The 84121-nt window shown below is 73.3% G+C and carries 73 protein-coding genes, 2 tRNA genes, 1 pseudogene and 1 riboswitch; of the genes and pseudogenes, 48 read left to right on the top strand and 28 right to left on the bottom strand.

What is annotated here, in order from left to right; genetic code table 11:
- On the bottom strand, positions 1-1518 hold a 1518-nt coding region (locus ACIPXB_RS29790; RefSeq protein WP_401454818.1), incomplete at its 3' end, for a DEAD/DEAH box helicase.
- Between the two features lie 461 nt (positions 1519-1979).
- On the opposite strand from ACIPXB_RS29790, the gene ACIPXB_RS29785 reads away from it, so the two are divergent.
- Complete coding sequence (locus ACIPXB_RS29785; protein ID WP_401454745.1) at positions 1980-2726, top strand: ferritin-like fold-containing protein; 747 nt, start codon at positions 1980-1982, stop codon at positions 2724-2726.
- A 168-nt stretch (positions 2727-2894) separates the two neighbouring features.
- On the opposite strand, the gene ACIPXB_RS29780 is transcribed toward ACIPXB_RS29785, so the two are convergent.
- The 4 genes from ACIPXB_RS29780 to ACIPXB_RS29765 form a co-directional block, all read right to left on the bottom strand.
- The gene (locus tag ACIPXB_RS29780) at positions 2895-3188 is read right to left on the bottom strand and encodes a hypothetical protein (RefSeq protein ID WP_401454816.1); all 294 of its coding nucleotides are present in this window, start codon (positions 3186-3188) and stop codon (positions 2895-2897) included.
- A gap of 123 nt (positions 3189-3311) precedes the next feature.
- Positions 3312-3539 (bottom strand): DUF3107 domain-containing protein, encoded by a 228-nt coding sequence (locus tag ACIPXB_RS29775; protein ID WP_401454743.1) that lies wholly within the window; start codon positions 3537-3539, stop codon positions 3312-3314.
- Between the two features lie 115 nt (positions 3540-3654).
- Positions 3655-4296, bottom strand: a complete 642-nt coding sequence (locus ACIPXB_RS29770) for a TetR/AcrR family transcriptional regulator (RefSeq protein ID WP_401454740.1) — start codon at positions 4294-4296, stop codon at positions 3655-3657.
- Between the two features lie 158 nt (positions 4297-4454).
- Positions 4455-4670 (bottom strand): hypothetical protein, encoded by a 216-nt coding sequence (locus tag ACIPXB_RS29765; RefSeq protein WP_401454737.1) that lies wholly within the window; start codon positions 4668-4670, stop codon positions 4455-4457.
- Positions 4671-4790: 120 nt separating this feature from the next.
- Here ACIPXB_RS29765 and ACIPXB_RS29760 point away from each other — a divergent pair, with 120 nt between their 5' ends.
- From ACIPXB_RS29760 to moeZ, 7 genes are all read left to right on the top strand, one after another.
- Positions 4791-5771: an alpha/beta fold hydrolase gene (locus ACIPXB_RS29760; RefSeq protein WP_401454734.1), complete on the top strand. Its 981-nt coding sequence runs from the start codon at positions 4791-4793 to the stop codon at positions 5769-5771.
- A 5-nt stretch (positions 5772-5776) separates the two neighbouring features.
- Positions 5777-7276: a DUF3152 domain-containing protein gene (locus ACIPXB_RS29755; RefSeq protein ID WP_401454731.1), complete on the top strand. Its 1500-nt coding sequence runs from the start codon at positions 5777-5779 to the stop codon at positions 7274-7276.
- Positions 7277-7448: 172 nt separating this feature from the next.
- Positions 7449-9077 carry a glycosyltransferase gene (locus tag ACIPXB_RS29750; RefSeq protein WP_401454814.1) on the top strand — a complete coding sequence of 543 codons (1629 nt, stop codon included), beginning with the start codon at positions 7449-7451 and terminating at the stop codon, positions 9075-9077.
- 335 nt (positions 9078-9412) lie between these two features.
- Positions 9413-10279 carry a hypothetical protein gene (locus ACIPXB_RS29745; RefSeq protein WP_401454730.1) on the top strand — a complete coding sequence of 289 codons (867 nt, stop codon included), beginning with the start codon at positions 9413-9415 and terminating at the stop codon, positions 10277-10279.
- A gap of 49 nt (positions 10280-10328) precedes the next feature.
- The gene (locus ACIPXB_RS29740) at positions 10329-11327 is read left to right on the top strand and encodes an NAD-dependent epimerase/dehydratase (RefSeq protein WP_401454728.1); all 999 of its coding nucleotides are present in this window, start codon (positions 10329-10331) and stop codon (positions 11325-11327) included.
- The gene (locus tag ACIPXB_RS29735; RefSeq protein ID WP_401454726.1) at positions 11315-12061 is read left to right on the top strand and encodes a spherulation-specific family 4 protein; all 747 of its coding nucleotides are present in this window, start codon (positions 11315-11317) and stop codon (positions 12059-12061) included. The genes ACIPXB_RS29740 and ACIPXB_RS29735 overlap by 13 nt, the downstream gene beginning before the upstream one ends.
- A gap of 63 nt (positions 12062-12124) precedes the next feature.
- Positions 12125-13303 carry an adenylyltransferase/sulfurtransferase MoeZ gene (moeZ, locus tag ACIPXB_RS29730; RefSeq protein WP_401454723.1) on the top strand — a complete coding sequence of 393 codons (1179 nt, stop codon included), beginning with the start codon at positions 12125-12127 and terminating at the stop codon, positions 13301-13303.
- An 85-nt stretch (positions 13304-13388) separates the two neighbouring features.
- Here moeZ and ACIPXB_RS29725 read toward each other — a convergent pair whose 3' ends face one another.
- Positions 13389-14918: an alpha/beta hydrolase gene (locus tag ACIPXB_RS29725; RefSeq protein ID WP_401454721.1), complete on the bottom strand. Its 1530-nt coding sequence runs from the start codon at positions 14916-14918 to the stop codon at positions 13389-13391.
- A gap of 116 nt (positions 14919-15034) precedes the next feature.
- Here ACIPXB_RS29725 and ACIPXB_RS29720 point away from each other — a divergent pair, with 116 nt between their 5' ends.
- On the top strand, positions 15035-15868 hold the full coding sequence (locus tag ACIPXB_RS29720; RefSeq protein ID WP_401454718.1) for a MerR family transcriptional regulator: 834 nt from the start codon (positions 15035-15037) through the stop codon (positions 15866-15868).
- Between the two features lie 63 nt (positions 15869-15931).
- On the opposite strand, the gene ACIPXB_RS29715 is transcribed toward ACIPXB_RS29720, so the two are convergent.
- Together ACIPXB_RS29715 and ACIPXB_RS29710 are read right to left on the bottom strand one after the other, a co-directional pair.
- Entirely contained in the window at positions 15932-16684 is a 753-nt protein-coding gene (locus ACIPXB_RS29715) for a class I SAM-dependent methyltransferase (RefSeq protein ID WP_401454716.1), read from the bottom strand.
- A 224-nt stretch (positions 16685-16908) separates the two neighbouring features.
- Positions 16909-19701: a YbhN family protein gene (locus ACIPXB_RS29710; protein WP_401454813.1), complete on the bottom strand. Its 2793-nt coding sequence runs from the start codon at positions 19699-19701 to the stop codon at positions 16909-16911.
- Between the two features lie 125 nt (positions 19702-19826).
- Here ACIPXB_RS29710 and ACIPXB_RS29705 point away from each other — a divergent pair, with 125 nt between their 5' ends.
- From ACIPXB_RS29705 to nudC, 5 genes are all read left to right on the top strand, one after another.
- A complete protein-coding gene (locus tag ACIPXB_RS29705) occupies positions 19827-20372 on the top strand; it encodes an MGMT family protein (protein ID WP_401454714.1) in 546 nt (181 codons plus the stop codon).
- A gap of 279 nt (positions 20373-20651) precedes the next feature.
- Positions 20652-24290 (top strand): UvrD-helicase domain-containing protein, encoded by a 3639-nt coding sequence (locus tag ACIPXB_RS29700; RefSeq protein ID WP_401454811.1) that lies wholly within the window; start codon positions 20652-20654, stop codon positions 24288-24290.
- 400 nt (positions 24291-24690) lie between these two features.
- The gene (locus ACIPXB_RS29695) at positions 24691-28692 is read left to right on the top strand and encodes a UvrD-helicase domain-containing protein (protein ID WP_401454711.1); all 4002 of its coding nucleotides are present in this window, start codon (positions 24691-24693) and stop codon (positions 28690-28692) included.
- A gap of 10 nt (positions 28693-28702) precedes the next feature.
- Complete coding sequence (locus tag ACIPXB_RS29690; RefSeq protein ID WP_401454709.1) at positions 28703-30190, top strand: dipeptidase; 1488 nt, start codon at positions 28703-28705, stop codon at positions 30188-30190.
- A gap of 42 nt (positions 30191-30232) precedes the next feature.
- Positions 30233-31171 carry an NAD(+) diphosphatase gene (gene nudC, locus ACIPXB_RS29685; protein WP_401454707.1) on the top strand — a complete coding sequence of 313 codons (939 nt, stop codon included), beginning with the start codon at positions 30233-30235 and terminating at the stop codon, positions 31169-31171.
- An 81-nt stretch (positions 31172-31252) separates the two neighbouring features.
- On the opposite strand, the gene ACIPXB_RS29680 is transcribed toward nudC, so the two are convergent.
- Entirely contained in the window at positions 31253-31513 is a 261-nt protein-coding gene (locus tag ACIPXB_RS29680; protein ID WP_401454706.1) for a mycoredoxin, read from the bottom strand.
- 183 nt (positions 31514-31696) lie between these two features.
- Between ACIPXB_RS29680 and ACIPXB_RS29675 the strand changes: the two genes are divergently transcribed.
- From ACIPXB_RS29675 to ACIPXB_RS29655, 5 genes are all read left to right on the top strand, one after another.
- Positions 31697-33928 carry an ATP-dependent DNA helicase UvrD2 gene (locus ACIPXB_RS29675; protein ID WP_401454704.1) on the top strand — a complete coding sequence of 744 codons (2232 nt, stop codon included), beginning with the start codon at positions 31697-31699 and terminating at the stop codon, positions 33926-33928.
- Positions 33929-34092: 164 nt separating this feature from the next.
- Positions 34093-34428, top strand: a complete 336-nt coding sequence (locus ACIPXB_RS29670) for a hypothetical protein (protein ID WP_401454702.1) — start codon at positions 34093-34095, stop codon at positions 34426-34428.
- Positions 34429-34601: 173 nt separating this feature from the next.
- Complete coding sequence (locus tag ACIPXB_RS29665; protein WP_401454701.1) at positions 34602-34970, top strand: WhiB family transcriptional regulator; 369 nt, start codon at positions 34602-34604, stop codon at positions 34968-34970.
- On the top strand, positions 34967-35302 hold the full coding sequence (locus tag ACIPXB_RS29660) for a hypothetical protein (protein ID WP_401454700.1): 336 nt from the start codon (positions 34967-34969) through the stop codon (positions 35300-35302). Before ACIPXB_RS29665 ends, ACIPXB_RS29660 begins: the two co-directional genes overlap by 4 nt.
- A gap of 107 nt (positions 35303-35409) precedes the next feature.
- The gene (locus ACIPXB_RS29655) at positions 35410-35616 is read left to right on the top strand and encodes a hypothetical protein (RefSeq protein WP_401454697.1); all 207 of its coding nucleotides are present in this window, start codon (positions 35410-35412) and stop codon (positions 35614-35616) included.
- A gap of 6 nt (positions 35617-35622) precedes the next feature.
- On the opposite strand, the gene ACIPXB_RS29650 is transcribed toward ACIPXB_RS29655, so the two are convergent.
- Positions 35623-36951 carry an ABC1 kinase family protein gene (locus tag ACIPXB_RS29650; protein ID WP_401454696.1) on the bottom strand — a complete coding sequence of 443 codons (1329 nt, stop codon included), beginning with the start codon at positions 36949-36951 and terminating at the stop codon, positions 35623-35625.
- A 40-nt stretch (positions 36952-36991) separates the two neighbouring features.
- Positions 36992-38125, bottom strand: a complete 1134-nt coding sequence (locus tag ACIPXB_RS29645; RefSeq protein ID WP_401454695.1) for a ThiF family adenylyltransferase — start codon at positions 38123-38125, stop codon at positions 36992-36994.
- Positions 38126-38287: 162 nt separating this feature from the next.
- Between ACIPXB_RS29645 and ACIPXB_RS29640 the strand changes: the two genes are divergently transcribed.
- The 4 genes from ACIPXB_RS29640 to ACIPXB_RS29625 all read left to right on the top strand — a co-directional run bounded on the left by ACIPXB_RS29640 (position 38288) and on the right by ACIPXB_RS29625 (position 42119).
- Complete coding sequence (locus ACIPXB_RS29640) at positions 38288-38827, top strand: M48 family metallopeptidase (protein WP_401454693.1); 540 nt, start codon at positions 38288-38290, stop codon at positions 38825-38827.
- Between the two features lie 111 nt (positions 38828-38938).
- Positions 38939-40645: a TerD family protein gene (locus tag ACIPXB_RS29635; RefSeq protein WP_401454692.1), complete on the top strand. Its 1707-nt coding sequence runs from the start codon at positions 38939-38941 to the stop codon at positions 40643-40645.
- Between the two features lie 20 nt (positions 40646-40665).
- On the top strand, positions 40666-41346 hold the full coding sequence (locus ACIPXB_RS29630; RefSeq protein ID WP_401454810.1) for an AIM24 family protein: 681 nt from the start codon (positions 40666-40668) through the stop codon (positions 41344-41346).
- A 17-nt stretch (positions 41347-41363) separates the two neighbouring features.
- Complete coding sequence (locus ACIPXB_RS29625; protein ID WP_401454690.1) at positions 41364-42119, top strand: AIM24 family protein; 756 nt, start codon at positions 41364-41366, stop codon at positions 42117-42119.
- A 122-nt stretch (positions 42120-42241) separates the two neighbouring features.
- Here ACIPXB_RS29625 and ACIPXB_RS29620 read toward each other — a convergent pair whose 3' ends face one another.
- Positions 42242-42766 (bottom strand): NUDIX hydrolase, encoded by a 525-nt coding sequence (locus ACIPXB_RS29620; protein ID WP_401454688.1) that lies wholly within the window; start codon positions 42764-42766, stop codon positions 42242-42244.
- A complete protein-coding gene (locus ACIPXB_RS29615; protein WP_401454686.1) occupies positions 42763-44184 on the bottom strand; it encodes a zinc-dependent metalloprotease in 1422 nt (473 codons plus the stop codon). Before ACIPXB_RS29615 ends, ACIPXB_RS29620 begins: the two co-directional genes overlap by 4 nt.
- A gap of 191 nt (positions 44185-44375) precedes the next feature.
- Here ACIPXB_RS29615 and ACIPXB_RS29610 point away from each other — a divergent pair, with 191 nt between their 5' ends.
- The 4 genes from ACIPXB_RS29610 (at position 44376) to ACIPXB_RS29595 (ending at position 47715) form a co-directional block, all read left to right on the top strand.
- The gene (locus ACIPXB_RS29610) at positions 44376-45530 is read left to right on the top strand and encodes an SDR family oxidoreductase (RefSeq protein WP_401454685.1); all 1155 of its coding nucleotides are present in this window, start codon (positions 44376-44378) and stop codon (positions 45528-45530) included.
- 173 nt (positions 45531-45703) lie between these two features.
- Positions 45704-46165: a molybdenum cofactor biosynthesis protein MoaE gene (locus ACIPXB_RS29605; RefSeq protein WP_401454682.1), complete on the top strand. Its 462-nt coding sequence runs from the start codon at positions 45704-45706 to the stop codon at positions 46163-46165.
- A gap of 116 nt (positions 46166-46281) precedes the next feature.
- Entirely contained in the window at positions 46282-46491 is a 210-nt protein-coding gene (locus tag ACIPXB_RS29600) for a hypothetical protein (RefSeq protein WP_401454680.1), read from the top strand.
- Between the two features lie 135 nt (positions 46492-46626).
- Entirely contained in the window at positions 46627-47715 is a 1089-nt protein-coding gene (locus tag ACIPXB_RS29595; RefSeq protein ID WP_401454678.1) for a PDZ domain-containing protein, read from the top strand.
- A 101-nt stretch (positions 47716-47816) separates the two neighbouring features.
- Here the strand turns inward: ACIPXB_RS29595 and ACIPXB_RS29590 are convergent, their stop codons facing one another.
- Positions 47817-48383, bottom strand: coding sequence for a PPA1309 family protein (locus ACIPXB_RS29590; RefSeq protein ID WP_401454677.1), 567 nt, complete (start codon positions 48381-48383; stop codon positions 47817-47819).
- A 126-nt stretch (positions 48384-48509) separates the two neighbouring features.
- On the opposite strand from ACIPXB_RS29590, the gene ACIPXB_RS29585 reads away from it, so the two are divergent.
- The 3 genes from ACIPXB_RS29585 (at position 48510) to ACIPXB_RS29575 (ending at position 53612) form a co-directional block, all read left to right on the top strand.
- Positions 48510-51410 carry a UPF0182 family protein gene (locus tag ACIPXB_RS29585; RefSeq protein ID WP_401454807.1) on the top strand — a complete coding sequence of 967 codons (2901 nt, stop codon included), beginning with the start codon at positions 48510-48512 and terminating at the stop codon, positions 51408-51410.
- 58 nt (positions 51411-51468) lie between these two features.
- Positions 51469-51542, top strand: a tRNA-Met gene (locus ACIPXB_RS29580).
- Between the two features lie 228 nt (positions 51543-51770).
- Complete coding sequence (locus ACIPXB_RS29575; RefSeq protein WP_401454675.1) at positions 51771-53612, top strand: tetratricopeptide repeat protein; 1842 nt, start codon at positions 51771-51773, stop codon at positions 53610-53612.
- Positions 53613-54012: 400 nt separating this feature from the next.
- Here the strand turns inward: ACIPXB_RS29575 and ACIPXB_RS29570 are convergent, their stop codons facing one another.
- Positions 54013-54432 (bottom strand): FAD-dependent monooxygenase, encoded by a 420-nt coding sequence (locus ACIPXB_RS29570; protein WP_401454674.1) that lies wholly within the window; start codon positions 54430-54432, stop codon positions 54013-54015.
- A 12-nt stretch (positions 54433-54444) separates the two neighbouring features.
- Positions 54445-54579 carry a hypothetical protein gene (locus tag ACIPXB_RS29565; RefSeq protein ID WP_401454673.1) on the bottom strand — a complete coding sequence of 45 codons (135 nt, stop codon included), beginning with the start codon at positions 54577-54579 and terminating at the stop codon, positions 54445-54447.
- On the opposite strand from ACIPXB_RS29565, the gene ACIPXB_RS29560 reads away from it, so the two are divergent.
- The 3 genes and pseudogenes from ACIPXB_RS29560 to ACIPXB_RS29550 all read left to right on the top strand — a co-directional run bounded on the left by ACIPXB_RS29560 (position 54580) and on the right by ACIPXB_RS29550 (position 55317).
- Positions 54580-54723 carry a hypothetical protein gene (locus ACIPXB_RS29560; protein WP_401454823.1) on the top strand — a complete coding sequence of 48 codons (144 nt, stop codon included), beginning with the start codon at positions 54580-54582 and terminating at the stop codon, positions 54721-54723.
- 193 nt (positions 54724-54916) lie between these two features.
- A pseudogene (locus tag ACIPXB_RS29555) lies at positions 54917-54976 on the top strand (hypothetical protein); the annotation flags it as partial.
- 267 nt (positions 54977-55243) lie between these two features.
- Positions 55244-55317 (top strand) — tRNA-Met (locus ACIPXB_RS29550).
- Between the two features lie 125 nt (positions 55318-55442).
- Here the strand turns inward: ACIPXB_RS29550 and ACIPXB_RS29545 are convergent.
- The gene (locus ACIPXB_RS29545) at positions 55443-55862 is read right to left on the bottom strand and encodes a Fur family transcriptional regulator (protein WP_401454671.1); all 420 of its coding nucleotides are present in this window, start codon (positions 55860-55862) and stop codon (positions 55443-55445) included.
- A gap of 131 nt (positions 55863-55993) precedes the next feature.
- Here ACIPXB_RS29545 and ACIPXB_RS29540 point away from each other — a divergent pair, with 131 nt between their 5' ends.
- On the top strand, positions 55994-57445 hold the full coding sequence (locus tag ACIPXB_RS29540) for a catalase (protein WP_401454668.1): 1452 nt from the start codon (positions 55994-55996) through the stop codon (positions 57443-57445).
- A gap of 70 nt (positions 57446-57515) precedes the next feature.
- Here ACIPXB_RS29540 and ACIPXB_RS29535 read toward each other — a convergent pair whose 3' ends face one another.
- Complete coding sequence (locus tag ACIPXB_RS29535; RefSeq protein ID WP_401454666.1) at positions 57516-57908, bottom strand: cyclic nucleotide-binding/CBS domain-containing protein; 393 nt, start codon at positions 57906-57908, stop codon at positions 57516-57518.
- A gap of 126 nt (positions 57909-58034) precedes the next feature.
- On the bottom strand, positions 58035-58838 hold the full coding sequence (hisN, locus tag ACIPXB_RS29530; protein WP_401454663.1) for a histidinol-phosphatase: 804 nt from the start codon (positions 58836-58838) through the stop codon (positions 58035-58037).
- Between the two features lie 100 nt (positions 58839-58938).
- Between hisN and ACIPXB_RS29525 the strand changes: the two genes are divergently transcribed.
- Positions 58939-59520 carry a TetR/AcrR family transcriptional regulator gene (locus ACIPXB_RS29525; RefSeq protein ID WP_401454661.1) on the top strand — a complete coding sequence of 194 codons (582 nt, stop codon included), beginning with the start codon at positions 58939-58941 and terminating at the stop codon, positions 59518-59520.
- A 77-nt stretch (positions 59521-59597) separates the two neighbouring features.
- On the opposite strand, the gene ACIPXB_RS29520 is transcribed toward ACIPXB_RS29525, so the two are convergent.
- From ACIPXB_RS29520 to ACIPXB_RS29505, 4 genes are all read right to left on the bottom strand, one after another.
- Positions 59598-59921 (bottom strand): DMT family transporter, encoded by a 324-nt coding sequence (locus ACIPXB_RS29520; RefSeq protein WP_401454658.1) that lies wholly within the window; start codon positions 59919-59921, stop codon positions 59598-59600.
- 110 nt (positions 59922-60031) lie between these two features.
- Complete coding sequence (gene rsgA, locus ACIPXB_RS29515) at positions 60032-61042, bottom strand: ribosome small subunit-dependent GTPase A (protein WP_401454656.1); 1011 nt, start codon at positions 61040-61042, stop codon at positions 60032-60034.
- A 9-nt stretch (positions 61043-61051) separates the two neighbouring features.
- Positions 61052-62416, bottom strand: a complete 1365-nt coding sequence (gene aroA, locus ACIPXB_RS29510) for a 3-phosphoshikimate 1-carboxyvinyltransferase (RefSeq protein WP_401454653.1) — start codon at positions 62414-62416, stop codon at positions 61052-61054.
- A 42-nt stretch (positions 62417-62458) separates the two neighbouring features.
- Positions 62459-63172 carry a M50 family metallopeptidase gene (locus ACIPXB_RS29505; RefSeq protein ID WP_401454651.1) on the bottom strand — a complete coding sequence of 238 codons (714 nt, stop codon included), beginning with the start codon at positions 63170-63172 and terminating at the stop codon, positions 62459-62461.
- Between the two features lie 53 nt (positions 63173-63225).
- On the opposite strand from ACIPXB_RS29505, the gene ACIPXB_RS29500 reads away from it, so the two are divergent.
- From ACIPXB_RS29500 to def, 8 genes are all read left to right on the top strand, one after another.
- The gene (locus ACIPXB_RS29500; protein WP_401454650.1) at positions 63226-64041 is read left to right on the top strand and encodes an SOS response-associated peptidase; all 816 of its coding nucleotides are present in this window, start codon (positions 63226-63228) and stop codon (positions 64039-64041) included.
- A 19-nt stretch (positions 64042-64060) separates the two neighbouring features.
- Entirely contained in the window at positions 64061-64699 is a 639-nt protein-coding gene (locus ACIPXB_RS29495) for an alpha/beta family hydrolase (protein ID WP_401454647.1), read from the top strand.
- A gap of 268 nt (positions 64700-64967) precedes the next feature.
- Positions 64968-65612 (top strand): sigma-70 family RNA polymerase sigma factor, encoded by a 645-nt coding sequence (locus ACIPXB_RS29490; RefSeq protein WP_401454646.1) that lies wholly within the window; start codon positions 64968-64970, stop codon positions 65610-65612.
- Positions 65609-65911 (top strand): mycothiol system anti-sigma-R factor, encoded by a 303-nt coding sequence (gene rsrA, locus ACIPXB_RS29485; protein WP_401454645.1) that lies wholly within the window; start codon positions 65609-65611, stop codon positions 65909-65911. The genes ACIPXB_RS29490 and rsrA overlap by 4 nt, the downstream gene beginning before the upstream one ends.
- Positions 65912-66127: 216 nt before the next feature.
- Positions 66128-67498 (top strand): HD-GYP domain-containing protein, encoded by a 1371-nt coding sequence (locus ACIPXB_RS29480; protein ID WP_401454644.1) that lies wholly within the window; start codon positions 66128-66130, stop codon positions 67496-67498.
- Positions 67495-68817: an HD-GYP domain-containing protein gene (locus ACIPXB_RS29475; protein ID WP_401454643.1), complete on the top strand. Its 1323-nt coding sequence runs from the start codon at positions 67495-67497 to the stop codon at positions 68815-68817. Before ACIPXB_RS29480 ends, ACIPXB_RS29475 begins: the two co-directional genes overlap by 4 nt.
- A gap of 120 nt (positions 68818-68937) precedes the next feature.
- Complete coding sequence (locus tag ACIPXB_RS29470; RefSeq protein WP_401454642.1) at positions 68938-69933, top strand: tetratricopeptide repeat protein; 996 nt, start codon at positions 68938-68940, stop codon at positions 69931-69933.
- Positions 69934-70040: 107 nt separating this feature from the next.
- Positions 70041-70676 (top strand): peptide deformylase, encoded by a 636-nt coding sequence (def, locus tag ACIPXB_RS29465; RefSeq protein ID WP_401454640.1) that lies wholly within the window; start codon positions 70041-70043, stop codon positions 70674-70676.
- Between the two features lie 70 nt (positions 70677-70746).
- Here the strand turns inward: def and ACIPXB_RS29460 are convergent, their stop codons facing one another.
- Both ACIPXB_RS29460 and ACIPXB_RS29455 read right to left on the bottom strand, forming a co-directional pair.
- Positions 70747-71760 (bottom strand): ribonucleotide-diphosphate reductase subunit beta, encoded by a 1014-nt coding sequence (locus tag ACIPXB_RS29460; RefSeq protein ID WP_401454639.1) that lies wholly within the window; start codon positions 71758-71760, stop codon positions 70747-70749.
- On the bottom strand, positions 71760-74147 hold the full coding sequence (locus ACIPXB_RS29455) for a ribonucleoside-diphosphate reductase subunit alpha (protein WP_401454637.1): 2388 nt from the start codon (positions 74145-74147) through the stop codon (positions 71760-71762). Before ACIPXB_RS29455 ends, ACIPXB_RS29460 begins: the two co-directional genes overlap by 1 nt.
- Before the next feature lie 167 nt (positions 74148-74314).
- Positions 74315-74400: riboswitch (cobalamin riboswitch) on the bottom strand.
- 145 nt (positions 74401-74545) lie between these two features.
- Between ACIPXB_RS29455 and ACIPXB_RS29450 the strand changes: the two genes are divergently transcribed.
- Positions 74546-75130, top strand: coding sequence for a Uma2 family endonuclease (locus tag ACIPXB_RS29450; RefSeq protein WP_401454636.1), 585 nt, complete (start codon positions 74546-74548; stop codon positions 75128-75130).
- A 61-nt stretch (positions 75131-75191) separates the two neighbouring features.
- On the opposite strand, the gene ACIPXB_RS29445 is transcribed toward ACIPXB_RS29450, so the two are convergent.
- The 3 genes from ACIPXB_RS29445 to ACIPXB_RS29435 form a co-directional block, all read right to left on the bottom strand.
- Positions 75192-75386, bottom strand: a complete 195-nt coding sequence (locus tag ACIPXB_RS29445) for a YbdD/YjiX family protein (protein WP_401454635.1) — start codon at positions 75384-75386, stop codon at positions 75192-75194.
- On the bottom strand, positions 75383-77641 hold the full coding sequence (locus ACIPXB_RS29440) for a carbon starvation CstA family protein (protein WP_401454805.1): 2259 nt from the start codon (positions 77639-77641) through the stop codon (positions 75383-75385). Before ACIPXB_RS29440 ends, ACIPXB_RS29445 begins: the two co-directional genes overlap by 4 nt.
- Before the next feature lie 109 nt (positions 77642-77750).
- A complete protein-coding gene (locus tag ACIPXB_RS29435; RefSeq protein ID WP_401454634.1) occupies positions 77751-78515 on the bottom strand; it encodes a GntR family transcriptional regulator in 765 nt (254 codons plus the stop codon).
- A 293-nt stretch (positions 78516-78808) separates the two neighbouring features.
- On the opposite strand from ACIPXB_RS29435, the gene ACIPXB_RS29430 reads away from it, so the two are divergent.
- The 4 genes from ACIPXB_RS29430 to ACIPXB_RS29415 all read left to right on the top strand — a co-directional run bounded on the left by ACIPXB_RS29430 (position 78809) and on the right by ACIPXB_RS29415 (position 83654).
- Complete coding sequence (locus ACIPXB_RS29430; protein WP_401454632.1) at positions 78809-80092, top strand: extracellular solute-binding protein; 1284 nt, start codon at positions 78809-78811, stop codon at positions 80090-80092.
- 138 nt (positions 80093-80230) lie between these two features.
- A complete protein-coding gene (locus ACIPXB_RS29425; RefSeq protein ID WP_401454630.1) occupies positions 80231-81256 on the top strand; it encodes a carbohydrate ABC transporter permease in 1026 nt (341 codons plus the stop codon).
- Between the two features lie 59 nt (positions 81257-81315).
- A complete protein-coding gene (locus ACIPXB_RS29420; RefSeq protein ID WP_401454803.1) occupies positions 81316-82152 on the top strand; it encodes a carbohydrate ABC transporter permease in 837 nt (278 codons plus the stop codon).
- A gap of 8 nt (positions 82153-82160) precedes the next feature.
- On the top strand, positions 82161-83654 hold the full coding sequence (locus tag ACIPXB_RS29415; protein WP_401454629.1) for a glycoside hydrolase family 3 protein: 1494 nt from the start codon (positions 82161-82163) through the stop codon (positions 83652-83654).
- Positions 83655-84121: the final 467 nt, after the last annotated feature.

Below are 84121 nucleotides of genomic sequence, written 5' to 3'. Positions count from 1 at the left end.
CGCGGTCTCCTCCGCCACGGGGGCGGTCTCGACCGGGGTGACCACGGTGGCGGTCGCGGCGGCGGGCGCCGACGACACCGACGACACCGCCGACGCGGACGACGACGAGCGCGTCCGGCGGCGGCGCGGCTTGCGGGGCTCGGTGGCCTCCGCGGCCGGGCCGGCCTGCTCGGCCGCCGGCGCCTCGGCGACCGGGGTCACCGCGCCGGCGTCGGCGAGGTCCGCACCGCCGCGCGTCCGGCGGCGCTGACGCGGGGTCCGGGTGCGCGCGGGGCGCTCCGGGGCGGCCGTCGCGGCCGTCGCGGCGGACCGGCGGCCGCGGCCGCCGGGCTCGCCCAGGTCCTCCAGCTCCTCGGCCGCCAGACCGGCGCGGGTGCGCTCGGCCCGGGGCAGGATGCCCTTGGTGCCCGCCGGGATGTTCAGCAGCTCGTAGAGGTGCGGGGAGGTCGAGTAGGTCTCCTCCGGGTCGTTGAACGGCAGGTCCAGCGCCTTGTTGATCAGCTGCCAGCGCGGGATGTCGTCCCAGTCGACCAGGGTGACGGCGGTGCCCTTGTTGCCCGCGCGGCCGGTACGGCCCACCCGGTGCAGGAAGGTCTTCTCGTCCTCCGGCGACTGGTAGTTGATCACGTGCGTGACGCCCTCGACGTCGATGCCGCGCGCGGCCACGTCGGTGCACACCAGCACGTCGACCTTGCCGTTGCGGAACGCCCGCAGAGCCTGCTCGCGCGCGCCCTGGCCCAGGTCGCCGTGGACCGCGCCGGAGGCGAAGCCGCGCCGCTCCAGCTGCTCGGCGATGTCGGCCGCCGTGCGCTTGGTACGGCAGAAGATCATCGCCAGCCCGCGGCCCTCGGCCTGCAGGATCCGGGAGACCATCTCCGGCTTGTCCATCGAGTGGGCACGGAACACGTGCTGCGTGATGTTCGCGACCGTCGCGCCCTCGTCGTCCGGCGCGGTGGCGCGGATGTGCGTGGGCTGCGACATGTAGCGGCGGGCGAGGCCGATGACGGCGCCCGGCATGGTCGCCGAGAACAGCATCGTCTGGCGCTTCGCCGGAAGCAGGTTGATGATCTTCTCGACGTCGGGCAGGAAGCCCAGGTCGAGCATCTCGTCGGCCTCGTCCAGGACCAGGGCCTTGACGTGCGAGAGGTCGAGCTTCTTCTGGCCCGCCAGGTCCAGCAGGCGGCCGGGGGTGCCGACGATCACGTCGACGCCCTTCTTCAGGGCCTCGACCTGGGGCTCGTACGCGCGGCCGCCGTATATGGCGAGGACGCGGACGTTGCGGACCTTGCCCGCGGTCAGCAGGTCGTTCGTCACCTGCGTGCACAGCTCGCGCGTCGGGACGACGACGAGGGCCTGCGGGGCGTCGGTCAGCTGCTCGGGCGTGGCCCGGCCGGCCTCGACGTCGGCGGGGACGACCACACGCTCCAGCAGGGGGAGGCCGAAGCCCAGCGTCTTGCCGGTGCCGGTCTTGGCCTGGCCGATGACGTCCGTGCCGGAGAGGGCGACGGGAAGGGTCATCTCCTGGATGGGGAAGGGGGACACGATGCCGACGGCCTCGAGGGCTTCGGCGGTCTCGGGAAAGATCCCGAGGTCTCGGAACGTAGTCAGGGTGCTGCCTCTTCTGTGAGACGCGGCGCGAGGCGGCGAGGGGGGTCGTACCGTGCCTGGCTTGCAGTACTACGACGTACGAAGCTGCGCGGGACCACTGCCTTCGCTCAAGCGCGCTCATGCCGCTGAGGGGGCCCCTCGTGGCGGCGGCACGCTTGGACGTGCGCACCACGCTGGAGGGCGGTCGGTTGGAGCCGATCGGGCCACCGACCGGGCATCCTCATTCAGATGGCCCGTCGAGTATTCGGCAGGCGCATTACCACTGTACCCCGGAATCGCGCAGGCGTGTCGGGTGAATTCACCGGGTCGGCCTGGACAGCCCGACTGGCCAGGTGGTTCCGGCCCCCTCCCGGCGGGCTATTGTGCGGTGCATGTCGACCGCAGAAAACGCATCGCCCGCCGACGAGGAACCCACCGGGATCGCCGCCCAGGACTGGGTGCAGGCCTCCGCCTCCCCGCAGTACCGGGCCGCCGTCGTGGACCTGCTCGGCGCGCTCGCCTACGGGGAGCTCGCGGCCTTCGAGCGGCTCGCCGAGGACGCGAAGCTCGCGCCCACCCTCGCCGACAAGGCGGAGCTGGCGAAGATGGCCTCCGCCGAGTTCCACCACTTCGAGCGGCTGCGCGACCGGCTGGCCGCCATCGAGGCCGAGCCGACCGTCGCCATGGAGCCCTTCGCCAAGGGCGTGGACGACTTCCACCGCCAGACCGCGCCCTCGGACTGGCTGGAGGGCCTGGTCAAGGCGTACGTCGGCGACTCGATCGCGAGTGACTTCTACCGCGAGGTGGCCTCCCACCTCGACTCCGACACCCGCGCCCTGGTCCTCGGCGTGCTCGACGACACCGGCCACGGCAACTTCGCCGTGGAGAAGGTGCGCGCCGCGATCGAGGCCGACCCGCGCGTCGGCGGCCGGCTCGCGCTGTGGGCGCGCCGCCTCATGGGCGAGGCGCTCTCGCAGGCCCAGCGCGTGGTCGCCGAGCGCGACGCGCTCTCCACCATGCTGGTCGGCGGCGTCGACGGGATGGCGGCCGGCTTCGACCTCGCGGCCGTGGGCGAGATGTTCACCCGTATCACCAAGGCGCACACCAAGCGGATGGCCGCCCTGGGCCTGGCGGCCTGAGCGGTACGGCCCCCGCCACGGGGCCCGGCACGACGGCCCCGGTGCGCGGCGCGCACCGGGGCCGTCGTCTGCCGTACCGTCAGGGGCGCCGTCGTGTGCCGCGCCGTCAGGGCGCGTGCGGCGGGCAGGCGCTGGGCGGGGCGGCCGCGGCGAGGCGGCCGGCGGCCGCTACGACGGGACTGAAAACGGAGTACGCGCCGACGACCGTCCGGAACGGGCGGCGGGCCGCAGCAGCAGCGACAGCACCACCGCCGAGACGAACACCGCGCCCCCGAGGGTCGCCATCAGCGTGTTGTGCCCGGGCCCCAGCGAGAAGTGCGTCAGGTACGCCCCGAACAGCGCCCCGCCCACCCCGCTGACCAGCACGATCCGGGTCGACGGCAGACGCCCGGCGAGCGTTCTGAGCGCGACCGCGGACAGGGCGAGACCCAGCAGAGCAGAGCCGAGCACTTCGAGCAGCACCATGAGGTCCCTCCCACACATCAGGGCGATCCAGGTCACTGCCGTCCTACCCGAAGCGGAAGAAACGGAAACGGCCCGGTGGAACAACCACCGGGCCGTGTCACGGGCTTCTCGCCAGCCGGCTCAGAGCGCGCCGAACCCGACCTTGCGCACGCTGGGCTCGCCCAGGTCCACGTACGAGATGCGGTCGGCCGGCACCAGCACCTTGCGGCCCTTGACGTCGGTCAGGCTGAGGAGCGGCGTCTTGCCGGACAGCGCGTCGGCGACAACGGCCTCGAGCTCCTCGGCGCTCAGTCCGCTCTCCAGCACGATCTCCCGGGGTGCGTGCTGCACGCCGATCTTGACCTCCACGGCTATGTCCCTCCGACGGTCCGGTTTCGCGCGGTGATCGCGCTGTACGCCGACCACATTAGCCCGGAGAGGGGATCGGCACGGCCCGTGCCGGACACGCTGCGAGCGAACAGTTTCAGTGGGCGTCGGTCCCGTGCAGCGGGAACCCGGCGATACCGCGCCAGGCCAGCGACGTCAGCAGCGCGACCGCCTTGTCCCGCTCCACCGGGCTCTCGCTGGAGAGCCAGTAGCGGGCCACGACCTGCGAGACCCCGCCCAGGCCGACCGCCAGCAGCATCGACTCGTCCTTGGACAGGCCGGTGTCCTCGGCGATGACCTCGCAGATCGCCTCCGCGCACTGGAGCGAGACACGGTCCACCCGCTCGCGCACGGCCGGCTCGTTGGTCAGGTCGGACTCGAAGACCAGCCGGAAGGCACCGCCCTCGTCCTCCACGTACGCGAAGTACGCGTCCATGGTCGCCGCGACCCGGAGCTTGTTGTCGCTCGTCGAGGCCAGCGCCCCGCGCACCGCCTGCAGCAGGCTCTCGCAGTGCTGGTCCAGCAGGGCCAGGTAGAGATCGAGCTTGCCGGGGAAGTGCTGGTAGAGCACCGGCTTGCTGACGCCCGCGCGCTCGGCGATGTCGTCCATCGCGGCCGCGTGGTACCCCTGCGCGACGAACACCTCCTGGGCGGCGCCCAGCAGCTGGTTGCGTCGGGCTCGGCGCGGCAGTCGCGTGCCCCGCGGGCGCGCCGCCTCGGTCTGCTCGATGGCTGTCACGCCGCCTCCCACTTTCTCTTTGAACACAGTGCGCTCTGCGCCGCGCCCGCCATCGTACTTTTCGGTAACCGTATCCGGGGGGTCCAGGCCGAGATTTCTCGCGCTGCGGACGCCCCCGGCGCTGGTCAGGCCCGGTCACCGGGGTACCCGGCGGAGCATCAGCGGTAGTCGTCCTCGTCCTGCGGGACCACACGCGCCTGCTCGGCGGCGTCCCCCTCGGCCGCCTCACCGGTTTCGAGTTCCGTGAGCGGGTCGTCATCTTGCGGATTCAGTTCGGTCTGCTGCTCGACCGCGTCCCCCTCCGGGGCCTCCGCGTCGAGCGTTTTCCGGACCTGTTCCTGGAAGGTGTCCGGCTCCGCGGGGTCGACACTCATGCGGCTCCCCTCTTTTCCTCGCTCACCTATGAGCCTAGGAGAGTCGGGGTTCCGCCGCTATGCGGACTTGTGACCGCGAACACACGAGGGCGAGCGTGATCGTCTCGTAACATTGCCCGCATGTCTTCGACGGAGCTGCCGGGTGTCCGGTCCACCGCCACCGCGTCCTCCCCGGCGGGCGCGGTCCGGGTGGCCGAGGGTGAGCGGCTGCGCCGCGTCGTGCTGCCCGGCCTGACCCTGAGCGTGCGGGCGCGCCCACCGGCCCGTACGGACCTGCCGCCCGCCCTGTACGTGCACGGCCTCGGCGGGTCCTCGCAGAACTGGTCGACGCTGATGGCCCAGCTCGAGGACGTCCTCGACGGCGAGGCCCTCGACCTGCCCGGCTTCGGCGACTCGCCGCCGCCCGCCGACCGCGACTACTCCGTCACCGGTCTGGCCCGCGCCGTCATCCGGCACCTCGACGCCGCCGGCCGCGGCCCGGTCCACCTCTTCGGCAACTCCCTCGGCGGCGCCGTCACCACCCGGGTCGCCGCCGTCCGCCCCGACCTGGTGCGCACCCTCACCCTCGTCTCGCCCGCCCTGCCGGAGCTGCGCGTCCAGAGATCGGCCGTGCCGACCGCCCTGCTCGCCGTGCCCGGCGCGGCCGCGCTCTTCGCCCGCCTCACCCGCGGCCTGACGGCCGAACAGCGCACCCGGGGAGTGATGGGCCTCTGTTACGGAGACCCCTCGCGGGTGACGCCGGAGGGCTTCCGCAACGCCGTCGAGGAGATGGAACGGCGGCTGGAGCTCCCCTACTTCTGGGAAGCGATGACCCGCTCCTCGCGCGGCATCGTCGACGCCTATACCCTCGGTGGCCAGCACGGACTGTGGCGACAGGCCGGGCGGGTGCTCGCGCCCACCCTGCTGATCTACGGCGGCCGGGACCAGCTGGTCTCGTACCGTATGGCCCACCGGGCCGCCGCGGCCTTCCGGGGTTCGCGGCTGCTGTGCCTGCCGGAGGCCGGGCACGTGGCCATGATGGAGTACCCCGAGGTCGTGGCAGCGGCCTTCAGGGAACTGCTCCGTGACACTGACGACCGAGACAAAGACGGCAGAGGCTGAGACCGGTGGGACGACATAGTCGCAAGGACCCCGCCCCCGCCCGCCCGGCGAGTGCCGAGCCGGCCGCCGCCGACAGGCCGCGCGGCCGGCGCCGCAGGACCGAGCCCCCCACCACACACCAGGGGTACGCCCCGCCGCCGGCCCCCGGCGCGCGCGCGGGCCACCCGCAGATGTACGAATCCGGCGGCGCCTGGGGCACGGGCCCCACGGCCCCGGCACCCCGCCCCGCCCCGGCACCGGACCCGGCCGCCGGGGCCGTCTACGGCGACTGGCGCGGCGTCCCGCGCTCCCGGCCGGCGGGTCCCGCACCCGCTTCCCCTTCCTCCCCTTCCTCCCCTTCCCACCCTTCCTACGGCGGCCCCGGCGCGCCGTCCGCCGCCCAGGCCGCGCTCCTCGACACCGGCGTCCCGCCCTACGACGCACCGCCCTACGAGACCCCGGCGGCCGGATACCCGCAGGTCAAGCTGCCCTCCCCGCGCCGCGAGGCCGTACCGCCGCGTGCGGAGGCCGGCGACGCGCCGTACGCGCGGTCCCTGGCGTTCATGGACTCCGCGGTGTCCACCGAGCCGGCGGGGTCCGGCGGCGCCCCCGCGGACCCCGTCACCTCCACCGGCTCGCACCGCCGGGTGCCCGCGCCGCGCCCGCCCGCGGAGGAGCCGCCGGCCACCGGCCGCGGCAGCCGCGCCCGTACCTACACCGGCATGGCCGCGGCCGCCGTCACCACCGCGCTCGCGGTGGTCGTCGCCCTCCAGGTGACCGCCGAGAACGACACCCGGCAGCCCGGCACGCTCGCCGCCGACGACGGCGCCGGCAGGGCGGCCCCGCAGCGGACCCCCGTCTCCCGGTCCGAGGACCGCGCGACCCCGGAGGCCGCCGCGCCCGCGCCGCAGCCGGCCGCGCCGAAGACGTACGAGCAGCTGATGGCCGAGGTGTTCCCGCTCGACGCCGGGCTCAAGGGGCCGAACGCCTTCGACGCCGTGCGGAGCGGGGCCAAGGCGCCCGGCAAGGGCCGCCTGGTCCGCTACCGGGTGGACGTCGAACAGGGCCTCGGCCTGGACGCGGACCTCTTCGCGGAGGCCGTCCACCGCACCCTCAACGACCCCCGGAGCTGGTCCCACGACGGGGCGATGACCTTCGAGCGGGTGACCTCGGGCGAGACGAAGTTCGTGATCACCCTGGCCAGCCCGGGGACCACGGGCATCTGGTGCGCCAAGTCCGACCTGGACACCACCGTCGACAACGTCTCCTGCGACTCGGGGTCCACCGAGCGCGTGATGATCAACGCCTTCCGCTGGGCGCAGGGCTCGGCCACGTTCGGCCAGGACCAGATGTTCGCCTACCGCCAGATGCTCATCAACCACGAGGTGGGCCACCGGCTCGGGCACGGGCACGTGAACTGCAAGACCCCCGGCGCGCTCGCGCCCGTCATGCAGCAGCAGACCAAGTCCCTCGAGATCGACGGCGTGCGCTGCAAGGCCAACCCCTGGGTCTTCCCCGACAACTGACCGTTTAGCGCTCCTGAACGCCCGCCGCAGGCGAAAGTTACGACTCTTCACCCCTTCCGGTGGCGCGACGGACAACCGTCCGTCGCGCCACCGGCATATCCGCTTGAGTTCTCCCGCGGCGGGTCACCGGACCGACGGAGGCCGCCTGAACGGGAGATCGGGGGTGCCGCTCGTGCGGATCGGGCTGCTCACAACGGGTGAGTCCAGGCTGTGGTGCGAACGGCTCGTGCGCGGGCTCCCGCAGCACGAGTTCGACCTCTACACCATGCACCGCGAGCGCGGCGGCGCCGCCCGGCCCGGCGGCGGCCGCGCCCACCGCACGGCCGAACTGTGGGCCCCGGCCGACGACGGACGCAGCTACGGCCGCCGCGAACGGCGCCGCTTCGCCGCCCTCTTCGGCGAGCTGATGACCGGCATCTGCACGGGCGACGGGGCCCCCTTCGCCGCCGGCCTCTACGGGCTGGCCGAACTCGCCCGGAACGAGGGCGGGCTGTACGCCGCCCTGCGCTCGGAGACGGCGGTACGGGCCGTCGAGTCCGCCTGCCGGGCGCCCGGCGCGAGCCCCGCCGTCCAGACGGCGGGCGTCCCGGACCTGCTGGCGTTCGTGGACGAACTGGAGCGCGCCCTGCGGCCGTTGTCCCTGGACTGGTACGACGACCTCGGCGCCGCCGACGTCTGCCACGCCGCGGCCGGCGGCGTCGTGGCCCTGCCCGGGCTGCTGGCCAAACGCTTCTTCGGGGTCCCGCTGCTGCTCACCGAGTACGGGGTCCAGCTGCGCGCGCACTACCTGGCGGCGCCCGACGCGCGCCGGGCGGTCCGGGCGCTGCTCGCGGCCTTCCAGCTGCGGCTGGCCACCGAGCTGTACACCGCCGCGGACACCCTGACCCCGGGCAACGCGCACGCCCGGCGCTGGCAGGAGCGGTGCGGTGCGCCCCGGGACCGGCTGCGGACGGTCTACCCGGGGATGGAGGCGGACCGATTCGCCACCGTCGGCGAGGCCGCCGACCAGGGCGATCCGGACACCCTGGTGTGGGTCGGCCGGATAGAGCCGGCGAAGGACCTGATCGCCCTGCTGCACGCGTTCGCGGAGATCCGCCGCGCGGCGCCCGGCACCCGGCTGCGGCTGTTCGCCACGGCCGTCTCGCCCGCGTACCTCGCCGACTGCCGTTCGCTGGCGGCCCAGCTCTTCCCCGACGAGGCCGCGAACGCCGTGACGGTGGGGGAGAGCCCGGTCACCTTCGAGGAGATCGGCGGCCCCGAGGCGCCCTCGGTCGCCGACGCGTACGGCGCCGGCCGCATCGCCCTGCTCTCCTCGGTCGTGGAGGGCTTCCCGATCACCCTGGTCGAGGCCATGCTGTGCGGCCGGGCCACGGTGTCCACCGACGTGGGCGCGGTGTGCGAGGTCATCGGCGGCACCGGCCTGGTGGTCCCGCCGCGCAACCCCCGGGCGCTGGCCGACTCCTGCCTGACCCTGCTGCGCGACCCGGAGCGGACCGGCCGGCTGGGCGCGGCCGCCCGCGCCCGGGCCCTGGAGCTCTTCACGGTGGAGCAGAACATCGCCGCGTTCCGCGAGATCTACCTCCAGCTGGTAGCCCACCGCACCCCACCCCCGTCCCGCGCCTTCTTCACGGCCCCACCCGAAGCGGTCATCCCAGGCCACTGGACGGCCCCGACCTGGGCCGCGGGCGCCGCGACCTGGGCCGCCCCGGCCGCGGGCGCCACAGCGGCGGCTGCACCGCCCCCGGCCGTCCCGGCCGCGGCGGGCCCGGCCCTGGCCGACTCCCCGGAGGCGACGGTATGACCACCGCCGCCACGCCGGGCAACCCGGCCCCCACTCCAGCCCCTACGGCCCCTGCGGCGGCCCCCGCGCCTGCGGCGGACCCCGCGCCTGCCCCGCTCCCCGTGCTTGCCGTGCCTGCGGCGGCCGCCGCGTCTGCTGTGACTGCTGCGTCTGCCGTGACTGCCGCGCCCGTCGCGCCTGCGGCGCCCGCCACACCTGCCGCCACCGGCGTGCCTGCGGCGGACCCCGCGCCTGCCGGGGGCGCGGCCCCCGGGAGTGGTGGCGGCCGACGGCGCGGGGGTGGGGATCCCGTCAAGGCGTTGCTGTACCGGCATCGGGATCTATGCGAGCGGGCCGTGGATCCGCTGGAGATCGCCGCCGGGCTGGAGGCGCACGGCATCACCGACCGTACCGCCGCCCGGTTCCGGCACCGGGACGTCTTCTCGCTCGCCGAGGAGCTCTACGCCCGGGTGCCCCCGGCCGACGGGGCCGGTGGTCCGCCGCGGTCCGCCGCGGGGGCCGGCGGTGCGGACGCCGCCGCCCGCCGGGTCACCCCGCGCGCGCTGCGCGCCGTCGGGTACGCGGTGCTGCCCGGCGCCGTCGCCCTGCTCGCCACCGTGGCGGCCGCCCTCGCCGACGGCCGCCCGCTCCTGCCCGGGGCGGCCGGCGGGGCGCTGGGGGCCGGGGCGTTGGGGACCGGGGCCGGGTGGGCCGCCGTCGTGGCCGTGCTCGCCGTCGTCGCCGGCCTCGGCCGGCCCCGGCGGCGCACCCTCGCCGTGCAGCTGCTCGCCGCCGCGGCCACCGGGTACGCCGTGCACCGCCACGGGCTCGCCCTCGGCGTCGGGCTGGCCCTGGCGGTCGCCCCGGCCCACCTGGCCGGCGGCTGGTTCGCGGCCCGCGCCCGGCGCCGGCTCGGCAGCAGCCCCGCGCTCGCGGACTTCGCCGCCGGGGCCCGGCCCCTGCTCGTCGCGGCCGTCGTCGCGTACGCCGCGCTCGCCCTGCCGCTGCTGGCGCTCGCCGGCGCTCCGCCGCTCGCCGCCGCGCCGCTCGCCGTGCTGCTGTTCCTGGCCCGGCTGCTGCTGCGGCACGGGACCGGGCGGGCGCCTGTCCTCACCGTGTTCACCGCGCTCGCCGCGGGCGCGGTTCCGGCCCTCGCCGCCGCCGGGCTCCTGGTCCACGCCGTCTTCGCGTTGTCCCGTGCATCCGCACACGCACACACATGAAGGAGAGACAGGACATGAACGGGCAAGCCAACCCAAGGGGGTCCGCGCGATGCGGGTGCTGCTGATCGGAGCCAACGGATACCTCGGCCGCTACGTCGCCGACCGGCTGCTCGCCGACCCGGCCGTGCAGCTCACCGCGCTCGGCCGCGGGGACGACGCCGACGTCCGGTTCGACCTCGCCACCGGCAGCCCCGGAGCCCTCACCCGGTTCCTGGACGCCGTCCACCCCGGCGTCGTCATCAACTGCGCCGGCGCCACCCGCGGCGGCGCCCGCGAGCTGACCCGCCACAACACGGTGGCCGTCGCCACCATCTGCGAGTCCCTGCGCCGCAGCGGCTGCGGGGCCCGCCTGGTCCAGCTCGGCTGCGCCGCCGAGTACGGGCCCAGCCAGCCCGGGTCCTCCACGGCCGAGGACGCCGTCCCCAGACCCGGCGGACCGTACGGCGTCAGCAAGCTCGCGGCGACCGAGCTGGTGCTCGGCTCCGGGCTGGACGCCGTCGTGCTGCGGGTGTTCTCACCGGTGGGCCCGGGCACGCCCGCCGGATCGCCGCTCGGCCGGCTCGCCGAGGCCATGCGCCGCGCCATGCAGTCCGGCGACGGCGAGCTCAAGCTCAGCGGACTCGGCGTACAGCGCGACTTCGTCGACGTCCGCGACGTGGCCCGGGCCGTGCACGCGGCCTCGCTCTCCGCCGCGCAGGGCGTCGTCAACATCGGCACCGGGCGCGCGGTCCGGCTGCGCGACGCGGCCGCCGTCCTCGCCCGGGTCGCCGGCTACGGCGGCGCCCTGCACGAACTGGACGTCCCCGCACAGCACCCGCAGGGCCACGGCCAGCCGCACGGCTACCGCATCGGAGCCCCCCGCTCCGAGGCCACCGCCGAGCAGCTCGCGGCCCCGCCCTCGCCGGCCGCGTACCCGTACCCGGACGGCTGCGGCGCCTGGCAGCAGGCCGATGTGCGCACCGCCCGGGACCGGCTCGGCTGGCGGCCGCGGATCAACCTGGAGGAATCCCTCGCGGACATCTGGATGGAGGCGGCATGCCGCATCTGACGAGCCCGCCGGGCGCGCTGGCGCCGGCCACCGAGTCCGGCCGCCCGGGCTTCGGCATCCCCGGCTACGCCCACCCGCTGGTCGCCCCGGTGGAATGGGCCGAACTCACCCGGCCGGGCACGCCCCTGCACTGGGCCGTGCTCAACGTCGCCGACGGCCCCGGCCGGCGGCCCGACCCGCACTGCACCGAGGCCACGGGCCGGCTCGCCGGGGCCGGCGGCACCGTGCTCGGGCATCTCGCCATGCGAGACGGCGCCCGTCCGTTCGGCGAGCTGATCTCGGACGCCCACCGGTACGTCGACTGGTACCGGGTCGGCGGCTTCTACCTGGCCGACGCCCCCGCCGACCGCACCGAACTGGCCGCCGTCCGCCGGGTGGTGGAGACCCTGCGCACGCTCGGGGACGGGCTGCACGTGGTCCTGGGCCACGGCACCCATCCGTACGCGGGCTACGCCGAGGCCGCCGACCAGCTGGTCACCTTCTCCGGCGGGTGGGCCGACTACCGCTGGTCGCAGGTGGCGGAGTGGACCTCGGCGTACCCGCCGGAGCGTTTCTGCCACCTCGTCCACGGGGTGCCGCGCACCCATCTGGACGAGGCCCTGCGCATCGCCCGCTGGCAGGGCGCCGGGACGATCTGGTTCACCGACCGGCACGGCACCGGGGACCCGTGGGCCGGCATGCCCGCGTACTGGGACGAAATTGTCTCGCGTATCGGACAGGGTGTCTCGGAATGAAGGAGGGCGTGGCAGTGTTACGGGGAGAACAACCTTTCAGACTTACCGATCTACGGAGTCCCCGTGTCGCTGCCACCCCTGGTCGAGCCAGCAGCTGAGCTCACCGTTGACGAGGTCCGTCGGTACTCCCGCCACCTGATCATCCCGGATGTCGGGATGGACGGCCAGAAGCGCCTGAAGAACGCCAAGGTGCTGGCCGTGGGCGCGGGCGGCCTCGGCTCCCCCGCCCTCATGTACCTGGCCGCGGCCGGCGTCGGCACCCTGGGCATCGTGGAGTTCGACGAGGTCGACGAGTCCAACCTGCAGCGGCAGATCATCCACAGCCAGTCGGACATCGGCCGCTCCAAGGCCGAGTCGGCGCGCGACAGCGTGCTGGGCATCAACCCGTACGTCAACGTGGTCCTTCACGAAGAGCGGCTCGAGGCCGAGAACGTGATGGAGATCTTCAGCCAGTACGACCTGATCGTCGACGGCACGGACAACTTCGCCACGCGCTACCTGGTCAACGACGCCTGCGTGCTGCTGAACAAGCCGTACGTGTGGGGCTCGATCTACCGCTTCGACGGCCAGGCCTCGGTCTTCTGGTCCGAGCACGGCCCCTGCTACCGCTGCCTGTACCCGGAGCCCCCGCCGCCGGGCATGGTCCCGAGCTGCGCCGAGGGCGGCGTGCTGGGCGTGCTCTGCGCGTCCATCGGCTCCATCCAGGTCACCGAGGCGATCAAGGTCCTCACCGGCGTCGGCGAGCCGCTCGTCGGCCGCCTGATGATCTACGACGCCCTGGAGATGCAGTACCGCCAGGTCAAGGTCCGCAAGGACCCCGACTGCGCGGTCTGCGGTCCGAACGCGACCGTCACCGAGCTCATCGACTACGAGGCCTTCTGCGGCGTCGTGTCCGAGGAGGCCCAGGAGGCGGCCGCCGGTTCGACGATCACTCCCAAGCAGCTCAAGGAGTGGATCGACGACAGCGAGAACATCGAGATCATCGACGTCCGCGAGATCAACGAGTACGAGATCGTCTCGATCCCCGGCGCCAAGCTGATCCCCAAGGGCGAGTTCCTGATGGGCAACGCCCTCCAGGACCTGCCGCAGGACAAGAAGATCGTCCTGCATTGCAAGACGGGTGTCCGCAGTGCGGAAGTCCTCGCCGTGCTGAAGTCCGCGGGCTTCTCGGACGCGGTGCACGTCGGCGGCGGCGTGATCGGCTGGGTCCACCAGATCGAGCCGGAGAAGCCGGTCTACTGACCCGGCCGGATCGGGACGACGAGGCAAGGGGCCGTACCGCGCGGGACGCGGTACGGCCCCTTCTCCGTCCCCTCTTCCTGCCCGCCTACTGCTGCGGCGCCGTGCAGACGGTGTTCGCGGGCGGCACCTTGCCCTCCAGCAGATAGGCGTTCACGGCCTGCTGCACGCACGCGTCGCCGCTGTTGTACGCGCCGTGCCCCTCGCCCTTGTACGTCAGCTCCACGCCCACCCCCGGCCCGAGCCGCTCCACCATCTTCCGGGCGCCCTCGTACGGGGTCGCCGGGTCACCGGTGTTGCCGATGACCAGGATCGGGGCGGAATCCGGGGCACTCACGTCCGGAGTCGCCGAGGCGCCCTCGACCGGCCAGCCGGTGCAGCCGAGCATCGCCCAGCCCAGGTAGTCCCCGAAGACGGGCGAGGCCGCCCGGAACTCGGCCAGCTTGGCCTTGGTCTCCGCCAGTGTGTAGCGGTCCTTGGAGTCGGCGCAGTTGATCGCCGTGTTCGCCGCTCCGATGTTGCTGTAGTGCCCGTTCTGGTCCCGCCCGTTGATCGCGTCGTACAGGGCGAGCAGCAGCTGGCCCTGCCCGCCCTCGGCCTCGTCCAGCCCCTGTTCCAGCAGCGGCCACAGCTCCTTGGAGTACAGCGCCTGCGCGATCCCGCCGGTCGCGGCGGACTCGGTGAGCTGCCGGTCGCCCACCGGCAGCGGCCGGTCGGCCAGCTGCTTCTGCAGCTTGACGATGTTCTCCTCGATCTCGGCCGGGGTGCTGCCCTGGAGCCGGCAGGCGTCGCCGCGGTCCACGCAGTCCTGGGCGAAGTTGTCCAGCGCCAGCTGGAAGCCCTTGGCCTGGCCCAGTCCGCTCTCCCAGGAGGTCTTCGTCGGGTCCACGACGGCGTCGAAGACCGCGCGGCCGACGTTCTTCGGGAAGAGGTGGGCGTACACCCCGCCCAGCTCGGTGCCGTAACTGATCCCGAAGTAGTTCAGCTTCGGCTCGCCGAGCGCCTCGCGCAGGGCGTCCAGGTCGCGGGCGGCGTTCTCGGTGCCGACGTACGGCAGGATCTCGCCCGAGTTCCGCTCGCAGGCCTCGATGTACTGCCGGATGCCGTCGACGTAGGCCTTCTCCTCCTCGGGCGTGCTGGGCGTGGCGTCCTGGGCGTAGTACGCGTCCAGCTGCCGGTCGGTCTTGCAGCGCACCGGCTCGCTGCGGCCCACCCCGCGCGGGTCGAAGCTCACCAGGTCGTACCGCCGGCCCAGCGCCTCGAACTCCTTCGCCGCGCCGGGCAGCGTGGTGATGCCGGAGCCGCCCGGGCCGCCGAAGTTGAACACGAGCGACCCCAGCCGGTTCTCCGGGTCACGGGCCTTGGTGCGGATGACGCCGAGGTCGATCTTCTCCCCGTCGGGCTTGGACCAGTCCAGGGGGACCTGGAGGGTGGCGCACTGCCAGTTCTTGCCCGGGCTCTCCCCGCCGCCCTCGATCGGGGTGGGCGCCGGGCACTTCCCCCAGTCGAGCGTGCCCTTCTCCTCCGGTTCGTCGGAGCACCCGCCGAGCATGAGCAGCGCGGCGGCGGCAGCGGTGGCGAGGGTCGCTCGCAGGGCGATATGGGGCATGGTCCCCATCCTGCGGCGGGGGCCGTGGCTCCGCCCCCGCCGTGACCCATGCGGGTGGCAGCCGGGCGGGCGGTGGGCGGTGCCTGCTTGCGCATCCCGTGACGTCATCTGCTCTGGTAGTGACCATGAGCGAGAACGACACGGCACGGCAGGTGCTGATCGGCGAGGCGGCCGCGCTGACGGGCACCACCCCGCGAACGCTGCGCCACTACCACGACATCGGCCTGCTGCCGGAGCCGGAGCGGGGGCCGGACGACCGCCGCCGCTACGGCTACGACGACATCGTGCGGATCCTGTGGGTACGGCGCATGGCGGAGCTGGGGATGACGCTGGACGAGGTCCGCTCGGCGCTCGCCGCCCGGACGCACCCCGAGGAACTGCTGGCGGAGCTGGACGCCTCGCTGGCCGAGCAGGAGGCGCAGCTCGCCGGCCGGCGGGCGGCGCTGCGCCGGCTGCGCCTGGCCGGCGGCCCGCACGGGCTGCTGTCCGAGCGGGTGCTGGCCGCCCTGGGCCCGGCCGCCGGGTCGCTGGAGGCGGCCGAACTGGACTCCCTGCTGGTCACCGAGCACCTGCTGGGGCCGCAGATCGCCGAACGCGAGGCGACCACCCATCACGTGCTGGCGCTGCACCCGCGGCTGCGTCAGCAGCAACGGCGGCTGGAGCACGAGCTGATGGAGCTGGCGGACGCGGCGGTGGACGACCCGCGGGTGGAACGGCTGGCGCGGGACTACTTCGTGCACATCCAGTCCTGCGAGGCCGCCGAGCGGGCGGCGGGGTTCCCGGAGGCCGACTTCCTCGACGACGACGTCACCTTCGACCCGGACACCGGCCGGGCGCACAGCGCCGAGATGGCCGCGTACGCCTCCCTGCCGGCCTCGATCTCCCCGGCCCAGGCCCGCTGCGCGGCCCTGCTCGGCGAGCTGATCGGGGAGTGGGCCGCCGACGCGGCCCGCCCCTGAGGCTCCGGCGCCGGCCGCCCGCTCCGCTCCCCGCTCGCCGCTTTTCACCCTTCCCGTTCGCCGCTACCGCGGGTCGCGGCGGAAGAGCGCCGTCCAGAGGAAGGACTCCCCGAAGAGGGGCGACCGGGGAGGCTGCGCGCGCATCCGGCGCAGCTCGACCTCGGTGAGGCCGGCGAAGATCCGGCGCAGGGACTCGGGCGTGTAGGCGAGGCCGCCGTGCAGCCCGGCCTGCCGGTAGAAGTCGGCGTCGGACAGCTCCGAGCCCATGGCGCCGGCGGCGAACGCGCTGAGCGCGAGATGGCCGCCGGGGGCGAGGGACCGCTCGAGGAGGGCCAGGTAGCTGATGCGGCGGTGCGGCGGCAGATGGTGGAAGCAGCCGGAGTCGTGGATCAGGTCGTAGGGGCCGGCGAGCGCGGCGGCGGTCTCGGCGGCGAAGGCGTCGCCGCGATGGAACCGCACCCGGCCCGCGATCTCCGGTCCCGCCGCGCGGGCACGTTCCGCGGCCCAGGCGATGGCGGTGGGGGAGAGGTCGACGGCGTCGACCTCGAAGCCCAGCGACGCGAGGTGGAGGGCGTTGCGGCCCGGGCCGCAGCCGAGGTCGAGGACGCGGCCGCCCGGCGGGACCAGGCCCTGGTCGAGGTACCCGGCCAGGTGCTCGTCGGGCTTCGCCACGAAGAACGGCACCTCCTTGGTGCGGTCCGCGTAGAAGCCGTCCCACCAGGACGCCCCGCCGGCCGTCCAGCGGTCGGCCTCCGGCGCGAACAGGCCGTCCAGCAGCGCCAGTACGTCGTCGATCGTGCGGATGCTCCGGTCCATCCGGCCCCCCTTCTCCGTGCCTCCATTTTACCTTCGGAAGGCATGAAAGCGCAGGTCAGACCAGGTGCGGGGCGGGTGTGGGGCGTGCGTGTACGGCCGTCCGGGCGACCCGGTGCGGGTCGGGAAGGGGCCCGCACCGGGGTGGGTGCGCATGGCCGTCCCGGACCCGCACAGGGCCGTGCCGGGCCGTTCTCGCGGACCGCCCGGACCGGTTTCCGACGGCCTCAGATCGCTTCTTTGCGGGTCAGGTAGTTGAAGGAGATCCAGCCCGGCAGGACCGGCAGCCAGAACGTCATCAGGCGGAACAGCAGCACCGCCGAGATGGCGATGTCCTTGTCCAGGCCCGCCGCGATCAGACCCAGCGTCAGGGTCGTCTCCACCGCGCCCACACCACCCGGCGTCGGCGCCGCCGACCCCAGCGCGTTGCCCGCGAGGAAGACCACCGCGACGCTCGCCAGGCTGAGCGTCTGGCCGCCGCCGAACGCCCGGATCGAGGCGTCCAGGCACATCACGAAGCAGCCCGTCAGCAGCAGCATGCCGCCGATGCCCGTGACCAGCTTCTGCGGCCGCTGGAGCACGTCCAGCATGCGGGGCACGACGCCCGCGAACAGCGCCCGTACCCGGGTCGCCACGAACTTGCGCAGGAAGGGGACCGCCGTGACCACCAGCACCAGCACCGCCACCGTCAGCAGACCCGCGATGACCGTACGGGACGGGGTCATCTCCGGTGTCTTCTCGGTCCCCGTCAGGTAGCCGAACGACAGCAGCAGCAGGATGTGGCTCGCCAGCCCGAACAGCTGCGACGCGCCCACGCTCGCCACCGCCAGCCCCGGCCGGACACCCGCCCGTTGCAGGAAGCGGGTGTTCAGCGCGACACCGCCGACCGCCGCCGGCGCCACCAGCTTCACGAAGGAGCCCGCCACCTGCGCGGTGACCGTGCGCAGGAACGGCACCCGCTCGGGCACGAAGCCCAGCAGGCTCATCGCGGCCGCGAAGTAGCTCAGGGCCGAGAAGGCGACCGCCGCCCCGACCCAGGCCCACTGCGCCTCGCCGATCACCCGCCCGAAGTCCACGTGCGTGAGCTGCGAGAGCAGGAAGTACGCCGCGAACGCGCCCGCGATGAACGACACCAGCGTGCGCGGCCGGATCCGCTCCAGGCGGGCCGGCTCCACCGGTGCCTGCGGCCGGATCAGCAGCACCTGGCGGCGGATCTGGCTCAGCAGGTCCTCCTCGCGGGCCTCGTCCAGGGCCACGTCCAGCGCCCGCTTCTCGGCCTTGCGGTCCGCCTTCGACTCGGCCTTGACCGACTTCGGCGACTTCTTCGCCGCCGACTCCGCCTCCCGTTCGGCCTCGCGCGCCGCCTTCGCCGCCCGCGAGGACTCCAGCACCGCCTCGCGCTCGCGCTGCGAACGCTCGCGCGCCAGCCGGCGCAGCGTCGCCCGCGTCGAACGGCTCAGCGCGATCGGCTGGAGCAGCGGCAGGCAGTCCGCCACCGCGTCCGGCCCCAGCACCTCCACCGCCGAGGCCACCGAGCGCTCCGCCCCGATCCGCAGGCCGAGGGTGGTCAGCAGCTGCGCGATGTCCATCCGCAGCACCAGGTCGCCGGCCGCGATCTCACCGCCGCGCAGGTCGGTGAGGGTGACATTGCCGGAACGATCCACCACCAGGGCGTCGCCCGTGAGCCGCCGGTGCGCGATGCGCCGCGACTGCAGCGCCCGCACCTGCTGCCAGGCGTTGCGGATCAGCTCGTCGGTGATCTCCTCGTCGGTGAGCGTGTCCAGGCTCCGGCCGCCCAGGTGCTCGTACACGAGCATCACGGCGTCCGGGCCGAGCTCGGAGGTGGCGATCAGCTTCGGCGCGTTCGCCCCGGCCGCGATGGCGGCGTACGCCAGGAGCGCCTCCTGCTCCAGCGCCTGGCGCAGCGACTGCAGACTGCGCCGGGTGGTGATCCCGCGCAGTGTGACCCGGCGCCAGACCCGGTAGAAGAACCCGTGCGCCTGCTGCTCGCGGTCCACGACCGTGACGTCCAGCGGCGGCCCGTCCTCCAGCGTGACGTGGTAGCGGCGGCCCCGGTCGTTCTGCTCGGCGCTGTCGGGCCCCTCGGCCGGCTCGGCGCGCATCGCGCTGACCGGCTGGAAGCCGACCCGGCGCAGACCGGCGAGCAGGTTCTGGCCGGTGGGCCGGACGTTGGGGGAGCCGACGGCGTACAGGGTCCCGTACGCCACGCTCCAGCCGATCAGCACGGTGAGGATGATCGAGAAGGGTGTGGTGTAACCGCTGACCAGCATCGCGAAGGCGTCCAGGAGCAGCACGACCCACAGCGCCACGCGCCAGCGGGGCCGGCGGGTCATCCCGACGGCGGTCATGTACGCGATGACGGGCGCGAGGTAGCCGTGCACCGGGTCGGTGAGCGTGTCGCCGGCGCCGGTGGCGCGGGTGAGCGCGTCCTGGATGCTGCCGGGGGCGGCGCGCGAGACCCACAGGTCGGTGGCGAGGGTGACGCCGTGCGCGAGGACGGCGGCGAGGACGCCGTCGGCGATGCGCAGGCCGTCGCGTTTGATCAGCCGTTCGATGGCGAAGGCGACCGGCACCAGCAGCACCGCGATGCTCGACACCAGCCCGGCGACCTTGATCAGCAGATCGGGGGCCTGGTCGGTGCCCTGGCTGATGTCGGCCTCCAGGCCGGCGGTGGTGCCGTGGGCGAAGGCGGCGAGGCCGAGGACGAGGGCGATGGCGAGGATGCCGACGAGCAGCCGGACGAGGTCGGAGGGGCGGTGCACGCGGGCGGCGAGCAGCGGCTCGTCGACCTCGAGGTGGTCGGTGGCGCCGTGGGGGCCGTGCGGGTCGGTGGCGGCGTGCGGGTCGGGGGCGGCGTGCGGGTCGGGGGCGGCGTGCGGGTCGGGGGCGGCGTGCGGGTCGGGGGCGGCGTCGGCGGGGCGGGCCTCGGCGTCGGCGTCGGCGCGGGCGGGGGTGCGGCCTGGGCCCGGCGGGGGCGTTTCCCGGCCGGCCCGGGGCATGGCGGGGGTGTGCCCGACCTCGGCCGTCGCGCCGTTCTTCGCGTCGTCCGGGGGGCTCACACCCTGCTCCTTCGCCGTCACTGCAGTCTCTTCTTGATCACGTATCACCAGTCACCGCCCGGAAGATGGTGGCACGGACGGACGGGGGCGCGGGGCATCAGGGTGTGCGCCCCCGTGGAAGCAAGCGTTCCACGCGGCCGCCGCCGAGGGCCCCGCCGCGGGCGTCCGTGATCGTCCGGAGCGCCGTGACCACGTCGGGCAGTATGGGCCGCATGGACGAGCTGCCGGAGTACGCGGAGCGGGTGCTGGAGGTCGCCGAGCGGATTCCGCCCGGCCGGGTGATGACGTACGGCGACGTCGCCGAATGGCTCGGCGAGGGCGGTCCGCGCCAGGTCGGGCGTGTCATGGCCCTGTACGGCGGCCCGGTCCCGTGGTGGCGGGTCGTCCGCGCGGACGGCGTACCGCTGCCGGGCCACGAGCGGCGCGCCCTGGAGCACTACCGGGCCGAGGCCACGCCGCTGCGCGACTCGACCGCCGGTCCGCGGCTCGACATGCGGCGGGCGCGCTGGGACGGCGACGACGGGCCCGGCGACGACGGGCACGCGGACGACCGGCCCGGCGACGGCGGACGCGGACACAACCACGGGCAGGGGGCTCGGCCTCACACCTGACAGCTTCGGCCATCCGCGGCCGCCGCGGGCGGTCGACGGACCGCGCGGCCGCGATCGGGGCCGGGACAGGGGTGGCGGTAGGGGTACCCGTAGGGGTGGCAGCGTGCGGCCGGCCGGGAGGGCCGCCCGAGCCCCCGGACCGAGACCTGCGCGGGACGTGGCGCGTGCCGTAGCGTTGCCTCTTCGGCACTCGCAGACCCACCAGGACCGGCACCCCACGTGATCACCTCTCCTTCCGACCGCTCCGCGCGGCGTACGCGGACCCCCGACGCGTACCGGCTGGTGCGCAGCGGGCCGGGACGGGTGGATCCCCCTCTCCTGGACGCGAGCCAGCGCGCGGTGGTTGACCACCGGGGCGCGCCGCTGCTGGTGCTGGCGGGCCCGGGCACAGGGAAGACCACCACGCTCGTCGAGGCGGTGGCCGCGCGGATCGCGGCGGGGCAGGACCCCGCCCGGGTGCTGGTGCTCACCTTCAGCCGCAAGGCTGCGGTGGAACTGCGCGACCGCATGGCGCTGCGGCTGGGCGGGGCGCGGGCGCCGCAGCCCACCACGTTCCACTCGTTCTGCTACGGGCTGGTGCGCGCCCACCAGGACACGGACCTGTTCACCGAACCGCTGCGACTGCTGTCCGGCCCCGAGCAGGACGTCACGGTCCGCTCCCTGCTGGAGGGCCAGCGGGAGCTGAGGTCCATCCCGTGGCCGGACGACCTGCGCGCGGCGCTGACCACGCGCGGATTCGCCGACGAGGTACGGGCGGTGCTCGCCCGTACCCGCGAGCTGGGCCTGGGCCCGCGGGCGCTGGCCGCGTTCGCCGGGCGGACCGGGCGCCCGGACTGGGCGGCGGCGGCCGCGTTCCTCTCGGAGTACCTGGACGTCCTGGACCTCCAGGGCACCCTGGACTACGCGGAGCTCGTCCACCGCGCCGTGCTGCTCGCCGACCGGACGCCGTCGATCGCGTCTTTGTACGACGTGGTGTTCGTGGACGAGTACCAGGACACGGACGCCTCCCAGGTACGGCTGCTCCAGGCGTTGACGGGCGGCGGCGGCTCGCTGGTGGCCTTCGGCGACCCCGACCAGTCGATCTACGTGTTCCGGGGCGCCGACATGAACGGCATCCTCGACTTCGCCTCGGCCTTCCCCGGCGCCGAGGTCCGCACCCTGGCCGTCTCGCGCCGCTCGGGCGCCGCGCTGCTGGCGGCGACCCGGCTGCTGACGGCGCGGATGCCGGTACCCCGGCTGCCCGTGGCGGCGGTGCGGGCCCACCGGGAGCTGACGGCGGTGCGGGAGGGCGGGGCCGTCGAGGTGTACACGTACCCGACGGCGGCGACGGAACTGGACAACATCGCCGACATCCTGCGCCGGGCCCACCTGGAGGACGGGGTCCCGTGGCAGGACATGGCCGTCCTGGTCCGCGCGGGCGGCCGTACCCTCCCGTCGATGCGCCGCGCCCTGGTCTCGGCGGGCGTCCCCGTGGAAACGGACGGCGCGGACATCCCCCTGCGCCACGAACCGGCGGTCTCCCCCCTCCTCACGGCCCTCCGCGTCACGGCAACGGCGGCCCTGGCGGCACCGGATCCGGGGCCGACGAAGGCGCCGACGCCGGCCACGCCGTCCCTGGCCGCGTCGTCCTCGGCTGCGCCGTCCCTGGCCGCGCCGTCCCTGGCCGCGCCGGGCCTGACCCCGCCGGGCCCGGCCTCGGCCACCGCCCCGGCCACGCCGCCCCCGGCCACGCCGTCCGGGGTCTCGCCGGGCCCGGCCTCGGGGCCGGGGACCACCGCCGCGGCCCCGGTCACCGGAGCCGCCGGGGCCGGTGAGGCCGCCGCGGTCCCGGGACCCGCTCCGGAAACCGGGGCGGACGGGCTGGCCGCTCCCGTCGGTCCTGGCGCCGGGCATGTCCCGGCCGCCGGTGCGTTGAGCCCGGACCAGGAGTTCCCGGCCGGGCCCGTCGCGCCCGGCGGCGAAGCCGCCGTCGGCCCGGACGCCGACCCGGCCGCGGGCCGGGACGGTGGGCCGGACGCCGGGGAGGCCGGGGCCGCCGGGGACGGGTGGGTCGGGGTCGAGGACGCGCTCGTTCTGCTCGCCTCACCCCTCGGCGGCATGGACGCCGCCGACCTCCGCCGCCTCGGCCGCGCCCTGCGCGAGGAGGAGCGGGCGGCGGGCGTCCGCGTCCCCGCCCCCTCCGACGTCCTCCTCGCCCGCGCCCTCGCCGAGCCCGAGCGCCTCGTCGCCCACGACCCCGCCTACGCCCGCGGCGCCCAGCGGCTCGGCCTGCTCCTGCGCAAGGCCCGCGAGCTCCTCGCGGGCGGCGGCACCGCCGAAGAGGCCCTGTGGACCCTCTGGGACGGCACCCCCTGGCCGCAGCGCCTGGAGCGGAGCGCCCGCCGCGGCGGCGCGGGCGGCCGCAACGCCGACCGCGACCTCGACGCGGTCTGTGCCCTCTTCGACACCGCCGCCCGCGCCGAGGAACGTTCCGGCGGACGCGGCGCCCTCAACTTCCTCGAACAGCTCGACGCCGAGGACATCGCCGCCGACACCCTCACCACCCGCGCCACCCGCCCCGACGCGGTCCGCCTCATGACGGCCCACCGTTCCAAGGGGCTGGAGTGGCGGTTCGTCGTCGTGGCCGGCGTACAGGAGGGCCTCTGGCCCGACCTGCGCCGCCGCGGCTCCCTCCTGGAGGCCGACCGCATCGGGCGCGACGGCCTCGCCGAGCCCCTCACCCCCGGCGCCCTCCTCGCCGAGGAACGCCGCCTCTTCTACGTCGCCGCCACCCGCGCCCGTGACCGCCTCGTCGTCACCGCCGTCAAGGCCCCCGCCGAGGACGGCGACCAGCCCTCCCGCTTCCTCACCGAGCTCGGCGTCACCCCGAAGGACGTCACCGGCCGCCCCCGCCGCCCGCTGGCCGTCCCCGCGCTCGTCGCCGAACTGCGCGCCACCACCGTCGACCCCGACGCCTCGCCCGCGCTGCGCGACGCCGCCGCCCGCCGGCTGGCCCGCCTCGCCGCGCTCACCGACGACGAGGACCGGCCGCTGGTCCCGGCCGCGCACCCGCAGCGCTGGTGGGGCCTGTACGAGCCCACCCGCTCCCGGGTCCCGCTGCGCGACCGCGACCGGCCCGTCGCCCTCTCCGGCAGCGCCCTGGACCAGCTGGCCAACACCTGCTCCCTCCAGTGGTTCCTCGGCCGCGAGGTCAAGGCCGACACCCCCGCCACCGCCGCCCAGGGCTTCGGCAACGTCGTCCACGTCCTCGCCGACGAGGTCGCCTCCGGCCGTACCCCGGCCGACCTCGCCGTCCTCATGGAGCGCCTCGACTCCGTCTGGGACGCCCTCGCCTTCGACGCGCCCTGGAAGTCCCGCCAGGAGAAGGACAACGCCCGCGCCGCCCTCGAACGCTTCCTGCGCTGGCACCACTCCGACCGGGGCGGCCGTACGCCCGTCGCCACCGAGCACGACTTCGACGTCACGCTGGGCGCGGGGGAGTACGAGATCCGCATCCGTGGCTCCATGGACCGCGTCGAGGCCGACCCGCAGGGGCGTGCGTACGTCGTCGACTTCAAGACCGGCAAGGCCGCGCCGACGAAGGAGCAGGTCGCCCGGCACCCGCAGCTGGCCGTGTACCAGCTGGCCGTACGCGAGGGCGCCGTCGACGAGGTCTTCGACGGCCACCGCCCCGAGGCGGGCGGAGCCGAACTGGTGCAGCTGCGCCAGGGCGCGGCGAAGAAGGACGGCGGTGACACCGTCCCCAAGATCCAGCACCAGCAGCCGCTGAACGGCGACTGGGTCGGCGACCTGCTCGCCGGCGCCGCCGGCCGCGTCCTGGACGAACGCTTCACCCCGGCGACGGGCGACCACTGCTCCCGCTGTACTTTCCGCGCGGCCTGCAGCGCCCGCCCGGAAGGCCGCCACGTGATCGACTGACCCGGGGGCTCCCCGGGGTCCCCGAGGCCTCGGGGCTCCTGGAACCCCGGGGAACCCGGCCCGTGGCCCGTGGCCGCTGGCCTCCTGGCCTCCTGGCCCCAGGGACCCCCTGGGGCCGTCGGGGCCGCCTGGCTCCGGGCCGCCCGCCGTTGCCCCGTGGCGCGGCCCCCCGCCGCCCGGGGCCGCCGGCCGAGGTATGGGCCGCCCCGGTGGCCCGGTGGCCCGGTGGCCCGGTGGCCCGGTGGCCCGGTGGCCCGGTGGCCCGGTGGCCCGGTGGCCCGGTGGCCCGGTGGCCCGGTGGCCCTGGCGGGCCCGTCCGGCGGCACCCCCCGGTCGGCCCGTGCCGCTGCGCGGACCGGTGGCGGGGCGGAGTGTCGGTGTGGGCGGCTAGCCTTTTGAGGTGTCCGCGCGTCCCCCCGTCCTCACCGACCCCGAGCAGCTCAAGGAGCTCCTCGGCATCCCGTTCACCCCGGAGCAGACGGCCTGCATCACCGCACCGCCCGCCCCGCAGGTCATCGTGGCCGGAGCCGGCTCCGGGAAGACCACGGTCATGGCCGCCCGCGTCGTCTGGCTGGTCGGCACCGGTCAGGTCGAGCCCGCCCAGGTCCTCGGCCTGACCTTCACCAACAAGGCCGCCGGCGAGCTCGCCGAACGCGTCCGCACCGCCCTCGCCCGCGCCGGCATCACCGACCCGGACCCCTTCCCCGTCCAGCCAGCCGAAGGGTCCGCCGAGGACGCCGGCGGCGAGCCCCGTATCTCCACCTACCACGCCTTCGCCGGCCAGCTCCTGAAGGACCACGGCCTGCGCATCGGCCTGGAGCCCAGCGCCCGCCTCCTCGCCGACGCCACCCGCTTCCAGCTCGCCGCGCGCGTGCTGCGCGAGGCCCCGGGCCCGTACCCGTCCCTGACGAAGTCCCTTCCCGACCTGGTCAGCGACCTCCTCGCACTGGACGGCGAACTCTCCGAGCACCTGGTCACCCCGGCCGCGCTGCGCGCGTACGACACCGGCCTCCTCGACACCCTCGCCGGCGTCCGGCTCACCAACGACGACCTGCGCAAGGTCCCCGAGGCGGTCCGCGGCCGCCTGGAGCTCCTCGAACTCGTCGGCCGCTACCGCGCCGCCAAACGCTCCCGCGACCTGCTCGACTTCAGCGACCAGATCGCCCTGTGCGCCGAGCTGGCCACCACCCGCCCCGAGGTCGGCACCCTCCTGCGCGACGAGTTCCGGGTCGTCCTCCTCGACGAGTACCAGGACACCTCGGTCGCCCAGCGGCTGCTGCTGTCCGGACTGTTCGGCTCCGGCACCGGCCACGCCGTCACCGCCGTCGGCGACCCCTGCCAGGCGATCTACGGCTGGCGCGGCGCCTCCGTCGCCAACCTCGACGACTTCCCCGAGCACTTCGCCCACGCCGACGGCAGCCCCGCCACCCGCTTCTCCCTCAGCGAGAACCGCCGCAGCGGCGGCCGCCTGCTCGACCTCGCCAACGGCCTGGCGGCCCCCCTGCGCGCCCTGCACGAGGGGGTGGAGGCGCTGCGCCCCGCGCCCGGCGCCGAGTACGACGGCCAGGTGCGCTGCGCGCTGCTGGAGACCCACGCCCAGGAGCTCGACTGGCTGGCCGATTCCCTCGCCCACCTCGTCCGTACGGGCACCGAACCCGGCGAGATCGCGGTGCTGTGCCGCTCGGCGACCGACTTCGCGGCGATCCAGGCCGCGCTCGTCTCCCGTGACGTGCCGGTCGAGGTCGTCGGCCTGTCCGGGCTGCTGCACCTGCCCGAGGTCGCCGACCTCGTCGCGGTCTGCGAGGTCCTCCAGGACCCCGGCGCCAACGCCTCCCTCGTCCGCCTCCTCATCGGCCCGCGCTGGCGGATCGGCGCGCGCGACCTGGCCCTGCTGGGCCGCCGCGCCCGCCTCCTGGTCGCCCGCGACCCCGGCGCGGACGACGATCCCGACCACCGGCTCGCGGCCGCGGTCGAGGGCGTCGACCCCTCCGAGATCATCTCCCTGGCCGACGCCCTGGAGACCTTCCTCGACGGCGCGTCGTACGACGACGACGGACTGCCCTTCTCCCCGGACGCCCGCGTCCGCTTCGCGTACCTGGCCCAGGAACTGCGCGACCTGCGCCGCTCGCTCGCCGACCCGCTCATGGACGTCCTGCACCGGGTGCTGTCCACCACCGGGCTGGACGTGGAGCTGTCCGCCTCCCCGCACGCGCTGGCGGCCCGCCGCCGCGAGACCCTGTCCAACTTCCTGGACGTCGCGGCCGGCTTCGCCTCGCTCGACGGCGAGGCCTCGCTGCTGGCGTTCCTGGGCTTCCTGCGGACGGCGGCCCAGTACGAGAAGGGCCTGGACAACGCGCTGCCGGGCGGTGAGAACACGGTCAAGGTGCTGACGGCGCACAAGTCCAAGGGCCTGGAGTGGGACGTGGTGGCCGTACCGGGCCTGTACCGGCACGCCTTCCCGAGCGAGCAGCCGCGCGAGGCGTGGACCTCGTACGCGAAGGTGCTGCCGCACGCCCTGCGCGGCGACGCCGCGACCCTGCCGGAGGATCCGCCGTGGACCTCGGCCGGGCTGAAGGCGTTCCGCGCGGCGCTCAAGGACCACCAGTCCACGGAGGAGCTGCGCCTGGGGTACGTGACCTTCACCCGGCCCCGCTCGCTGCTGCTGGCGTCGGCGCACTGGTGGGGCCCCGCCCAGAAGCGGCCGCGTGGGCCGTCGGCGTTCCTGACGGCGCTGTACGACCACTGCGTGGCCGGCCACGGCGAGATCGAGGCGTGGGCCGACGCCCCGGACCCGGACGCCGAGAACCCGTCCCTGGCGCAGGAGGCCACCCCGGACCACGCCTGGCCCCTCCCCCTGGACCCGGCCTCCCTCGTCCGCCGCCGCCAGGCGGCGGCCCTGGTCGAATCCCACCTGTCGACCCCCCGGGACCAGCACCACGAGCCCCCGGCCGCGCCGGCTGCCGCGGCCTCCGAGGACGACCCCTTCCTCTGGCCCCCACACTGCGACGAACCGTCGTACGACGACCCCCCGTGGCCGGACGACGCCCCGTGGCCGGACGAAGCCGTGGGGCCCGACGACGCCTCCTGGCCGGACGAGGCCTCCCGGCCCGGCGAGGGCCCGTGGACGGGCGAAGCCCTCCGACCCGATGGCGGCCCGTGGCCCGATGGGGCCTCCTGGCCGGACGAGGGCGCGTGGCCCGACGACGCCCCGCGGCTCGGCGAAGCTCACCGGCCCGGCGAGGGCCCGTGGTCGGACGGCGGCGCCGTCCCAGGCCCGAGGGGTGCCCGTGACGGGGCGTTGCCCGACGCCGGTCTGTCGAAGGGCGCGGTGCCGCGTGTCGCGCGGGGCGTGGACGGGGCCGGCCACGTGGCCGGCGGTGGGGCGGCGCACGGCGCCGGGGGCGTAGCCCCGGCCGCCCCCGGCGCGGAGCAGGGCGCAGTCCTGTCCGCCCTCGGCGGGGCCGCGCCGCGCGGGGTCCGGGGCGCAGCCCCGGTTTCGGGAAGGGGCGGGGCGGGGGAAGACCCCCCGGTCACCCCCGACCCAGGTCCGCCCCGGCACGGCACCGGCCCCGGCACCGGCCCCGCACCGCAGCCCCCGTCCCGGGACGACGTCCCGCACGCCGTCCCCGCCGCCCGGGGGCCCCAGGGCCCGCACGGAGCCGACGCGCTCACCCCCGAGGACGCCCGCACCATCGCCTCCTGGGACCGTGACCTCGACGCCCTCGAGGGCGAGCTCCGGCGTACCCGCGCCGCCGTGCGCGACGTCGAGCTGCCCGCCGCCCTCTCCGCCAGCCAGCTCCTGCGCCTGGCCGCCGACGAGCAGGGCTTCGTACGCGACCTCGCCCGCCCCATGCCCAAGCCGCCGCAGCCCGCCGCCCGCCAGGGCACCCGGTTCCACGCCTGGGTCGAGTCCCGCTTCGAGGAGCTGCCCCTGCCGCTCCTCGACGTCCTCGACCCCGTCACCGAACTCCCCGGCTCCGACCAGGACGTCGCCGACGCCCATGATCTCGACGCCCTCAAGGCGGCCTTCGAGCGCAGCCCGTACGCCGACCGCACCCCGTACCGCATGGAGGTGCCGGTCCAGCTCACCCTCGCCGGCCGCGTGATCCGGGGCCGTATCGACGCCGTGTACCGCACGGAGGACGACGACGGCACCACCCGCTACGAGATCGTCGACTGGAAGACCGGCCGGACGACCGAGGCCGACCCCCTCCAGCTGGCCGTCTACCGCCTGGCCTGGGCGGAGACCACCGGCACGCTCCTGAAGAACGTCACCGCCGCCTTCCTCCACGTCCGCAGCGGCCGCGTGATCCGCCCGCGCAGACTCCCCGGCCGACGGCGCCTTGAGGCGATCCTCCAAGGCAAAACGGACACGGGCCGTGCCCACCAGGTGGACAGCTAGGCTCGTAGCCATGAGCGACACCCCGGACAGCGCCGTCCGTACGTACATCGACACGCACCGCGCCGCCTTCCTCGACGACCTTGCCGCATGGCTGCGCATCCCCTCCGTCTCGGCGCAGCCGGAGCACGCGGACGACGTACGGCGCAGCGCCGAGTGGCTCGCGGACGCCCTGCGCGGCACCGGGTTCCCGACCGTCGAGGTCTGGCCGACGCCCGGCGCGCCGGCCGTCTTCGCCCACTGGCCCAGCGGCGACCCGGACGCCCCGACCGTCCTCGTCTACGGGCACCACGACGTCCAGCCCGCCGAGCGCGCCGACGGCTGGCACACCGAGCCGTTCGAGCCGGTGGTCCGCGACGGCCGGATGTACGCGCGCGGCGCCGCCGACGACAAGGGCCAGGTGTTCTTCCACACCCTCGGCGTCCGGGCGCACCTGGCGGCGACCGGCCGCAGTGCCCCCGCCGTCAACCTCACGCTGCTGATCGAGGGCGAGGAGGAGTCCGGCTCCACCCACTTCCGCGACCTGGTCGAGCGCGAGCGCGACCGGCTCGCCGCCGACGTCGTGATCGTCTCCGACACCGGCATGTGGAACGAGACCACCCCCACCGTCTGCACCGGCATGCGCGGCGTCGCCGACTGCGAGATCGAGCTCCACGGGCCCGACCAGGACATCCACTCCGGCGCGTTCGGCGGTGCGGTCCCCAACCCCGCCACCGTCGCCGCCCGCCTGGTCGCCGCGCTGCACGACGCCGACGAGCGGGTCACCGTCCCCGGCTTCTACGACGACATCGCCGAGCTGACCGACGCCGAGCGCGAGCTCATCGCGGAGCTGCCGTTCGACGAGGCCCGGTGGCTGCGCACCGCCAAGTCGTACGGCACCCTCGGCGAGGCCGGCTACTCCACCCTGGAGCGGGTCTGGGCCCGGCCGACCGCCGAGGTCAACGGGATCGGCGGCGGCTACCAGGGCCCCGGCGGCAAGACGATCGTGCCGGCGTCCGCGCAGCTGAAGCTGTCGTTCCGGCTGGTGTCGGGGCAGGACCCGTACAAGATCGAGGCGGCCGTCACGCAGTGGATCGCGGACCGGATCCCGGACGGGATCCGGCACTCCGTCACCTTCGGCGCCCCCACCCGCCCCTGCCTGACGCCGCTCGACCACCCGGCGCTCCAGTCCGTCGTACGGGCCATGGGGCGGGCCTTCGGCGAGAAGATCCGCTTCACCCGTGAGGGTGGCTCCGGCCCGGCCGCCGACCTGCAGGACGTCCTCGGCGCGCCCGTGCTCTTCCTCGGCATCTCCGTGCCCTCCGACGGGTGGCACGCGCCGAACGAGAAGGTCGAGCTGGAGCTGCTGCTCAAGGGCGTGGAGACGGCCGCGTACCTGTGGGACGACCTCGCCGCCCACTGGACGGCCCCGGCCCCGGCCCCTGCCCCGGACGCGGACGCGGACACGGCCTCGGCACCCGCCGCCGCGTCCTCCTCGCCCTCGCCCTCGCCCGCCGCCTGAACCTGCCATACCGCCCATCACCCGGGGGAGTTGGAAGTACCTGTGAGCATCTCGACCGAGCACGCCGCACGACCCATTTCGCTCACCGCGCCGAGCGGGATCGACCGCGCCGCGCACCACCGCCTCGACGAGGCGTGGCTCGCGGCGGCCTGGAGCCACCCGACGACGCGCGTCTTCGTGGTCTCCGGCGGTCAGGTGCTGATCGACGACACCCCCGAGGGGGGCACGGAGATCGTGATGACCCCGGCCTTCGAGGCGCCGGTCACCGAGACGCACCGCTACTTCCTGGGCACGGACGAGGAGGGCGTGCGCTACTTCGCCCTGCAGAAGGACGCCCTGCCCGGCCGGATGGACCAGTCCGCGCGGGCGGCGGGCCTGCGCGAGGCCGGCATGCTGCTCTCCCCGCGCGACGCGGGCCTGATGGTCCACGCGGTCGCCCTGGAGAACTGGCAGCGGATGCACCGCTTCTGTTCCCGCTGCGGCGAGCGCACGGTCGTCGCGGCCGCCGGCCACATCCGCCGCTGCCCGGGCTGCGGCGCCGAGCACTACCCGCGCACCGACCCGGCCGTGATCATGCTGGTCACCGACGAGCAGGACCGCGCGTTGCTGGGCCGCCAGGTGCACTGGCCCGAGGGCCGCTTCTCGACGCTGGCCGGCTTCGTGGAGCCGGGCGAGTCGATCGAGCAGTCGGTGATCCGCGAGGTGTGGGAGGAGGCGGGCGTCAGGGTGGGCGAGGTCGGGTACGTCGCCAGCCAGCCCTGGCCCTTCCCGTACAGCCTGATGCTGGGCTTCACCGCCCGCGCCGTCAGCTCCGAGATCACCGTCGACGGCGAGGAGATCCAGGAGGCCCGCTGGTTCTCCCGCGACGATCTGCGCGAGGCGATCGAGGCGGGCGAGGTCCTGCCCCCGGCGGGCATCTCGATCGCGGCCCGGCTGGTGGAGCTCTGGTACGGCCGGCCCCTCCCGAAGCCCTTGTCCTGACCCGCAGGACGGCGCCGCCCCCTCGGCCCGATGGGCGGAGGGGGCGGGCGGGGGCGGCGGGGGCCTGCGGGACCCGGCGCGTCAGGCCGTGAGGGCCTGCTGGACCTGGGCCAGGCTGGGGTTGGTCATGACCGACTCGGTGCCCTGCGGCGACACGATCAGGACCGTGGGAACGGTCTGGTTGCCACCGTTGGCCTTCTCGACGAACGCCGCGGACTCAGGGTCCTGCTCGATGTTGATCTCGGTGTACGCGATGCCTTCCCGGTCCAGCTGGCTCTTCAGCCGGCGGCAGTAGCCGCACCAGGTCGTGCTGTACATCGTCACGGATCCCGTGTCCTGCATGGTGGGCGCTCTCCTGTCGGGGGTCGTGGTACGTCCTACGGGTCGAACGTACGACTCCGCTCGGACATTCCCGCACCCCCACCGAACGCCTCCGGCACCCCCGCCCGACCCGCCTCCGGCACCCCCGTCCGACCCGCTCCCGGTTTCCCCGCCCGACCCGCCGGACCCGCCCGGCGCATTCGTATGACAGACGCCACCCCCTGTGGACAAGGTTCCCGTCCGGCCCACCCGACCTGGCAGCATGGCGGGGTGACAGCAGCAACGCACTCCTCGGACTTCCCGCCCGTCGCAGACTCGGCCGACGCGGTGCTCCTGGGCCTGGACCCGGAGCAGCGCGAGGTGGCGACGACGCTGCGCGGACCCGTGTGCGTGCTGGCCGGAGCCGGCACGGGCAAGACGCGCGCGATCACCCACCGCATCGCCTACGGGGTCCGTTCGGGCCAGCTCATGCCCGCCAGTGTGCTGGCCGTCACCTTCACCAACCGCGCCGCCGGCGAGATGCGCGGCCGGCTGCGCACCCTCGGCGCGGGCGGAGTCCAGGCGCGCACGTTCCACTCCGCCGCGCTCCGCCAGCTCCAGTACTTCTGGCCCCGCGCGATCGGCGGCGAGATGCCCCGTCTCGTCGAGCGCAAGATCCAGCTCGTCGCCGAGGCCGGCGCCCGCTGCCGCATCCGCCTCGACCGCGGCGAGCTGCGCGACGTCACCGGTGAGATCGAGTGGGCCAAGGTCACCCAGACCGTCCCCGCGGACTATCCGGCGGCCGCCCTGAAGGCCGGCCGCGAGGCCCCGCGGGACATGGCCGAGATCGCCCAGATCTACGGCACGTACGAGCAGCTCAAGCGCGACCGCGGCATGATCGACTTCGAGGACGTGCTGCTCCTGACCGTCGGCATCCTCCAGGACCGGTACGACATCGCCGACCGCATCCGCGCCCAGTACCAGCACTTCGTCGTCGACGAGTACCAGGACGTCAGCCCGCTCCAGCAGCGCCTGCTGGACCTGTGGCTCGGCGACCGGGACAGCCTCTGCGTCGTCGGCGACGCCAGCCAGACCATCTACTCCTTCACCGGCGCCACCCCCGACCACCTGCTGAACTTCCGCACCCGCTTCCCGCAGGCCACCATCGTCAAGCTGGTCCGCGACTACCGCTCCACCCCGCAGGTGGTCCACCTCGCCAACGGCCTCCTCGGCCAGGCCCGCGGCCGGGCCGCCGAGCACCGCCTGGAGCTGATCTCGCAGCGCGAGCCCGGACCCGACCCGGTCTTCGCCGAGTACCCCGACGAGCCCGCCGAGGCCGAGGGCGTCGCCCGCCGCATCCGCGACCTGATCGCGGCCGGCGTCCCGGCCGGCGAGATCGCCGTGCTCTACCGGATCAACGCCCAGTCCGAGGTCTACGAGCAGGCCCTCGCCGACGCCGGCGTGCCCTACCAGCTGCGCGGCGCCGAACGGTTCTTCGAGCGCCAGGAAGTGCGCGGCGCCATCCTCACCCTGCGCGGAGCCGCCCGCTCCGGAGCCAACGACCCGCTGCTCGAGGACGTCGTCGAGCTGGCCGCCCAGGTCCGCGCCGTCCTCAGCGGCAACGGCTGGACCCCGGAGCCGCCCGCCGGCTCCGGCGCGGTGCGCGACCGCTGGGAGTCGCTGGCCGCCCTCGTCCGGCTCGCGGAGGACTTCGCGCGCAGCCGCCCCCGCGCCACCCTCGCCGACCTCGTGGTCGAGCTCGACGAGCGGGCCGCCGCGCAGCACGCCCCCACCGTCCAGGGCGTCACTCTCGCCTCCCTGCACGCGGCGAAGGGCCTGGAATGGGACGCGGTGTTCCTGGCCGGCCTCACCGACGGCATGATGCCGATCACCTACGCCAAGACCGACGACCAGGTCGAGGAGGAGCGCCGGCTGCTCTACGTCGGCGTCACCCGCGCGCGGCAGCACCTGACCCTCTCCTGGGCCCTCTCGCGGGCTCCGGGCGGCCGTGCCTCCCGTCGGCCCAGCCGGTTCCTGAACGGCCTGCGTCCGGGCTCCTCGCCCGCCGCCGCCCGGTCCGCCGCCGCGGGCGAGCGCGCCGGGCGCACGCGCGGGCGCCGCGGGCCGGTGCTGTGCCGGGTCTGCGGCAAGACGCTGACCGAGGCGGGCGAGCTGAAACTGATGCGCTGCGAGGACTGCCCGTCCGACATGGACGAGGGCCTCTACGAGCGGCTGCGGGAGTGGCGGGCCGTGCAGGCGAAGGAGCTCGGGATGCCCGCGTACTGCGTCTTCACGGACAAGACCCTGATGGCCATCGCCGAGGCCGCGCCCGGCGGGGACGGCGAGCTCGCGATGATCTCGGGAGTGGGTGTCCGCAAGCTCGAGCGGTACGGGGCCGATGTCCTGGCCATCTGCGCAGGTCAGGAGCGCGAGGGGGAGGAGCGGGACGACGCGTAGAAACTCGTCGGAAAAATAGTTTGCGCATGCCCTGCGGATCCCCATAGGTTCTTAACCACGAGAACAGCGGCTTCTTTGAAGCCCTGTTGTCGTGCTGTACTTATCCGAATACACGGGACAGGCCCACCAGCCCGTCCCCGAGACGCCGAGAGGAGGCGAGACCAGTGACCAGCTTCATGACCACCACCAAAATGACCGATCGCTCGGTCGCCGCTTCCTGCACCCTCGGCTCCACCCTGCTCGCCGCGTCCGCGCTCTCCCTCCGGGGTACCGGTCTGTCCACGATTTCCGTCGACAGCCCCGCCGTCCTGGCGACCCTGCCCGTGCGTGAGCGCAATGAGCGACCGACCCAGGCACCGGTGGCAGGAATGGAAGCCCAGGCGCACGCCTATGGCTTCGCGGCAGCCGGTGCCGGATTCAAGACGCAGCAGACGACGAAGCACCAGCACGACCTGATGTGGGCCTTCCGCGGGCTCGAACCCTGGAGTGATCCAGCCTGATCCGACGATCAGGCCGGCGCCTTCAGGGCCGCGGAACCCCACCGGGATCCGCGGCCCTTCTGTTTGTCCCCGACCGGGGACGACGGAGCGAAGGGGCCTCGGGACTGGCAAGACCAGGTACCAGCCACCCCGGCCGACCGGCCGGAACGAATCAGACGAGGAACGAAACCACCGTGCAACTCGAAGCGCACGCCCCGTCCGTACCGCAGAACCGAACGATCGCCCCGCCCGCAGTCCCGGAGGACTCCACCTTGACTCCGCTCACCGCGCTCACCGCGCTCGACGACGCCATCGAGAACCTCGGCGTGCCCGTCCCGTGCCGTACCTACGACCCGGAGGTCTTCTTCGCGGAGTCCCCGGCCGACGTCGAGTACGCCAAGTCCCTCTGCCGCACCTGCCCGCTGGTCGAGGCCTGCCTCGCCGGAGCGCAGGAGCGCCGTGAGCCCTGGGGTGTCTGGGGTGGGGAGCTCTTCGTCCAGGGTGTGGTCGTCGCCCGCAAGCGGCCGCGTGGCCGTCCGCGCAAGAACCCGGTCGCGGTATGAACGCCACCGGATTCGGAACCATCGACCGCCCTCTGACGCACGACCCCCTGAAGCAGGCCCTCATGACCCCCGCACTGATGAGCGAGCAGCCGTCCGGCTCCGCCACCGAAGACTTCATCACCACCGGCGCGATCACCTCGCGTCAGAACAGGACCCGCGAAATGCAACTCATTCCAGAAGCCCTGGCTCGCGCCCATATGGCCGACCGCATGCGTGAGGCCGAAGCCGGGCGCCGCGCCGCGCGCCTGGTCGCCGCCCGCCGCATGCAGCGGCGAGCCGAGCGCGTCTCGCTGCGCGCCCGTCGTGCGCTGGCCATGGCCGTCATGCACTGACAGCTGAACCAGGAGTACCAGCTGTCCCCGGGGGGACCGGTCCGAACAGACCGGTCCCCCCGGTGCGTTGCACCGGCCCGCACCCCCCGCGGCGATATCGTCTGGAGGTGGACCAGCCGACCCCCCGCCCCGCGCCCCCGGACTCCGCCCCCCGGACCGTCGTCTGCGCACGCTGCGGCACCCGTTCCCCCGAGGGCCCGCCGCCCACCTGGACCTGTTCCGTCGAGAACGGCACCCGCCAGTACTTCTGCGTCGACTGCGCCCGGGCCAACCTGCGCGCGATCGAAGGACGCCTCGACTCCTCCTGGTGGTGAGGCCGGTCAGTCCTCCGGCAGGAACCCCGGCAGCCAGGCCTCGAGTTCCTCACGCAACCGGACCGTTGCCCCGAGCTGACACAGGACACCGATGGTGCTCAGCGTCACGCGGTGGATCAGCAGGTAGGACGGCGGCAGGTTGATCATGCGCCCCAGCTGGTGGGCGGGGGAGCGGGGATCGGCTATCCGGGCGGCCTGACCACGGATCCAGCCGCGCGAGAAGGTGAACTCCTCCGCGTCGGCCGGTTCGATGATCGGCGCGAGGTAGTCCAGGACCGCGCTCGGTTCGAGCTCGACCGTCTCCTTCACGAAGCCCTCGGCGCACAGGTGGCCGTAGACCCCCTCCGCGTCGCCCTCCAGGGTCATCCGCAGCGCGCGGCCGATGGGCGCCGGCAGCCCGCCGGGCAGCCGGTCGACCGTGCCGAAGTCCAGGACTCCCAGCCGTATGTGGCCCTCCGGCCCGGTCACCAGACGGAAGTTGCCCGGATGTGGATCGGCGTGCAGCAGCCCGGTGCGGGCGGGCCCCGAGAAGAGGAACCGGGCCAGCAACTGGCCCGCCCGGTCCCGCTCCTCCTGGGTGCCGTCGGCGATGATCTCCGACAGCGGGGTGCCCTCCAGCCACTCGGAGACCAGCACCTGGTCCCCCTGGTGCACGACATCCGGAACGATCACATCCGGATCGCCTTGGAACTCCTCCGCGTGGATCCGCTGGGCCTCCGCCTCCAGTTCGTAGTCGAGCTCCTCCGTGACCCGGTCCCGCATCTCCGTGATCAGCGGCTTGATGTCCATGCCCGGGACCAGCGGCCCCAGCAGCCCCGCGAACCGGCCCAGCTGCTTCAGGTCCGACAGCAGCGCCTCACCGGCCCCCGGGTACTGGATCTTGACCGCCACCTGCCGCCCGTCGTGCCACACCGCCCGGTGCACCTGCCCGATCGACGCGGCCGCCGCCGGCTTGTCCTCGAACTCCTCGAACAGATCCCGCCAGTCCTCGCCGAGCCGCTCCGCCAGCACCTGGTGCACGGTCGCCGCCGGCAGCGGCGGCGCCGCCTCCTGCAACTTGGTCAACGCGGCCCGGTACGGCCCGGCGATCTCCTCCGGCAGCGCCGACTCGAAGACCGACAGCGCCTGCCCGAACTTCATGGCACCGCCCTTGAGTTCGCCGAGTGTGCGGAACAACTGCTCGGCCGTGCGCTGTTGCAGCTCGCGCGCCACTATCTCCGCCGACTTGCCCCCGATCCGCTTGCCCAGTCCCCAGGTGGCCCGGCCCGCGATGCCGAGCGGCAGCGCGGCCAGCTTGACGGTACGGGTGACCGCCTTCCGGGGTAGATCAGACATGCGCCCTCCAAGTCCCAGACTGCCTCGCCGCAAGCGGCAGTTACCCGGCCATTGTGTCCTGCGTCTCCCGCCGGGCGGTGGAGTCCCCCTCCTGGGCCCGCGCCGCCCCGCACGCGCACTCCGGGTGCCCGCCCACCAGCGCGCTCTCCCAGTGCAGTCCCGGCAGCGCGGCCTCCCACCGCGCCCCCGTCGAAGCGGGCAGCTCCCCGTCCAGGAACGCCAGCGCGTGCGCCGCCGCCAGGCCCGCCACCGCCGCCGCCAGCCCCAGGTCGCAAGCCGGCGACCCACGGCGCCGGTGCGCCGACCGCCATTGCACCAGCATCCGCGCCCACCCCGGATCCCGCGCCACCCGCTCCCGCTCCATGCACCCCGCGCACCCCGTGGCACCCGGCAGCACCAGCGGCCCCACCACCCCCGTCCCCTCCAGCACGCCCGCGTACAGATGGGGGGTGCCCGTCTCGATCCAGTCCGAAGCGCTCTCCGGGTCCGGCGCCCACGCCCCCAGCCCGTCCCGCGGCGCGACCACCACCAGCGACAGCCCCGGCTCGGCCCCCGGACCCTCCTCGGCCCGCGGTGCCCGCCCCGGAGCCGCCGCCCGCACCACCGCCCCTGCGGCCTCCGCCCGCAACCGGCCCACGCTCTGCGGCCCCAGCCCGCCCGGCGCCACGTCCCCCGCCTCCACCCGGCCCCCGTCCAGCACGTCCACCCGGCCCACCCCCGCCCCCGCCAGCACCGCCGCGATCTGTGCGCCGACCCGGCCGCTGCCGCGCACCTGCACCCGTATCGCCCGGCGGGCGGCCATCCCCCGCAGGTCCCCTCCGGGCGCCGGCCGCACCAGGGAGAGCGAGCCCAGGTCGGGCCCCAGCCGCTCCAGCACCTCGGGGCGCCGGCGCAGCGCCTGGGCCCGCGCCCCGCCCGCCGTCGCGTCGTCGATCAGCCCGGCCGCCGCCAGCCGCCGCACCAGCTCGTCCGCCTGGCCCGGCGGCAGCCCCAACGCCACCGCGTCCGCCCGGAGCAACTCCATCCCCCGGGTCCCGTCGATCCGGTCGATCAGCGACCCCGTCGCCGTGTCCACCGGACCGAGCACCACCGCATGCGCGGGAGTCACCCCGAACTGCACCGTCTGCAGATCCCGCCACGCCCGCGCCAGCGCCGGCTTCACCTTCGGATACATGACCGTCCCCCGTTCTCCGCCATCTCGCCGGCCGCCCTCGCGGACCCGCATCAGCAGAATGCCCCCACCTCCACGACCTCCTCGAAAGTTGTCCACAGGCCGCGCCCATTTGTGATACGAGATGGCGGGACTTCGGTCAGGGCCACCGGGTACCGTCGTGGCGTGTCCGCCGAACCATCGCCCCGCGCCGTCGAAGTCCGCCGGAGCGCACGCCGCCGCAGGACCGTGTCCGCCTACCGCGAGGGTGACCGTACGGTCGTGCTCATCCCTGCCCGGATGTCCGAGGCCGAGGAGCAGCGCTGGGTGGGCGTCATGCTCGACAAGCTGGCCGCGCAGGAGAGCCGGCGGACCCTCGGCGACACGGAACTCACCGAACGCGCCGACCGTTTGTCCGAGCAGTACTTCAGCGGCCGCGCCCGCCCCCGCACCGTCCGCTGGGTCACCAACCAGAACACCCGCTGGGGATCGTGCACCCCGGCCGAGGGCAGCATCCGGCTCTCCCACCGCCTGCAGGGCATGCCGGAGTACGTCGTCGACTACGTGCTGCTGCACGAGCTGGCCCACCTGCTGGTGCCCGGCCACGGCCCGCGGTTCTGGCAGCTGCTGGAGGCCTACCCGCGCACCGAGCGGGCCCGCGGCTACCTGGAGGGCGTGGCCGCCGCCGACCGGCTGCCCAAGGTCCCGGCGGCGCGCGAGGAGTGAGACTCCTTCGTGACATGTACCGGGTTCGTACCGGGCTTGGCTCGATGTCATCGATTGCCGTTAGCCTGACGAGCACGCATTCATCGTCGGGATGGGGGACGGTCGTTACGTATGGCCAGGGAATTCCAACGCGGCCACAAGGCCAAGATCAGTGATCTCACGGCAGGTACTGATCTGTACGTCGGCGTGCAGATCTCCGGCCCGGGGATGACCTTCGACATCAGCTGCTTCGGCCTCGACGCCGACGAGCGGTTGTCGGACGACCGCTACTTCATCTTCTTCAACCAGCCCAAGTCGCCGGAGGAGTCCCTCCAGCTGCTGGGCGCACAGGCCGGTGACAGCGAATCCTTCCGGGTGACGCTGGACCGCATCCCGGCGCACATCCACAAGCTGTCCTTCACCGCCACCATCGACGGCGCCGGGCAGATGTCGCAGATCGGCCCCGGCTACATCCGCATCGTCGCGGGCGGCGAGGAGGTGGTCCGCTACTCCTTCACCGGCTCGGAGTTCACCACCGAGCGCGCCGTCATGCTCGGCGACTTCTACCTCAAGGACGTCTGGCGCTTCGCCGCCGTCGGCCAGGGCTTCGACGGCGGCCTGGAGGCCCTGCTGAAGAACTTCGGAGGCGAGGTCGCCGAGGAGGAGGCCCCGGCCGCCGCCCCGGCCGTCCCGCCGCAGGCCGCGACCCCGTCGTTCGCGCCGCCAGCCTTCGCCGCCCCGCCCGGTGGGGCGCCGGCGCCCGCGGCGCCGCCCGCTCCGCAGCACCACACGCCGCCGGCCCCGGCTCCGTACGCGCCGCCGGCCCAGCCGGCCCAGCCCGTGCACACGGCGCCGACCATGGCCGCGCCCCTCGCCCCGGCGCCCGCGCCCGCCCCGCAGCACACGCCGCCGCCACCGGCCCCGGCTCCGTATGCCCAGCCGCAGGCACCACAGCAGCCGCAGGCTCCGTACGGCCAGCCGCCGCACGCCCCGCAGGCCCCCTACGGGCAGCCGCCGCAGCCCTCGTACGGCCAGGTGCCCGGCCAGCCGCCGGCCCCCGCGCCGTACGGCCAGGCCCCGCAGGCACCGCACGCCGCGCCGTACGGCCAGCCCCCGCAGGCCGCCCCGTACGGCGGCCAGCCGCCGGCCCCGGGCCTCGCCCCGCAGGCACCCGCCGCCCCCGGGCTCACCGCCGCCCTCCAGGTCTACAAGGAGACGCCGACCGGCGCCCGCTGGACCCCGCAGAACCAGCAGCTCATGCGCGTGGACCTGTCGATGGGCGGCCAGCCCGTCCTCGCCCGGCAGGGCAGCATGGTCCTCTACCAGGGCAAGGTCGACTTCAGCTACAAGGGCGCGGGCTTCGCCGGCCGCATCGTCGGCAACGCCACCGGCCAGGAGATGCAGCTGATGCGCTGCACCGGCCGCGGCCAGGTCTTCCTCGCCGAGAACGGCGCGCACCTGCACGCCATCGAGCTCCAGGGCGACGCCATCTGCGTCTCCGCCGAGAACGTCCTCGCCTTCGACGAGAGCCTCCAGCACGAGGTCCGGCGCATCGAGGGCCACGGCATCCCCGGCGGCGCGCTGTTCACCATGCAGTTCCAGGGCACCGGCACGGTCATCGTCAAGACCCACGGCGTCCCGGTCGTGCTGCCCGTCACGCCCACCACCTTCGCCGACAGCAACGCCATCGTGGCCTGGTCCGCCGGCGCACAGGTGATCATCTCCAGCCAGGTCCGGCTGCGGCGCAACGCCTACCCCGGCCACAGCGGCGAGACCGTGAACCTCCAGTTCCGCGGCGCGCCCGGCAACTTCATCGTCGTCCAGCCCTACGAGGTCTGAGGGAGCCCGTCATGAACGCAATGAACCAGCAGCTCGCGGGCTACGCCCCGACCCCCGCCGCGGCGCGCATGGAGAACCACGGCCGCGCCATGCTCAAGGTCGCCATGCAGACCGGCCACGACCTCTTCGCACGCACCGGATCGATGGTCGCGTACGAGGGGTTCGTGCAGTACGAGCCCAACCCGCCCGCCGTGCGCCAGATGGCCTCGCAATGGCTCACCGGCGAGGGCGCCCCGCTGATGAAGTGCACCGGCGACGGCCTGCTCTACCTCGCCGACTACGGCGCGGACGTCGTCGTCATCAACCTCAACAACGACGCCCTCTCCGTCAACGGCACCAACCTCCTCGCCTTCGACGCCCACCTCCAGTGGGGCGTCGAGCGGGTCAAGGGCATGGCCAAGTTCGCCGGCCAGGGCCTGTTCAACGTGCAGGTGGCCGGCACCGGCTGGGTCGCCCTGACCTCGCGCGGCACGCCGATCGTCGTCGACTGCGGCCGCGGCGACGACGAGACGTACGTCGACCCGGACGCCCTCGTGGCCTGGTCGCCCAACCTCAAGGTCAAGGGCAAGCGCAGCTTCAAGGCCTCGTCGATGATCGGCCGGGGCAGCGGGGAGGCCTACCAGATGGCCTTCTCCGGCCAGGGCATCGTCGTCGTACAGCCGAGCGAGGACAGCACCGACCGGCTCCGGGCCCGGGGCTGAGGGGGAGCGGACAGATCATGCAGAGCGCACTTTTCAGCCACACCGAGCAGCAGTCCCAGGACCGCTACGTGATCCAGAACCCGCAGCTGCTGCGGGTCTCCCTGACCGGGCAGGACGACGTCCTCGCCCGCAAGGGCGCCATGGTCGCGTACCAGGGGCTGATCGACTTCGACGGCGAGTACCAGAGCGGCAACCAGCGGCGCGCCCGCAGCCGCACCGGCGAGGGCCTCGACCTGATGCGCTGCTCCGGCCAGGGCACCGTCTACTTCGCCAACCTCGCGCAGAACGTCCACGTCGTGGACGTCGACCAGGAGGGCCTGACGGTGGACAGCGCCTACGTCCTGGCCCTCGACTCCACGCTGCACACCGAGGTCATCGCGGTCGACAGCCAGTACGGAATCTCCGGCTCGGGCAAGTACCAGCTGAACATCAGCGGCCGCGGCAAGGTCGCGCTGATGACCTCCGGCCAGCCGCTGATGCTCCAGATCACGCCCGACAAGTACGTCAACGTCGACGCGGACGCGATCGTCGCCTGGTCCACCTCGCTGCGCGTGCAGATGCAGGCGCAGACCCACTCCAGCGGGGTGTGGCGGCGCCGCGGCAACACCGGCGAGGGCTGGGAGCTCAGCTTCCTCGGCCAGGGCTTCGCGCTGGTCCAGCCCAGCGAGCTGCTGCCGCCGCAGAACGCCCAGCTCGGCCAGGGCCTCGCCGCCCAGTACGGCGTGGGGCAGCAGGGCGCCCACGCGCAGAACCAGAACAACGCCTGGAACTAGCCGGACGGTCCGGGTAGGACAGGCCGGGTACGGCGAGGGGCGGTCCCGCATCCATCGATGCGCGACCGCCCCTCGTGGCTTTCGCCGGACGCGACGCCGTCAGGGCCTGTCCGGCGGCAGGCTCACAGCCGCGCCCGCGTCGCCTCCAGCAGCCGGACGACCGAGGTGTCGGCCACGCCCGCCACCTCGTCGTACGCGAACCAGCGCAGGTCCAGCGACTCGTCGCTGATCTCCGCCACCGCCTCCGCCGGAGCGAGCGCCGCGTACTGCACGTCCAGGTGCCAGTTGCAGGGGGCCGGGATGGGGTGCCGGTCCAGCCGCACCGGTCCGCCCGGCAGCAGCGCCAGCCCCGCGGCGATGCCCGACTCCTCGCGGGCCTCGCGCAGCGCGGCCCCCGCCAGGGCGGTGTCCTCGGGCTCGCAGTGCCCGCCCATCTGCAGCCACATGCCCAGCTTCTTGTGCAGGGTCAGCAGCACCCGCCCGCGCGCCGGGTCGATCACCAGCGCGCTGGCGGTGACGTGGCCGGCCGAGCAGGGCTTGTAGACCCCGTCCGGGTGTGCCGCCAGGTGCTCCAGATACGCGTCACGGAGCTCGGGCTGGGCCTCGTACGCCTTCAGTACCAGGACCGCGTCCTCGTGCAGTGTCACTTCTGCTCGTCGCCCTTGCCCTCGTCGCCGCCCTCGTTGCCGCCCTGGTCGTCGCGCTTCTGCGCCGCCTCGCCGAGCATCTTGTCGATCTCGGAGAAGTCGAGCTGCTCGCGGTGCACGAAGCCGTCCGGGTCGTCCAGGTCGGACGCGGTCGGCAGCATGTCCGGGTGCTCCCACAGCCCGTCGCGCCCGTCCACGCCGCGCGCGTCGGTCAGCGACGCCCACAGCCGCGAGGCGTCCCGCAGCCGGCGCGGCCGCAGTTCCAGGCCGATCAGCGTGGCGAAGGTCTGCTCGGCCGGACCGCCCGAGGCGCGCCGCCGGCGCAGGGTCTCGCGCAGCGCGTCCGCCGAGGTCAGACGGGGCTTGGCGGCCTCGTGCACCACGGCGTCCACCCAGCCCTCGACGAGCGCGAGCGCGGTCTCCAGGCGGGCCAGCGCGGCCTTCTGCTCCGGGGTGTCCTGCGGCTGGAACATGCCGCCCTGGAGGGCCTCCTGCAGCTGCTCGGGGTTGCTCGGGTCGAGCTGGCCGACCACGTCCTCCAGCTTGGACGTGTCGACCTTGATCCCGCGCGCGTAGCCCTCGACCGCGCCGAACAGGTGCGAGCGCAGCCACGGCACGTGCGCGAAGAGCCGCTGGTGGGCCGCCTCGCGCAGGGCGAGGTAGAGCCGCACCTCGTCGGAGGGCACGCCCAGGTCCTTGCCGAAGGCCTCGATGTTCAGCGGCAGCAGCGCCGCCCGCCCGGCCGGCCCCAGCGGCAGGCCGATGTCGGTGGAGCCGACGACCTCGCCCGCGAGCACGCCCACGGCCTGGCCGATCTGCTGGCCGAACATGGCGCCGCCCATCGAGCGCATCATGCCCAGCAGCGGGCCCGCCATGGCCTGCATCTCCTCGGGCAGCACCTGACCCATGGCGGCGCCGACCCGCTCGGCGACCGGGTCCACGAGCTCCTTCCACACCGGAAGGGTCGCCTCGACCCACTCGGCGCGGCTCCACGCCACCGCCGTGCCGGCGCCCGAGGGCAGCGAGGTCACCCCGTCCAGCCACAGGTCGGCCAGGCGTACGGCCTCCTCGACCGCCGACTTCTCGGCGGGGCCGACGCTGGTGTCCCTCACGCCGTCCGCCGTGCCCTGCGCGACGGTCTGGCGGGCGACGTCCTTGGCCATGTCCCAGTTGACCGGGCCGCCCTCGTAGCTGAGCATCTGGCCGAGCTGCTGGAAGGCCGCCCCGAGGTCGTTCGGGTTCATCGAGCCGAACATCGCGGCGAACGGGTTGTCGGCGCCACCGGGCATGCCCGGGCCGAAGCCGAACGGATTCGCCGGCCCGCCCTGGCCACCGCCCTGGCTGCCCTTCTTCTTGCCCTCGTCGCCGTCCTCCGGCTCCTCCGGCGGAAGGCCGAATCCGAATGGGGTGTCACTCACGGGTTTCCTCGGCTCGTAGGGCCGCCGGCGGGCGCCGGCGGGCAATGGTCCGACAACACACCCAGCGTAGACACCCCACCCGCTTCCGGGCTCGGTGCTCCGCCGGCTCCTGGGCTGCGGCAGGATGGACATCACCTGGTAGGTACGCGTCACGACGTGTGCCTACTGAAGACAACCGCTGGAGACGCCTGGTGAGTTCCCCAGATCCGCAGGTTCGCGCGGCGCACGGCGCCGGAAGCCGCCCTGATCGGCACGATCAGGCGGACGGCGTTCGCCAGCCGCGAAACCCGGCCGTGCGCGGTCCGGTCGTGGCCGTGACCGGCGCCGCCGCCGGGGTCGGTGCCGCCCTGGTGGCCCGGCTCGCCGCCTCCGAGGAGGTCAAGCAGGTCGTCGCGATCGACGAGCGGCGCGGCGACTGCGCCGGGGCGCAGTGGCACGTCCTGGACGTACGGGATCCGGCCATCGCCGAGAAGCTGCGCGGCGCGGACGTCGTCGTCCACCTCGCCCTCGACCTCGACCTGGAGACCGATCCGGCGGCGCGCACGGCGTACAACGTGCGCGGTACGCAGACCGTCCTGACCGCCGCCGCGGCGGCCGGGGTCCGGCGCGTGGTGCTGTGCACCTCCGCCATGGTCTACGGAGCGCTGCCGGACAACGACATTCCGCTGTCGGAGGAGGCCGAGCTGCGGGCGACGGCCGAGGCGACCGGCGTCGGCGACCTGCTGGAGATCGAACGCCTGGGCCGCCGGGCCCCGCGCGCCCACCCCGGCCTGAACGTCACGGTGGTCCGCCCCGCCGTCCTCGTCGGCGGCACCGACACCGCGCTGACCCGCTACTTCGAGTCGCCGCGGCTGCTGGTGGTGGCCGGGTCCCGGCCCACCTGGCAGTTCTGTCACGTCGAGGACCTGGTCAGCGCCCTGGAGTACGCCGCGCTGGAGAAGGTCGACGGCGAGCTGGCCGTGGGCTGCGAGGGCTGGCTGGAACAGGAGGAGGTCGAGGAGCTGAGCGGTATCCGCCGTATGGAGCTGCCGTCGGCCGTGGCGCTGGGCGCGGCGGCACGGCTGCACCGCATCGGCCTGACCCCGTCGCCGGCCGGGGACCTCGCGTACACGATGTACCCGTGGGTGGTGAGCGTCAGCCGGCTGCACGCGGTGGGCTGGCGGCCCCGGTGGACGAACGAGGAGGTGCTGGCGGAGCTCCTGCAGGAGGTCGCGGGCCGGCACACCGTCGCGGGCCGGCGGCTGGGGCGCAAGGACGCGACGGCCGCGGGCGCCGCGGGCGCGACGGTCGCCCTGCTGGGCGCGGCCGCGGTGGTCCGCCGGGCCCGCAGGCGGCGCGGCATCTGAGTCCCGCCTGTGCCGCCCCCGCCGCCCACGCCGCCCCGGCCGGCGCGGCGGGGGCGGCGCGGCGGCGGCACCTTCCAGCCGCGCCCCCGCCTGTAGGAGGCTCCACACGCGCTCCGGCGGCACCGGTCGATCCGGCTATTCCGGGATGCCGGGGCGTGGTGCACGATGGCGGTATGGCACCGCACTTCGACCACCCCGGTGAGCAGGCCGCATCCGACCCGATCCGGCTGCTGGACATCCGTGACGCCCCGCTCTCGCTGGACGAGGTCTTCCGGGCCGTCGGCGACGACGAGACCGGCGGGACCACGCTCTTCGTCGGCACGGTGCGCAACCACGACGGCGGGGCCGACGTCGACTCCCTCGGCTACTCCTGCCACCCCTCGGCCCTCGCCGAGATGCGCCGCGTCGCCGAGCGCGTCGTCGCCAAGTACCCCGTGCGCGCCCTGGCCGCGGTCCACCGCGTCGGCGACCTCGGGGTGGGCGACATCGCCGTCGTCGTCGCCGTGTCCTGCCCGCACCGCGGCGAGGCCTTCGAGGCCTCCCGGATGCTGATCGACGACCTCAAGCACGAGGTGCCGATCTGGAAGCACCAGCGGTTCTCCGACGGCACGGAGGAATGGGTCGGAGCGTGCTGAACGGGGCACACCGCCACCCGTACGGTCCCGCAACACGCCCTCGATTTGCGTAACCGCGCCCCGGGCCGGAGCGTTGACGTCACGAACCACACGCTCTTGGGGTAGGGAGGCAGGCCATGGCGTCACTGGCGTGGTTGCTCATTCCGCTGTTCGCCGCGATCGGGGCGGCGATATGGGGCAGCTGGGCGGCCCGCGACCGCACACAGGGGGACATATCCGAGCTCGCTGGCTACGCGCGCTTCCGCGAGGCCATGGACAGGGAAGCCACGGACAGGAACGGCCAGGCCTCCCGGGCCGCGGCGCACTCCGGTTCCGACGCCGTCTGAGGCGGTCCGAGGCGGTCCGAGGCGGTCCGAGGCGTCCGACGCGTCCCGTGAGAATCCCCTGAGAGTCCGGCGTACGGGCCCCGTACGGACCGGCCCCAGGGGTCGCTCGCCGAGGCCGTCCCGTACTGTCGAGCCATGCCACGCCGCACCGCGACGATGCTCGCCTCCACGCTCATGCTGTTCGCGCTGCTGTGCGCCGGAGTCTTCCTCAAGGTCCCGTACTCCGAGATGAGCCCGGGGCCGACGTTCAACACCCTCGGTGACTCCCGGGGCGAGCCGGTGCTGCAGATCTCGGGGCACCAGACGTACCCCACCAGCGGAAATCTGAACATGACCACGGTGCGCGTCACCGGCGCGGACTACGAGATGAACCTGCTGGAAGCGGTCCACGGCTGGATCTCGGGCAAGAACATCGTCGTCCCGCACGAGAACCTGTATCCCAACGGCAAGACCGACAAGGAATCCACGCAGGAGAACGCCGAGGAGTTCAGCCAGTCGCAGGAGAGCGCGAAGGTCGCCGCCCTCAAGCAGATCGGCATCCCGGTCACCGCGCGCGTGGTGGTCTCCTCCGTCGTCAAGGGCAGCCCCGCCGAGGGCAAGCTGCACGCCGGTGACGTGGTCAAGGCCGTCGACGGGACCGCCGTGAAGGTGCCCGAGGACGTCGCCAAGCTGGTCACCAAGCACAAGGCGGGCGAGCCGGTCGAGTTCACGGTCGTCCCCGCCAAGGACGCGGCCGCCGCCGAGAAGGCCGGCAAGGAGCCCGAGGGCAGCGAGAAGATCGTGATCAACACGGCGCCCGCCGAGGGCGACGGCCACGCGATCGTCGGCATCCGGGCCGGAACCGACCACACCTTCCCGTTCACCGTGGACATCAAGCTCACCGACGTCGGCGGCCCCAGCGCCGGCCTGATGTTCGCGCTCGGCATCGTCGACAAGCTCACCCCGGGCGAGCTGACCGGCGGGAAGTTCATCGCGGGCACCGGCACCATCGACGACAACGGCAAGGTCGGCCCCATCGGCGGCATCCAGATGAAGACCATCGCGGCCCGCGCGGCCGGCGCCCGGTACTTCCTCACGCCCGCCGAGAACTGCGCCTCGGCCGCGTCCTCCGCACCGGACGGCCTGACCCTGGTGAAGGTCGGCACGATCGACGACGCGATGAAGGCGCTCGAGAAGATCGGCAAGGGGGACACGGCCGGGCTGACGCAGTGCACGGTGAAGTAGCACGCGCGTACCGGCCGTGACCGAGGAGACCGGCCCCCCGAGGTGTCCGGCGGGCCGGGGGACCGAGCCGGCGGGCCGGGGGACCGGTCCGCCGGGCACCGTCAGGTGAAGGTCGCCGCCAGCGCCTCCGCCAGGCCAGGCACCAGCCCGGCCCCGGTCAGGACCTCGCTCGCGGAGTCCTTCTCCCGCAGCCGTACGGCCGACTCGCGCGAGCCGTCGCGCAGCACGGCCACCGTCAGGCGGACCTCCTGCCGCTCCGGGTGCCCGGCGACCCACTTGGCCAGCTGCTTGTCGTTCATCCCCGTCGGTACGGCGGCCTCCGCGGACGGCGGCAGCATCAGCCGCTCGACCGTGAGCGCGCAGCCCACGACCGAGTCGGGCCAGGCGATGGTGCCCAGGAACTTGTCCAGAGCGGTCCCGGCGGGCAGCTCGTCCTGCTCGACCGGGGTGTAGTGGGCCTTGCCCGCGTCGTCGTGGTCGGGGCCGAGCTGGCGGGCGAGCCGGGGCTCCTGCGAGCGCAGCCTGGCGGTGTCGACGAGGGCGAACAGCCGGGCGGGCCGGTCCCAGCCGAGGGTGGAGGCGTACTCGTCGATTTCGAGTACCGCACGGGTCAGCGGGCTGGCCGCCATCGGAGTGCCGGAGGGGGAAACGTTGGACATGGACAACATCCTGCCTCGTTTCCCCCGCATACCGGGAACTGACTAAGGCCTCCGTAAGTTGCATGAGTGGGCCGTACCATCAGGGCCCGCAAGCAGACACTCGCGACTTTCGAGGTGCGCACCTTGGCTTTCCAGATGCCGGACCGCGGCGGAGGCCCCTCCGGGCCACGGATCAGAGTCGGCCGCCCGTCCCGGCGCGCCCGCACTCTTCTCATGACCCTGGGCGTCCTCGCCGTCCTGGCCATGGCCTTCATCATGTTCGCGGGCTTCTGGACCGACTGGCTCTGGTTCCGCTCGGTGAAGTACTCCACGGTCTTCACCACCACCCTGTGGACCAAGATCGGGCTGTTCGCCGTGTTCGGCCTGCTGATGGCCGGTGCCGTCGGGCTGAACATCTGGCTGGCCCACCGGCTGCGGCCGCCGCTGTCGGCGATGTCGGTGGAGCAGCAGAGCCTCGACCGCTACCGGATGAGCATCGCGCCGTACAAGAAGTGGCTGCTGCTGGGCATCGCCGCGCTCGTCGGCCTGATCGCGGGCGCCTCGGCGGCCGGCCAGTGGAAGACCTGGCTGATGTACATGAACGGGGTGCCGTTCGGTACGAAGGACCCCCAGTTCAACCTGGACGTGTCGTTCTACGCGTTCGAGCTGCCCTGGTACCGCTTCCTGCTCGGTTTCGGCTTCGCCGCCGCCGTGCTCTCGCTGATCGCCGCCGCCGTCGTGCACTACCTGTACGGCGGGCTGCGCCTGACCAGCCCCGGCGCCCGCGCCACCGCCGCGGCCACCGGGCACCTGTCGGTGCTGCTCGGCCTCTTCGTCACGCTCAAGGCCGTGGCGTACTGGCTCGACCGGTACGGCCTGGCCGTGAAGTCCAGCGACTTCAAGGCGGCGGACAACTGGACGGGCCTGCGCTACGTCGACGCCAACGCCTACCTGCCGGCCAAGACCATCCTCTTCTGCATCGCCGCGATCTGCGCCGCGCTGTTCTTCGCGACGCTGTGGCGCCGCACCTGGCAGCTGCCGGTCATCGGCTTCGGCCTGATGGTGCTGTCGGCGATCCTGATCGGCGGGCTCTACCCGGCGATCGTGCAGAAGTTCCAGGTCCAGCCGAACGAGCAGGCCAAGGAATCGCCGTACGTCGAGAAGAACCTCAAGGCGACCCGGGACGCGTACGGGATCGCCGGGACCGAGGTCAAGGACTATCCGGGCGTCCCGCGGAGCGAGGACAAGACGAAGCTGCGGCAGGCCGCCGACACCACGGCCAGCATCCGCCTGCTCGACCCGAACATCGTCTCGCCGGCGTTCCAGCAGCTCCAGCAGGTCAAGGGCTACTACGCCTTCCCGTCCACGCTGGCCGTGGACCGCTACAGCGGGCAGGACACCGTCATCGGGCTGCGTGAGCTGAACATCGGCGGCATCCCGAAGAACAACTGGATCAACGACCACTTCCGCTACACCCACGGTTACGGCGTGGTCGCGGCCAAGGGCACCACGGCCGCGGCCGACGGCTCGCCCGACTTCACCCAGTCCGACCTGCCCTCCAAGGGACAGTTCGGCACGGACTTCGAGCAGCGCATCTACTACGGCGAGCAGACGAAGCAGTACTCGATCGTCGGCGGTCCGCAGAAGGAGCTCGACTACTCCGACGACAAGGGCGAGAAGGAGACGCGGTACGAGGGCAAGAGCGGCGTCAGCCTCGACAACCCGGTCAACCGCGCCGCGTACGCGCTCGCCTTCAGCGAGCCCCAGATCCTGTACTCGGGCGCCATCGGCGAGGGCTCGCGGATCCTGTACAACCGCACGCCCAAGGAGCGCGTCGAGGCCGTCGCGCCGTGGCTGACCATCGACGGCGCGCCGTACCCGGCGGTCATCGACGGCCGGGTCAAGTGGATCGTCGACGCGTACACGACGTCCAACGGCTACCCGTACGCCTCGCGCACCACGCTCGGCCAGTCGACGGCGGACTCGCTCACCAACAGCCAGCGGGCGGTGGTGGCCCAGGAGAACCAGGTCAACTACATCCGCAACTCGGTGAAGGCCACCGTCGACGCGTACGACGGCACGGTCAGCCTCTACCAGTGGGACACCCAGGACCCGGTCCTCAAGACCTGGATGAAGGCGTTCCCGGGGACGGTCAAGCACAAGGACGAGATCCCCAAGGCGCTCAAGGACCACCTGCGCTACCCGCAGGACCTCTTCAAGGTCCAGCGCGAGCTGCTGACCCGCTACCACGTCACCGACCCGCAGACCTTCCTCAGCGGCAGCGAGGCGTGGGCGGTCCCGGACGACCCGACGACCAAGGCAGGCACGGCGGTCCCGCCGTACTACCTGTCGATGAAGATGCCGGACCAGAAGGAGAAGGACCAGGTCTTCTCCCTCACCACCACGTTCACGCCGAACGGGCGGCCCAACCTGAGCGCCTTCATGGCGGTCAACGCCGATCCGGGCACGGCCGACTACGGCAAGATCAGCATCCTGAAGCTGCCGACGAGCCGGCCGGTGGACGGTCCCACGCAGGTGCAGAGCAAGTTCAACTCCGAGCCCAAGATCGCCGAGTCGATCCGTCTGCTGCGCGGCGGCGACTCCGAGGTCGAGTACGGAAACCTGCTCGCGGTGCCGCTGGACGGCGGGATGCTCTACGTCGAGCCGGTCTACGTCCGCAGCTCCGGCCTGAAGTACCCGCTGCTGCGCAAGGTGCTGGTGACCTACGGCGGCCAGACGGCCTTCGAGGACACCCTGGAGAAGGCGCTGAACGTGGTCTTCGGGGCCGAGGCGCCGACGGTGCCCACCACGCCGACCCCGCCCACGACCCAGCCGGGCGACGGCACCGCCAAGCCGCCGGTCACGCAGGACCCGACCGTCAAGGCGGCGCTCTCCGATGCGCAGAAGGCCATCGAGGACGCCGACAAGGCGCGGCAGGCCGGTGACTGGGCCGCGTACGGCAAGGCGCAGGAGGACCTGAAGGCGGCGCTGAAGCGGGCGATCGACGCGGAGGCGAAGCTGACGCCGCCGGCGCAGGCACCGAAGCCGGGCGGATAGCGGCGGCGGAAACGGATGCAAGGCTTTGTTCCGCGTCGTGATACCTTGGTTTCACCGACGCGGGGTGGAGCAGCTCGGTAGCTCGCTGGGCTCATAACCCAGAGGTCGCAGGTTCAAATCCTGTCCCCGCTACTGCAGATGAAGGCCCGGATCCTTGGGATCCGGGCCTTTGTCGTGCCTGTTGCGCGACGGTCTCGTGCCTGTGACGGGACCGGGACGGACACGGTGTCGCTGGGGCGGGTGAGTTGGGATCGCCGCGTGTTTGACTTGTCTCTCTGTGGGCATGTCGACAAAACGCTGTAGGGACGACCTCACTGGCTGCGACATACCAGGTGTACGCGGGTAGCAGGTGATGCGACGATGGGATTTATGGGGGACAGGTCAACTCTGCTGGAGACAGGGCGGTTTGTGCGGGCGGAATCCAAGGAGGCCAACGAGGCGGCTTCGGCCGTGGACACGGACAACGCACTGACCGATGCGGCGTTCGTGGACACGGTGCTCGGCGACGGCGATGCCGCCGACGCCGAGCTGGAGGCGCGCCACCGTGCTGCCGCCGACAAGGGCGACCCGGGCGCGATGAGCGTGCTCGGGGCGCTGCTGCTGCGCCGCGGGGACCTGGCGGGGGCCGAGCCGTACCTGCGCGGGGCGACCGCCGAGGGTGACCGGGCCGCCGCGAACAACCTGGGCGTCCTGCTGCACCAGCGGGGCTACCCCGACGAGGCCGCGGGCTGGTGGCGCGTCGCCGCCGTCGCCGGGTCGGCGCCCGCCGCGCACGCGCTGGGCCGGCACTTCCGCGAGCGCGGCGACGAGCCGGCCGCCGAGTACTGGCTGCGGCAGGCGGCGGAATCCGGTCATGCGCTGGGCGCGTACGGGCTGGCCGACCTGCTGGAGCACCGCGGCGACAAGGGCGCCGAGCGGTGGCTGCGGGCCGCCGCCGAGCAGGGGCACCGCGAGGCGGCGTACCGGCTCGCCCGGATCCTGCGCCGCCGGGAGCCGACCGAGGCCGAGCAGTGGTACCGGCAGGCCGCGGCGCGCGGCCACCGCCGGGCCGCCCTGCACCTGGGCGCGCTGCTGGAGGCGCGTGGCGAGCTGAAGGAGGCGGGGCGCTGGTACCTGACCTCGGCCAAGCAGGGCGAGGCCCGCGCGGCCTGCGCCCTGGGCTTCCTGCTGCGGGACGCCGGGGACGAGGACAACGCCGCCGCCTGGTGGCACCGGGCCGCCCAGGACGGCGACGGCAACGCCGCCAACGCGCTGGGCGCGCTGCACGCCGCCCGCGGCGAGACCCAGACCGCCGAGCGCTGGTACCGGGCCGCCATGGACGCGGGCGACCAGAACGGGGCGTACAACCTCGCTCTGCTGTGCGCCGCGCAGGAGCGGACGGCGCAGGCCGAGCAGTGGTACCGGCGGGCCGCGTACGCCGGCCACCGGGAGGCCGCCAACGCGCTGGCGATCCTGCTGCTGCAGGGCGGCGACGCGGCGGGGGCAGAGCCGTGGTTCTCCAAGGCGGCGGAGGCGGGCAGCGTGGACGCCGCGTTCAACCTGGGCATCCTCTTCGCCAGCCGCGACGAGGACGAGATGGCCCTGCGCTGGTACGAGCGCGCGGCCGCGGCCGGGCACACCGACGCCGCGCTCCAGGTCGGTATCGCCCTGGTCCGCGACGGCGAGGAGCAGGCCGCCGAGCGGCACCTGCGCTGCGCGGCGGGCGGGGGCAGCGCGGAGGCCGCGTTCCGGCTGGCCGCCCTGCTGGAGTCGCTGGCCCCGCCCCCGGAGGCGCCCGCGCTGGGCGAGCCGGTCGCGGGTCCGCGCAGCGAGAGCGAGGAGTGGTACGAGCGGGCGGCCGAGCAGGGCCACCGGCGGGCGCAGGTCCGGGTCGGCATGCTGGCCGCCGGGCGCGGCGACCTGGCCGTGGCGGCCCGCTGGTACCGCGAGGCGGCGGAGGCGGGCTCGCGCAACGGGGCGTTCAACCTGGGCCTGCTGCTGGCGCGCGAGGGCAGTGAGCCCGAGGCGGCCCTGTGGTGGACCCGGGCCGCGGTCGCGGGCCACGGCCGCGCGGCCCTGCGGCTGGGGCTGCTGGCGGCGCGCCACGGGGACCTGGCGGAGGCGCAGAAGTGGTGCGTCCGCGCCATGGAACTGGGCCCGTCCGAAGTGGCGGCCCGCGCGGCCCGCCTCCGCGAGGCCCTGGCGGCAGAACTGTCGGCGTAACCCGCCCCCCGGCCCGGACGCCCCTCGCTGGTCCGCCCCCCCGGGGGCGCACCCCCCGGGGGCGCACCCGCCGGGGGCGGAACCCGCCCCCGAGCGTGCCCACCCCCGGGGAACCCGCCCCCGAGCCGTACCTGCCCCTGGGGGGAACCGGCCCCGGGGGAACCCGGCCCGGGTGTGCCCACCCGGGCCGTTCTCCCTCCGGCCGTTCTCCCTCCGGCTGTTCTCCCCTCGGGCGTTCCCCCTGGCCGCACCCGCCCCGGGACCACCCCCGGGCGGAACCCGCCCCGGGCCGCTCGGTGCCCTCTCGCGGGTCGCACCCATCCCTTGTCCCCGTCTCCCGGGGGCGTTGGGGGCGGTCGTCCTGGTCCGTCCGGTTTCGCGGGGCCGGGAGTCGGTGGGGTCAGGCGGGTGGGGTGGGGAGGGGGATCACCTCGTGGGTGCAGAGCCGGCGTGTCGAGCGTTCGTAGCCGTAGCGCAGGGCCAGGGGGGAGTACGGCCTCGTGCACGCGGCGGCGCACCGGGCTCGGGGTCTTCGCGTCGCGGTTGCCGGACGCCGCGCGGAGCGTCCGGGCGAGCGCGGGCGGCGCAGCGCGTCGTACGCGGTCAGGGCGGCGGGGACCGACGGGGCCGTGGCCACGCAGCGGGCCAGGGTCACCGCGTCCTCGATCGCCATCGAGGCGCCCTGCCCGGCGCCGACGGGGTGGGCCGCGTCCCCGATCAGGACCGTCCGCCCGTCGTACCGCACCGCGACCTCGGCCAGCTTGTGCGTGAGGGTCGCGCGGTGCGTCCGCGTCGCCGCCGCGAGCAGCGCCGACGGCACCGCCTCGTGGCGCTAGAGCGCGCCCAGCGCGGACAGGGACGCCGCCGCCGGGTCCGGCGGCCGCGGCGAGGCGACCTGGGCCGACCGCCACACCGTCCCGTCCGGCGCCGGCAGGTACAGGAACGCGCCGGCCCGGGCGAGGACCATGTGGAAGGTGGCCGCGCCGACGACCAGGTCCGCGTCCGGGCCGAGGCCGGCGGGGTCCTCGACGCGCCGCCCGGTGACGGTACGGGCCCCGCCCGCCGCGCCTCCCCGCGCAGCACCTCCACCAGCCGCCCCGCAGCAGCGTGACGCGGCGCAGGCCGTCCGAGGACGGCCTGCCGCGCGGCACGACCCCCAGCGTCCGCCCCGCCGACGAGAGCATCCGCAGGTCGGTGACCTCGAAGCCGGCCGCCCGTACCGCGTCCGCGCAGCCCAGCGCGTCGAGCGCACGCATCCCGTTCACGGCGAGGCTCAGGAACGATCCCACGAGGCGGCGCGCCGGCTGTTCCTGGAGGGCGGCTACCCGAACACGAAGATCACCGGCATCACCCGGGCCGCCGGTCGCTCCACCGGCGCCTTCCACGAGCACTTCGCGAGCAAGGACGAGCTGCTCCAGGCCCTGATGCGGGACATGGGGGCGCAGGTCGACGAGGCCGTCGGCGCCGCTGACCACCCGCGTGAGCACGACCTCGCGCGAGCGGGGCCAGGACCTGCCCGGCGACCCGGAACTGGTCGCCGCCGCCACCCTCACCGCGCTGCTGCACCGAGGGCTCGCCGGTTAAGCGATTTGCATCTGTCGGGGGGCGTCACGTAACGTTGGGTTCACCGACGCGGGGTGGAGCAGCTCGGTAGCTCGCTGGGCTCATAACCCAGAGGTCGCAGGTTCAAATCCTGTCCCCGCTACTGAAGCCGAAGGCCCGGATCCTCAAGGATCCGGGCCTTCGGCGTTTGTGCAGACGTAGAGGGAGGGAGAGGGGGCGGGCCGCTCTGCGGCCCGCCCCCTCTCCCTCAGCCTCGCGTCGCGGCTCTCAGGCCGTCGCCGCGCAGTTCGGGCAGATCCCGCGGTACGTCACCTCGACGCCCTCGACCGTGAAGCCGAAGCGCTCCGAGTCGGGCAGGTCGGCCAGCGGGTTGCCCGCCGGGTGGACGTCGCGGATCGCGCCGCAGCGGGCGCAGACCAGGTGCTGGTGCGGCCGGTGGGCGTTGGGGTCGTAGCGCTTGGCGCGGCGGTCCGTGGACACCTCCAGGACCTCGCCCAGGGACACCAGCTCGCCCAGGGTGTTGTACACGGTCGCCCGGGAGATCTCCGGCAGCCGGGCCACGGCGCGGGCGTGCACCTCGTCGGCCGTCAGGTGGACGTGGTCGCCGTCGAGCACCTCGGCCACGACGCGGCGCTGCGCCGTCATGCGCCAGCCGCGTCCGCGAAGTCGTTCCAGCAGGTCACTCATGTACGCCAGCCTAGCAGCGAGGGGACCTGGTGCAGTTCAGGACTGCATTCGGAATTGGATGTTTATTTGGATTAGACAAAGTCCAATGTAGGCTCGGTCCCACCGCAACGAACCACACGCAGGAGGCGCACGTGACGCACGGACCGCTCACCACGGAGGCCGGGGCTCCGGTCGCGGACAACCAGAACAGCGAGACGGCGGGCGTCGGTGGTCCGGTCCTGGTCCAGGACCAACTCCTGCTGGAGAAGCTCGCGCACTTCAACCGCGAGCGCATCCCGGAGCGCGTGGTGCACGCCCGCGGCGCCGGCGCGTACGGCACCTTCACGCTGACGCGCGACGTCTCGCGGTGGACCCGGGCGGCGTTCCTGTCCGAGGTCGGCAAGCAGACCGAGACCTTCCTGCGCTTCTCCACCGTAGCGGGCAACCTGGGCGCGGCCGACGCCGTGCGCGACCCGCGCGGCTGGGCGCTGAAGTTCTACACCGAGGAGGGCAACTACGACCTCGTCGGCAACAACACCCCGGTGTTCTTCATCAAGGACGCCATCAAGTTCCCGGACTTCATCCACACCCAGAAGCGCGACCCGTACACCGGCTCGCAGGAGCCGGACAACGTCTGGGACTTCTGGGGCCTGTCGCCCGAGTCCACCCACCAGGTGACCTGGCTCTTCGGCGACCGCGGCATACCGGCGTCCTACCGCCACATGAACGGCTACGGCTCGCACACGTTCCAGTGGAACAACGAGGCCGGCGAGGTCTTCTGGGTCAAGTACCACTTCAAGACCGACCAGGGCATCAGGAACCTCACCCAGGCCGAGGCCAACCGGCTCGCCGGCGAGGACCCCGACAGCCACCAGCGCGACCTGCGCCAGGCCATCGAGCGCGGGGACTTCCCCACCTGGACCGTGCAGGTCCAGATCATGCCCGAGGCCGAGGCGGCGACGTACCGCTTCAACCCGTTCGACCTCACCAAGGTGTGGCCGCACGAGGACTACCCGCCGATCGAGATCGGCAAGCTGGAGCTCAACCGCAACCCGGAGAACGTCTTCGCCGAGGTCGAGCAGAGCATCTTCAGCCCCGCCCACTTCGTCCCCGGCATCGGCCCGTCCCCCGACAAGATGCTCCAGGGCCGGCTCTTCGCGTACGGCGACGCCCACCGCTACCGCGTCGGCATCAACGCCGACCACCTGCCGGTGAACCGCCCGCACGCCACCGAGGCGCGCACCCACTCCCGTGACGGCTTCCTCTACGACGGCCGCCACAAGGGCGCGAAGAACTACGAGCCGAACAGCTTCGGCGGACCGCACCAGAGCGGCCGTCCGCTGTGGCAGTCCACCCCGGTCACCGGCGGCACCGGCAACCACGCCGCCGCGGTGCACGCCGAGGACACCGACTTCGTCCAGGCGGGCAACCTCTACCGGCTGATGTCGCCGGAGGAGCAGGCCCGGCTGATCGAGAACCTGTCCGGCTTCATCGCCAAGGTCTCCCGCGACGACATCGCCGAGCGGGCGATCGGCAACTTCCGCCGGGCGGACGACGACTTCGGCAAGCGGCTCGACGCCGCGGTCCAGGCCCTGCGCGGCTGACCGGACCGCTCGCCGAGGCAAGGCGACGGGCCGGGACCCCGGGACTGCCCGGGGTCCCGGCCCGCCGTCGTTACGCCGGCACCCCGCGGCGCTCGGGGACCCAGCAGCGGATGATGTCGCGGACCGAGACGATCCCCACCGGACCGCCGTGCTCCAGGACGATCAGATGCCGGAAGCCGCCGTGGGCCATCGCCTCGGCGGCATCCAGCAAGGTGGCCTCGGGGGTGCAGAACACCACGTTGTTCGTGGTGTGCGCGCCCACGGTCTCGCGGTCGGGGTCGTGCCCCGCACCGATCGAATTGAGGATGTCGCGCTCGGTCAGGATGCCGACCCCGCTGTGCTCGGGGTCGAGGACGACGGCCGCGCCGACGCGGCGGCCGGACATCAGGCCTGCGGCCTGTCGGAGGGTGTGTGCGGGTCCGAGGGTCAGGATCAGGGTGCTCATGGCGTCACGGACGAGCATGGAGAGAGCCACCTCCTAGGGTGAGAACCCCCGCTCGGGCGGAGCGCTTAGAGAAAGCATTCACAAGCGCACAAGCGGAGGATTCTCAGATTCCCACGACCACACAGGGTCAACAAGAGGGCGCGTTCAGTCGCGCGGGCGCACGTACTCCAGCATCTGGTCGTGCAGCAGGCCGTTGGAGGCCGCCGCGTTGCCGCCGTGCACTCCGTCCACGCCGTCGAGGCTGGTGAACCGGCCGCCGGCCTCCTGGACGACCACCGCGATCGCGGCCATGTCCCACAGGTTCAGCTCCGGCTCCGCGCACAGGTCCAGCGAACCCTCGGCGACCATCATGTACGGCCAGAAGTCCCCGTAGCCGCGGGTGCGCCAGCACGCCCGCGTCAGGTCCAGGAACCCGGGCAGCCGGCCCTGCTCCTCCCAGCCGCCCAGCGAGGAGTACGCGAACGAGGCGTCGCCCAGCGAGGCGACCTTCGAGACGCCGATCCGGGTCTCCTCGCCGAGGGCGCCCCCCGCGAACGCGCCCGCACCCTCGGCGGCCCACCAGCGGCGGCCCAGCGCCGGGGCGGACACCACGCCGACGACCGGACGGAACCGGCCGTTCTCGTCCTCCTCCATCAGGGAGATCAGCGTGGCCCAGACCGGCACCCCGCGGACGTAGTTCTTGGTGCCGTCGATCGGGTCGACGACCCAGCGCCGCGGACCGCTTCCCACGAGGCCGTACTCCTCGCCGAGGATCGCGTCGGACGGCCGCGCCTCCTCGATCAGGCGCCGGATCACGGCCTCCGTCTCGGTGTCCGCCTCGCTGACCGGAGTCATGTCCGGCTTGGTCTCCACCTTGAGGTCGAGGGCCTTGAAACGGGCCGTCGTGACCTGGTCGGCAGCGTCGGCGAGAGCGTGGGCAAGGCGCAGATCATCGTCATACTCGGGCATGGCCGAACAGTATCGGCACCCTTCCGGCCGGACCACACGGACCGTCTTGACACGGCGTCAGAGCACGTCAACTCTGGCGGGAAAGCGTGGGGAGGCGAAGATGCCGGCAGCGCGGGAGGCCTTGCTGGAGGCGGCCGGAGCGGCGCTCGTGGCGCGCCCCTGGACGGCCGTGCGGATGGTCGAGGTGGCGGCCGCGGCCGGGGTGTCGCGGCAGACGCTCTACAACGAATTCGGCGGAAAGGAAGGGCTCGGGCGCGCCCTCGTGCGCCGCGAGACCGACTGGTACCTGGCCGGCGTGGACCGCGCGCTGGCCCCGCCCGCCCGGCCCGAGGAGCGGCTGGCGGCGCTGGCCGACTGGACCGTGCGGGCCGCCCGCGAGCACCCCCTGGTCCGGGCGGTCCTGACGGGCTGCTGGGACAGCCGGCTGCCGCCTGCCGTACCGGCGGGCACCTCGTGGTCGGGCGCGGCCACCGGGCCGCCGGGGCCCGGGGAGATGGCCCGCGCGGTGCGCGACCGGGCGGCGGCGGCGCTGTCGTCGGCGCCGGAGGCGGGCGGGTCCGGCGGATCCGCGGCCGCCGGCGTGCGCCAGTGCGAGCTGGCGGTACGGCTGGCGCTCTCCTACGTCATCGCCCCGCCGCTGGACCCCGCGGACCCGGACCTCGTCACGCTCCTCGCGCCCTGACCGCACGCCCCCGCCACCCGGTCCCGCCACCCGGTCCCGCACCCTGACCGCACTCCGCCGAGGCCGCCCGGGCCCGCTCAGTGGCTGCCGCCCGACAACTGCAGGCCGATCACCCCGATGATGACCAGGGAGATCGAGACGATCTTCAGGGTGGAGACCAGATCGCCGAGGAAGACCATGCCGTAGATCGCCGTCCCGGCCGCGCCGATCCCCGTCCAGACCGCGTACGCCGGGCCCACGTCGAGCTTCTTCAGCGCCAGCGTCAGCAGGCCGAAACTTCCGAGCGCGAAGCACGCGAAGGCGATCGTCGGCCACAGCCGGGTGAACCCGTGGGACAGTTTCAGGCAGACCGCGAACCCGGTCTCCAGGATTCCCGCGACCACGACCAGCAGCCACGCCATGTCGAATGCCTCCCCGCGTCACGTGACACGGCCGTCGCCCCGACCTCGCGCCACTTGGTGCGATTATGCATTTACCAGACATGGCGCCCGGCAAACGTCGGCCCTGGACGTCAGTCGCCCTCGCGGCGCTCGCGCGTCGCCAGCAGCCGCCGCAGCGAATACAGCCGGGCCGGCTCCGCGTGACCCTGCTCCACCCACTCGTCCAGCGCGCAGTCCTTCTCGTCGTGGCTGCACGCCCGCGGGCAGTTCTCCGTCCCCGGCACCAGGTCCGGGAAGGCCAGGATCACCCGCGACGGATCCACGTGGTGCAGACCGAACGACCGCACGCCCGGGGTGTCGATCACCCACCCCTCCACCCCCGGCAGCGGCAGCGCCAGCGCCGAGGTGGTGGTGTGCCGGCCGCGCCCGGTGACCGCGTTGACGTGGCCCGTGGCCCGCCTGCGGTCCTCCGCCACCAGGGAGTTGACCAGCGTGGTCTTGCCGACGCCCGAATGGCCCACGAACGCCGTGATCCGGCCCGCCAGCCGCTCGCGCACCCGCGCCGCCGCGTCCCCGGTCTCCAGCTCCTCGCGGTTGGTCACCACGTAGTCCACACCGAGCGTCGCGTACGTCTCCAGCAGCTTCTCCGCCGGCGCCAGGTCCGACTTCGTCAGCACCAGCAGCGGCTCCAGACCCGCGTCGTACGCCGCCACCAGACAGCGGTCGATCATCCGGGGCCGCGGCTCCGGGTCCGCCAGCGCGGTGACGATCGCCAGCTGGTCGGCGTTCGCGACGACCACGCGCTCGTACGGATCGTCGTCGTCGGCGGTGCGCCGCAGCACCGAGCGGCGCTCCTCGATCCGTACGATCCGCGCGAGCGTGTCCTTCTTGCCCGAGAGGTCGCCCACCAGGCCCACCCGGTCACCCACCACCGCGGCCTTGCGGCCCAGTTCGCGGGCCTTCATGGCGACGACCTTCCGGTCCTCGACCAGGCAGGTCAGCCGGCCCCGGTCGACGGTGAGGACGAACCCCTCGGCCGCGTCCTCGTGCTTCGGCCGGATGCTGGTCCGCGGCCGGTTGCCCTTGCGGTTGGGGCGGCTGCGGATGTCGTCCTCGTCGGTGTTCTTGCCGTACCGGCGCATGGCTGGCCCTTACGCTCCCGCTCCTGGCCCCGCAGCGGTTCCCGCGAGCATGTCCGTCCACATCCGGGGGAAGTCCGGCAGGGTCTTCGCGGTCGTCGCCACGTTCTCGATCTGCACGCCCTCGACCGCCAGGCCGATCACCGCGCCGGCGGTGGCCATCCGGTGGTCGTCGTAGGTGTGGAACACCCCGCCGTGCAGGCGGCGCGGGCGGATGTGCAGGCCGTCGGCAGTCTCGGTGACGTCGCCGCCGAGCTCGTTGATCTCCTTGGTCAGCGCCGCCAGCCGGTCCGTCTCGTGCAGCCGCAGGTGGGCCACGCCGCGCAGGGTCGACGGCGAGTCGGCCAGCGCCGCCACCGCCGCGATGCCCGGGGTCAGCTCGCCGACGTCGCCCAGGTCCACGTCGATGCCGTGGATCGTGCCGGTGCCGCTGAAGACCAGGCCCGCGTCGGTCAGCTCGCAGGAGCCGCCCATCTGCGTGAAGATCTCGCGCAGCGCGTCGCCGGGCTGCGTGGTGCGCCGCGGCCAGTCCGGGATCGTGACCGTGCCGCCGGTGATCAGCGCGGCGGCCATGAAGGGCTGCGCGTTCGACAGGTCCGGCTCCACGACCATGTCGCGGCCCAGCAGCGCGCCCGGCGCCACCCGCCAGACGTTCTTCTCGCCACCGGCCTCCGGGGTGTCGACCTGGGCGCCGGCGGCGCGCAGCATCTCCACGGTCATCCGGATGTGCGGCATCGACGGCAGGCTGGCGCCCACGTGCCGCACCTCGACGCCCTGGTTGAAGCGCGGGGCCGACAGCAGCAGCGCGGAGACGAACTGCGAGGAGTTGCTGGCGTCGATCTCGACGGTGCCGCCCTCCAGCGCCCCGCCGCCGTGCACGGTCAGGGGCAGCGCGCCCCGGCCCTCGTCGTCGATCCGGGCACCGAGCGCGCGCAGCGCCCCGATGACCTGGCCGAGCGGGCGTTCGTACGAGCGGGGGTCGCCGTCGAAACGGATGTCACCGGCGGCCAGCGTGGCCACCGGCGGCAGGAAACGCATCACGGTGCCGGCGTTGCCGACGTCCACGGTCGCCGGGCCGTGCAGCGCGGCCGGGATGATCCGCCAGGCCTCACCCGAACCGGTGTCGGCGGAACTGGCGGAACTGGAGGAAACGGTCTCCTCGATGCCCACGCCCATCGCGCGCAGCGCGTCGGACATCAGCTGGGAGTCGCGCGAGCGCAGCGGCCGGCGCACCCAGCCCGGCTCGGCGGCGAGGGCCGCGAGCACCAGGGCACGGTTGGTCACCGACTTCGACCCCGGCACGGTCACGGTGGCACGGACGGATCCGTCCGCGAGCGGGGCGGGCCAGAGGGCGGGCAGCGCAGGGGTCTGGGTCATGCCCTCACTTTAGTGGCAGTGCCCGGTACCCGGCCGCCCTGCTCACAGGCCGAGAAGCCACCGCCCGCCGCCCGTCAGCGAGCACAGCGTGACCACGTGGAACATGATCAGCCACACCACCGGGTGCAGGTGCGTCAGGCGTCCCAGCTGGTCCGCGTCCGAATCGGGGGCTCCGCCGTGCCGGCGCTTGCCCTGGAGCTCGAACACCGGCCGTACACCGCCGAGCAGCAGGAACCAGACGACCCCGTACGCGAAAAGGGCCTGGACCTCGGCCGGGGCCAGCCAGGACACCAGCAGGAACGCGCCGCCGCAGACGATCACGGTCAGGGCGCCGTACGCGTTGCGGATCATCGTCAGCATCGCCAGGAGCAGCGCGGTCGCCGCCCACAGCAGCAGCGTGATGCGGTGCGAGGCGAGCAGCGCGGCCCCGCCCAGCCCCAGCAACGACGGCGCGATGTAGCCGGCGGCGGCGGTCAGGATCATTCCCAGCCCGGTCGGTTTGCCGCGGCTGACGGTCAGGCCGCTGGTGTCCGAGTGCAGCCGGATCCCCTCCAGGCGGCGGCGGGTCAGGACGGCGACCAGCCCGTGCCCGCCCTCGTGAGCGATGGTCACGGCGTTGCGCGATATTCGCCAGACCGGATGCGGGAGGACAACGGCCAGGGCGACCAGGCCGGTCACGATCACCAGCCACATCTCGGGGGCTGCCTGCGTACCGGTGAGCCGGTCCCACAGGCCGGCCGCGGTGGTGCTGTTCATCTGAGGGCGGACTCCTCGCCTGGGTGGTCGGACGACATGGCAGTGTGACAGCCATGTGCGGACGGTATGCATCGAGTCGTAGGCCCGAGGACCTGGTGGACGTCTTCGGGATAGAGCGGTGGGAGCCCGAGGAGACCCTGGCGCCCGACTGGAACGTGGCACCCACCAAGGAGGTGTACGTCGTACTCGACCGTCCCCTGAAAGACGCGGGGGACCCGCGTCCGGTTCGCCAGCTGCGCACCGTCCGGTGGGGGCTGGTCCCGTCCTGGGCCGAGAACCCCGACGGCGCCGCCCGGATGATCAACGCCCGCTGCGAGACCCTGCACGAGAAGCCCTCCTTCCGCCGCCCCTTCGCGCAGCGGCGCTGCATCGTCCCCGCCGACGGCTACTACGAGTGGGTCACCGGCACCGACGAGCGGCAGCTGGAGGTCGAGGGGAAGAAGAAGCGCCCGCGCAAGCAGCCGTACTTCGTCACGCCCGCCGACGGCTCCGTCTTCGCGATGGCCGGGATCTACGAGTTCTGGCGCGACCGCACCCTGCCCGACGCGCACCCGCAGGCCTGGTGGGTGACCTGCTCGGTGATCACCACCGAGGCCGAGACCACCCCGCTGGGCATCGCGCCCGCCGAGGGGCCCGGCTCGCTCGCCGAGATCCACCCCCGGATGCCGCTGATGCTCACCCCGGACCGCTGGGACGCCTGGCTGGACCCCATCGACACCGACGTGGCGGGGCTGCGCGGGCTGCTCACGCCGCCGCCCGGCGGCCTGATGCGGGCGTACCCGGTCGCCACGGCCGTCAGCAACGTCCGCAACAACGGGCCCGAGCTGCTGGCGGAGCTGGCCGCGCCGGAGCTCGGCACGCTGTTCTGACCCGGGCAGGATGGGGCGCATGACGACGCGTACCCAGAGTGTGGACACCCCGGCCGGCGAGGCCCGCATCACCTGGCACCCCGCCCGCGGCGCGCGCCTCGTGCTGGCCGTGAGCCACGGGGCGGGCGGCGGCATCGAGGCCCGCGACCTGCGGGCGCTGGCCGCCGCCCTGCCCGGCCGCGGGATCACCGTGGCGCTGGTCGAACAGCCCTGGCGGGTGGCCGGCAAGAAGGTGGCCGCCGCCCCGAAGGTGCTGGACGAGGGCTGGCGCGCGCTGTGGCCGGCGCTCGAGGAGCCCGGCGTGCCGGTGGTCGCGGGCGGCCGCAGCGCCGGGGCCCGGGTGGCCTGCCGGACCGCCGCCGAGCTGGACGCGGCCGGCGTCCTGGCGCTCGCCTTCCCGCTGCACCCGCCGGGCCGGCCGGAGAGCTCCCGGGCGGCGGAGCTGACCGGGGCCGGGCGCCCCACGCTGGTGCTCCAGGGCGGCCGGGACCCCTTCGGGCGTCCGGAGGAGTTCCCGGAGGGCTCCTACGAGCTGGTGGAGGTCCCAGGCGGCGACCACGGCTTCGCCGTGCCCAAGAGGGCCGCCACCACCCAGGAGGAGGCCCTGGAACTGATCACCACGACCACGGCCGGCTGGCTGGACCGGCTCCTGCCGTGACCGGCGGCCCGCACGTGGCTTGCGGCGGACGGGAATGCGGGACCTTCGTCCTTGGTTGATCCCGGTATCGGAACGTAGGAACCGCCGGAAGATGAGGATGCGCATGACCCAGGTCATCAGCCAGAACCGTCCGCAGGCCGCTGACCTGGACTGGACGGTGCTGCCTGCGCCGAAGCGCACCCCGGTTCGGGCGGCGGGGGGCCGGGATGGTCGACTATTCTCCGATTCGAGCGGGTCCGCATTCGGAGCTGCCACGCTGTCGGAGGAGGTGGGTTCCGTCACTGGGACCGACGAAGGCCACGCGGAGGAGACGACCGCGGAGCGCAACGCGCGCTTCGAACGGGACGCCCTCGGCTACCTCGACCAGATGTACTCGGCCGCACTGCGCATGACGCGCAACCCGGCCGACGCCGAGGACCTGGTCCAGGAGACGTACGCGAAGGCGTACGCGTCCTTCCACCAGTTCCGCGAGGGGACCAACCTCAAGGCGTGGCTCTACCGCATCCTGACCAACACCTTCATCAACTCCTACCGCAAGAAGCAGCGGGAACCGCAGCGCAGTGCGGCCGAGGAGATCGAGGACTGGCAGCTGGCGCGCGCCGAGTCGCACATGTCGACGGGGCTGCGCTCCGCCGAGTCGCAGGCGCTCGACCACCTGCCCGACTCGGACGTCAAGGAAGCCCTGCAGGCCATTCCGGAAGAGTTCCGCATCGCCGTCTATCTCGCGGACGTAGAGGGCTTTGCGTACAAGGAGATCGCGGACATCATGGGTACACCCATCGGTACGGTCATGTCGCGACTGCACCGTGGCCGCCGTCAACTCCGCGGGATGCTGGAGGACTACGCCCGTGAGCGCGGGCTGGTCCCCGCGGGCGCGGGAGAGTCGAACGACCGGAAAGGCTCGGGCTCATGAGCTGCGGAGAGCCGCACGAGATGGATTGCTCTGAGGTCCTGGACCACCTTTATGAGTTCCTCGACCACGAAATGCCGGACAGCGACTGCACGAAGTTCGAGACGCACTTCGGCGAGTGCAATCCCTGCCTGGAGAAGTACGGGCTCGAGAAGGCCGTGAAGAAGCTGGTGAAGCGCTGCTGCGGGTCGGACGACGTACCGACCGACCTGCGGTCCAAGGTCATGGGGCGGATCGAGCTGATCCGTTCCGGCCAGGCCGTCCCCGACCACGACGTCACGGCGGGACCGGCCACCGGCTGACACCACCGGCCACCGTCGGCCGGACGTCCGTGAACACCTGCCCCCGGAACGCCCCTTCGTTCACCCGAAGGTGCTAATCCAGGGGCACCCGGACGGCGCAATCCGAAAATGTTGCCCCACGGCGTGCGGGGCCCCACCTATTCTCCCCCATCGGTACCGCTTCGATTCGGTACCCAGCCCGCGACGACGTGCCGGGCCACAGGGGAGGAGAGCGCCATGCGGGGACTTCCGCCGGTGGCGCGCGCCTATATCCTCTGCGCCCTGGCGGGCGCCGTCGTCTGTGTGCTGCCGGCGGTGCTCGGCCCCGCCACCGCGTGGGTTCCGCTCGTCCTCCTCGCCGGGCTCTACCTGGCCTGCGAAGTGGTCCGCGGCTGTCCGGTGACGGGGCGCAAGGTGCCCGAGGGCATCGGCTCCTTCTTCCCCGTGGTGCTGGCGGGCGTCTTCCTGCTGCCGCCCGCCGCCGCGGCGCTGGCCGCGGTCCCCGGGGCGCTGGCCGCCCCCGTGACCTCGCCGCCCGCCGGGGTACGCCGCCTGTGGCACGCGGCGCAGCAGGCGATCGCCGCGTGGGCCGCCGGGCGGGCGTACGGGGCTCTGGGCGGGCCCGGCGCCGACTTCCCGTACGCGGCGCTGCCCGCGGCGGCCGGCGCCACCGTCTTCTGCCTGGTCCTCACCGCCCTCGAGGGCGGGGTGCTGGCCACCGCCGAGCGCCGGCCCGCCGCCCTGGCCTGGCGCGGGCTGCTGACCCGGTCGCTCGTCCCGCACTGCGTGCACGGCCTGGCCGGGCTGATGATGGCCGTGATGTGGCGCAGCTCCTACGGCCCGCCGGCCGCCCTGCTGGTGCTGCTGCCCATGTACCTCTCCTGCTGGATCTTCGCGCAGGCCCACCGCGAACGGGCTGCCCACCGGGCGACCATCCGCGCCCTCGTCCACGCCGTCGACATCAAGGACCGCTACACGCGGGGCCACAGCGAACGCGTCGGCCAGGCCTCCGCGATGATCGCCCGCGAGCTGGGCATGGCCGAGGACCGCCTGGAGGTGGTCCGCATCGCTGGCATCCTCCACGACGTGGGCAAACTCGGCGTACCGACCCGGCTGCTGCGCAAGGACGGGCCGCTGACCCCCGAGGAGCGCCGGGCCATTGAACTCCACCCCGAGTACGGCCACGAGATGGTGCGCGGCATCGACTTCCTCGGCGAGGCCCGGTCCGCGATCCTGCACCACCACGAGCGCGTCGACGGATCCGGCTATCCGTACGGACTGACCGGCGACCAGATCCCGGTGCCGGCCAAGGTGGTGGCGGTCGCCGACGCCTTCGACGCGATGACCTCGACCCGCTCCTACAGCCGGGCCCGGCCGGTTCCCGTGGCGCTGGCCGAGCTGGAGCGCTGCGCCGGCACCCAGTTCGAACCGGCTATGGTGCGCGCGCTGGTCACGGCGGTCCGCCGGGACGGCTGGCACCCCGTGGTCACCTCCGACGAGGACCTCCAGGTCATCGCCGCCGCGGCCGCCGATCCCCGGGGCGCCCTGCCCGGGATGCCCGCGCAGAGCGGCGAGGCATCGGCGCGGACCGGCGGGGGCCGGACGTGAGGACGTATCCCGCCCGGGCGGTGCGCGCGGCCGCCGGGGCGCTGACCGCGGCGGGGCTCGGGCACACCCTGTGGAACGGCGTCGCCGGCCCCCGGATCGCGCTCGCCTTCGGGGTGCTCATCGCCGTGGGCGAGCTGGTCCGGCGCGACGGGCGCGGGCCGGACGGGCCGGGTGGGCCCGGTGGGCCGGGCGGGCCTGGTGGGCCTGGTGGGCAGCCGCCGGCCGAGGACCGCCACGGCGCGCCGCTCGGCTCGGCGGGCGCGCTCGCGTACGCGCTGCTCGGCCAGTGCGCCGGGCAGCCCTCCCGGCACGGGGTGCTCCAGGTCGTGGCCGTCGTCGTCGCTGCGGCCCTCGTCGGGACCGTCCCGCACATCGCCCGGGGCGGCGGCCAGGACCTGGACCACGTGGCCCGCCGGGTGCTCACCGTGGCCTTCGCCGCGGCCTGCTTCCAGCCGCTGTACAACTCGGGACGGCTGGAGCAGTGGTTCGGGCAGGGCCCCCTCCTGGTGGTCTTCCTGCTGGCCCTGCTGGGGCTGACCGCGCTGTGCGACGCGGTCCTCGCCGCCGCGCTGGCCGGGGCCCGCACCGGCCGGCCGTACGGGCCGCTGCTGCGCGACGAGCTGCGGGCGCTCGCCGGGATCGGCTCGGCGATCTGCGCCACCGGGGCGGTGATGGCGCTCGGGGCGGCCGTGGCGGGCCTGTGGGCGCTGCCCGTGTTCAGCGTGCCGCTGCTGCTGACCCAGATGTCGCTGCGCCGGATCACCGCGGTCCGTACCACCTACCGGCAGACGATCACCTCGCTGGCCCGGGCCACCGAGATCGCCGGGTACACCCGCCCCGGGCACGCCCGCCGCGTCGCGGTGCTCAGCTGCGCGGTGGGGCGGGAGCTGGGCCTGTCGGAGCGGGAGCTGACCGTGCTGGAGTACGCGGCCCTCATGCACGACATCGGCCAGCTGTCGCTGGTGGACCCGGTCCCGGCGGGGGCCACGGCGCCGCTGCCGGCCGCCGAGGCCCGCCGGATCGCGGCGCTGGGCGGCGAGGTGGCCCGGCAGACCGGGGTGCCCGACGAGGTCGCGGTGGTGGTGGAGCGGCAGGCCGATCCGTACCGGCAGCAGCCGGTGGCCGCGCGGATCGTCCGGGCCGTCAACGCGTACGAGGATCTGGCCGGCGGGAGCCGTCACCCGGGCGGCTCACTGGCGGCCCTGGAGAAGCTCCGGCTGGGCACCGGACACGACTATCAGCCCGAGGTCGTGGAATGTCTGGCCAGAGTTCTGGCGCGGGGCGGACGTGCCAGAGTCGTAGCAGTTCCACCGGGGTAACCCATGGGTAATGAGCGGCCGTCCGAGTGGGCATGGTTGGATGCGAAGTGAGAGTGTCCGCAAGGCTGCACCGTTCTCCCCCAGCTACCGCTGGGAGGTGCCCCCAGGCAGGCGGGAATCGTGAGGATCTTCGGGAAGGTACGGCATCGGCCCTCCGCCTCGTGGCGGCAGGCCACCGACCGCGCGTTCACGCTGATCGGCGACGGTCGGTACGACGACGCGGGAGCCCTGCTGACCAGAGCCGCGGACCTGGAGCCGTGGCTGTCGGAGTCCTGGTTCAACCTGGCGCTGCTGCACAAGTTCCGGCACGACTGGGAGCAGGCCCGGGCCGCCGGGCTGCGGGCGGTGGCCCTGCTGGACCGCGAGACCGGGGCGCCGGACTGGTGGAACGTGGGCATCGCGGCCACCGCGCTCCAGGACTGGCCGCTGGCCCGGCGGGCCTGGCAGGCGTACGGGCTGAAGGTGCCCGGTGACCCGCACGGGAGCTCCGGCTCCGGCGAGCCGGTGGGCATGGAGCTGGGCAGCGCGGCCGTGCGGCTGTCGCCCGAGGGCGAGGCCGAGGTGGTCTGGGGCCGCCGGCTGGATCCGGCGCGCATGGAGGTCCTGTCGATCCCGCTGCCGTCGTCCGGGCGGCGCTGGGGCGAGGTGGTCCTGCACGACGGGGTCCCGCACGGCGAGCGCGTGACGGCCGCCGGCCCCTCCTATCCGGTCTTCGACGAGATCGAGCTGTGGGCGCCGTCCCCGGTGCCGACCTGGGTGGTGCTGCTGGAGGCGGCCTCCGAGTCCGACCGGGACGCCCTGGAGCAGCTGGCCTCGGACGCCGGGTTCGCCGCCGAGGACTGGTCCTCGTCCGTGCGGCTGCTGTGCCGTACCTGCTCGGAGTCCACGATGCCCAGCGACGAGGGCGACGGCGAGCACCTCGACCCGCACGACCACAGCGAACCGGGCCACCCGGGCCCCCTCGGCCACCGCACGGCCGGGTCGGGCTCCCTGTGGGTGCCCGAGCGCGAGTGCGGCATCGCGGCGCCGGCCGGGCTGGTGCGCGGTCTGCTGGACGGCTGGGTCGCCGACAGCCCGGACACCCGTGAGTGGCGGGACCTCGAAGAGGTCTGCTGAGCCGCACCCGCCCCCCGGCCGGGACTGATCGGTCCGCCCGGACCGCCGCCAGGGCATTGACTAGGCTGTAGCGGCACACGGTGACTTACGGAAGGCGATCGGCGGACATGGCGCAGCAGGAGAACGAGGTTGTCGAGGTGAACGACGGGTACGTCGTGGACACCGAGGACTGTGAGGCGCGCGAGCTCGCCCACCGCGAGCGGGGCACCGCCCGTCCGATCACGGTGGTCGGCAACCCGGTCCTGCACCGCGAGTGCAAGGACGTCACCGAGTTCGGCGCCGAGCTGGCCCAGCTGATCGACGACATGTTCGCCAGCCAGAAGGCCGCCGAGGGCGTGGGCCTGGCCGCCAACCAGATCGGCGTGGACGCCAAGGTCTTCGTGTACGACTGCCCGGACGACGACGGCGTGCGGCACACCGGTGTCGTGGTCAACCCGCGCCTGGTCGAGCTGCCGGCCGGCAGCCGGGTGCTGGACGACTCCAACGAGGGCTGCCTGTCGGTCCCGACGGCGTACGCCTCGCTGGCCCGCCCCGACTACGCCGAGGTGACCGGTCAGGACGCCGAGGGCAACCCGATCAAGGTGCGCGGCACCGGCTACTTCGCGCGCTGCCTCCAGCACGAGACCGACCACCTGTACGGCTACCTGTACATCGACCGGCTCTCGAAGCGTGACCGCAAGGACGCCCTGCGGCAGATGGCGGAGGGCACCCCGCGCTACGAGACGGTCCCGAACGAGCAGTAGCACCCACGCGCGAGGGCCCCGCACCGGAAGATCCGGTGCGGGGCCCTCGGCGTATCGCCGGGACGACGACCTAGAAGTCCTCGTCCAGGTCGACCGTGCCCTCGACCGCGACCTGGTAGGCCGACGGGCGGCGCTCGAAGAAGTTCGTCAGCTCCTGGACGCCCTGGAGCTCCATGAACGCGAACGGGTTCTGCGAGCCGTAGACCGGCGGGAAGCCGAGCCGGACCAGGCGCTGGTCGGCGACGCACTCCAGGTACTCGCGCATCGACTCGGTGTTCATGCCCGGCAGGCCGTCGCCGCACAGGTCCCGGCCGAACTGCAGCTCGGCCTCGACGGCCTCCTTCAGCATGTCCGTGACCTGCTGCTGGAGGGCGTCGTCGAAGAGCTCCGGCTCCTCCTTGCGGACCGTGTCCACGACCTCGAAGGCGAAGTTCATGTGCATGGTCTCGTCGCGGAACACCCAGTTGGTGCCGGTCGCCAGGCCGTGCAGCAGGCCGCGGGACCGGAACCAGTAGACGTAGGCGAAGGCGCCGTAGAAGAACAGGCCCTCGATGCACGCCGCGAAGCAGATCAGGTTCAGCAGGAAGCGGCGGCGGTCGGCGGCCGTCTCCAGGCGCTCGATCTTCTCGACCGAGTCCATCCACTTGAAGCAGAACTGCGCCTTCTCGCGGATCGAGGGGATCTCCTCGACCGCGTCGAAGGCGGCCGCGCGGTCGTCCGGGTCGGGCAGGTAGGTGTCGAGCAGCGTCAGATAGAACTGGACGTGCACGGCCTCCTCGAACAGCTGGCGCGACAGGTACAGGCGCGCCTCCGGGGAGTTGATGTGCTTGTAGAGCGTCAGCACCAGGTTGTTCGAGACGATCGAGTCGCCCGTCGCGAAGAACGCGACCAGGCGGCCGATCATGTGCTGCTCGGCCGGGGTGAGCTTGGCGAGGTCGGCGACGTCGGAGTGGAGGTCGACCTCCTCCACCGTCCAGGTGTTCTTGATCGCGTCCCGGTAGCGCTCGTAGAAGTCGGGGTAGCGCATCGGACGGAGCGTGAGCTCGAAGCCCGGGTCGAGAAGATTCTTATCGGAGCTGGGCATTACTGGCAGGCCTCGCAGGACTCGGGGTTCTCAAGGGAGCAGGCCAGCGCGTCGGCGTCGACGGCCTGCGGCAGCGGAGTGGCGGCGGCGGGGACGGCGGCCGTGCCCGACGCGGCGCGGGCGATCTTCGTCGCCGGGCGCGAGCGCAGGTAGTACGTGGTCTTCAGGCCTTGCTTCCAGGCGTACGCGTACATCGAGCTGAGCTTGCCGATGGTGGGCGTCTCCATGAACAGGTTCAGCGACTGGCTCTGGTCCAGGTACGGCGTACGGGCCGCCGCCATGTCGATCAGGCCGCGCTGGGGGATCTCCCACGCCGTGCGGTACAGCTCGCGGATCTCGGCCGGGATCCAGCCGAAGCCCTGGACCGAGCCCGAGGAGTCGCGCAGCGCCTCACGGGTCTGGGCGTCCCAGACACCGAGCTTCTTGAGGTCCTCGACCAGGTAGCCGTTGACCTGGAGGAACTCACCGCTGAGCGTCTCGCGCTTGAAGAGGTTGGAGACCTGCGGCTCGATGCACTCGTACACGCCGGCGATCGAGGCGATGGTCGCCGTCGGGGCGATGGCCAGCAGCAGCGAGTTGCGCATGCCGCTGGTGGCGATCCGGGCGCGCAGCGCGTCCCAGCGCTCGGGCCAGTGGTGCGTCACACCGTAGTGGTCGGGGTGCAGCACGCCCTGCGCGGTACGGGTCTGCTCCCAGGCCGGCAGCGGACCGCTCCGCTCGGCCAGGTCGGCCGACGCCTCGTACGCCGCCAGCATGATCCGCTCGGCGATCTTCGTGGAGAGCTCCTTGGCCCCGGCGGAGTCGAAGGGGAGCCGCAGCTTGAAGAAGACGTCCTGGAGCCCCATCGCGCCCAGGCCCACCGGACGCCACTTGGCGTTGGAGCGGCCGGCCTGCTCGGTCGGGTAGAAGTTGATGTCCACGACGCGGTCGAGGAAGGTCACGGCGGTGCGGACGGTCTCGTCCAGCCGCTCCCAGTCCATCTCGCCGTCGACCACGAACGCGCCGAGGTTGACCGAACCGAGGTTGCAGACGGCCGTCTCGCCGTCGTTGGTGACCTCGATGATCTCGGTGCACAGGTTGGAGGAGTGGACCACCGTGCCGGGCAGCGCGGTCTGGTTCGCGGTGCGGTTGGAGGCGTCCTTGAACGTCATCCAGCCCTGGCCGGTCTGCGCGAGGGTACGCATCATGCGGCCGTACAGCTCCCGGGCCGGCATGGTCTTCTTGGCCAGGCCCGCCGCCTCGGCCTTGACGTACGCGGCGTCGAACTCGGCGCCGTACAGGTCGACCAGCTCGGGCACGTCGGACGGGGAGAACAGCGACCACTGGCCGTCGGCGTTCACGCGGCGCATGAACTCGTCCGGGATCCAGTGCGCCAGGTTCAGGTTGTGCGTACGCCGGGCGTCCTCACCGGTGTTGTCGCGCAGCTCCAGGAACTCCTCGATGTCCGCGTGCCAGGTCTCCAGGTAGACGGCGGCGGCACCCTTGCGCCGGCCGCCCTGGTTCACGGCGGCGACGGAGGCGTCGAGGGTCTTCAGGAACGGGACGATGCCGTTGGAGTGGCCGTTGGTGCCGCGGATCAGCGAACCGCGGGCCCGGATGCGCGAGTACGACAGGCCGATGCCGCCGGCGTGCTTCGACAGGCGCGCCACCTGGTGGTAGCGGTCGTAGATCGAGTCGAGCTCGTCCAGCGGGGAGTCCAGCAGGTAGCAGGAGGACATCTGCGGGTGCCGGGTGCCGGAGTTGAAGAGGGTGGGGGAGGAGGGCAGGTAGTCCAGGCGGCTCATCAGGGCGTAGAGCGAGCCGACCTCCTCCACCGCGCGCACGCTGTCGTCCTCGGCCAGGCCGCAGGCCACGCGCAGCATGAAGTGCTGCGGGGTCTCGATGACCTGACGGGTCAGCGGGTGGCGCAGCAGGTAGCGGCTGTGCAGGGTGCGCAGGCCGAAGAAGCCGAAGCGGTCGTCGGCGCCCTCGGCGAGCGCGTGCTCGACCAGCGCGTCCAGGCGGGCGGCGTGGGCGCGGACGAACTCCACGGTGCGGTCCGCGATCAGGCCCTCGCGGTGGCCGACCTCGACCGAGGCGGAGAAGGAGGTGGCCCCCTGGCCGGCGGCCTCGTCGGCGATGGCGAGCGTCAGCAGCCGGGCGGCGAGCCGGGAGTACGCCGGGTCCTCGGAGATCAGCCCCGCGGCCGCCTCGGTGGCCAGCCCCCGCAGTTCCGCCTCGTCCGACGCGGCGCTGCGGCCGCGCAGGGCGGCGGCGGCGACCCGGCCGGGGTCGGTGTCCGGCAGATCGGCCGTGAGGTCCGTGAGGGTGCGCAGCAGCGCGGCGCCGGGGCCTTCGGCCTCGGGCAGGTCGGACTCGGCGCGCGGTGCGGAAGGCGCGATGGTCACGGGGGGAGCTCTCCCTCGCTCGGCTCCGGTCACCGGCGGACGCGGGCGCGAGGGCGCGCATGCGGGCGTGACGGAAACACGTGGCACCGCATGGCGTCCACCGGCCCAACCGCGAGGCCCGGACGTGGTCGGCACCCGGGACGGTCGACCCGGGCGCACCGTCGGCAGGTCCTCGGACTCGCGGCGTGCCCCTCCTGGCGAAAGGCGCACTTCATACCGTTGCGGGACAGTTCCGGATTCGCACCGGATTCCCCTGCGGCGACAGCGAGGATGAGCATACATGTGGGGGGCGGTGGATGCGTGACCCCCCAGATGTTGTGTCGCCCGCGACGCGGAGTCCCTGTGACGTACCTCTCCGCTATCGTCGGAGGCAGACCGTCTACGAAGGCGAGCGAGGCATGACCGTGATGACCGACCGACAGCAGATGACCACCGAGGAGTTCGAGAACCTCGCCCGTATAGGCGCCCGCGAGGTCAAAGGGCTGCGGCTGGAATTCATCGACGGGAAGCTGGGGGTCAAGGCGATGCCGGACGGGGATCACGGGCGGATCGTCCAGTGGCTGCTCAGGATCTGCCTGCAGTCGCGGCCCGAGCTCTTCCTGCACCCCGGCCAGGGCGTGAAGGTGGAGGAGTACCGGACCGGCCGGGCCATCCCCGATGCCGTACTGGCCCCTGCGGACGCCTTCGTCGGGCAGGGTGACTGGGTAGCCCCCGAGTCGATCCTCATGGCCGTCGAAGTGACGTCCTGGGACTCGGACACCACCCGTCGCGACCGGCAGGAAAAGCCCCGCGCGTACGCCGAAACCGGCATCCCGGTGTACCTGCTGGTCGACCGGGCCAAGGGTGAGATCTCCGTCCACAGCGAGCCGAACGGTGTTCGTTACGTGACTGTGCGCACCCTTGCCTTCGGCCAGGACGTCGAGCTCCCCGACCCCGTCGGCATCACCCTCCAGACCGAGGTCCTCAAGGACTGGACGCGCTGACACCCCCGGGCACCGCGAAGGGCCCCGCCGGTACGCCCGGCGGGGCCCCTCGCGTAGCCGTTCAGCAGCAGCGGAAGCCCTCCCGCGGGTCCGCCTCGCGGGCGTCGGTGCGGGCCCGCTCGAAGGCCCGCCGGGTCATGACCTCCGTCCCCGGGTCGTGCGCGCGGGCGTGGGCGACGTAGCGGTCGTACGCCGCCTCGCCCGAGAACTCGCGGACGAAGTACCGGACCCGGGCCAGGACCGCCCGCGCGCTCACGAGGACACCGGTTCCTTGACCTTGCCGCCGCCGGAGTCGTCGAGGCCGGCCGCGGCCAGCTCCGCCTTCTCCTCCGCCGTCGGGAAGAGCCCGGCCGGGGCGACGATCTTGGACTCGGTCCACGGCACCTCGGAGAGCCGTACCGTCTCGGGGCTGGCGATGGCCTTGAAGCAGACCCGGGCCGCGTCCACCAGCACGATGATGATCAGCGCGGCGAACAGCGCCGAGAGCACGCCGTCGACGGTGGAGTTGGTGACGACGGTGTGCATGTCGTCCATGGTCTTGGCGGGCGGCAGCACCTTGTCGGCGTCGATACCGGCCTGGTACTTGTCGCGCTGCGCGAAGAAGCCCACGCGCGGGTCCTCGGAGAAGACCTTCATCCAGCTCGCGGTGAGCGTGACCGCCGCGTCCCAGGCCAGCGGGACCGCCGTCACCCAGGCGAACCGCAGCCGCCCGGACTTCACCAGCAGGGTGGTGCACACGGCGAGCGCGACGGCGGCCAGCAGCTGGTTCGCGATCCCGAACAGCGGGAAGAGCTGGTTGATGCCGCCCAGCGGGTCCTTCACGCCGACCCACAGGAAGTAGCCCCACGCGCCGACGACCAGCGCGCTCGCGAGCCACACGCCGGGCTTCCAGCTGATCTGCTTGAACGGCTTGTAGACGTTGCCCAGCATGTCCTGGAGCATGAACCGGCCCACCCGGGTGCCCGCGTCCAGGGTGGTGAGGATGAACAGCGCCTCGAACATGATCGCGAAGTGGTACCAGAACGCCTTCATCGACGCCCCGCCGAACACGGCCGAGAAGATCTCCGACATTCCGAGTGCGAACGTCGGCGCGCCGCCCGTACGGGAGAGGAGGCTGGCCTCCTCGACGTCCTTGGCGGCCTGTGCGAGCTGCTCCGGGGAGATCGTGAAGCCCATGCCCGCGATCGCCTCGGAGGCGGACTGCACGGTGGTGCCGACCACGCCGGCGGGGGAGTTGACCGCGAAGAAGAGGCCCGGCTCGATGATGCAGGCCGCGATCATCGCCATGATGGCGACGAAGGACTCGGTCAGCATCGACCCGTAGCCGATCATCCGGATCTGGGTCTCCTTCTGGACCATCTTCGGGGTGGTGCCCGAGGAGACCAGGGAGTGGAAGCCGGAGAGCGCGCCGCAGGCGATGGTGATGAAGACGAACGGGAACATCGACCCGGCGAAGACCGGGCCGTCGCCGCGGCTGGCGAAGGAGGTGACCGCGTCCATCTTCAGCGTCGGCATCGCGATGGCCACACCGGCGGCCATCATCGCGATCGTGCCGACCTTCATGAAGGTGGACAGGTAGTCGCGCGGCGCCAGCAGCAGCCACACCGGCAGTACGGAGGCCAGGAAGCCGTACGCGACCATCCAGATGACCAGGGTGGTCGGCTTGAGCGTGAAGAACTCCGCCCAGGAGGACTCCGCGACCCAGCCGCCCGCGACGATCGCGAGGAGCAGCAGCGCCACGCCGATGAGCGAGACCTCGGTGACCCGGCCCGGCCGCAGCACGCGCAGGTAGACGCCCATGAAAAGGGCGATCGGGATGGTCATGCCGATGGAGAACACGCCCCACGGGGAGTGGGCGAGGGCGTTGACGATGACCAGCGCGAGCACGGCCAGCAGGATGATCATGATGGCGAACACCGCGATCAGCGCGGCCGCCCCGCCGAACGGACCGATCTCGTCCCGCGCCATCTGGCCCAGCGAGCGGCCGTCGCGGCGGGTGGAGAAGAAGAGCGTGACCATGTCCTGCACGGCGCCCGCGAAGATCACGCCGGCGACGATCCAGATGGTCCCCGGCAGGTAGCCCATCTGGGCGGCGAGCACGGGACCGACCAGCGGACCCGCGCCGGCGACGGCCGCGAAGTGGTGGCCGAAGAGCACCCTGCGGTCGGTCGGGTGGAAGTCGACACCGTTGTCGAGGCGTTCGGCCGGCGTCGCCCGGGTCTTGTCGACCCGGAGCACCCGGTGCGCGATGAAGCGCGAGTAGAAGCGGTAGGCGATGGCGTACGAGCCCAGCGCCGCGGCCAGCATCCAGGCCGCCGAGACGTCCTCGCCGCGCGAGAGGGCGAGCACGGCCCACCCGACGGCCCCGACGAGCGCCACCAGCGACCAGACGGCGATCGACTTCGGGTTAAGCCGGCCGGCTGCGCCCGGAGCGGGGGAGGGCGAGTCGGGCGTGCCGCCGCCCGGACCCGCCGCGTTCCGTTCTGTGCCTGTTGATCCCGGTTCCGGCATGATCCTCGTCCCCTCGTTGATCATCTGCGTGAGCGCAGGAATCTACGGGGGCCTGCCCGGTGAACGTAAGCCCCCGTCCGCAATGCGGTACGAGAGTCAACTACGTATCTCAGACGGCGGGGCGCTGGAGTCGGGCGACGAACTTGTAACGATCCCCGCGGTACACGGACCGCACCCACTCCACGGGTTCACCATCGGCGTCCAGTGAGTGCCGGGAGAGCATCAGCATGGGGAGGCCGACATCCGTACCGAGCAGGCCCGCCTCGCGCGGGGTGGCCAGGGAGGTCTCGATGGTCTCCTCGGCCTCGGCGAGGTGGACGTCGTACACCTCCGCCAGTGCGGTGTAGAGCGAGGTGTACTTGACCAGCGAACGGCGCAGCGCCGGGAAGCGTTTGGCCGAAAGGTGGGTGGTCTCGATGGCCATCGGCTCGCCGCTGGCCAGCCGCAGCCGCTCGATGCGCAGGACCCGCCCGCCCGTGGCGATCTTGAGCAGCCCGGCGAGGGTGTCGTCGGCGGTGACGTAGCCGATGTCCAGGAGCTGCGAGGTCGGCTCCAGGCCCTGGGCGCGCATGTCCTCCGTGTAGGAGGTCAGTTGCAGGGCCTGGGAGACCTTCGGCTTCGCGACGAACGTCCCCTTGCCCTGGATCCGCTCCAGCCGCCCCTCGACGACGAGCTCCTGGAGGGCCTGGCGGACGGTGGTGCGGGAGGTGTCGAACTCGGCGGCCAGCGTGCGCTCCGGCGGCACCGGCGTACCGGGCGGCAGGGTTTCGGTCATGTCGAGCAAGTGCCGCTTGAGTCGGTAGTACTTGGGCACACGCGCCGTACGGGTGGCTGCCCCGCCCTCCGGCTCCCCGGACGCCCCTTCGGTGGCCATCGCCGCCCGCCTTCCCGACTCCACTTTCGCTGCCGTCACCGGCTCCTCCGATATGTGCGGTCACATGGTGACACGGGTGGTGAGGGTGCACGTCTCCCCTCCCCGAGGTGTCGGTCCTATAACGGCGCCGGACCCCCGCTCATTAGACCCTTGACACCCCTAAAGGTCTAGGCCAAGCTCCGGGTACTGGTCTAAACCAATATGGATCAGATCCCGGCCCCACGGGCAGTACTTGGCGTATGTCGTCGCGGCGGGCAAGGGAAGTGCAGGCAGGCATCCCTGAGGAGGGTGGCGTGAAGCGCAAGCTCATCGCGGCGGTTGGTGTCGCGGGCATGGTTATCGGCCTGGCGGCGTGTGGCGACAGCGGGGACGACAAGGGCAAGACCGACGCGAACGGCAACAAGGAAATCACCGTCTGGGTGATGGACGGCTCCGCGCCGAAGGCCTGGATCGACGAGGTCAACAAGGAGTTCGAGGCCAAGCACCCGAACACCAAGGTCAAGGTCGAGATCCAGCAGTGGAAGGGCATCCAGGAGAAGGTCACCACCGCCCTCTCCGAGACCACCCCGCCGGACGTCATCGAGCTCGGCAACACCCAGACCGCCGGCTACGCGGTCACCGGCGGCCTCGCCGACCTGACCGGCGACAAGGCCAAGCTCGGTGCCGACGCCTGGCAGAAGAGCATGCTCGCCTCCGCCGAGATCGACGGCAAGCTCTACTCCGCCCCGTGGTACGCCGCCAACCGCGTCGTGGTCTACGACAAGAAGGCGTACGCGAAGGCCGGCGTCACCCCGCCCACGACCCGCGACGAGTGGATCGCCGGCCTGGAGAAGCTCAAGGCCGCCGACGCCAGCACCCAGCCCATCTACCTCCCGGGCCAGAGCTGGTACGTCCTCGCCGGCTTCATCTGGGACGAGGGCGGCGACCTCGCCGTCAAGGACGGCGGCAAGTGGAAGGGCCAGCTCAGCACCCCGCAGGCCGCCTCCGCCATGGACTTCTACAAGAAGCTCCAGTCCTTCTCCACCGCGCCCAAGGACAAGGACGAGGCCACCCCGCAGCAGTCCACCGACATCGTCCCCAAGGGCGGCGTCGCCTCCTGGATCGGCCTGGGCTGGGAGGCCTCCGGTGCCGAGAAGGCCCTGAAGGACGCGGGCAAGGAGGCCGACTTCGGCTACTTCCCGATCCCCGGCAAGACCGCCGCCACGTCCGGCACCGTCTTCCTCGGCGGCTCCAACCTCGCCGTGGCCGAGCGCTCCAAGAACAAGGACCTCGCCAAGGAGTGGCTGGCCCTGGCCGCCGGCAAGGACCAGATGACCAAGTACGCCGCCGAGACCAAGGGCGCGCTGCTCCCGAACCAGGTCGGCGCGAACTTCACCGCCCCCGCGGGCTCCTTCGCCGAGGCGATGGCCAAGGCCGGCGTCAACGGCAAGATCACCCCGGTCACCCCGGGCTGGGCGAACGTCGAGACCGAGCCCAACCCGATCAAGGAGTTCATGACCAAGGTCCTGAAGGGTGAGGACGCCGCCAAGGCGGGCGAGGCCGCGGACAAGGAAATCGCGGCCCGCATCAACAAGTAACCCGGCAGCACCCGCACCACCAGCTGCCCCCGGCGCGTCCGGGCAGTGAACGCGACCAGGGGTACGGAGGGCGCCCCCCGCCGCCGTACCCCCGGTCGCGCATGTGACTCCACAGGTCGACCGCGAGGAATCCACGACATGACCGTGCACTCCCAGGGGGCGAGGACCAGCGCTCCACAGGACGCACCACCGACGTCCGCCGGGCTGCGCAAGACGCCGCCGCCCCCCACCGGGACCGGCGCCACCGCCCCGTCTCCTCGCGGCGGCAGAAAGTCGCTCCCGTCCGGCTGGCTGCCGTACGCGCTGGTCGCCCCCGCGGTCCTCAGCCTCGCCGGCCTGCTGCTCTACCCGCTCGTCAAGAACGTCCTGCTGTCCTTCCAGCAGGTCAACAAGATCGAGCTGATCCAGCGCAAGGCCCCCTTCATCGGGCTGAAGAACTACACCGAGCTCCTCGGCGACGCGCAGTTCTGGACCGTCGCCGTCCGCAGCTTCCTCTTCACCGCCGCCAACGTCGTGCTGATCATGGTGATCGGCAGCCTCATCGGCATCCTGCTCAACCGGCTCGGCACGTGGATGCGCCTGGTGCTCTCGCTGGCGCTGGTCATGGCCTGGGCCATGCCCATCGTCGCCTCGGTCACCGTCTTCCACTGGCTCTTCGACGAGCAGTTCGGCGTCATGAACTGGCTGATGCGCACGCTCGGCTTCGCCGGCTACGAGCAGCACAACTGGTTCGAGACCGGCCTGTCCACGCTGGTCATCATCGCCATCCTGATCATCTGGGGCTCCATCCCCTTCGTCGCCCTCAACATGTACGCCGCCCTGACCACCGTCGGCGCCGAGCTGTACGAGGCGGCCCGCATGGACGGCGCCAACGGCTGGCAGACCTTCTGGAAGGTCGTCTTCCCCAACCTGCGCCCGTTCTTCCTCGTCACGACGTTCCTCGAAGTGATCTGGGTCTTCAAGGCCTTCACCCAGGTCTATGCGATGAAGAACGGCGGACCCGACCGCGCCTCCGAGACCCTCCCGGTCTTCGCCTACATCGAGGGCCAGGCCCAGCAGCACTACGGCCTGGCGGCCGCCATCTCCGTCCTGACGATCCTGATGCTCGTGGTCGTCATGTCCTTCTACTTCCGCCTGATCCTGAAGCAGGAGGAGGAGCAGTGAGCACCACCACCGCCCGCACCGCCCCGACCGCCACCGGCCCGGCCCGGCCCGCGCAGACCCTGCGCACCCGCCGCCCGGTGCGCCCCGCGGCCGTCGCCAAGAACGTCGGCGCGCTGCTCCTCGCCGTCGTCTTCGTCTTCCCGGTCTACTGGATGATCTCCTCGGCCTTCAAGCCGTCCGGGGAGATCCTCACCAAGGACCCGGTCTTCGTCTTCACCCCGACGGTGGACAACTTCACCAAGGCCTCCGGCGTCGACCTGTTCTGGACGTACGTCACCAACAGCCTGATCGTCACGGTCGGCGCCGTCGCGCTGGCCCTGTTCGTCGCCCTCGCCGCGAGCTTCGCCATCGCCCGGATGAAGTTCAAGGGCCGCAAGGGCCTGGTGCTCGCCGTGATGATGGCGCAGATGGCCCCCTGGGAGGTCATGGTCATCGCGATGTACATGATCGCCCGCGACGCGGAGACGCTGAACAGCCTCCCGCTGCTGACCGCGATCTACTTCGTGATGGTCCTGCCCTTCACCATCTGGACCCTGCGCGGCTTCATCGCCGCCGTCCCGGTGACGCTGGAGGAGGCCGCCCAGATCGACGGCTGCACCCGCGGCCAGGCCTTCCGCAAGGTCATCTTCCCGCTGCTCGCCCCCGGCCTGATGTCCACCTCGCTCTTCGGGTTCATCACCGCCTGGAACGAGTTCGCGATGGTCCTGATCCTCAACAAGGACAAGACCGCGCAGACGCTCCCGCTGTGGCTGACCCAGTTCCAGACCGCCTTCGGCAACGACTGGGGCGCCACCATGGCCGCGTCCACGCTCTTCGCGCTCCCGGTCCTGATCGTCTTCGTCTTCCTCCAGCGCAAGGCCGTCGGCGGGATGACCGCCGGCGCCGTGAAGGGATAACGGCACCCATGACTGTCCTTGCGCACCGCGCCACCGCGTTGACGCGTGACGCCCTGGCCGTCCTCCAGCCCGGTTTCGAAGGCACCACCGCCCCCGCCTGGCTGCTGCGCCAGGTCGCCGAGGGCCTGACCGCCGTCGGCCTGTTCGGCCGTAACATCGCCTCGCCGGCGCAGCTCGCCGCGCTCACCGCGCAGCTGCGGGCCGAGCGCGACGACGTGCTCGTCGCCATCGACGAGGAGGGCGGCGACGTCACCCGCCTGGAGGTCCGCCAGGGCTCCAGCTTCCCCGGGAACCTGGCGCTCGGCGCGGTGGACGACACCGCCCTGACCCGGGACGTGGCCCACGAGCTGGGCCGCCGGCTGGCCGCCTGCGGGGTCAACCTGAACTGGGCCCCCTCGGCCGACGTCAACTCCAACCCCGACAACCCGGTCATCGGGGTGCGCTCCTTCGGCGCCGACACGGGGCTCGCGGCCCGGCACACCGCCGCGTACGTCAGCGGACTCCAGGCCGCGGGCGTGGCCGCCTGCACCAAGCACTTCCCCGGCCACGGCGACACCAACGTCGACTCCCACCACGCGCTGCCGCGCATCGACGTGGACCTCGACACCCTGCACGCCCGCGAACTCGTCCCCTTCCGGGCGGCCGTCGCGGCGGGCACCAAGGCCGTGATGAGCGCGCACATCCTGGTCCCGGCCCTGGACCCGACCCGCCCGGCGACCCTGAGCCCGCAGATCCTGACCGGGCTGCTGCGCAAGGAGCTGGGCTACGAGGGCCTGATCGTCACCGACGGCATGGAGATGAACGCCATTGCCGGCACCTACGGCATCGAGCGCGGCTCGGTGCTGGCCATCGCCGCGGGCGCCGACGCGATCTGCGTCGGGGGCGGACTGGCCGACGAGGCCACCGTGCTGCGGCTGCGGGACGCGCTGGTCGAAGCCGTACGCGAGGGGACCCTGCCCGAGGAGCGGCTCGCCGACGCCGCCGCCCGGGTCCGGGCCCTCGCCGACTGGACCCGGGCTGCCCGGGTCGACGCCGCGCCGGGCGCGCTTCAGGAGGGGAGCGCGCCCGGCATCGGCCTCACGGCGGCCCGCCGCGCACTGCGGGTGTCGGGCACCCCGGCGGCGGTCTCCCGCCCGTACGTGGCGACGCTCTCGCCGGTCGCGAACATCGCGGTGGGCGACGAGACGCCGTGGGGGGTGGCGGCGGAACTGGCCGCGCTGGTGCCGGACACGGCGTCGGCGGTGTACCCGGAGGGCTCGGCCGCGGCGGACATCCTGGCCGCGGCGGGCGACCGTACGATCGTCGCCGTGGTCCGCGACGCCCACCGGCACGCGTGGATGGCGACGGCGCTGGCGGAACTGATCTCGGCCCGGCCGGACACGGTGGTCGTCGAGATGGGCCTCCCGCGGGCGGCCCCGACGGGCGCGTTCCACGTCGCGACGCACGGCGCGTCCCGCGTCTGCGGCCGAGCGGCAGCGGAAGCCATCGCAGGCACGCCCTAACGCCCAAGGCCCGGTGGGCTCCGCCCCCGTGCCCCCGCGCCCCCGCGCCCCCGCGCCTCAAGCGCCGGCGGGGCTGGGTGGGGTGCCCGTCGGCGCCGCAAGCCTGCCCGGTGTCCCGGATTCCGAGGGCTCCGCCCCCGGACCCCCGCGCCTCAAGCGCCGGCGGGGCTGGATGGGGTGCCCGGCGATGCCAGGAGGTTGCCCGGTGGGCCGGTTTCGGGGGCTCCGCCCCCGCGCCCCCGCGCCTCAAACGCCGGCGGGGCTGGGTGGGGTGCCCGTCGGCGCCGGGTGGGCGCCCAGCGGGGCTGGGTGGGGTGCCCGGTGGGGCTGGGGTGGCGTCCGGTGGGGCCGGAAGGGTGGCGCTGCGCGGCTGGGTTGCCGCGCAGCGGCAATTCCAGCCCGCGCGGCGTTTGAGCGCACGGGCGCGAAGCGCACGTACGGGGCCCGGGGCGGAGCCCCGCCCACCC

The sequence above is a fragment of the Streptomyces sp. NPDC090022 genome, from assembly GCF_044748145.1.
Lineage (GTDB): Bacteria > Actinomycetota > Actinomycetes > Streptomycetales > Streptomycetaceae > Streptomyces.
This window is presented reverse-complemented; position numbering and strand designations above follow the sequence as displayed.

Bases quoted from the DNA above. Each gene is read 5' to 3' on its own strand.
- ACIPXB_RS29630 (WP_401454810.1), top strand. From the start codon at position 40,666: ATGAACCAGCAGCTCGCGGGCTACGCCCCGACCCCCGCCGCGGCGCGC.
- rsrA (WP_401454645.1), top strand. From the start codon at position 65,609: ATGAGCTGCGGAGAGCCGCACGAGATGGATTGCTCTGAGGTCCTGGAC.
- ACIPXB_RS29545 (WP_401454671.1), bottom strand. From the start codon at position 55,862: ATGAGTGACCTGCTGGAACGACTTCGCGGACGCGGCTGGCGCATGACG.
- ACIPXB_RS29710 (WP_401454813.1), bottom strand. From the start codon at position 19,701: ATGCCCCGGGCCGGCCGGGAAACGCCCCCGCCGGGCCCAGGCCGCACC.
- ACIPXB_RS29735 (WP_401454726.1), top strand. From the start codon at position 11,315: ATGCCGCATCTGACGAGCCCGCCGGGCGCGCTGGCGCCGGCCACCGAG.
- ACIPXB_RS29705 (WP_401454714.1), top strand. From the start codon at position 19,827: ATGGTGGCACGGACGGACGGGGGCGCGGGGCATCAGGGTGTGCGCCCC.
- ACIPXB_RS29690 (WP_401454709.1), top strand. From the start codon at position 28,703: ATGAGCGACACCCCGGACAGCGCCGTCCGTACGTACATCGACACGCAC.
- ACIPXB_RS29645 (WP_401454695.1), bottom strand. From the start codon at position 38,125: ATGTATCCGAAGGTGAAGCCGGCGCTGGCGCGGGCGTGGCGGGATCTG.
- ACIPXB_RS29660 (WP_401454700.1), top strand. From the start codon at position 34,967: ATGAACGCCACCGGATTCGGAACCATCGACCGCCCTCTGACGCACGAC.
- ACIPXB_RS29520 (WP_401454658.1), bottom strand. From the start codon at position 59,921: ATGGCGTGGCTGCTGGTCGTGGTCGCGGGAATCCTGGAGACCGGGTTC.
- ACIPXB_RS29715 (WP_401454716.1), bottom strand. From the start codon at position 16,684: ATGGACCGGAGCATCCGCACGATCGACGACGTACTGGCGCTGCTGGAC.
- ACIPXB_RS29605 (WP_401454682.1), top strand. From the start codon at position 45,704: ATGGCACCGCACTTCGACCACCCCGGTGAGCAGGCCGCATCCGACCCG.
- ACIPXB_RS29585 (WP_401454807.1), top strand. From the start codon at position 48,510: ATGCCGGACCGCGGCGGAGGCCCCTCCGGGCCACGGATCAGAGTCGGC.
- ACIPXB_RS29785 (WP_401454745.1), top strand. From the start codon at position 1,980: ATGTCGACCGCAGAAAACGCATCGCCCGCCGACGAGGAACCCACCGGG.
- ACIPXB_RS29650 (WP_401454696.1), bottom strand. From the start codon at position 36,951: ATGTCTGATCTACCCCGGAAGGCGGTCACCCGTACCGTCAAGCTGGCC.
- ACIPXB_RS29595 (WP_401454678.1), top strand. From the start codon at position 46,627: ATGCCACGCCGCACCGCGACGATGCTCGCCTCCACGCTCATGCTGTTC.
- ACIPXB_RS29575 (WP_401454675.1), top strand. From the start codon at position 51,771: ATGGGATTTATGGGGGACAGGTCAACTCTGCTGGAGACAGGGCGGTTT.
- rsgA (WP_401454656.1), bottom strand. From the start codon at position 61,042: ATGCGCCGGTACGGCAAGAACACCGACGAGGACGACATCCGCAGCCGC.
- ACIPXB_RS29590 (WP_401454677.1), bottom strand. From the start codon at position 48,383: ATGTTGTCCATGTCCAACGTTTCCCCCTCCGGCACTCCGATGGCGGCC.
- ACIPXB_RS29480 (WP_401454644.1), top strand. From the start codon at position 66,128: ATGCGGGGACTTCCGCCGGTGGCGCGCGCCTATATCCTCTGCGCCCTG.
- ACIPXB_RS29740 (WP_401454728.1), top strand. From the start codon at position 10,329: ATGCGGGTGCTGCTGATCGGAGCCAACGGATACCTCGGCCGCTACGTC.
- aroA (WP_401454653.1), bottom strand. From the start codon at position 62,416: ATGACCCAGACCCCTGCGCTGCCCGCCCTCTGGCCCGCCCCGCTCGCG.
- ACIPXB_RS29725 (WP_401454721.1), bottom strand. From the start codon at position 14,918: ATGGGGACCATGCCCCATATCGCCCTGCGAGCGACCCTCGCCACCGCT.
- ACIPXB_RS29525 (WP_401454661.1), top strand. From the start codon at position 58,939: ATGCCGGCAGCGCGGGAGGCCTTGCTGGAGGCGGCCGGAGCGGCGCTC.
- ACIPXB_RS29625 (WP_401454690.1), top strand. From the start codon at position 41,364: ATGCAGAGCGCACTTTTCAGCCACACCGAGCAGCAGTCCCAGGACCGC.
- ACIPXB_RS29505 (WP_401454651.1), bottom strand. From the start codon at position 63,172: ATGAACAGCACCACCGCGGCCGGCCTGTGGGACCGGCTCACCGGTACG.
- ACIPXB_RS29500 (WP_401454650.1), top strand. From the start codon at position 63,226: ATGTGCGGACGGTATGCATCGAGTCGTAGGCCCGAGGACCTGGTGGAC.
- ACIPXB_RS29440 (WP_401454805.1), bottom strand. From the start codon at position 77,641: ATGCCGGAACCGGGATCAACAGGCACAGAACGGAACGCGGCGGGTCCG.
- def (WP_401454640.1), top strand. From the start codon at position 70,041: ATGGCGCAGCAGGAGAACGAGGTTGTCGAGGTGAACGACGGGTACGTC.
- ACIPXB_RS29765 (WP_401454737.1), bottom strand. From the start codon at position 4,670: ATGAGTGTCGACCCCGCGGAGCCGGACACCTTCCAGGAACAGGTCCGG.
- ACIPXB_RS29635 (WP_401454692.1), top strand. From the start codon at position 38,939: ATGGCCAGGGAATTCCAACGCGGCCACAAGGCCAAGATCAGTGATCTC.
- ACIPXB_RS29675 (WP_401454704.1), top strand. From the start codon at position 31,697: ATGACAGACGCCACCCCCTGTGGACAAGGTTCCCGTCCGGCCCACCCG.
- ACIPXB_RS29535 (WP_401454666.1), bottom strand. From the start codon at position 57,908: ATGCTCGTCCGTGACGCCATGAGCACCCTGATCCTGACCCTCGGACCC.
- ACIPXB_RS29460 (WP_401454639.1), bottom strand. From the start codon at position 71,760: ATGCCCAGCTCCGATAAGAATCTTCTCGACCCGGGCTTCGAGCTCACG.
- ACIPXB_RS29720 (WP_401454718.1), top strand. From the start codon at position 15,035: ATGAGCGAGAACGACACGGCACGGCAGGTGCTGATCGGCGAGGCGGCC.
- ACIPXB_RS29565 (WP_401454673.1), bottom strand. From the start codon at position 54,579: ATGGTCCTCGCCCGGGCCGGCGCGTTCCTGTACCTGCCGGCGCCGGAC.
- ACIPXB_RS29450 (WP_401454636.1), top strand. From the start codon at position 74,546: ATGACCGTGATGACCGACCGACAGCAGATGACCACCGAGGAGTTCGAG.
- hisN (WP_401454663.1), bottom strand. From the start codon at position 58,838: ATGCCCGAGTATGACGATGATCTGCGCCTTGCCCACGCTCTCGCCGAC.
- ACIPXB_RS29415 (WP_401454629.1), top strand. From the start codon at position 82,161: ATGACTGTCCTTGCGCACCGCGCCACCGCGTTGACGCGTGACGCCCTG.
- ACIPXB_RS29435 (WP_401454634.1), bottom strand. From the start codon at position 78,515: ATGGCCACCGAAGGGGCGTCCGGGGAGCCGGAGGGCGGGGCAGCCACC.
- ACIPXB_RS29600 (WP_401454680.1), top strand. From the start codon at position 46,282: ATGGCGTCACTGGCGTGGTTGCTCATTCCGCTGTTCGCCGCGATCGGG.
- ACIPXB_RS29425 (WP_401454630.1), top strand. From the start codon at position 80,231: ATGACCGTGCACTCCCAGGGGGCGAGGACCAGCGCTCCACAGGACGCA.
- ACIPXB_RS29495 (WP_401454647.1), top strand. From the start codon at position 64,061: ATGACGACGCGTACCCAGAGTGTGGACACCCCGGCCGGCGAGGCCCGC.
- ACIPXB_RS29680 (WP_401454706.1), bottom strand. From the start codon at position 31,513: ATGCAGGACACGGGATCCGTGACGATGTACAGCACGACCTGGTGCGGC.
- ACIPXB_RS29760 (WP_401454734.1), top strand. From the start codon at position 4,791: ATGTCTTCGACGGAGCTGCCGGGTGTCCGGTCCACCGCCACCGCGTCC.